At 51.9% G+C, this 115343-nt stretch carries 95 protein-coding genes, 1 other RNA gene and 1 pseudogene (1 of these 97 running past the window's edge); 41 read left to right on the top strand and 56 right to left on the bottom strand.

What is annotated here, in order from left to right:
• The 8 genes from FUA23_RS02790 to FUA23_RS02755 form a co-directional block, all read left to right on the top strand.
• Nucleotides 1–92, top strand: the final stretch of a protein-coding gene (locus FUA23_RS02790; RefSeq protein WP_147929189.1) for a SusC/RagA family TonB-linked outer membrane protein. It extends 3025 nt beyond the left edge of the window; the window shows 92 of its 3117 coding nt (coding positions 3026–3117); its start codon lies off the left edge, out of view; the stop codon is at nt 90–92.
• Nucleotides 93–111: 19 nt separating this feature from the next.
• Nucleotides 112–1563 (top strand): RagB/SusD family nutrient uptake outer membrane protein, encoded by a 1452-nt coding sequence (locus tag FUA23_RS02785; RefSeq protein WP_147929188.1) that lies wholly within the window; start codon nt 112–114, stop codon nt 1561–1563.
• A 30-nt stretch (nt 1564–1593) separates the two neighbouring features.
• The gene (locus FUA23_RS02780) at nt 1594–3513 is read left to right on the top strand and encodes a PKD domain-containing protein (protein WP_147929187.1); all 1920 of its coding nucleotides are present in this window, start codon (nt 1594–1596) and stop codon (nt 3511–3513) included.
• Nucleotides 3514–3605: 92 nt separating this feature from the next.
• Entirely contained in the window at nt 3606–4466 is an 861-nt protein-coding gene (locus tag FUA23_RS02775; RefSeq protein WP_147929319.1) for a polysaccharide lyase family 7 protein, read from the top strand.
• Nucleotides 4467–4589: 123 nt separating this feature from the next.
• Nucleotides 4590–6893, top strand: a complete 2304-nt coding sequence (locus FUA23_RS02770) for a polysaccharide lyase 6 family protein (RefSeq protein WP_147929186.1) — start codon at nt 4590–4592, stop codon at nt 6891–6893.
• Nucleotides 6890–9112 carry a heparinase II/III domain-containing protein gene (locus FUA23_RS02765; RefSeq protein ID WP_147929185.1) on the top strand — a complete coding sequence of 741 codons (2223 nt, stop codon included), beginning with the start codon at nt 6890–6892 and terminating at the stop codon, nt 9110–9112. Before FUA23_RS02770 ends, FUA23_RS02765 begins: the two co-directional genes overlap by 4 nt.
• The gene (locus FUA23_RS02760; protein ID WP_147929184.1) at nt 9099–9452 is read left to right on the top strand and encodes a cupin domain-containing protein; all 354 of its coding nucleotides are present in this window, start codon (nt 9099–9101) and stop codon (nt 9450–9452) included. The genes FUA23_RS02765 and FUA23_RS02760 overlap by 14 nt, the downstream gene beginning before the upstream one ends.
• Nucleotides 9449–10765, top strand: coding sequence for an MFS transporter (locus FUA23_RS02755; RefSeq protein WP_147929183.1), 1317 nt, complete (start codon nt 9449–9451; stop codon nt 10763–10765). Before FUA23_RS02760 ends, FUA23_RS02755 begins: the two co-directional genes overlap by 4 nt.
• 163 nt (nt 10766–10928) lie before the next feature.
• Here FUA23_RS02755 and FUA23_RS02750 read toward each other — a convergent pair whose 3' ends face one another.
• Complete coding sequence (locus FUA23_RS02750; RefSeq protein ID WP_147929182.1) at nt 10929–11489, bottom strand: aspartyl/asparaginyl beta-hydroxylase domain-containing protein; 561 nt, start codon at nt 11487–11489, stop codon at nt 10929–10931.
• An 80-nt stretch (nt 11490–11569) separates the two neighbouring features.
• Here FUA23_RS02750 and FUA23_RS02745 point away from each other — a divergent pair, with 80 nt between their 5' ends.
• From FUA23_RS02745 to FUA23_RS23040, 5 genes are all read left to right on the top strand, one after another.
• Entirely contained in the window at nt 11570–12556 is a 987-nt protein-coding gene (locus tag FUA23_RS02745) for an aldo/keto reductase (RefSeq protein ID WP_147929181.1), read from the top strand.
• A gap of 78 nt (nt 12557–12634) precedes the next feature.
• On the top strand, nt 12635–13399 hold the full coding sequence (locus tag FUA23_RS02740) for a creatininase family protein (RefSeq protein ID WP_147929180.1): 765 nt from the start codon (nt 12635–12637) through the stop codon (nt 13397–13399).
• Nucleotides 13400–13609: 210 nt separating this feature from the next.
• Nucleotides 13610–14110 carry a TM2 domain-containing protein gene (locus FUA23_RS22540; RefSeq protein ID WP_222706980.1) on the top strand — a complete coding sequence of 167 codons (501 nt, stop codon included), beginning with the start codon at nt 13610–13612 and terminating at the stop codon, nt 14108–14110.
• Between the two features lie 4 nt (nt 14111–14114).
• Nucleotides 14115–14420 carry a DUF2752 domain-containing protein gene (locus FUA23_RS02730; RefSeq protein ID WP_187270861.1) on the top strand — a complete coding sequence of 102 codons (306 nt, stop codon included), beginning with the start codon at nt 14115–14117 and terminating at the stop codon, nt 14418–14420.
• Nucleotides 14421–14951: 531 nt separating this feature from the next.
• Nucleotides 14952–15116 carry a YqaE/Pmp3 family membrane protein gene (locus FUA23_RS23040; RefSeq protein WP_406603404.1) on the top strand — a complete coding sequence of 55 codons (165 nt, stop codon included), beginning with the start codon at nt 14952–14954 and terminating at the stop codon, nt 15114–15116.
• On the opposite strand, the gene FUA23_RS02720 is transcribed toward FUA23_RS23040, so the two are convergent.
• The 6 genes from FUA23_RS02720 to FUA23_RS02695 form a co-directional block, all read right to left on the bottom strand.
• On the bottom strand, nt 15103–16293 hold the full coding sequence (locus FUA23_RS02720; RefSeq protein ID WP_147929178.1) for a lipid-A-disaccharide synthase: 1191 nt from the start codon (nt 16291–16293) through the stop codon (nt 15103–15105). The genes FUA23_RS23040 and FUA23_RS02720 overlap by 14 nt on opposite strands.
• An 84-nt stretch (nt 16294–16377) precedes the next feature.
• Nucleotides 16378–17304 (bottom strand): DMT family transporter, encoded by a 927-nt coding sequence (locus tag FUA23_RS02715; protein WP_147929177.1) that lies wholly within the window; start codon nt 17302–17304, stop codon nt 16378–16380.
• Nucleotides 17305–17472: 168 nt separating this feature from the next.
• Nucleotides 17473–18111: a ligase-associated DNA damage response endonuclease PdeM gene (pdeM, locus tag FUA23_RS02710; protein WP_147929176.1), complete on the bottom strand. Its 639-nt coding sequence runs from the start codon at nt 18109–18111 to the stop codon at nt 17473–17475.
• Entirely contained in the window at nt 18108–20579 is a 2472-nt protein-coding gene (locus FUA23_RS02705) for a ligase-associated DNA damage response DEXH box helicase (RefSeq protein WP_246144003.1), read from the bottom strand. Before FUA23_RS02705 ends, pdeM begins: the two co-directional genes overlap by 4 nt.
• Nucleotides 20572–22164, bottom strand: a complete 1593-nt coding sequence (locus FUA23_RS02700) for an ATP-dependent DNA ligase (protein WP_147929175.1) — start codon at nt 22162–22164, stop codon at nt 20572–20574. The genes FUA23_RS02705 and FUA23_RS02700 overlap by 8 nt, the downstream gene beginning before the upstream one ends.
• Nucleotides 22161–23210, bottom strand: coding sequence for a ligase-associated DNA damage response exonuclease (locus tag FUA23_RS02695; protein ID WP_147929174.1), 1050 nt, complete (start codon nt 23208–23210; stop codon nt 22161–22163). The genes FUA23_RS02700 and FUA23_RS02695 overlap by 4 nt, the downstream gene beginning before the upstream one ends.
• 497 nt (nt 23211–23707) lie before the next feature.
• On the opposite strand from FUA23_RS02695, the gene secDF reads away from it, so the two are divergent.
• The 3 genes from secDF (at nt 23708) to FUA23_RS02680 (ending at nt 28086) form a co-directional block, all read left to right on the top strand.
• Nucleotides 23708–26770, top strand: a complete 3063-nt coding sequence (secDF, locus tag FUA23_RS02690; RefSeq protein WP_147929173.1) for a protein translocase subunit SecDF — start codon at nt 23708–23710, stop codon at nt 26768–26770.
• A gap of 474 nt (nt 26771–27244) precedes the next feature.
• Nucleotides 27245–27655, top strand: coding sequence for a response regulator (locus FUA23_RS02685; protein ID WP_147929172.1), 411 nt, complete (start codon nt 27245–27247; stop codon nt 27653–27655).
• 38 nt (nt 27656–27693) lie between these two features.
• Nucleotides 27694–28086, top strand: a complete 393-nt coding sequence (locus tag FUA23_RS02680) for a 2TM domain-containing protein (protein ID WP_147929171.1) — start codon at nt 27694–27696, stop codon at nt 28084–28086.
• Between the two features lie 133 nt (nt 28087–28219).
• Here FUA23_RS02680 and FUA23_RS02675 read toward each other — a convergent pair whose 3' ends face one another.
• From FUA23_RS02675 to yidC, 4 genes are all read right to left on the bottom strand, one after another.
• Entirely contained in the window at nt 28220–33184 is a 4965-nt protein-coding gene (locus FUA23_RS02675) for a hypothetical protein (RefSeq protein ID WP_147929170.1), read from the bottom strand.
• Between the two features lie 460 nt (nt 33185–33644).
• Entirely contained in the window at nt 33645–35327 is a 1683-nt protein-coding gene (gene ettA, locus FUA23_RS02670; protein ID WP_147929169.1) for an energy-dependent translational throttle protein EttA, read from the bottom strand.
• A gap of 197 nt (nt 35328–35524) precedes the next feature.
• Nucleotides 35525–36295 (bottom strand): DUF6438 domain-containing protein, encoded by a 771-nt coding sequence (locus tag FUA23_RS02665; protein WP_147929168.1) that lies wholly within the window; start codon nt 36293–36295, stop codon nt 35525–35527.
• Nucleotides 36296–36489: 194 nt separating this feature from the next.
• Complete coding sequence (gene yidC, locus FUA23_RS02660) at nt 36490–38373, bottom strand: membrane protein insertase YidC (RefSeq protein WP_246143999.1); 1884 nt, start codon at nt 38371–38373, stop codon at nt 36490–36492.
• Nucleotides 38374–38478: 105 nt separating this feature from the next.
• Here yidC and FUA23_RS02655 point away from each other — a divergent pair, with 105 nt between their 5' ends.
• On the top strand, nt 38479–38913 hold the full coding sequence (locus FUA23_RS02655; protein ID WP_147929166.1) for a DUF3293 domain-containing protein: 435 nt from the start codon (nt 38479–38481) through the stop codon (nt 38911–38913).
• 119 nt (nt 38914–39032) lie between these two features.
• Here the strand turns inward: FUA23_RS02655 and ssrA are convergent.
• Nucleotides 39033–39410: a transfer-messenger RNA gene (ssrA, locus tag FUA23_RS02650) on the bottom strand.
• A 179-nt stretch (nt 39411–39589) separates the two neighbouring features.
• Here ssrA and FUA23_RS02645 point away from each other — a divergent pair.
• The 6 genes from FUA23_RS02645 (at nt 39590) to FUA23_RS02620 (ending at nt 45544) form a co-directional block, all read left to right on the top strand.
• Nucleotides 39590–40273 (top strand): phosphatase PAP2 family protein, encoded by a 684-nt coding sequence (locus FUA23_RS02645; RefSeq protein ID WP_147929165.1) that lies wholly within the window; start codon nt 39590–39592, stop codon nt 40271–40273.
• A 134-nt stretch (nt 40274–40407) separates the two neighbouring features.
• The gene (locus tag FUA23_RS02640; RefSeq protein ID WP_147929164.1) at nt 40408–41061 is read left to right on the top strand and encodes a Crp/Fnr family transcriptional regulator; all 654 of its coding nucleotides are present in this window, start codon (nt 40408–40410) and stop codon (nt 41059–41061) included.
• Nucleotides 41062–41122: 61 nt separating this feature from the next.
• Nucleotides 41123–42841, top strand: coding sequence for a SulP family inorganic anion transporter (locus tag FUA23_RS02635; RefSeq protein WP_147929163.1), 1719 nt, complete (start codon nt 41123–41125; stop codon nt 42839–42841).
• Between the two features lie 156 nt (nt 42842–42997).
• Nucleotides 42998–44449: an MBL fold metallo-hydrolase gene (locus FUA23_RS02630; RefSeq protein WP_147929162.1), complete on the top strand. Its 1452-nt coding sequence runs from the start codon at nt 42998–43000 to the stop codon at nt 44447–44449.
• A gap of 96 nt (nt 44450–44545) precedes the next feature.
• Nucleotides 44546–45127 (top strand): YeeE/YedE family protein, encoded by a 582-nt coding sequence (locus FUA23_RS02625; protein ID WP_147929161.1) that lies wholly within the window; start codon nt 44546–44548, stop codon nt 45125–45127.
• Nucleotides 45128–45130: 3 nt separating this feature from the next.
• Nucleotides 45131–45544: a DUF6691 family protein gene (locus tag FUA23_RS02620; RefSeq protein WP_147929160.1), complete on the top strand. Its 414-nt coding sequence runs from the start codon at nt 45131–45133 to the stop codon at nt 45542–45544.
• A 95-nt stretch (nt 45545–45639) separates the two neighbouring features.
• Here the strand turns inward: FUA23_RS02620 and FUA23_RS02615 are convergent, their stop codons facing one another.
• Entirely contained in the window at nt 45640–46290 is a 651-nt protein-coding gene (locus FUA23_RS02615; RefSeq protein WP_187270860.1) for a Crp/Fnr family transcriptional regulator, read from the bottom strand.
• Between the two features lie 466 nt (nt 46291–46756).
• A complete protein-coding gene (locus FUA23_RS02610; protein WP_147929158.1) occupies nt 46757–48004 on the bottom strand; it encodes an NAD(P)/FAD-dependent oxidoreductase in 1248 nt (415 codons plus the stop codon).
• 239 nt (nt 48005–48243) lie between these two features.
• Here FUA23_RS02610 and FUA23_RS02605 point away from each other — a divergent pair, with 239 nt between their 5' ends.
• The 3 genes from FUA23_RS02605 to cydB all read left to right on the top strand — a co-directional run bounded on the left by FUA23_RS02605 (nt 48244) and on the right by cydB (nt 51520).
• Nucleotides 48244–48636 (top strand): DUF983 domain-containing protein, encoded by a 393-nt coding sequence (locus tag FUA23_RS02605; RefSeq protein WP_147929157.1) that lies wholly within the window; start codon nt 48244–48246, stop codon nt 48634–48636.
• Nucleotides 48637–48955: 319 nt separating this feature from the next.
• Nucleotides 48956–50338: a cytochrome ubiquinol oxidase subunit I gene (locus tag FUA23_RS02600; protein WP_147929156.1), complete on the top strand. Its 1383-nt coding sequence runs from the start codon at nt 48956–48958 to the stop codon at nt 50336–50338.
• 81 nt (nt 50339–50419) lie between these two features.
• On the top strand, nt 50420–51520 hold the full coding sequence (gene cydB / locus FUA23_RS02595; RefSeq protein WP_147929155.1) for a cytochrome d ubiquinol oxidase subunit II: 1101 nt from the start codon (nt 50420–50422) through the stop codon (nt 51518–51520).
• A gap of 188 nt (nt 51521–51708) precedes the next feature.
• Here the strand turns inward: cydB and FUA23_RS02590 are convergent, their stop codons facing one another.
• The 4 genes from FUA23_RS02590 to FUA23_RS02575 form a co-directional block, all read right to left on the bottom strand.
• A complete protein-coding gene (locus tag FUA23_RS02590; protein WP_147929154.1) occupies nt 51709–53541 on the bottom strand; it encodes a hypothetical protein in 1833 nt (610 codons plus the stop codon).
• A 905-nt stretch (nt 53542–54446) separates the two neighbouring features.
• Nucleotides 54447–54890: a hypothetical protein gene (locus tag FUA23_RS02585; RefSeq protein ID WP_147929153.1), complete on the bottom strand. Its 444-nt coding sequence runs from the start codon at nt 54888–54890 to the stop codon at nt 54447–54449.
• Nucleotides 54891–55724: 834 nt separating this feature from the next.
• A complete protein-coding gene (locus FUA23_RS02580; RefSeq protein WP_147929152.1) occupies nt 55725–56531 on the bottom strand; it encodes a hypothetical protein in 807 nt (268 codons plus the stop codon).
• Nucleotides 56532–57261: 730 nt separating this feature from the next.
• Nucleotides 57262–58035: a hypothetical protein gene (locus FUA23_RS02575; protein WP_147929151.1), complete on the bottom strand. Its 774-nt coding sequence runs from the start codon at nt 58033–58035 to the stop codon at nt 57262–57264.
• Between the two features lie 542 nt (nt 58036–58577).
• Here FUA23_RS02575 and FUA23_RS02570 point away from each other — a divergent pair.
• Both FUA23_RS02570 and FUA23_RS02565 read left to right on the top strand, forming a co-directional pair.
• Entirely contained in the window at nt 58578–59240 is a 663-nt protein-coding gene (locus FUA23_RS02570) for a cyclase family protein (RefSeq protein WP_187270859.1), read from the top strand.
• Between the two features lie 217 nt (nt 59241–59457).
• Nucleotides 59458–59841, top strand: a complete 384-nt coding sequence (locus tag FUA23_RS02565) for a four helix bundle protein (RefSeq protein ID WP_147929149.1) — start codon at nt 59458–59460, stop codon at nt 59839–59841.
• 65 nt (nt 59842–59906) lie between these two features.
• On the opposite strand, the gene FUA23_RS02560 is transcribed toward FUA23_RS02565, so the two are convergent.
• Entirely contained in the window at nt 59907–60566 is a 660-nt protein-coding gene (locus FUA23_RS02560; protein ID WP_147929148.1) for a heme exporter protein CcmB, read from the bottom strand.
• Nucleotides 60567–60640: 74 nt separating this feature from the next.
• Here FUA23_RS02560 and FUA23_RS02555 point away from each other — a divergent pair, with 74 nt between their 5' ends.
• From FUA23_RS02555 to FUA23_RS02535, 5 genes are all read left to right on the top strand, one after another.
• A complete protein-coding gene (locus FUA23_RS02555; protein ID WP_147929147.1) occupies nt 60641–61876 on the top strand; it encodes an N-acetylmuramoyl-L-alanine amidase in 1236 nt (411 codons plus the stop codon).
• Nucleotides 61877–62177: 301 nt separating this feature from the next.
• Nucleotides 62178–63113, top strand: a complete 936-nt coding sequence (gene queG, locus FUA23_RS02550; RefSeq protein ID WP_147929146.1) for a tRNA epoxyqueuosine(34) reductase QueG — start codon at nt 62178–62180, stop codon at nt 63111–63113.
• Complete coding sequence (locus tag FUA23_RS02545; RefSeq protein WP_147929145.1) at nt 63110–63481, top strand: hypothetical protein; 372 nt, start codon at nt 63110–63112, stop codon at nt 63479–63481. Before queG ends, FUA23_RS02545 begins: the two co-directional genes overlap by 4 nt.
• 48 nt (nt 63482–63529) lie before the next feature.
• A complete protein-coding gene (locus FUA23_RS02540; RefSeq protein ID WP_147929144.1) occupies nt 63530–64225 on the top strand; it encodes a hypothetical protein in 696 nt (231 codons plus the stop codon).
• Nucleotides 64226–64432: 207 nt separating this feature from the next.
• Complete coding sequence (locus FUA23_RS02535) at nt 64433–65221, top strand: hypothetical protein (protein ID WP_147929143.1); 789 nt, start codon at nt 64433–64435, stop codon at nt 65219–65221.
• Between the two features lie 75 nt (nt 65222–65296).
• On the opposite strand, the gene FUA23_RS02530 is transcribed toward FUA23_RS02535, so the two are convergent.
• From FUA23_RS02530 to FUA23_RS02370, 33 genes are all read right to left on the bottom strand, one after another.
• Entirely contained in the window at nt 65297–66685 is a 1389-nt protein-coding gene (locus FUA23_RS02530; RefSeq protein ID WP_147929142.1) for an MATE family efflux transporter, read from the bottom strand.
• A gap of 111 nt (nt 66686–66796) precedes the next feature.
• Nucleotides 66797–68164 carry a preprotein translocase subunit SecY gene (gene secY / locus FUA23_RS02525; RefSeq protein WP_147929141.1) on the bottom strand — a complete coding sequence of 456 codons (1368 nt, stop codon included), beginning with the start codon at nt 68162–68164 and terminating at the stop codon, nt 66797–66799.
• Nucleotides 68165–68175: 11 nt separating this feature from the next.
• A complete protein-coding gene (gene rplO, locus FUA23_RS02520) occupies nt 68176–68622 on the bottom strand; it encodes a 50S ribosomal protein L15 (protein WP_147929140.1) in 447 nt (148 codons plus the stop codon).
• A 151-nt stretch (nt 68623–68773) separates the two neighbouring features.
• On the bottom strand, nt 68774–68953 hold the full coding sequence (rpmD, locus tag FUA23_RS02515; protein WP_147929139.1) for a 50S ribosomal protein L30: 180 nt from the start codon (nt 68951–68953) through the stop codon (nt 68774–68776).
• Between the two features lie 77 nt (nt 68954–69030).
• Entirely contained in the window at nt 69031–69600 is a 570-nt protein-coding gene (gene rpsE / locus FUA23_RS02510; RefSeq protein ID WP_262713688.1) for a 30S ribosomal protein S5, read from the bottom strand.
• A gap of 11 nt (nt 69601–69611) precedes the next feature.
• The gene (gene rplR / locus FUA23_RS02505) at nt 69612–69965 is read right to left on the bottom strand and encodes a 50S ribosomal protein L18 (protein WP_147929138.1); all 354 of its coding nucleotides are present in this window, start codon (nt 69963–69965) and stop codon (nt 69612–69614) included.
• A gap of 61 nt (nt 69966–70026) precedes the next feature.
• Nucleotides 70027–70584 (bottom strand): 50S ribosomal protein L6, encoded by a 558-nt coding sequence (gene rplF, locus FUA23_RS02500; protein WP_147929137.1) that lies wholly within the window; start codon nt 70582–70584, stop codon nt 70027–70029.
• 88 nt (nt 70585–70672) lie between these two features.
• Nucleotides 70673–71083, bottom strand: coding sequence for a 30S ribosomal protein S8 (rpsH, locus tag FUA23_RS02495; protein ID WP_147929136.1), 411 nt, complete (start codon nt 71081–71083; stop codon nt 70673–70675).
• 133 nt (nt 71084–71216) lie between these two features.
• Nucleotides 71217–71486: a 30S ribosomal protein S14 gene (gene rpsN, locus FUA23_RS02490; protein ID WP_147929135.1), complete on the bottom strand. Its 270-nt coding sequence runs from the start codon at nt 71484–71486 to the stop codon at nt 71217–71219.
• Between the two features lies 1 nt (nt 71487).
• Entirely contained in the window at nt 71488–72051 is a 564-nt protein-coding gene (gene rplE, locus FUA23_RS02485) for a 50S ribosomal protein L5 (protein ID WP_147929134.1), read from the bottom strand.
• Entirely contained in the window at nt 72051–72410 is a 360-nt protein-coding gene (gene rplX / locus FUA23_RS02480; RefSeq protein ID WP_147929133.1) for a 50S ribosomal protein L24, read from the bottom strand. The genes rplE and rplX overlap by 1 nt, the downstream gene beginning before the upstream one ends.
• A gap of 21 nt (nt 72411–72431) precedes the next feature.
• A complete protein-coding gene (rplN, locus tag FUA23_RS02475) occupies nt 72432–72800 on the bottom strand; it encodes a 50S ribosomal protein L14 (RefSeq protein ID WP_147929132.1) in 369 nt (122 codons plus the stop codon).
• A gap of 35 nt (nt 72801–72835) precedes the next feature.
• On the bottom strand, nt 72836–73264 hold the full coding sequence (gene rpsQ / locus FUA23_RS23035; protein WP_187270858.1) for a 30S ribosomal protein S17: 429 nt from the start codon (nt 73262–73264) through the stop codon (nt 72836–72838).
• Nucleotides 73265–73270: 6 nt separating this feature from the next.
• Nucleotides 73271–73531, bottom strand: coding sequence for a 50S ribosomal protein L29 (gene rpmC / locus FUA23_RS02465; RefSeq protein WP_147929131.1), 261 nt, complete (start codon nt 73529–73531; stop codon nt 73271–73273).
• A gap of 67 nt (nt 73532–73598) precedes the next feature.
• On the bottom strand, nt 73599–74018 hold the full coding sequence (gene rplP, locus FUA23_RS02460) for a 50S ribosomal protein L16 (RefSeq protein WP_147929130.1): 420 nt from the start codon (nt 74016–74018) through the stop codon (nt 73599–73601).
• 385 nt (nt 74019–74403) lie between these two features.
• The gene (rpsC, locus tag FUA23_RS02455) at nt 74404–75144 is read right to left on the bottom strand and encodes a 30S ribosomal protein S3 (protein ID WP_147929129.1); all 741 of its coding nucleotides are present in this window, start codon (nt 75142–75144) and stop codon (nt 74404–74406) included.
• A gap of 1 nt (nt 75145) precedes the next feature.
• The gene (gene rplV / locus FUA23_RS02450) at nt 75146–75547 is read right to left on the bottom strand and encodes a 50S ribosomal protein L22 (protein ID WP_147929128.1); all 402 of its coding nucleotides are present in this window, start codon (nt 75545–75547) and stop codon (nt 75146–75148) included.
• A gap of 325 nt (nt 75548–75872) precedes the next feature.
• Nucleotides 75873–76142: a 30S ribosomal protein S19 gene (gene rpsS / locus FUA23_RS02445; RefSeq protein WP_147929127.1), complete on the bottom strand. Its 270-nt coding sequence runs from the start codon at nt 76140–76142 to the stop codon at nt 75873–75875.
• A 3-nt stretch (nt 76143–76145) separates the two neighbouring features.
• Entirely contained in the window at nt 76146–76982 is an 837-nt protein-coding gene (gene rplB, locus FUA23_RS02440) for a 50S ribosomal protein L2 (RefSeq protein WP_147929126.1), read from the bottom strand.
• 213 nt (nt 76983–77195) lie between these two features.
• Nucleotides 77196–77492, bottom strand: a complete 297-nt coding sequence (gene rplW, locus FUA23_RS02435) for a 50S ribosomal protein L23 (protein ID WP_147929125.1) — start codon at nt 77490–77492, stop codon at nt 77196–77198.
• A 62-nt stretch (nt 77493–77554) separates the two neighbouring features.
• Nucleotides 77555–78181 carry a 50S ribosomal protein L4 gene (rplD, locus tag FUA23_RS02430; RefSeq protein WP_147929124.1) on the bottom strand — a complete coding sequence of 209 codons (627 nt, stop codon included), beginning with the start codon at nt 78179–78181 and terminating at the stop codon, nt 77555–77557.
• Between the two features lie 78 nt (nt 78182–78259).
• Nucleotides 78260–78880, bottom strand: coding sequence for a 50S ribosomal protein L3 (gene rplC, locus FUA23_RS02425; protein WP_147929123.1), 621 nt, complete (start codon nt 78878–78880; stop codon nt 78260–78262).
• A gap of 164 nt (nt 78881–79044) precedes the next feature.
• Nucleotides 79045–79353 carry a 30S ribosomal protein S10 gene (rpsJ, locus tag FUA23_RS02420; RefSeq protein WP_068216020.1) on the bottom strand — a complete coding sequence of 103 codons (309 nt, stop codon included), beginning with the start codon at nt 79351–79353 and terminating at the stop codon, nt 79045–79047.
• A gap of 229 nt (nt 79354–79582) precedes the next feature.
• Nucleotides 79583–81715: an elongation factor G gene (fusA, locus tag FUA23_RS02415; protein ID WP_147929122.1), complete on the bottom strand. Its 2133-nt coding sequence runs from the start codon at nt 81713–81715 to the stop codon at nt 79583–79585.
• Nucleotides 81716–81852: 137 nt separating this feature from the next.
• Nucleotides 81853–82329 carry a 30S ribosomal protein S7 gene (gene rpsG / locus FUA23_RS02410; protein ID WP_147929121.1) on the bottom strand — a complete coding sequence of 159 codons (477 nt, stop codon included), beginning with the start codon at nt 82327–82329 and terminating at the stop codon, nt 81853–81855.
• A gap of 110 nt (nt 82330–82439) precedes the next feature.
• Nucleotides 82440–82814, bottom strand: a complete 375-nt coding sequence (gene rpsL, locus FUA23_RS02405) for a 30S ribosomal protein S12 (RefSeq protein ID WP_147929120.1) — start codon at nt 82812–82814, stop codon at nt 82440–82442.
• Nucleotides 82815–83352: 538 nt separating this feature from the next.
• Entirely contained in the window at nt 83353–84666 is a 1314-nt protein-coding gene (locus FUA23_RS02400; RefSeq protein ID WP_147929119.1) for an amidohydrolase family protein, read from the bottom strand.
• 110 nt (nt 84667–84776) lie between these two features.
• Nucleotides 84777–86129, bottom strand: coding sequence for an amidohydrolase family protein (locus tag FUA23_RS02395; RefSeq protein WP_147929118.1), 1353 nt, complete (start codon nt 86127–86129; stop codon nt 84777–84779).
• Nucleotides 86130–86195: 66 nt separating this feature from the next.
• Nucleotides 86196–87926, bottom strand: a complete 1731-nt coding sequence (locus FUA23_RS02390) for an amidohydrolase family protein (protein ID WP_147929117.1) — start codon at nt 87924–87926, stop codon at nt 86196–86198.
• A 244-nt stretch (nt 87927–88170) separates the two neighbouring features.
• Nucleotides 88171–91104: a CHAT domain-containing protein gene (locus FUA23_RS02385; protein ID WP_147929116.1), complete on the bottom strand. Its 2934-nt coding sequence runs from the start codon at nt 91102–91104 to the stop codon at nt 88171–88173.
• Between the two features lie 317 nt (nt 91105–91421).
• Complete coding sequence (locus FUA23_RS02380) at nt 91422–95642, bottom strand: T9SS type A sorting domain-containing protein (protein WP_187270857.1); 4221 nt, start codon at nt 95640–95642, stop codon at nt 91422–91424.
• Nucleotides 95643–96050: 408 nt separating this feature from the next.
• A complete protein-coding gene (ftsY, locus tag FUA23_RS02375) occupies nt 96051–97028 on the bottom strand; it encodes a signal recognition particle-docking protein FtsY (RefSeq protein WP_147929114.1) in 978 nt (325 codons plus the stop codon).
• A gap of 142 nt (nt 97029–97170) precedes the next feature.
• Nucleotides 97171–97779, bottom strand: coding sequence for a hypothetical protein (locus FUA23_RS02370; protein ID WP_147929113.1), 609 nt, complete (start codon nt 97777–97779; stop codon nt 97171–97173).
• A gap of 371 nt (nt 97780–98150) precedes the next feature.
• Here FUA23_RS02370 and FUA23_RS02365 point away from each other — a divergent pair, with 371 nt between their 5' ends.
• The gene (locus tag FUA23_RS02365; protein ID WP_147929112.1) at nt 98151–98948 is read left to right on the top strand and encodes an alpha/beta fold hydrolase; all 798 of its coding nucleotides are present in this window, start codon (nt 98151–98153) and stop codon (nt 98946–98948) included.
• A 37-nt stretch (nt 98949–98985) separates the two neighbouring features.
• Here the strand turns inward: FUA23_RS02365 and FUA23_RS02360 are convergent, their stop codons facing one another.
• Nucleotides 98986–99882 carry a glycoside hydrolase family 73 protein gene (locus tag FUA23_RS02360; protein ID WP_147929111.1) on the bottom strand — a complete coding sequence of 299 codons (897 nt, stop codon included), beginning with the start codon at nt 99880–99882 and terminating at the stop codon, nt 98986–98988.
• A 307-nt stretch (nt 99883–100189) separates the two neighbouring features.
• Here FUA23_RS02360 and FUA23_RS02355 point away from each other — a divergent pair, with 307 nt between their 5' ends.
• The 3 genes and pseudogenes from FUA23_RS02355 to FUA23_RS02345 form a co-directional block, all read left to right on the top strand.
• Nucleotides 100190–101044, top strand: a complete 855-nt coding sequence (locus FUA23_RS02355) for a hypothetical protein (protein ID WP_147929110.1) — start codon at nt 100190–100192, stop codon at nt 101042–101044.
• 156 nt (nt 101045–101200) lie between these two features.
• A complete protein-coding gene (gene pfkA / locus FUA23_RS02350; protein ID WP_187270856.1) occupies nt 101201–102187 on the top strand; it encodes a 6-phosphofructokinase in 987 nt (328 codons plus the stop codon).
• 212 nt (nt 102188–102399) lie between these two features.
• Nucleotides 102400–103314: pseudogene (locus FUA23_RS02345) on the top strand (hypothetical protein); the annotation flags it as partial.
• Nucleotides 103315–103960: 646 nt separating this feature from the next.
• Here FUA23_RS02345 and FUA23_RS02340 read toward each other — a convergent pair.
• Nucleotides 103961–105688, bottom strand: a complete 1728-nt coding sequence (locus tag FUA23_RS02340; RefSeq protein WP_147929109.1) for a sodium:solute symporter — start codon at nt 105686–105688, stop codon at nt 103961–103963.
• Between the two features lie 354 nt (nt 105689–106042).
• On the opposite strand from FUA23_RS02340, the gene FUA23_RS02335 reads away from it, so the two are divergent.
• The 3 genes from FUA23_RS02335 to FUA23_RS02325 all read left to right on the top strand — a co-directional run bounded on the left by FUA23_RS02335 (nt 106043) and on the right by FUA23_RS02325 (nt 110407).
• Complete coding sequence (locus tag FUA23_RS02335) at nt 106043–107917, top strand: OmpA family protein (RefSeq protein WP_147929108.1); 1875 nt, start codon at nt 106043–106045, stop codon at nt 107915–107917.
• A gap of 162 nt (nt 107918–108079) precedes the next feature.
• On the top strand, nt 108080–109873 hold the full coding sequence (locus FUA23_RS02330) for an OmpA family protein (protein ID WP_187270855.1): 1794 nt from the start codon (nt 108080–108082) through the stop codon (nt 109871–109873).
• Nucleotides 109874–109885: 12 nt separating this feature from the next.
• Nucleotides 109886–110407 (top strand): peptide-methionine (S)-S-oxide reductase, encoded by a 522-nt coding sequence (locus FUA23_RS02325; protein ID WP_147929106.1) that lies wholly within the window; start codon nt 109886–109888, stop codon nt 110405–110407.
• A 45-nt stretch (nt 110408–110452) separates the two neighbouring features.
• On the opposite strand, the gene FUA23_RS02320 is transcribed toward FUA23_RS02325, so the two are convergent.
• Nucleotides 110453–113389 carry a DEAD/DEAH box helicase gene (locus FUA23_RS02320; RefSeq protein WP_147929105.1) on the bottom strand — a complete coding sequence of 979 codons (2937 nt, stop codon included), beginning with the start codon at nt 113387–113389 and terminating at the stop codon, nt 110453–110455.
• Between the two features lie 398 nt (nt 113390–113787).
• Between FUA23_RS02320 and FUA23_RS02315 the strand changes: the two genes are divergently transcribed.
• Nucleotides 113788–114384, top strand: coding sequence for a CopD family protein (locus FUA23_RS02315; RefSeq protein WP_147929104.1), 597 nt, complete (start codon nt 113788–113790; stop codon nt 114382–114384).
• Between the two features lie 12 nt (nt 114385–114396).
• Here the strand turns inward: FUA23_RS02315 and FUA23_RS02310 are convergent, their stop codons facing one another.
• A complete protein-coding gene (locus tag FUA23_RS02310) occupies nt 114397–115056 on the bottom strand; it encodes an RluA family pseudouridine synthase (RefSeq protein ID WP_147929103.1) in 660 nt (219 codons plus the stop codon).
• Nucleotides 115057–115343 lie beyond the last annotated feature (287 nt).

The raw sequence follows: 115343 nt of genomic DNA, 5'->3' as shown, positions 1-115343 counted from the left end.
TCGAAGATGATAACCCAAGAGCCTACGGTTCGCAGCGCGGCGGTTCCCCATTGTTCAGAACAATGTCCGCCGGACTAAACATCAATTTCTAAATAATAAACAAACCAAATTATGAAAAATATAAAATTCATACTCCTTGCGAGCCTTGGTTTTGCGATCTGCTCTTGTGAGGATTTTCTGAATCCACTACCTGAATCTGCGGTAGTAACGGACACCTTTTATGAGTCAGACGCCGATGTTCTTGCCGGTGTCATAGGTGTCTATGATGCAATACAGGGCGTCAATGAAAACACAGAAACGAACGAATCACGGTCCAACAGGGGCGTACAGTTCGAGTATCTCCTTACTGAGCACCGTACGGATAACACCAGAGGTGCTACAACTGAGGGATCAAAGGCCGATTTCCATCGCTACCTTGTGAACGCTAACAACGTAGAATCGGAAGATTACTACCAGTCAATGTACGAGGTCATTTTCCGGTCTAACAACATCATGGACTTCGTACCGGAAGCTGCTGATGAGGACAACCAAAGCCGGTACATCGCTGAGCTGAAGTTCCTGAGAGCCTATGCATACTTCAATCTGGTAAGACTCTACGGAGATGTTCCACTGGTAACAACGGTGGTTGGACCTTCAGATAACGAAGCCCTTTTCACCCGGGTTCCTACCGTACAGATTTACGACCAGATTGTCGCAGACCTGCAAGAGGCAATCAGCGTTTTAGACAACACCTATAAGGCAAGAGCTTCACGGGCAGCGGCCCAGGGCCTCTTAGCCAAGGTGTACCTGACGAAAGACGACCGTGACTACGCTACGGCGGCTCAACTCTGCCAGGACATTATCAATAGTGGTGACTACTCCCTTGAGGAAGACTTTACGGATGTTTTTTACAACGAGCTGAACGATGAAATCATCTTCGCCATTCAGTATCAGGTAGCCAACACTCTGGAAAGCCAGAGTTTCTCTTCGGAATTCACTTCCGCTGTTCGTCAGGGCAGAGAAGACGGACTTAATATCCTGAATGAAAACCTGATTGCCGACTTTACTGCATTTGGCGGAGACAGAGGAGACAAATCTTATGTCACCATCGGGACTTCAAACGAAGTTGCAAAGTTCCTTCCCGAAGGAACAGACCTTTCTACCAACCCTCCATCCTACGGCATTAACGCCCGAAACGCAGGAAACGACTGGATCATTCTTCGTTATGCCGACGTGCTGCTTATGCACGCTGAGGCAATTATCGGATCTGGCAACTCCACTTCGGATGGAGCAGCAATTGACTCCTACATGGCCGTGAGAGCCCGGGCAGGGTTTGACCCTGTTGCTGACCGGCCGGCTTCAATTTCTAAAAACGACCTGCTTACCGAAAGACGAGTAGAACTCGCTTTCGAGAATCAGCGCTTCTTCGATCTTGTCCGGTTCGGCGTTGCCGACGAGGTACTAAGTGCCCATGCATCGGAAATGGGTTACGGTGCTTATGACGCAAGAAAGCTACTACTTCCAATTCCTGCGAGAGAGATCAACCTAAGTGAAGGTCTCCTCACCCAGAATCCTGGGTACTAAATCGAAGTTCACAATTGTAAAAATAATATAATGAAAAATACAACGATTTTTCTACGCCAAACCAGCAAGCTTATACTATGCCTGGCCATCGCGCTATTTGCTAATAGTTGTGAGGAGGCCTTCGAGTTTGAGCTGCCAGAGGCAAATTCTATAGCAGACCTTATCCCCCCTGCGGCCAGCTTTTCCTATGCTTCCACTCAGGAGGATTTCAAAACCGTTAAATTCACGAACCTTTCTACCGAAGCGACCAACTTCCAATGGGATTTTGGCGGTGGAGACACCTCTACTGAAAAAGACCCGACCTATACTTTTGAGAACGGTGAGGGAACTTATCAGGTATCATTGACCGCCACCGACGCCAGAGGAGCCTCAAACGTTGTAACGCTTGACGTTATAGTTGTAGAAGGCCCTTTCCAGCCAATTATACTGGAGCCAGGTTTTGAGGATAACACCTTGCCGGACGGAACAGGAGACGGAAGAGACTCATGGCGGACCAGCAGCCCCAGCTGGACAACTATTTTCGGTATTTCCGGCAGCCCTGTAACCTACGGTAGCCAGGCCGCAAAGCTTGAAGTCAGTAGTGCCCGGGCTGGTTACCAGGAAATCACGGTGGAGCCAAACTCTAACTACGACCTCCGCTTTTGGTACACCATGAAAAACGATGCTGCTGATCCATGGGCTATTGTGTCTATTATTGGCGTTACTGAAAACGGACCTATTACAAGTCAGCAGGAAGCATTTGATGCTACCATTGCTTCTATTTTGGTCAACGACACTGAAGATCCTTCTACTTACGTTCAGCAGAAACTTTCCTTCAACTCCGGCAACAACACAACCGTTGCGATTTACTTCTACAACGATGCTAACGTTGAAGCCAGGTTTGATGATTTCACCATCGACATCGGACTTCCCGGCGCAGTTCCTCCTTCACCGGCATTTACACCGGCCCAGAGTACGGAGAACTTCCTGGAGTACACTTTCGACAACTCCTCGACCAATGCTGAAAGCTACATCTGGGATTTTGGCGACGGTAATACTTCCGTCGAAGAATCTCCGACGCACGTTTATGCAACCCCCGACGTGTACACCGTCACCCTGGAAGCAACAAGCCCCGACGGTGAAACAGCGACCGTGAGCAGAGATATCGACATCCAGGCTCCGGTTACCGCAGATTTCACTTTTGAAGTTGATCCTCAGGATTACCAAACGTACTCCTTCACGGATGCTTCCGTTGATGCTGAAATGCTCCTCTGGGAATTTGGTGACGGTTACCAGTTCACCGGTATGAACCCTTCTCATACTTACGAAGAAGATGGTATCTACCTCGTTACCCTGACTGCTTACAGCGTTACCGGTCTCATGGATGTAGCAACGGCAGAATTGACCGTTTCGCAAGGCTTCATCGCCGCGATCAATGATCCGGGAATAGAAAACGGTACCGACGCACACCGAAACAGGACCCTGGAAGAAAATGCTGATACATTTTTTGGATTTGATGGTACATGGGTTGTCCAGACCTCCAGTACGTTCAGAAGCGGATCACGCTCAGCGAAACTTCCTACTTTCGAAAGCCAGGGCAACACCAACGAATCGAACAGAAGATGGTACTACCAGGCGATTACAGTCGAAGCCAATACGGACTATGAAATTTCCTTCTACAAACGGGACAAGGATTCAGGTGCAGGAACAACCGTAACCACTCAGATTTATGATGCTCCCTTCGACGACCCAGCGGTTATCGATGACCCATCCAGAATCCTGGCTACTCAAATCCTGGATGCCGCCTCTGGTCACGATACAAATGATTGGGTAGAAGCCAAGATTCAATTTAACTCTGGCTCGAGCACCGAAGTAGTTCTGTTCATTTACAACGACTATACCCTCAATGTCACCGGGGGAGATGATGAATCGGAATCGTACATGGATGACTTTTCAATCATTAAGCTTTAGAAATGATTAATTGCATGATTAGATTTGGAAACCACCCAGGCATTACAAATGTCCTGGGTGGTTTTTCTGCGCTCTTTTTGATTGCCACGCTCATGCTTGGGCCCGTGGCTGCTAATGCTCAGACCGATTCGCCCCCCGATCAAACTGAGAAGAAGAAAAAGAGAAAGAAAAAAAAGAAGCTCAAGTTGCCCGATATTGACCTGAGTCACTGGAAGGTTACGCTGCCCGTGGCGAACGAAAAAGGAAAGCCGTACGAGATTGAGCCACCTGAAATTTTCGACTTTGCGACGAATGAGGTCGCAAAACCTTATATGTACATCGATTCCACCGATGGTTCGATCGTGTTCCATGCCTACCCTACTAATTCGACGACGACCAATACGAAGTATTCCAGGTCTGAGCTCAGAGAACAAATGGTTCCGGGAGACAACAACACCAACTGGACCTTCAAGCAAGGTGGCAGAATGAAAGCCAAGATAGCCGTGGACGCTATTTCACGAAGTGCTTCGGGGAAATACCACAAAACGATTATCCTTCAAATTCACGGCCGCTTAACCAATGAGCAACGTGACCTGATCGGTGCATCGGACAACAATGCGCCCCCTATTTTGAAAATATACTGGCAAGACGGGAAGATCCGGGTGAAGTCCAAAAAACTAAGAACCGAAGGCCTTGCCGATGAACACCTTTTGCACGAAGAAGCATGGGATGATGACGCAGGCTTCAATTTTGAACAAGAGGTGGGTTTCAGAAAATTCACCCTTGAAGTAAAAGTCTCAGAAGGTGAAATGGTAATTGTTCTGAATAACCAGGAGTACAAAGTCTTCAAAGACATCCACATGGAGAAATGGGGAATTTTTGAAAACTACTTCAAAGCAGGCAATTACTTTCAGTCAAGAGATAAAGGGTCTTTTGCCACAGTAAAATTCTACGAGTTAGAAGTTTCTCATTAACCCCCATACGAGCAACTTCAAATCTCAACAGTACAGATAAAGTTCATTTCAAAACCACTTTTCAGGACCCGGACGTGGAAGGTACTTTTACCACCAACGTCCGGGTCATTTAGCTACCGTACCATGTATAAATTAATTTCCAAAATCCCACTGCTCAGCTGTCTGGCTCTCTTGAGTCTCGTTTACAGCTGTGGCGCTCCTGAAGGACTCGTTTCTTCGGCAGAAGAACTGAACGCCGCCATAGAAAACGCAAAACCAGGTGATGTGATCACACTGGCTAATGGTACATATAGCGACTTCGAAATAAAACTTACCGGAACAGGAACCTCTGAACAGCCCATAAAACTCGTAGCGCAGGAAAAAGGTAAAGTATTCCTCGAAGGACAGTCAAACCTCAGAATCTCCGGAGAGTACATTCACGTTGAGGGCCTCGTGTTCAGAAACGGATTTACCCCAACGAGTGAAGTAATCTCTTTCCGGACCAGCAAAGAAGACCTTTGCAACAACTGCCGCATAACTGAGTGTGTAATCGACAACTATAACCCATCGGAACGCTTCGAAAGCGACTACTGGGTAGCGTTGTACGGTAAGCACAACCGGTTCGACCACAATTACCTCACCGGCAAACGCAACCAGGGTGTTGTACTTGCCGTACGCCTCGCCACCGAAGGCAGCAGGGAGAACTTTCACCGAATCGACCATAATTTCTTCGGACACCGCGCTGTCCTTGGCTCCAATGGTGGCGAAACCCTTCGTATCGGAACCAGCCATTACTGCGAGAGCAACTCCAACACGGTGGTAGAGTCGAACTACTTCTACAAATGTAACGGAGAGGTTGAAATCATTTCCAATAAGAGCGGACAGAATGTTTTCAAGGGCAATACCTTCTTTGAAAGTACCGGTACACTGACCATCCGCCACGGTAACGAAGTAACCATCGAGAATAATTTCTTTTTTGGCAACGGCGTGGCCAATACCGGAGGCATTCGAATCATCAATGCGAAGCAAACAGTAGTAAACAACTACCTCGAACAACTACGCGGGTACCGTTTTCGCAGTGCGCTCACTGTGATGAACGGTGTCCCCAACTCCCCGCTGAACCGCTACGTACAGGTTACCGACTCCAAAGCCGAAAACAACGTATTGATCGACTGCGACCACGTACAACTTGGCGTTGGCAACGACGAAGAAAGAAGCGCCAAGCCCGAGCGTTCCTCAATTTCCAACAACGTATTCTACCGCAAAAGCGGAGGCAAACTCTTCTCTGCCTTTGACGACATGAGCGGCATCACCTTCGCGGGTAACATCGTCAACCCTGGCCTGGAGCCCTTCCAGCAGGATGGCTTTGTCAGCAAAGAAATAGAATTTGAGGCACTCGACAGCGGCGTCAAAATACCCCTAAACACTCCCGCCGGCGACAGCATCCGGGCTGGCATCGAATTGATGGCAACCCCCGAAAATACCGGTGTAACCTGGTATCCACGTGTACAGGACGAGCAGTTCTTCGGTGGAGGCAAGGTCATCGAGGTTAAAGCCGGCGAAAACACCCTCTGGGAGGCCGCAAGAAATTCTGCCCCCGGAGACATTATCCGTCTGACCGAAGCAGGAGAATACCTCCAGACCAAAAGTGTAGTACTGACCCACCCCCTGACCTTCGAGGCAGCACAGGGCCTTACCGAGAAACCGGTACTGACCTTCCAGAAAACCAGCCTGTTCAACATCGAGAACGGAGGCGGACTGACCCTGAAAGGTGTTCGCGTCGACGGCAAAGAATGTCGGGACAAGCCCCTGAACGCGGTAATTCAAACCAGCCGGTACTCCATGATCAACAACTACAAACTACTGATCGAAGACTGCGACTTCGCTGACCTCGACATCAACCACAGTTTCAACGTTCTCCGTGTGGCCAAAAACACCATGGCCGACTCCATCGTACTGCGCAACTCCCGTTTCGAAAACATTTCAGGCAGCGTCCTTGCCCTCGACCGGGAGACCGATGACATCGGCATCTATAACGCACAGAATGTAGTGGTCGATAATTGCCTGTTCGATGATATTGGCCAGGAAGCTATCCTCGTTCATCGCGGTGGCCGGGACGAAAGTACCCTGGGCCCCATGGTATCCATTACAAATTCCACTTTCGACGAAATCGGCGGTGATAAGCGCAACGGTACCGGCAGTTCCGTACGCCTGCACGGCACCCAGGTCGTCACTATCAACGACTGTATTTTCGACGACTCCAAGCCTCTCCAGCTCCATCTGGTGGTCGGCGAACCTGTGGTCAACATCATGAATTCAGTGTTCTCCGGCGGCACTACTATTGAAGACAACGGAGAGCCTTACAACACTTCCGGACTCCAACTCAACCTTACCGAACCCATCACAACGGCCGGTGGTCGTACAGTGGGCACAAACCTCAGCGAATGATTATCAGGAACCATATTTTCATCTGTATTATAGCGTTGCTTTTTGCGGCCTGTACTTCCCCCGCGGAGGAAAAGAATACAGACACGCTGTTCGAGCAGGAGCTGGCGCGCACGCAGGTGCGGGTGGACGCTATCATGGAGCAAGGCGTAAACGTGCCCGTCCCTAAAGACATGGCCGGAGGTTACACCCACGAAGAACACAAACGCAATTGGAGCACGCTTTGCGATGCCGGCGCACTCTTCACCCATACGGGAGACAAGCGCTACGCCACGTTCATTCGCGATGTTCTCTTCGAATACGCCGAGCTCTACCCTACCCTGCCCCGTCATCCTACCAACCGCTCTTATGCTACCGGTAAGCTCTTCTGGCAATGCCTGAACGATGCCAACTGGCTGGTCTACGTCAGCCATGCCTATGACGACATCTACGACTGGCTCCCCGAAGAAGAACGCAAACAACTGAACGAGCAACTGTTCCGCCCGATGGCAGACTTCCTCTCCGTCGAAACCCCTCAGTTTTTCAACCGCATCCACAATCACTCTACCTGGGCTTGTGCCGCGGTTGGTATGATCGGGCTGGTAATGGATGACGATGAATTGGTAGATCGCGCACTGAACGGCCTCCCCCCTGAAAGCCTGCCGGATGACCTTCGGGACAACGACAGCGGTCTGATCAAAGACAAGTACGGCCGTGCGGGTTTCTTGCCACAACTCGACCTGAGCTTTTCGCCTGACGGGTACTTCGCCGAAGGCCCCTACTACCTTCGTTATGCCCTTTCCCCCTTCCTCTTCTTCGGAGAGGCGCTCGACGAAAAAAGACCAGGCCTCAACATCCTCGAATACCGCGACGGTATTCTCGGAAAAGCCATCAATGCCCTGGTTCTGCAGGCCGACCCAACCGGTGATTTTTTCCCGATCAACGATTCGCACAAAGGAATGTCTCTGTACTCCGACGAAGTGGTTAAATCTGTAGACTACGGTTACTACCTCTACGGCAACGATCCCAGTCTGCTTACCCTGGCAGAAAAACAGGGAACAGTATCCCTGAACGCTGCCGGCAAAGCCGTGAGCGACGCCGTTGCAGCAGGAAAAGCCGAGCCTTTTCGCCCTACCTCTGTCCTCTTCACCGATGGAGCCGATGGTAAGGAAGGAGGCGTTGCGGTCATCAGGGCTTACGGTGCGGAAGAAGACCATGCCTCAGTATTCCTGTTCAAGTACGCAGCCCAGGGCATGGGCCACGGTCACTTTGATCGCCTCGGCTATTCATTCTACAACGAACGGGGCGAAGTAATTCAGGATTACGGATCAGCCCGCTGGGTCAACATCGATCAGAAAGGCGGAGGACGGTACCTCAAAGAAAACAATACCTGGGCAAAGCAGACCGTCGCCCACAACGCGCTTGTGGTTAACCAGACCTCGCACTTCGATGGAGAAATCAGTAAGGCGGAAAACTTCCACCCCAACCTTTACGCAGCCGACATCAGCAACCCCGATTTTCAACTCGTAAGCGCAACAGAAAACAACGCTTACCCCGGCCGGGAGATGCACCGCAGCATGTGGTTGCTCAAAGACGATGCGTTTCAGGAGCCCTTGCTCATCAGCGTACTTCGCACCAGCGGCAGCGCCTCCGCATCCTTCGATTTGCCGCTATGGTACAAAGGCCAGATGTTGGAAAACAATTGCGACTGTGAGATCAACAACGTAATGAAACCGCTCGGCACCAACCACGGCTACCAGCACCTATGGGCCGAAGCCAACTGCAAACCGAAAGAAGGGCAGTTACAGTTTAACTGGTTTCATAATGGCCGTTTCTTTACCCAAACATCGGTAACCGACGCGGAAGACGAGGTACTTCTGGTTCGCCTGGGGGCAAATGACCCGGAAATGAACCTTCGTCGCGCACCCGGGCTCATCCACCGTAGAAATGGCCGGGCAAATGCTACCTTTATTTCTGTGTTGGAAACACACGGCAGCTATACTCCCCGCAACGAAATACCACACGATCCTTATGGCCACATAACGGACCTAAACCTGGTAGTGGATTCTCCGGAATACACAGGCCTGAGTTTTAACCATCAGGATGGCACACAGTGGATGATCCTTATTTCAAATCAAAATGCTGACCCCTCGGTCAGTCATAACCTCAATATCAACGGACGCGCTTATAATTGGCAAGGCGTTCATCATCTCATTAAAACCAATAACAATGAAAGCAAGTAAAGAATTTCTCTACGGAAACGATATCGAGTGGGAAGAAGTCGGTCCCGGCCTCAAGCGCCAGATCCACGGCTTCGACGACAAAATCATGCTCGTTAAGGTTCACTTCGAACCAGGAGCCGTAGGCCAACTGCACGAACACCACCACAGCCAGGTTACCTACGTCGAGAGTGGAGAGTTTGAGATGACCATCGGTGACCAGGTGAAAACCATCAAAGGTGGCGACTCTTACTACATCCCACCGCACGTAATGCACGGATGCGTATGTACCAAAGCAGGTGTACTCATCGATGTTTTCAGCCCTCACCGCGAGGACTTCATGCCATCAGTTAAGCACTCATGAAAGTATCAGGACTAAGATGGTGGGTAGTTGCGCTGATCGCGCTGGCTACCGTCATTAACTACATCGACCGGCAATCACTTAGCGTGCTTTGGCCAACCATCTCGTTAGAGATGTACCCTGATTACACCCCTGATGAACGCAAGGAAGTATATGCCTTCATTTCGGTGGTGTTCATATTCTCCTACGCTTTTGGCCAGGCGATCTTCGGTAAGATTTTCGACTGGATCGGCACCCGGTTGGGTTTTGTCCTTTCTATCGGCTTTTGGTCTCTCGCCACTGCGGCGCACGCCATTGCTACCGGTCTGGCCACCTTTGCTATCTTCCGGTCTATTCTCGGTATAGCTGAAGCAGGAAACTGGCCCGGTGCAACGAAGGGCAATGCAGAGTGGTTCCCGACCAAGGAACGCGCGCTGGCCCAGGGGATTTTTAACTCTGGCGCAGCCATTGGTGGAATTGTATCTATTCCGATTATTTCCTACTTAGCCGCCGTTTACAGCTGGCAGATGATCTTCATCCTCGTGGGTATGGCCGGCTTACTCTGGCTCGTTCCGTGGTTGATCTTGGTAAAATCACCACCAAAATCCCACCCCTGGATAACGGACGAAGAGCGGGAATACATCCTTACCGGACAAAAAAACCAGGACCTCGACGAGGATGGTGATTTTGACGAAGGGTATAACCCAAGTACTGGCAAACTGCTTTCCCACAAAGAAAGCTGGGGCGTCATTATTGCTTCGGCCGTAATCGATCCGATCTGGTGGCTGTTCGTCATCTGGATTCCCATTTACCTTTTCGAAGCCTACGGAATCGACACCGAGGCAATCAAGGCTTACGGCTGGATTCCCTACGTAGGTGCGATGTTCGGAGCCTGGTTTGGTGGGTTATTGGCTCAAAACCGGATCAAGGCCGGAAAGAGTGTCAACTACACGCGCAAGCTGGTCATCACCCTTGGGTGTGTGATTATGCTTCCCAGCCTGCTGGCACTTTCCAATCCCGGCGGACCACTCGCTGCGTCCCTGATCATGTTTGTTGTCCTCTTCGGATTTCAGACGGCTATCGGTAACGTACAAACACTGCCAAGCGACTTGTTCGGAGGCAAAACGGTCGGCACCCTTTCCGGCTTCTCCGGAACAGCAGCTAAGCTGACAGGTGCCGGGCTGACTGCACTCGTTCCATGGCTAACCGCCGGGGGTAACTACAGCCCGGTTTTCATTCTGGGTGCAGCAATGGCCTTTACTGCCATCGCCAGCATCTGGTTATTGATTCCGAATGTTGAGCCCCTGAAGCCTAATGATTCCTATAACACACTATAGGTTTTCCTGAAAAACCAACATCGTAAGTGGTGGGCCCATGACATCTGTTGTACTCCCATCAATTTACCGATGTTTCTTTCAGGCGCTGACGCAGGTGCAATAAAGCGGATGGAGCAGCAATGTTCCATCCGCTTTTCGTTTGCAGTATACCGAAGAAAAGGCTTCAACTCTTCATGTGCCGCGCCACCCAATCGTTCACTTCCATGTCTATAACCAGATGAACCCGGTCCGGGCCGTCATTAGTGACAGCATGGGGATCGGAAAGCCGCAGGTACCAGCAACTCCCCTCTTCCATTACCACCCTGCTTCCGTTCAGGAGAAAGCGGACACCGGGGTTTGTTGTTACCGGTATGTGGATGCGCGCCGTGCCGGAGTCGGCATCCAGGCCGTAATCCCGGTGTTCCTTGATTTCCGAGCCACGGCCAAGCCGCATAAGCCGTGAGGAGAACAAACGGGTTTTAAAATGAGCGTGTACCTGCTCCAGGTAAGGGCTCTGCGCAAGAAACGGAGTATCTACGTAATCATCCGACGTCGGGTCAGAGTAAATCATCTTCACGGGGTGCTCAGCACCCCGGTTTGCCCGCAGCGGAATGACCGACCACTTGCCCTCATAATTGGAGGTTACAAAATGATTTATCCAGTCTGCCGAGGTCGCCTCCAGTTCTGCTACTTCCCGTTGCATTTGTTTGGCGTCGAATTGGAAATCGAATTTGTAGCGGTCCATAAAATTATGCTTGGGTTTTTCAACCGGGGTTCTCCATCAAATGTAATGTACTGGCACTACTCCTACCAAATATTCAATTCATGCAAAAGCGTACGTTAGGTAAAACGAATTTTGAGGTATCCGAAATCTCCCTTGGCACCTGGCAGGTGGGTGGAAAATGGGGAGATCCATTCAGTAATAAGATTGCCGAAGGTATTCTACACGCTGCCATCGATGCGGGCGTCAACTTCATCGATACGGCCGATGTGTATTCGGCCGGCCTGAGTGAGGAAGCCGTAGGTCGTGTCGTTAAAAGCAGGCCTGAGCGAATTTACGTGGCTACCAAATGTGGTCGCCAAATCACTCCGCACCTGAGCGAAGGCTATACAGAAAAAGCCCTGCGCGGTTACGTGGAAGACAGTCTCCGTCGTACTGGCCTTGAAAGACTCGACCTCATCCAGTTGCACTGCCCCCCTACTGAAGTTTACTACCGGCCTGAAATATTCGGCCTGTTCGAGCGGCTGCGGGAGGAAGGCAAAATCCAGCACCTCGGTATCAGCGTCGAAAAGGTCGAAGAAGCCCTGAAGGGGATGCAGTACGACAACGTGACGACCGTACAGGTCATTTTCAATGTCTTCCGCCAGCGACCATCGGAGCTGTTGTTCCAGGAGGCGAAGCAGCGCAATGTCGGTATTATTGTGCGTGTCCCGCTGGCCTCCGGCCTGCTTACCGGCAAGTTCACCACCGACTCTACCTTCAGCAAGGATGACCACCGCCACTTCAACCGCGACGGCGCGGGCTTCGACAAAGGAGAGACTTTCAGCGGCGTTGACTACGACCTGGGGCTAAAGGCGATGGCACGGATGAAGAGGGTTTTCCCCGGAGAGACAAATCTCGCGCCACGGGCGCTGCAGTGGATCCTTCGTTTCCCTGAAGTGAGTTGTGTGATCCCCGGGGCATCCAAAATCCAGCACCTCAACTCCAATTTATCTGTTCCCGAACTGCCGCCCCTCACCCAGGCCCAGGTAGACGGCATGAACGAAATCTACGAGGAGATGATTAAGGCCGGAGTGCACCAGTTGTGGTAAGAATGTAGGATATTTGATGGAGATTCTGCGTATACTCTCAATCGCACACCGCCCATCGCTAATCAAATATCGAATATCATGCCCCGCCCCTACCTCCTCGCCGAAACCAACTGGAAAGCAGTAAAAGCCACCAACTACGAAGTAGCTGTTCTCCCCTGGGCGGCTACCGAAGCCCACAATTATCACCTGCCTTACGGTACCGACATCATCGAAGGCGAAGCCATTGCCGCTGAAGCCGGACGAATTGCATGGGAAGCCGGAGCAAAAGTCATCATCCTGCCCTGCATTCCGTTCGGCGTCAATACGGGCCAAACAGACATCACGCTCGACATGAACCTGATGCCGAGTACCCAACTGGCCATTCTGCGCGACCTGATCACGGTGCTGGACCGGCAGGGCATAAAAAAACTGGTGGTCTTCAATAGTCATGGCGGCAATAGTTTCCGGACGATGCTGCGCGAACTAGGCGTCGAGTTTCCCGACATGCTCCTCGTTGAGACCAACTGGTTCAAGACCTTTGATCGGTACGACTACGTGGAAGAAGGCGGAGACCATGCCTGTGAGTTGGAAACCAGCCTCGTGCTTCACCTTCGGCCTGAGTTGGTCCTCCCCTTATCCGAAGCTGACGACGGAGCAGAAAAAGAACCGAGGATCAAGGCGTTTACCGAGCCGTGGGTATGGCGGGAGCGGCCGTGGTCTCAGGTAACGGCAAGTACCGGAACCGGAAACCCAGCTAAGTCGACGGCCGAAAAAGGCGCCCGCTTTTTCAAGGACGTAACCGCCAAATTCGGACAGCTCTTTATTGACCTTGCCGAGGTTGACAAGGATGATTTCTATAAATAGCGTTAACAAAGTTTACCGGGCTGATAAATTTCCGTTAAGAATAACGTGAATGTTCTGTTTTAGGATAAGTGGAAATACCTTTCGGCCACGGTTGGGAGATTTTCCCACCATACCCCTAAGGGAGTTCCCCGAAAATCCTTATCAACAGAGTAGGGAGGCCACGCTGAAAACCTTATAGAGTAAGCACCTGATTATTAACCCAGATTTATCATGACACTTAAGAAATTACCCCTGGCCCTGTTGTTCCTGTGCCTCACCGTCACCTCTCTTTCCGCCGCCGTTGTTGCCCCCGCTCCAACGGTTGACCCCGCTGTTTCTCAGGCTTTCCTCGGAGCGGACCAGGAAATCACCACCGAAGACTTCCTGTCCCTTACTCCCCGTAAAATCCGGGAGGCTACCGGCAAAAAGTTGACCCTCAAAGAATCCATCGGCCTTAAGGTTGCGCAGAGAAAAGTAAAGAAAGAGATGAAGCGTGCTGCCAAAGGCAAAGCCCCGGCCGACGGTAGCAAGAGCCAGGTGGTTGCTCTCATTCTGGTCCTTGTGGTCGGGAGCCTCGGCATCCACCGCTTTTACCTCGGGTACACGACCATTGGTATCCTGCAACTACTTACCCTCGGCGGATGCGGCATCTGGGCGCTCATTGACCTGATCCGGATAGCGACCGGTGACCTGGGCCCTGCCGATGGCAGTGCGTACGACCCTACCCTCTAGCCCGATGAAAACCCTGTTCATCTACCTTAAGCTCGCCGCACTCGTGGTTATCCCAGTACTCCTGCTGGTGCTGCCTGCAACCTATTTCGACTCGGGCCAGCCCAAATGCGTTTCGGTATTGCTGCTGGGCCAGGAGTGCTACGGCTGCGGTATGACGAGAGGCCTCATGCATTTGATTCACTTCGATCTCGCCGAGGCCATCTACTATCACCCGTTGAGCGTGGTCGTTTTTCCTCTGCTTGCGTTTCTGTGGGCCCGCTGGTTTTGGCGTGGTATGCAGCAACTGAAGCAAACCGGTACTGCCGGTTAAAACGGTGAAAACATCAAACAGCTTCGGCGAAACTGAGCGGCACCTGAACAGACCCAGGTGCCGCTCTTTTACTTTCTCCGTAGAGCAGCCGGCAGGCAAAAAACCGCTATCCGGCAAAGATGATCATGAGTCTCCTGATGAAAACATCACCCGCCAATCTTATTTATTGGTGAGAGTGAACAAGAGCACCCCTGTTTGGAGTTCAATTCTCAGCAGTATTGCTCTCACACAAAAACCAACATCCGTATGCGTTTTTCTACCCTTTCTCTCATCCTCGCTTTGGTGCTTTCCTTCGCTGCCCCCCTGCAGGCTGCGATCGTTGTTCCTCCCCCCGCTACAACCGAAGCCGACACCCCCACAAAAGCAGAAGTTGCTGCAGCAACCGCTGAGTACAAGGCTAAACTGGCAGCAATGACTGCCAAAGAGCGCCGCGCGTTCAAAAAGGAGCAAAAAAGAGACTTGAAACAAGCCCTGAAGCAGTACAAACAGGACGTAAAGAATGGCGTTCGTGACGCCGACACCAATACGCTTCTGCTCGTGATTCTCGCCATCCTGCTTCCTCCCGTGGCCGTTCTGGTTCACCAGGGAGAACTGAATACCAAGTTTTGGATTGCCCTCATTCTGACGCTTCTCTTTTACCTTCCGGGGTTGATCTACGCACTGCTCGTGATTTTCGGCAACGCTAAGAAGAAGTAACAATCGCCCGGGCTGCACGTTTCGCAGCTCCTCCTGACCCCAGTTTTTCGCGCAAGCGCTGGAGGTCATTCAATTGCTGGTCCCGCACGGGGCCGGCAATTGTTTTTTCCAGGTGGGCGGCCAGGTTTTTCGGGTTGAAATCTGCCTGAATAAGTTCCGGTACTACGGGTGCATCCATGACAAGGTTGACAAGACTGATGTACTTAATCCGGCTCCCTACCATCCAGCGGGCAATTCGGTACGCAAGCCAGTTTCCTTTATAGACAACCACCTGCGGGACACCAAAAAGAGCCGTTTCCAGCGTCGCAGTTCCGCTGGTCACCACCGCGGCGTGGGCGGTTTGGAGAATACCGTAAGTATCGTTCATCACCACCTGCAGGTTTACGGGGGCGCGGCCGCAGGATGCAATGAGCTGTTCGTAAAAAGCAAGGTTTTGGGCCGGTGCTCCGGCAATTACGTAGTCGTGCTCCGGATGCAGGGCTGCAGCTGCGAGCATCAGCGGAAGGCCAACGGATATCTCCTGTTTGCGCGAACCGGGAAGAAGAGCGATTTGGAGTCGGGAAGGTTTGAGTCGGGAGTCTGGAGTCTGGAGTCGGGCGTCTCCAGACTCCCGACTCCAGACTCCCGACTCATTAACCTTCTTTGCACCCTGCGGCCGCGCCTTCTCTTCTGCTTCTTTAACAACATCCAGTAACGGATGACCAACGAAGGTTGCACTGACGCCCCGTTCGGCGTACCACGCTTCTTCAAACGGCAAAATGACGAGCATGCGGTCTACATTAGCCTTGATTTGCTTCACCCTGCCCGACCGCGAAGCCCATACCTGAGGGCTGATGTAATAGCTGATATCGTAGCCCTCCGGGCGCGCCCACTTCGCGATGCGGAGGTTAAAACCGGAATAGTCGATGAGGACCAATCTGTCGGGATTGTAATTCGCAATATCGTCTTTACAAAAGCGCTCGTTCCGAAGGATCGTCGGGAGGTTCTTAACGATCTGGACGACCCCCATGAAGGCGAGGTCGCGGTAGTGCTTCACAATCGTTGCTCCGGCGTTTTCCATCAAATCGCCGCCCCAGGCCCGAAACTCCGCCTCCGGATCCTCCGCACGGATGGCACGGATGAGGTGCGCGCCGTGGAGGTCGCCGCTGGGCTCGCCGGAGATGAGGTAGTAGCGCATGATATTTTGGTTCGTTGGAGTGGTGGTATGCTGGTGCGTTGGTTCGTGGAGGCCAAAATACTAACGATCCAACAGACCAACGAACTATTTACTCCGCCCGATGATAACCACCCCGAGAATAACCAATCCTGCCCCCAGCGCCTGCACCAGGTTGAGGTGTTCCCCGAGGATGAAGAACTCGAGTACGATGGTGGCCACCGGCCCTACCGCTCCGAGGATGGCTGCGTCATTGGCTCCGATTCTGCGGATACCTTCGGTGACCATATATCCGGGAATTACGGTACAAAAAATCGCGAGGATAATCGCATAGCCGTATAAGCCCGAAGGCAGGCCCAACAGCGTATTTCCGCTGGCCAGAACGTGCAGTAACACCACGGCGCAGGCAGCCAGCATTGCCATACTCGTGAAACGGATACTTCCGATGCGGGGGGTGATTTTACCGCTGCCAATCACGTAAAAACTGTAAAGCAGCGCACTGAGGAAGACCAATCCTGCGCCGAGCGAAAAGTTATCGCCAAACGAAAAATCAGAACCACTGAACGCAAGACCTATGCCTGCGTAACACAGAAGAGTAGCCAGCCACTGAACAGGCTTGATCGGCGTTTTGAAGGCTACCCGCTGCAGCAGTAAAACCATCGTCGGATAGCTGAAAAGAATAAGTCTTTCCATCCCCGCACTTAAGTACTGCAACCCGATAAAATCGGTATAACTGGCCAGATAGTAACCAAAAACACCCAATACGACAACGACTCCTAAAATTCCGGGCGTGATGCTTTGCTGATCGCCGGTTCTTTTGCCTTTCAGGTAACCTATCAGCAGGAAAAAAGGGAGCGCAAAAGCCATCCTGAGCCCCAATAACACGATACTGCTTACTTCGTAATCGAGGTAAGACAGTTTGATTACGATCGCCTTACAGCTAAACAGCACAGCTCCTCCCAGGGTGAGCAGGAGGCCGGTGAAGCGATTGCCGTCAGCAACTATTGCTGCTCTGGTTTCGGAGATGGAGCTCATATATTTTTATTGTCCTGACAAAGGTAGATGTAGTGCCTGGTTAGGACAGTTCATACCCGTAATGGTTGAATTAGTATAAATGCTGAGTTACGATTTACAGCTAAGTCAAATTGGTTTGGAGATATTCTCCACTACTGTTGGTAGTGCTGTCTCCGGCTCTCATAAGAATCATACTTCCATCACCTCGCCTTCTACAATCACGAACACCTGATCTCCGGCGCCGGGTGAAATCATCGACAAGCCCGTAAAAGCTCCGAAAGCAGGCAGTACAGCACGTGTTGGTTCAAAAAAATAACAGGGTAACTTCACGGATTGCCGCCCCCGCCCTCCCAGGGTTACTCCCGGGTGGATGTGGCCGTAAAAGTTGTAATAACCAGGCACTTCTTCCTCCAACGGATAATGTGAAAAGACAAACGGCGGCTCGAGCAACGTATCCGGATATATCTGCAGAGCAGAATTTTCGTAGGCCTCAGCCGGCAGTATATCGTGGTTCCCCTTAACCAGAACGAAATCGACTTCGGCATGATCTTCCAGAAATGACGTAAAAACCTCCCATACCTTATTGAGCCTGCTGTGAAACAAGTCGCCCAGGAAAAGTACCCGCTCGGGGCTGTACAGTTCTATCAACTCCCGCAACCGCGTGAGGTTATCCTCCAGTATCTGGGGGGGAACAGCGAGGCCCTTTTTACGGAAGTGGGCAGCTTTTCCCAAATGCAGATCGGCCATAATGAGGCTATGTTGCTCTTCCCAAAAAATGGCTTTATCCGGGCTCAGGTGCAAATTCTGGCCTTTCAGATTGAGCATCATGGTCTGATCAGTTTTAATTTCATCTTTTGTATACGGTCCTTCAGGGTTTCGCTGGACACCCTGGCCCTCAGCCTGCTGACGATTAAAGGAAAAGCAAAAGGAGTAGGACGCTTTGGCTCACGGATTATCAGTTCCTGTCCCTGTATCCGGCGGAGAGCAGCTTGTAAACGTGTTTCCTCCAACTGAAACCGAAGCACTTCTTCGTTAGCCTGCTGCAGCAAGAGATTGTCAGGGTCATGGTCTTTGAAAACCTGATAAATCATTTGGGCGCTGGCCTGTAAATGCCGGTCGCTTTTTCGTGAGCCGGGGAATCCCTGGAATACCAGTCCGGAAATTGAGGCGATGTCCCGGAACTTACGCTTAGCCATTTCTGTCGCGTTGGCACTATGGCGGATGTCCTCCCAAAGACTCTCCGTAGAGAAGATCGCCGGATCAAGCAATGCTGAGGGATCCAGAGGCTGATCGGTCAACAGTTCAAAACCATAATCATTGACCGCGATGGAAAAACTTATGGGCTGTTGCTGGCTAATGCGCCAGGCGATTAAGCTACTCAGACCTTCATGAATGAAACGACCATCGAAGGGGTAGAAAACCAGATGGTACCCCTCTCTGTCCTGAAAGTATTCAACCAGAAGTTCCTGCTCCGTAGGAACATGAGAGCGGTCAGCCTGAATATCAGTCAACGTTTTGACGGCTTCGAGTTCCCTGGTAAGAAACTTTCCTTCCTGCACCAACGTCAACTGAGCACGAATCCCGGAAGACAACTGGTTGGAGAGGGGCATCCTTCCGCCAGACCAGGAGGGAGTGATGAAGTTCTTCTTCTTACTTTTCTTCACCCGCACTTCCATATTGCGGATCATGACAACCTCTAACTTTTTACCACCAAAGACAAAGACATCCCCTTTCTTCAAGCTTGAGATAAAACGTTCTTCGATATTACCGATTTTGGCACCGTTGCGGTACTTAAGCTGCATCATACTGTCACTCACAATCGTACCTATCCCCATTCGGTGGCGGGCAGCTACTGCCTGGTTAACGATGTAGTATTTGCCCTTATACAAACCCACCCGCTGGTATTCATCGTAGGCCCGCAACGAACTGCCCCCGGTACAAATAAAGTCAAGGCACCACTCCCACTCAGCGGGGGTAATATCCGCAAAAGCGAAAGTCTGTCTGACCTCCTCGTAAATCACATCCGCATCGAAGCCCCCTGACACCGAGAGGGTGACGAGGTACTGGACGAGCACATCGAAGGAACGCCGGTAGGGAATACGACTTTCCAGTTTCTCATCGATGATAGCCTGACGTAAGGCAGCAGCTTCGATCAGTTCGAAGGCGTGGGTGGGCACCAGGTGTATCCGGCTCGTGGCGTTGGGTTGGTGACCACTCCGGCCGGCACGTTGCAGAAAACGAGCAACCCCCTTCGGGCTTCCGATCTGAATTACGGTATCCACCGGACGGAAGTCGACGCCCAGATCCAGACCTGAGGTACAGACCACCACCTTGAGCTTTTCGTCATGGATGGCCTGCTCTACCCACAACCGCTGTTTTTGATCGATGGCGCTGTGGTGCATGGCCGTCAGGCCAATCAGCTCCGGATCATGATCGATGATCGTTTGATACCAGCGCTCGCACTGGCGCCGGGTATTCGTAAACAGTAAAGTGGTACGGCTGGCGTTGATAATCTCCAGGACCTGCTCTACCAGTACTGTACCAAGGTTCCCTGCCCAGGGGAACTTTTTTATATCCTTGGGGATGATCGTCTGAACGTCAATTTTCTTTCGGATATCAGCACGGATGAGTTCCCAGTTTCCGGCATCGTACTCCGCGCCGAAGAGTACTGCGGCGGCCTCCTCCATATTGCCGATGGTCGCCGAGATCCCCCAGGTACGTAAGCCCGGAATCAGGTGGCGTAAGTGGGACAATGCCAGCTCCACCTGTACGCCCCGCTTAGAACCGATCAGTTCGTGCCATTCATCCGCCACGAGTACCTTCAATCCGCTGAAGACTTCCTTATAGTTAGGACTCCCCAGCAGCAAGTGCAGACTTTCGGGGGTGGTGATGAGGATTTCGGGTGGGCTTTTTTTCTGTTTCGTGCGTTCACCCGCGGGAGTATCTCCGGTACGGACAGCCACCCGCCAGCCCAGGTTAAGGTCCTTCACGAGGCGCTGAGCAGCTGCCTGTATTTCGACCGTGAGAGCTTTGATCGGTGATATCCAGATCGCCTGCAAACCGTTGTCTGCAGGGTATTCGTCTTTGTGGCGGTGACGGGCCACAAACTCCAGCATAATGGGCATAAGTAAAGCGTAGGTCTTTCCGCTTCCGGTAGCGGCGTTTACCATACCATTTTTGCCCTGCAGGTAAGCCTTCCAGGTTTTCACCTGAAACGGGAAAGGCTTCCATCCTTGTTTTTCAAACCAGGCTGTTCCTAATGCCAGTTGTTCTTTCCGGCCCATCTGCTTACCCATATTGAATCAGCATTTGTTGAAGGTCGGCCAGCGTATTGGCTTCCCCTGCTGGTTTGTCTTTTCGCCAACGTAACATTCGTGGGAAACGCAGGGCAATGCCTGACTTATGCCGGCTCGAGGCATTTATTCCTTCAAAGGCGATTTCGAATACCTGTTCCGGTTTTACGCTGCGCACCGGGCCGAAGCGTTCGCGCGTATTGCGTTTCACCCACGAGGTAATCTCTTTGAACTCCTTGTCCGTTAAGCCGGAGTAGGCTTTGGTGAAGGGCACGAGTTCCTCTCCTTTCCAGACCGCAAAGGTGTAATCGGTAAAAAGGTTAGCCCGGCGCCCGTGCCCTTGCTGAGCGTAGATCATGACGGCATCGACCGTTAGCGGGTCGATTTTCCATTTCCACCAGTCTCCTTTTTTACGTCCCGAACGGTAGGCAGAGTCCATTCTTTTGACCATCAAACCTTCGCTCAGGTTTTCGCGGGATTGTGCCCGTGCGTCTACGGCCTCGCTCCAATCATTGATTTCAAGCACTTCGGATAAATAGAGTATGCCCGGCTCCGTAACACCCGCCACCAGTTGCTCCAGTAAAGCCCTGCGCTCGCCCAGCGGGCGAGCCCTGATGTCTTCCCCGTTGTACTCCAGCAGGTCATAACACATCAGAATAACCGGAGCAGACTCCCTGATCTTCTTGGTTACATTTTTACGGCCGATGCGGGTTTGAAGGACGTTGAAGGACAGCGGTTTTTCGTCTTTGAACGGCAAAATTTCACCGTCGATTACAGTACCATCGGGCAGCAGGGAAGCCAGTGGATGAAACTCAGGGAATTTAGCCGTTACCAACTCCTCGCCCCGTGACCAGACGTATACTTCGCCTTCGCGTACAATGACCTGCCCGCGAATACCGTCCCATTTACGTTCAATCTGCCATAGATCGGGGCTACCCAGTGTAGCAGGTTCTGCTTCCAGTGCATAAGCCAGGTAGAAGGGGTACGGGCGCGAGTCATCATCGGCGGGGTTAGACGATCTGATCAGATTCTCGTAATCTGTAGTATCCGGCGTCCAGTTGCCCATCAGGCGGTGGGCGATAGCATTTTCTTCCTGTTCTTCGAACCGGGCGATGGCTTTGATGATGAGTTTTTGCGATACGCCGACACGGAAGCTTCCCGTGATCAGCTTGTTGAACACAAATCGTTCGGCGGTCGTCATTGATTCCCAGGCGCTCAGGATTACTTCCTGCTTTTCCTCGTCCGTCAGGAGAGCAAGGCCTTTCACCGTGTTGATCCATTCCGTGAGTGAGCGGTTCTGGGTGCGTACGGGAGGACGCAGAACGAGAGCGATGGTTTCCGCCAGGTCACCCACAACGTGGTAACTGTCATCCATGAGCCAATCAGGAATGCCGGCAAGGCTGGCCGCCCACTGGCGTAACAAACTAGATTTCACCGAGCGTTTCGGGCGGCGGCCAGAAAGGATGGCGATCGCCCAAAGGCGATCCTGATCGTTGGCCTGCCCGAAGTAGTCGACCAGTAGTTCTACCTTACGGGTCGTTTTCGTAGTTTGGTCAAGGCGGGTAAATAGCTGCACAAATTCTCTCATGATTCCGTTTTTCCGGATTCAGCACTTTCCTCTTTAACGTCATCCCCCTCGTTGGAGAATTCCGTTTGGGCTGCCTGCGCCAGGATGCCTTTTTCGTTCAGGTACTTGGTGTATATGTTGGTGTAACCGTGGGTTACAATTACACGTTCGGCTCCGGTGGCATCCACCGCGGCATTGAGGTCTTTCCAGTCTACGTGATCAGAGAGAACAAAACCCCGTTCTACGGACCGGCGGCGGCGCGCGCCCCGCAAACTCATCCAGCCCGAAGCTACTGCCCGGGATAAAGGTTTGAATTTTTTAATCCAGCTACTGTTCAGAGCGGAGGGCGGAGCGATCACCAGGTGGCCCGGGTAGTCTTTGGGTGCAATCTCTTGCGTTACCCGGGTTGTAGGAGCCAACGGAACGCCCTGCGCCCTCATCACTTCGTTCATGTTTTCTACGGCTCCGTGAGTGTATATTTTTCCGATGCTGGTGTCGAGGCTCTGAATTATGCGCTGGGCTTTCCCCAGGGAGTAAGCAGTGATAAGGCTCACCTTGCCTTCGGCGGCGTTGGCCCGCCACCAGTCGTTGATGGCGGCGAAGACTTCTTCCTGGGGCTTCCAGTCGTAAATAGGTAAACCAAAGGTTGATTCGGTAATAAAAGTATGGCAGGGAACAGACTCGAACGGTTCGGCCAGGCCGTCGTTCTCTAATTTATAATCGCCGGAAGCAACCCACACTTCTCCTTTGTAGGCTACTCTGATTTGAGCCGAGCCAAGAATGTGCCCTGCCGGATGGAAAGAAAACTCTACACCATTGATAACGGTGCGTTTGCCAAAGTCTACCGTTTGCAGGTTTATATCGCCCAAACGATACTTAATGGCCGGGGCCGCCTGAGTGGTACACAAATAGGAATCGTGTCCGTAGCGGGAGTGATCGGAATGTCCGTGGGTAATCATGGCCCGCTTTACCGGCCGCCAGGGGTCGATGTAGATATCGGCGGGCGGGCACCATATTCCGCGTTCAGTAAATTGTAAAAGGTCATCTTTCTTGAAGCCATCTTGCATAATCTATATAACCAACGTGAGGTTTGCCTTGTTCGTGACCTCAGGTCTAGTGCCTTGTCAAGCAATCACGAATAACCAACAATAGAGCCTTATAAGATACGTCGGGTAAGTCGGCAGTAGTGCCGGGCAGCGGAACATAAAAGATAAGAGCCGACCGTAAAACATCCATTGCACCTGCGTCCGCGCCCATATCATTAAAATGGCAAAAGCCTTCGCATGCGCTTTTCCCGCTACTGCGTGCTGGCCTTCTTACCATAAGTTTTACAATTCCTGGGCTACTACGGGTATAAACGAACTATTCGTATATTTGCAGCCGTTTCGCGAAATCCGGGTCTGGGAGGCTCCGGCTTCGTGAACGCTGGTTTTACATCACTACTGGCCCTCACAAGGGGCTTTTGTTTTGTAAGCCGGCACTTTCAATCACCCTTTTTTAATTGTGGTGGTCCTTAACTCACTTCATAGTAGGTTGGGCCCCGCTAAACCTAAATTTTTTCATTATGCAAGGCAAGGGAATTATCAAATTCTTCCTTGTGGTCATGCTTATTGTTACTGCAGTACAGTACCTCTACATCATTCCTACCTCTAGTAAGGAAGCTGAAGCAGAGGACTTTGCGCAGGAGCAGTCAGGCGAGACCGAAGGTGAGATGTACCGCGCCCAGCGTGCGTACTTTCTCGACAGCATCTCCGATCAGGAGATCCTAAAAGTACCCGGATTCAAATCATTCACGTACCAGGACCTGAAAGCCAAACAGCTTAACCTGGGACTTGACCTCAAGGGCGGCATGTCTGTCGTCCTCCAGGTAGACCTCAAAGAGTTCCTCTTTGCGCTCTCCCGGAAAAACAAGGACGACATCACTCTTAATAAAGCAATTGACCAAGCCTCCCAAGCTCAAGCAAACGCCCAGGACGATTTCATCGCACTTTTCGCCACCGAATGGCAGAAAGTTCGCGGCGACAAGAAACTGGCCAGTCTTTTCAGCAGCAACGACGCACTTCGCGAAGACATCAACATCAACTCTTCCGACGCTGAGGTTGTACGCGTACTCCGCGAAAAAGCCAACGAAACGGTACAGCTGACTTACGATCTGCTTAAGAAGCGTATTGACCAACTCGGTGTTGTTCAGCCTAACGTAAGCCTCGACGCTGACCGTGACCTGATCCTCGTTGAGCTGCCGGGCATCGAAAACCCCGCCCGTGCACGTACCTTCCTGCAGGCTGCCGCCAACCTGGAATTTTTCCACGTTAAGCGTGTCGACAATGCTGCCATCAATGCTCTCGTAACCCTCGATCAGCAACTCGACCGCAAGGCGAAGATCGAAGCGGGCCGCGACAGCAACTACGTTGAAGAGAAGACCGTTCGCTACGATACGATTTACGCTCTGGATGACCTTGGTAACCTTACCAACGAGATCGCCAGCATCGACACGACCGAGGAAGTTCAGCAAACCGCCGGACCGCTCTTCAGCATCTTCAGCCCCAACACCGGCAACCTCGGTGAGTCCGTTCTTGGTATCGCTGCCGAGAAAGACCTGGAGGCTGTATCTGAGCTGCTTGAGTCTCCTGAAGTAGCCCGCCAGTTCCGCGATGTTGTTTTCCGTTGGGAAGAATCGCCACTGCCAGGTGCTGAAGGCGAAGCCGCTACTGACCTCTACGCGCTTTACCAGCTCCAGATGCCCCGCTCCGGTGAGGCACTGCTTACCGGCGAAGCCATTACCAACACCTCTTCCGGCCCTCAGCCCGACGGTCAGATAGCGGTAAACCTCAGTATGAACTCTGAAGGTGCCCGTACCTGGGCCCGTATGACCACGGAGGCTGCCAACGACAACAACCGTCAGGTAGCGATCCTGCTCGACGGCCGCGTTGTTTCTGCCCCACGCGTAAACGGCCCGATCCCCGGTGGTAATACTGCCATCACTGGTAACTTCAACGTACAGGACGCTACCGACCTCGCCAACATCCTGAAGGTTGGTCGTCTGCCCGCACGTACACAGATCATCCAGGAGAGCATCGTTGGCCCCAGCCTCGGTGCTGCCAACATCAACAGTTCCATCATGGCACTGCTGATCGGTTTTGGCCTCGTACTGGTATTCATGTTGTTCTACTACGGTGGTGCTGGTATCGTTTCGATCCTCGCCCTGTTGCTCAACCTGATCTTCATCTTTGGTGCACTGTCCAGCTTCGGTACCGTACTGACCCTTCCTGGTATTGCCGGTATCCTGCTTACCATCGGTATGGCCGTTGATGCCAACGTAATCATTTACGAGCGTATCCGTGAGGAACTGCGCGCCGGCAAGACCGAGCGCAACGCCGTAACCGACGGTTTCAGCAACTCTTACTCTGCGATCATCGATGCTAACGTTACCACGCTGCTCATCGCTGCGGTTCTCGCTTACTTCGGTCTTGGCCCCATCAAGGGTTTTGCCGTAGTTCTTATGGTAGGTGTTGTTTCGTCTGTTTTCACGGCCGTTCTCGTTGGTCGCCTGATCATCGAATGGTGGTTGGACAAAGGCAAGAGCATCAGCTTCTGGACCGCTCCTTCTCAGAACCTCTTCAGCAATGTCAACATCGACTGGATGGGCAAACGCAAGCTTACCTACGCCATCTCCGGTGTTCTCATCATCGCTTCCCTCGCTTCTATCTTCACCAAAGGTTTCGACCTCGGTGTAGACTTCAAGGGTGGTTACAGCTACGTTGTTGAGTTCGACCAGGATGTTAATTCTCAGGACCTGCGCGATGCACTCGCCACACCATTTGGCAGTGAGCCAACCATCAAGGCTGTCGACAGCGACAACACCTTCAACATCGTGACGGACTACCTCGTAGACCAGACCGGCCAGATCGACGGTAAAGAAGCTCAGGACGTTGTTCTCGAGGCACTCTACACCGGTGTGAACTCTGTTGTTGGCGGTAACCTGACGCTGGACGCCTTCGGCGACCTTGGCGCAGATTCCGGTACCCACGTAACCAGCGTGAGCAAAGTAGGCCCGACGATTGCCGACGATATCAAGCGCTCCGCCTTCTGGGCCGGTGGCATTGGTCTCCTTCTGATCTTCCTTTACCTCCTGCTCCGCTTTAACAAATGGCAGTACTCGCTCGGTGCCGTTGCGGCCCTCTTCCACGATAGTATCATCGTACTCGGTATGTTCTCTTTCGGGTGGGGCCTCTTTGGCTTCAACATGGAAATGGACCAGGCGTTCATCGCGGCTGTACTTACCGTAATCGGTTACTCGATCAACGATACGGTAGTAGTTTACGACCGCATCCGTGAGTACCTGAACACTTACGTTAGCCGTGGCAAGACTGAAGTTATCAATGCTGCTGTAAGCAGCACGGTTTCCCGTACCATCATTACATCCCTTACCACCATGATCGTGGTCCTTGTTCTCTTCCTCTTCGGTGGTAGCAGCATCAAAGGCTTCGCGTTCGCTCTGTTGGTTGGTATCCTCGTAGGTACGTACTCTTCGATCTTCATCGCCACTCCGATTGTCCATGACCTCACGGATGACCTGGAAGCGAAGTCTACTACTGACGTTGAGAAAGCAAGTCCTGTTAAGGCCTAACCCGTTCCTCCCAGACGTTTTAGGTTCTGAACACAAACAGAAGCCCCTCCTGCCAACCGGCCGGAGGGGCTTCTTTGTTTTACCGGTCTTCCCTACCCTTTCCGGATCAGGCGCGGCCGCAGGTGCAAAGAGAGTTAACCGGCTCCACCCGGCCACCTTCATCTCCGGTGAATAGCGGGGATGATCGACCGCTGGCCCCGCATCACCTACGCGGAAAAACGCGACCTGAGGTCGCTTCTCAAGGCTATCCGCCGGAGGCGGATGCGGCCGGAAGGAAGCGATCGGGCGGCATTCCGGTAACAAACGATGAGCATCACTTTTCTAAAAAAACAAAAGACTAACAGACTAACCGACTATTTCCTTACCTTGCCAATGTAATAATCCCTACACGAGTAAAATAAGCCGAAGACCGCTCCCGCAAGCCAGCGATCCGGTCTCCTGCATCTGCCTACCTATTTTTTACAGAAAGCTACAATGACATCCCACCGTGTTTTACTAATCGAGGATGATCCTCTCGAAGCGACGCTTGCGAAGCGTACGCTACTCCAGATCGACAAGAAGATCGATGTGGTCAGGCTCCGTGATGGAGCCCACTTCCTTGAATTCTACAAAAAAAACCATCCCGTTAAAGGTATCAGCCTTGCGATTATGGACCTCCACATGCCCCGCATCGATGCCTTTGGTGTCCTCAAAGCACTTCAGGACAGCGGTGTCCGCCCTCCCTTTCCTATCGTAATGTTCTCCTCTTCCGAAGACCAGGAGGAGATCGACCGGGCGTACCAGCTGGGAGCATCGGCCTTTGTAAATAAGCCCACCGCACCCAAGGCCTACCGGGGCGCTATGGAGCATATTGTTAACTTTTGGCTGACGATCAACCGGAGGTAGTACGATAAGCCCACTAACCATTTTCGTATTTTGACCCTATGGAACCAGAATTACGTGAAGAGGCAGAGAAAAGAGTCAAAGCCAAAGTGGCCTTTTACCAAACTGCGCTTATTTTCTCAGGTGTAATTGTAGTACTCCTGATGTTGAGCTTCTATCTGCCCGGTGCGGCCATCTGGCTTAGGCTTCCGATTCCTATCTTGCTAGTAGTTCTGGGCGTCGTTTTCCTTTCGGCCTTCGGCCTACCCGTTAACGGGAAGTTCACTGATAACTGGAGAGAAGATGAAGTAGCAAAGGAAATAGACAAACTCCGACGACGACGGAAAGTCCAACTCCCTCCAATGGAAGACCTCTCTGAAACCGAAATTTTAGAGCTCAAAGAATTGGAACGCCTGCAGAACAAATGGGATGACGGAGAAGGAGGCTACGTATAGCCCAGCGGGCCGTTGGTCCCTTGCTCCCTTATCCATGCATTGCACCTGCGGCCCCGCCCCAGTAAAATCCGGGGTGGAAAATCATCGTCTAATGAAAGCGTTAGGCTAGCACTCCATCACCCCCCCACTGCTTCTAATCATCCGAACCATCCCAGAAGAATGATCCACAATCGACGTTGAGCACCGTGAGGATGAGGTCGTCGGTAACTGGCATACACATCCCCGGCTGATCGGAGGTGAGGGTCAGGGTAACCTCTCCGTTTCGGCCATCATTGGGGCCGGGGTCGTACCCCGCTACATCAGAGAACGCAGTAGCAGGCATACCCATACTGTCCAGAAATTGTCCGTCGCCGCTGGTTGTCCAGTTGCCGTCGGTCACTCCACCGGTGATGGAACCTCCCCGAACGGCGAGGTCAAACACCCTGGTGCCGCAAACGGTGCCATCGGTTCCTGCTTCCACAATTACTTCCGGAAGGATGTCGAAAGTAGTCTCGACCGTTTCACAGATACAGTTGTCGCCAATCGCAGTAATTCTTGCGATCAACTCCTGGCCGGCACAACTGGCGGGTATTGTAGTAGAAATCGCGGTGGGCGTAGCCTGAGCGATCGGGCCTTCAACGACAAAGCTACCAACCGGGGACGCTGGATCATCCGGGCAGAAGAACTCGAAGGTGACAGACTCTCCGGTGTTGATGGGCAACGTATCTACGGTAATCATCCCGTCTACGCGGTACGCACCGTTTTCGGTACAGGCCATGAATTCCGTAAGGCTGACCACCGGCTTTTGGAACCGAATGGTATCAGTAGCCTGCCCGGTAATGATCGTGAAGTTGTCACAAACCATATTTGGATCAGTTGGGCAGGCAATTCCGTCGTTTGAGCTTGTAGCCGTCAGGTTTACAATACCTTCGTCGTTGCAAATACCTCCGGCTACTACCATAGCATCAACATCGATCATGTACGTAACCGGGGCATCGGTATTCGGTGCTATGCTGAAAATTATGGTCTGCGCACCATCTGCTGCGACGTCAACCCTAACAAACGTGGGGCATGTAGCTTGGTCAGCAGGGCTGGAAGAAGTACAGTTGTAGGAGTTGGGTTCATAAATCAATCCCTGAGGGAATTCGATTTGAAGCGAATCGCGGTCAGAAGTCTGTCCCAACGTAATGGAAGTTTCAAGAGATATCATCACGTCTTTGCACCCCTGAATGGTTGCTGGTGTGATCTCGGTGGTAAAGGCCGTTACCGAAGACGGAAGTGCGCCGTTGATGTTGATGCCGTCTGAGGTAGTTCTGGAGCCGTTGCCGATTGCGGGGTCTCCGCAGGGCCGGTCAGCGAAGATAACCGGAGTATAGGTGCTTCCGCCACGGAAGTCGCAGTCGGTAATCCATGAAAGTTGCACACTGATTTCGCGCTCGTCCTGGGTAATTGCATCGTCGGTACCCGGCACGCCCATCTCTCCAATCCCAGTGTGCTCCGTAAGATCTACGTAAAGGGTGTCGTTGCTGACCACAATTGGGAGTACTTCCGCCGGGCCGGTCAGTCTTGGGTAAAAGACTTCTACCAGCGCGTCGCTTTCAGTAAGTCCTCTCGGCAACGGGATAGACAGAATAGCATTGTCGATGAATGCCCTTTCAGCGCTGGTGATTATAACCGTGTCCCGAATGACCGTACAAAGATCATAGGGTCCCTGCGCCTGATTGAGTCTGATCTGAACCCGGGACAAAAGGGGAACGACATCGAGAAATACTTCGTCGAAATCGCAAGGGTAATCGTTCGGACTATCGGGCGGGCCGTCACAGGCGAAGCCCGTAATGGCTCGGACTCCATCGGGTTCACATCCGGTAAGAATGGCTATTACCTCGTAATCGAGGGCCATCTCTGCGGGAAAAGCCGGATTCACTACGGCCCAGTCTCCATCTGCATAAGGAACCAGAGGGATTATGGTATCAGCGGCAATGTCCCTTAATCCAATAATATCGATGTTAGGTGTAGCTTCATCTTCGAAACCTAAAAAGACGAAGCCACCGTTGACGTCTACGATATTCTGAATCTGAACATTCCAACGTACCGTATCATTACTTGCTTCAACCGTTCCCGTCAGGTTCTGAAGAGTCGTTGAGGGCAGGTTGTGGTCTACGAGTACTGTGCCAATGTTGTTTATTGGTTCGTAACAATCCGGGTCGTGAGAATAACCATACTGCTGAGCGTAGAAGCCCATTGAAAGGGTTCCGTCGATACTTTCACAACTGGGAAAGTAATTCGCTAAAAGGCTGTATCCGCCCTGGCTGTTAAAGCGGCCGTTCATGTCTCCGAGGGGCCAGGAGCCATCGTTTATCCAGATATACCGGCGTTCGGCCGTTCCTTCAGCAATGCGGTCAGGGATTCCCAACGGGTAAGAGATGAACGTCGCGGCTCCGTACCCGTCGTCCTCGTTTCCTTCGGCCCGCAGGATTACAGAATTGAAGTCCAGGACATCGCGCGAGGTGAATGCGATTACGATTGAGTCCAGTTTTCGGTTGGGTCTGATTTCGCCCGGATACCAGTCCTGGGAGCCAGAGAAAGGAAAGGTTTTGAAGCCTGTGTAAAAGTTGCAACCTTCTACCTGCCGGTTGGTCAGTCCTCCACCACCACCGTTGACGGCTTCGTGCAGGTACAATTCCAGTGCGTATTCATCACAGGTAACGGTATCCAGTACCATATCGGGTGGAGAGGTAGTATCTACCAGGTTGTAGTGAAAAATCCTGATGTCTTCGAGTTGTGTGGGTACATCGTTATCGAGCACTCCTGTTTTCTCTACAACGACCTTGAGGTTAACGTTGACACTATCTCCCGGACGGAGAAGACTGCCGGGAAGTACTGAGAGACAATCGGTCAGGTTGAAGTCGAGAATGTGCTGGTCATTTCCCGATCCTGCATTGTTGATATTGACTTCCTGAGGAACGGGTATAGGGCATTCAAACACAGTACCGCTGGCCAGTTCAAATATTTCAACTGTGCCCCCGGCATAGGAGAGCGTATTCGAGCCGTTGGAGGCCAACGGGTCATACTCTAAATGAAAGTAGGCGTTGTCCCAGGTAGGGCCGGAAGTCCCGTTGAGTTGGATAGCATTTGCCTGGATGCAAACGGTATCGCAGGGCATTGCACGCTTGAGCTGAAGTGCCGTCAGGCTTGCCGGATCGGCGTATTCTTCACAAGTAAGTGGATTCGCAAAGCCGGTAGTACTACGTACCGCCAGTGTGTTCTGTGTTGTCAGGCCGCCGATGCTACAAACACCACAGTGGATGTTGGGAACGTAAACAGGGCAACTGAAACGTTCGCGGGTACCATCACACGGAGCGCTGGCATCGCATTCGAATTCGAAGAAGAAATCGAAGTCGAGGTCCCGATCCGGGGCTGCCAGGTGCACACTACAATCAAAAGTCAGATTGAGCTTGTAGCAAAATTCCTGAGCGGAGACAAAGTCGGAGGTCACAAAAACACTGTCGTTCCTAAACACAACGTCCGGAGAAACAACGTCGTTGACCGTAGCGAAATTCAAAAAGAAGCCAGGAGGAAGGTTGCCAACCAGACTCAGTTCACTCGTTGGGCAATCGACAAAACTACCACCGAACCGCTGCGTTCCGCAAACCTCGATTTCGATGGTCTCCATGTCATTTATATCCGCAGGGCCGACCAGAGATCCTGCACTGTCTTCGGTAAAGTCCGTCAGTGAGCCTTCGGCGTTCTGCACAAACCGAGCGATATCTTCATCGCACTGATCGGTATAGTCAAGAGCGACTTTATAAGACCCCGTTGATCGGTTAGCGGGGCAGTCGGTATTGGGGATAACCGTATGCGTAACGGTTATGGTAAACGACGCTCCGGCGGGCAGATCATCAAACTGGTTGTCAAGATCAATATCATCTAACCCTCCTGCGTCCGGGTCGGAAGTCAGAGCGCTCAGGTCTGCTTCCAGCCCCCCGTTTGCACCGTTCACGATAAAGGGTACTGAAACACCGTTAACCGATACATCGGTAACGGGCATCCCTCTGGTCCCCGTTGTGGACCCGGCCAGCGAAAGACCGGAAGCGCCAAAACCCGCCAGATACACAATGTCAAAGGCTGCGCCCGTCCCGCGGTTCGTAAAGGTGTGCTCGACGATTACATCACGGCAAAGATCAGTCGGTTGAGACACTACTCCGGATGTGTACCTGACATTAGGTATCGTAAAGGCAATATTGAACTGCTGATTAGCAAAAGACGATGACTGGCAGACCTCGCCAAAACAACCGTACCTGACGGTGTAGCCATCACCCGAAAGATCACAGGAAATTATCGTGACCTGCCTTGTAAAAGACAGCGTTTCGCCACCATCAAAACACCCATCACCTCCGATTACTGCAGAGGTAATCGTGTACACACTCAGGTTCCCTACTGTTGAAGTTGGCATAATGGAAGTTCCCCCTATATCAATTGATGTAGTCATTACACCGGGCGCATCCATAACGGTGAACTCAAACTCAGTAACACAGCCGTTTCCACCATTGGTAATGGTTCCCGTTACGGTCTCCGTACTTCCCACTGAAGTAGTTACCGGGGCAGAAGAAACAACCGAAAGGTTCGCAGCCAGTACATCGTAGTTATTAGAACTCACAGTCCCACCAATTCCTGGTGTTACGGTCACTGCGTCCTGTTGGCCTCCACCGGGTATTGCTTCGCAATTTGCAATACGGGCGAGGCTGATTACAACATAATCTCCAGCGCCAAAGGTCCCGGACACCTCAAATTGAGGCTGGCTTGCGCTCCCGGTGTTCAGTCCGATCACCGGCGCTGTCGCAAGGCTACTGCTTACAACAGTTACGGAGCCATCAACGTAATTCACTCCTGCGGGTAAAGAAACAGAAAAGGATGGGTTTGTACCTCCAGGCGAACCGGTGAGGCGGAAGGATACCCGGAGATCGTTATCTGTACAGGAGACCACATCATCAGCCCTCGGTACCGTACCAGGAGTACCTCCCGGATTAGTTATCACAAATTGTGAGAAAGTCGTGCCAGGTAAAACCAGACCTACCAGAACCATGGTGATGGCCATGGTACTTTTGAAAAACGATTTCATAGTGTTGTTGTGTTGTGAAGCGTTGTCAAATCAAGCCTGAAAAACAAAAAAACGTCTGAGGTCAGAAACTGCAAACAACAGACAGACCAGCAGCCCGTTCAAATTCATTTGCTCCCCGAAAACATTTGAACCTGAATCTATGTACCAAACGCCAACTCTGATTTGAGACAGCACCTGGCTAATGAGAGGATTTACAGAGATAAATCTCTCTTCATCCAAGATGCAAAAGACGAAGGTACTGAATATCACCTGCCCACAGCTAAGAGCTGACGGTCAAAATGTCCTGACGTGAACCGCACAGCGGTTACCTGGCCTCGAGCCTGAGTCTGAAATTCGTGCTCAATCCACTTTATCCGAGAGTAAATCAGTCTTTTCGGGACACAGGAAGTCCCTGCAATCCGTTACAATCTTGCAAAAAAATCCAAAACCGTACTTATTCCTTCTCTGAAAGCGGTCGTTACTACCGGTTAATCACATTCTTGAAGCGCGGCCGCTTAGGCGTAACAGTACCCAACCGCTCCTTCTTAGCCGCCTCGTACTGAGAGTAGTTACCCTCGAAAAACTGGATTTCACCTTCGTCCTCAAAGCTAAGAATGTGCGTTGCCAGGCGGTCAATGAACCAGCGATCGTGAGAAATCACCAGCACACAGCCGGCGAAACTCTCCAGCGCGTCTTCCAGCGCGCGGAGGGTGTTGATGTCGATATCGTTGGTTGGCTCATCGAGGAGGAGGACGTTACCTCCCTCGCGGAGCGTCATGGCTAGCTGAAGGCGGTTGCGCTCTCCTCCGGAGAGCATCCCAATCTTTTTCTGCTGATCACCACCGGCGAAGTTGAAGCGGCTCAGGTAAGCACGGGCGTTGACACTGCTCCCCCCTACGTCGATCATGTCGTGGCCCTGGCTAACGACATCGTAAATCGTTTGTTCTTTATTGGAGAGTTGTTCATGGCTCTGGTCTACGTAGCTGATCTTGACCGTTTCTCCGATCTTGATGTTACCGCCATCGGGCTGGTGCTCATCGGTCAACAGGCGGAAGAAAGTAGATTTTCCAACACCGTTCGGGCCGAGGATACCCACAATGGCGTTCTTCGGGATGTTGAACGTTGCTTTGTCGAACAGGACGCGGTCACCAAAGCCTTTGGTAAGGTTCTCAACCTCAATCACCACATCACCGAGACGAGGCCCCTGCGGAATGAAAATTTCCATGTTAGCTTCCCGCTCTTTGCCTTCCTCGCGAGACATTTTGTCGTAGGCTGCGAGACGGGCTTTACCCTTGCTTTGGCGGGCCTTAGGTGCCATGCGTATCCACTCCAGCTCGCGCTTGAGGGTCTTACGACGCTTGGATTCAGTTTTTTCTTCCTGCTCCAGGCGGTTGGCTTTCTGCTCGAGCCAGCTGGAGTAGTTGCCTTCCCACGGAATGCCTTCGCCCCGGTCAAGTTCGAGAATCCAGCCAGCGACGTTGTCGAGGAAGTAACGATCGTGCGTTACGGCGATGACCGTTCCCTTGAAGCTTTGCAGGTACTGCTCCAGCCAGTGCACAGATTCTGCGTCGAGGTGGTTGGTAGGCTCATCCAGCAGCAGGATATCGGGGTTGGAAAGCAAGAGGCGGGCCAGGGCGACCCGGCGGCGTTCACCCCCGGAGAGAACGCTCACTTTGGCATCATCGGGCGGGCAACGGAGTGCATCCATTGCGGTATTGAGCTTGTTGTCGAGCTCGTAGCCGTTGGCATTTTCGATCGCTTCCATCAACTCGGCCTGACGCTCGATGAGTTTCGTCATCTCATCGTCGCTCATCGGCTCGGCAAACTTCATGTTCACCTCGTCGTACTCCTTCATCAGGTCTACCGTTTCCTGTACGGCTTCCTGCACGACTTCCTTCACCGTTTTGTTTTCATCCAGTTCCGGCTCCTGAGCCAGGTAGCCGATTTTGTAATCGGCGTTGAAAACCACATTACCCTGGAAGTTTTTATCGATGCCGGCAATGATCTTCAGCAAGGTGGACTTACCGGACCCGTTAAGTCCTAACACACCAATTTTGGCGCCGTAGTAGAAACTCAGCCAGATGTTGTTCAGTACTTTTTTGGAGGCTCCGGGGAAGGTTTTGGAGACGCGCTCCATGGAGAAGATAATCTTATGATCGGCCATTATTAATTGATAGTTGGTAGAAATTAGTGGGTAGTTCTGCCCTAAAGAGGCGTATTGGGTGTTTGTTCTATTGCGCGAAAGTACGGAATGATCGGGTTATGGGTTGAACGGCTCCGGCGCGATTGCATGATCGTACCTGAGGTGTTTAACCCACCGTTCTTATTCAACGCCTGTTACTAATAGTTTACTCACTCTTTTTACTCCGCCATTTTGATCCAACCGTCCTTATCGACCCAGCTTTCCAGGTCAGCAAGCAGCTTAGCGAGTTGCTTGGGCGCATCGGCGTAGACTTCAATTTTGCGTTCGGTGCCGTGCACGTCGGCGTAGCGGAGTATGGTTGCCTGAGCGTCGGCGGGGATCATGGTTTTATCCGTTGGGTACACCATTTCCAGTCGTTCGGGCTCGGAGGCTTCCATTGCGCTCAGGAGCTTATTGTATTCGGTAGCGGAGAGCATCCGGCTGTACTTCCCCTTGAGGTCCATGTTTCTCTTTGCGTCGAGGATGAGACGGCGGTCGTTGGTAAGTTCGAGGCCGAACTGGCGGCATTTATCGCCGCCGTAGCACGCTGTTTTGCTGATGGCAAAAATCGCACGGTCGTAATCGAGCGCGGGTTTGCTGCCGGGAGCGGGCATGGAAGCCGGGGTTGTACCAGTGCTTCCTGCCGTAACGGGCTGGTCAGACTTTGTTGCCGGCGAAGGGCTGATTCGCCCCGGGCCCATTCGCTTGGCACGGGCAGCATCTTCGGGGGTTAGCTTAACTATATCTTCACTTCCGTCATCAGCGGCTTCCTGTTCTTTCAGGCCTTCACGGGAGAGGTTCTTGCTATCAACTGAGTTACGCTTCGGCAAATCAGGCGCGGTCGCAGGTGCAAGGAAAGGATCATTACCGGTACTTGCTGCATCTTTGTTGCAGCCAAAGCTGAAAACGAGCAAAAAACTAAGGCTGAGCAATGTAGATAGAATTCGCATTGGTTGATTTCTTTGGTTATAGCTTCTTGATGACTGAACAGCGAAATTTACACAGGAGTTGACACAAATAATCCAGGTCAGGACATTAATTTTCCTACCCTGTCTTTTGGAAAAGACTCACTTTGCATCCTGCGGCCGCGCCCCCTATAATTTAGTATGGTAGCCTTGTGAAACAAGACTACCATACTATCAGACTATTTCTTCTTGTTAGCCTGTTGCTTGGCCTGTTGTGCCTGTTGTTCCTTCAGGGCTTCCTGGAGGCGCTGGCTGAAGCCACCCTTCTTCTTTGGTTTCTTCTTGTTCTCGTCCATCTTCGCCTTCAGCTTATCGTGATCGATCAGGAAGTTCTTCGTGATGATCGTCTGCGCGATATTGAAGGTATTGGAGAAGAGCAGGTAAGCTGTGAGGCCCGATGCGAAGCTGTTGAAGAAGCCGAGGAAAAGGATCGGCATAACGTACTGGAAGTACTTCATCATCGGCTGCGAGCTGTAGTCCATGTGCATACTGTTGTAGTAAGCATAGATAACGGTAGTGAGGGCCCAGAGGATAGCGAAAAGGCTGAGGTGACCGTCGAGGAAAGGAATCCATTCGGGGATTTTCGTGAGCACATCGTAAGTACTCAGGTCATTGGCCCAAAGGAAATTCTCCTGCCGGAAAGCAATAGAAGCCGGGAAGAAGCGGTAAAGCGCAAACCAGATTGGCATTTGCAGCACCATTGGTAAACACCCGCCCAGCGGACTGGCCCCGTATTCCTGGTACATCTTCATTTGCTGCACCTGTTGTGCCTGCTGGTCATCTTTGTACTTCGCCTTCATCTTCTCGAGTTCCGGCTTGAGGAGCTGCATCTTGACGTTGGACACGAGCATCTTGTACGTGAGGGGGTAAACCATCAGTTTCACGATCAGCGTGAGCACAAGAATAGCGATACCCATATTACCGATGAAGCTCGAAAGGAAATCGAACAACGGGCGGATGATCCAGCGGTTGATGGTACCGAAGAAAGACCAACCGAAGCTGATCACATCAGACATCTCGTACCCGATATCCCGGAGTCGGTCAAATTCGTTGGGGCCAACGTAAAGTTGCATTCCTACTATTTCGGAGTTCGATCCTCCGACGGGGATGCTAAGAGATGCAGAGACCTTCTTGAGGTCTTCGCTACTGTCTACATCGTACGCTTCGGTCGTCAGGGTTGCTCCGGGGGCGAAGCCATTATCTGCCAACAGGGCAGAAGTGAAGAACTGCTGCGAGCCCGCTACCCATTTCAGGCGAACGTCTTCGTCAATTTCTTCGGTGTCGGAGCTGGTGCACGAGCAGTAGTCGGTGCCCTCGTCCATTTCGTGGAAGTACATCGTTGAGAGGTTGGCTTCGTAGCTGGAGTTCTTCTCGATTTTATCGAGGTAGTTGTCCCACTGCAGTGAGATCGGGCTTCCGTTGTTCGCCAGGACAGAGTTGAGCCCTTCGAAACGAAGGTCGTAGTCCATCAGGTAGGTTCCGTCGGTGAGGGTGTACCGCTGTTCGAAGAAACCTCCGTTGCCCGTAGGTGCGCGCATCACGAGGGTTTTCCCTTCTACCGTCGGTGTAAAGTAGAGGTCGGAAGTTCTGATCCCTGAGCCACTGACACCGTTGACGGGCAGGGTGTACTCAAAGCGGTTCTTTTCGTCTTCGAGCAGGTAAAGGGGCAGCTTATTTTCACTTCCGTCTTCGTTTTCGGTGATCTTGAAGTAGGTCTTCAGTTCTACCTGCTTGATGAAGCCGCCTTTGGTATCGAAGGTTACCTTCATGAGGTCGTTTTCGAGCAGTACATCTTTACGTTCTCCGGCGGCGGCAGTTGCGAACTCGCCAAAGCTGCTGCTGAAACGCGCCTGCCGTGCGGAATCCGTTAAGCCTGACAGATCAACCGGTGCAGCGGTGGGCGCATCGGCAATTTCGTCTATTCTCAACTGCTCGACCCGGTTCAGCGAGTCAGTAATTTGCTCCTGCCGAGCAATCTCTTCGGGGCTGGGGGCGATCATCACCTGCCAAACCGTGAAAATTACCATGATCAGCACGAGGCCAATGATGGTGTTTCTGTCCATCTCCATAGGATAGTTCTTTCTGCTTTATCTTGCAACGCGCCGTTCGACGTTAAGTATCGCCCGATCACGCTCCGTTCGGGGCGCAAAGGTACATAAGCAAACACTATGCCACACGATTCATCCGACAGGGAAAAGCCATATTTCGACGAAGAGCTGCAGACAGCCTACCTCGCAACCGAATATTTGTGCAAAGATTTCGTCTTAAAAATCGGTGAGTCGCATCCGGATTTCGATGCCTTCATGCTTTCGGGGGGGCATCATGCTTACGCTTTTCTGACCGCCTGGAACCCCAGATCAGACGCATTACCGGCGGCAGAAAATATTGCCCGGGGGCAACAACTCCTCCTGCAACTCGAAGAACGAAACCTGACCTTCATGCCCGCCGTTACTCGTGACCCATCCGGCGAGTGGGGCGTAGAAGAAGGCGTGTTCATCTTCAACGCTCCTCCGGAATCGGTCCTTGAACTGGCCGCTGCCTGGCAGCAGAACGCGGTGGTACTTGGTGCCCGGGGTGCGGTGCCCCGGCTGGTTTGGGCCTAAGGGCCCAGCATGAATGCTGAGGAACAAAAAAGCCCCACTCTCCGAAGAGAGCAGGGCTAGTAACCTGCGGATTAAGGCGGGGTCACCGCAGGTTGATTCTTTACGCCAAAGCGTAAAATATGTGGAGGCGGCGAGAGTCGAACTCGCGTCCAGCGAAAGCGTAAAGCAGCTTTCTACACGCTTATCGGCCAGTCAAAATTTTCGAGTCCGGGGAGAGATTGGTCGCCCTCTCATGTCCGGACCTTATTTCCTGAATTTCGCCTATCGACTCGGATCAGGGTCGGAGACTAGTCCCAAAGGGGGTGAAGGCGGCATGATGTGTATGGAACCTCAACCATGCGGCCTATAGTACTATGGTTCTAATCAGAGATTAGGCTGCCATAGCGTAGCTGGGAGTGCCAACTAGAATTGTAATCGTTATTTTTTACGGAGTAACCAATCATGCTCCGGCGTGCTTACTACAAAACTTACTTCCCTGTCGATTCCGGTACGCCCCCGTTAGGGCTCCGCGGTGGGTAAATGCGGACCTTCATTGTAGTAAACCGCCGACGGGAGGGGTTGGTTGCATCAGCTGACTTATTTTTTATTTCCAGAAGGTGACTTTGCCCCCAAAGAAAGCACAATCATCTGTTGCTCTAGGCTGAACATACCCGCCGTCGGTCCGTAATATATTCTGATGGTAAAACTATTCTCCCGCTTTCTTACTTACCTGCGCCGCGACGAGCGCCTACTGCTGAACGTAGTTATTGCGCTTATCGTCGGCTATGCAGCGATCTCCGCCTTTGTTTTTCTGCTGCCTACTGAGACGGTCGACATCTGGTTCACCCAGGGTGTGCAGCGCTATCAGGCGCCCTGGCTCGATGCGTTCATGAATGGCGTAAGCTGGTTTGCCACCATTCCTGGAGGGCTCATTACCATTGGTACGGTCTCCATCGTATTCATGTGGCAGCGACGCTGGCTGGAAGCCTGCTTTGTGGCCTTATCCCTGTTGGCGGTTCCCATCGTGGCCATCGTAAAACGTCTTTTTGGCCGTGCCCGCCCAACAGAAGACCTGGTCCGGGTAATTAAAGAGTTCCACAACCAGAGCTTCCCGAGTGGACATGTCGTTTTTTACACCGTTCTCTTTGGTTTCATCGCCTTCCTGATGTACCGGAGTACTCACTACAAACTCTGGGTAAGACGACTGGTTGGGTGGTTCTGCATAGCGTTGATTTTGCTGGTGCCTGTTTCAAGAATGTACCTCGGAGCCCACTGGTTTACCGACGTCTCCGCCGGCTTCATCCTGGGCTTACTCCTCCTGATAGGACTGGTGGAGTGGTACAGCCATGCGAAACGCAGGCGTAGTAAGGCTACTGCCTGAACAGTCTCTCCCCAGCAGCTGCTTCGATGAGATTTACCGCATTAGCGGGTCCCCCCTTTGGGGTCAACGTTTAGCCTCATTTTCACCTTTGATCCGCAACCGCAACGGTTAGTCCTACGTTACCCATTTTACTTATGGCCGATCAACTTACCATTTCTCAGGTACATCAATATTTCCCCGATTTTGTAGAGCCCCAGCTACAGGAAGAAATTGCTAAGGCAGGCAGACTACACAGCTTTTTGGAGGGAGAGATCATCATGGACTATGGTGGTTACGTCCGCATGCTTCCGCTCATCATTTCCGGCAGCCTCAAGATCACCCGTCGTGGTCCCGATGGCTCGGAACTCTTCCTCTACTACCTCTCCCGAGGAGAGAGTTGCACGATGACCTTCACCTGCTGCATGTCCGAAAAAACCAGTGAAATCCGTGCCGTAGCCGAGGCGCCCACCATCGTGCTCGGCCTGCCCCGCGAGAAACTGGACGAATGGATGATGAAGTATAAAAGCTGGAAAAATTTCGTACTCCGAGCCTACGACCAGCGACTGATTGAGATGATGAACACCATCGATCAGATTTCTTTCAGCCGCCTCGATCAGCGCCTGATGCAGTACCTCCACAACAGTTCGGTGATCAACGACGAAGCGGTGGTGTACGCGACTCACCAGCACATTGCCGACGATCTCAACGTCAGCCGCGAAGCCATTTCCCGTCTCCTTAAGTCTATGGAGAAACAAGGGTTCGTAAAACTGGGGCGCAACCGCATTAACATCATTAAAACCTTAGTGTGATCATGATCACCAAGTACCGGGCCTGGCTGCATTGACCTTTGCGTCACAGTAACCCGATACAATGCAAGCTTTTCTTTCCAATCTTCTTCCTGTCTGGCTCAGAAACTACCGCCCGGAGTGGTTACGCGGCGACATCGCCGCAGGCATCACCGTTGGCATCATGCTCATCCCTCAGGGCATGGCCTACGCCATGCTGGCCGGCCTGCCTCCAATTCACGGGCTTTACGCCGCAACGTTGCCGCTCATCGCCTACGCGATCCTGGGCACCTCACGGCAGCTGGCGGTTGGGCCGGTAGCGATGGATTCGCTGCTTACCGCAGCCAGCCTCGGGGCCATTACGGTGGTCGGTGCCGACAATTACATTGCCCTGGCGGCCCTGCTTGCGCTCATGGTGGGTGTTGTCCAGCTTGCAGCAGGAGTCATGCGACTGGGCTTTTTGGTGGATCTCCTCTCCCGCCCCATCATCAGTGGTTTCACCTCAGCGGCAGCCATCATCATCGGAGCGAGTCAGTTGAAGCACCTGCTGGGCATCGAGACGGCCAGAAGTAGTTATGTACACGACATCGTCTGGTCGGTAGCGCAGAACTTCAGCAGGATCAACCTCCCTACCCTGTTAATCGGGCTGGGCGGGATGGCCGTCATCATCGGGGTAAAGAAATTAAGCAAAGTTATTCCCGGTCCGCTCGTTGCGGTGGTGGCCGGCATTCTGGTGGTAATGGGCCTGGGCCTTACGGACCAGGGCGTTAAGATTGTAGGAACCATTCCCGGCGGGTTTCCGCCCCTGTCGGTCCCTTCTTTTGGGTGGTCGGATGTATCGCAGCTGTGGTCTGCGGCGCTGACCATCGCGTTGGTCGGTTTCATGGAAAGTATTGCGGTGGCCAAGGCGGTGCGCAACCGGCACCGCGATTACGATCTGGACGCGAACCGCGAATTGCTGGCTCTGGGCGCGGCCAACCTGGCGGCGGGCACCGCCGCCGGCTACCCCGTCACCGGAGGTTTTTCGCGCACTGCAGTAAACGATCAGGCGGGAGCTAAAACGCCACTCGCCGGCATCATCAGCGCCCTTTTGATTGGGCTGACGCTTCTGTTCCTGACGCCGCTGTTCTACTATCTTCCCCAGGCCATCCTGGCGTCGTTGATCATGGTTGCCGTCTTTAAGCTTATTGATTTCGGAGAGGCGAAGAAACTGTGGCACCTCGACCGGGCAGACTTTTGGTTGCTCACCATCACCTTTTTGGGCACGCTGTTTTTGGGTATTCAACTCGGCATAGGGCTGGGCGTCGCCTTATCTCTGGGCGTCCATGTCTACCGCAGCATGCGCCCCCACCTCGCTGTCCTGGGCCGGATTCCCGGTACAGACAATTTCCGTAACATCGACCGGTTCGGCGAAGAAGTCCGGGAAATCCCCGGAGTTTTGATTGTCCGGTTCGACGGAGCGCTCTACTTCGGTAACCTTACCTACTTCCAACAACAGATCAAAGCGATAATTAAAAGCAGGCGGGACGATGTCTCGGTACTCATTCTGAAAGCAGAAGGTATTCACCGCATCGACAGTACCGCATTGTACGACCTGGGGATATTCCTTCAGGATTTAGCGCGCGACGGAATTCAGGTTCGCTTTGCCGGTTTCATCGGCCCGGCCAGGGATGCACTGCACCGCAGCGGCCTGCGGGAGAAGATCGGAGACCAGAACTTCTATCTCGACGTGGCAGCGGCGCTCGCAGCTGATCAGCAGGCTCCGCAGGCGCTGCAAACGAATGCCTCCTTCGTTGCTCATTAATTCAACCCGATTGTGCACCTGCGTGCGCGCCAAAAAGAACATATGGCGCGTACGCAGGTGCAAAAAAAAGTTGAAAAATCAGGGCTTAAGTGACCTCGATCACCGTAGGCCGCCCTGTACCTCTCCCATCTTTGCATCAAACAAAAACATACAATTATGAAAGTCGAACAAATTTATACCGGTTGCCTCGCTCAGGGTGCTTACTACATCGAAAGCGCTGGCGAAGCCATCATCATCGATCCGCTGCGGGAAACCAAGCCTTACCTCGATAAGCTGGAAGAAACAGGCGCTAAGCTGAAGTATATCTTCGAAAGCCACTTCCACGCCGACTTTGTATCCGGCCACCTCGACCTGGCAAAAGCCACCGGAGCCACCATCGTTTACGGCCCAATGGCCGAGCCAGCCTACGATATCTACTCCGCAAAAGACGGCGAAGTACTCAAGCTTGGCGATGTAACCATGACCGTACTTCATACCCCCGGCCACACTATGGAAAGCAGCACTTTTCTGCTTAAAGACGCCAGCGGTAAAGACTACGCAATTTTTACCGGAGACACTTTGTTCCTCGGCGATGTAGGCCGGCCCGATCTTGCCATCAAACAGGGCGAAGTGACCAAAGAAGACCTTGCCGGCCACCTTTTTGACAGTCTGCGCGAAAAGATCATGCCGCTGGCCGACGATGTAATCGTGTATCCCGCTCATGGCGCAGGCTCCGCCTGCGGTAAGAACCTTAGCAAGGAAACCTTCGGGCTGCTGGGAGATCAAAAAAAGCTCAACTACGCCCTGCGCGCAGATATGACCCGCGAGGAGTTCATCAGGGAAGTAACCGCCGGCCTGACCCCGGCGCCACAGTATTTCGCGAAGAACGCCATGATGAACAAAGGCGGCTACGAAAGCTTCAGCGAAGTGCTCAGCCACGGTGATCGTCCGCTCACTCCCGAAGCCTTCGAGGCCATCGCAGAAAGCGAAGAAGCGCTGGTGCTGGATACACGCGACCGCTACGAGTTTGCCAAGATGCACATCCCCAACAGCATCTTTATCGGCATCGACGGCCAGTTCGCCCCCTGGGTCGGAGCACTGATCATCGACATCAAGCAGCCCATTCTCATCGTCGCGCCCGAAGGGCGCGAAGAGGAAGTAGTCACCCGTCTTGCCCGGGTCGGTTACGACAATACCCTCGGATTTCTGGATGGTGGCCTGAAAGCGTGGGCTGATTCCGGCCGTGAAACAGACCGTATCGAGGACATCACCGCCGAAGAATTCGCCGGCCGCGTTAAGAACGAAGAGGTGAACCATATCCTCGACACCCGCACTCCTTCGGAGTTCCTGTCCGAGCACCTCCTTGCCGCTGAAAACTTCCCCCTGGACTACATCAACAACAATTTCGCAAAACTCGACCGCGACGAGACCTACTACCTTCAGTGTGGTAGTGGTTACCGATCGTTGATTGCCGCTTCGATCCTGCGGGCACGGGGTTTCAGCCACCTTGTCAATGTACAGGGAGGATGGGGAGCAGTGAAAGAAACTGATCTCCCCAAATCCGATTTCCTTTGTCCGACCAAGATGTCTCAGGAGATTATTGATGCAGCCGTAGAGGCAGTCGTATAAACTTTTGGTCGGGGTTCCTTGTCCTTTCATACCAGGTACAAGGGACCCTGCACCAATACCCTTACGTAAGGCTCAAAATACTATAAACAACATTACATGTATGATTTAATTTCCGGACCATGGCATTGGTCCGTGAGTGGTTTATTGATCGCTCTGACGATGTTCGCCCTGCTCTACACCGGCAAGACGTTCGGGTTTTCCTCCAACCTGCGCACGATGTGCAGTATTGCAGGAGCAGGAAAGCGGGTGAAATTCTTTGACTTCGACTGGAAGGCCCAACGCTGGAACCTGATGTTTGCCGTTGGTGCTGTTCTGGGTGGTTTCATCGCATATCACATTATTCCGAACCCGGCCCCGGTAGAGCTCTCGGCTGCAACCCTTAGCTATTTAGACGAAGTTGGCGTCAGCCGGCCCGGTTCTACGCCCGGGTTTTCCTCTTTTGCTCCAGCGGAGTTATTTGGAGTTGACAATTTACTATCCCTTAAAAGCCTGATCGTGGTGCTGGTTGGCGGCTTCCTCATTGGCTTCGGCACCCGCTGGGCCGGTGGTTGTACGAGTGGCCACGCAATCACGGGGCTTTCCAACCTCCAGCTTCCATCCCTTATTGCCGTAGTAGGCTTTTTCATCGGTGGGCTCACTATGAGCTGGCTGATTCTTCCCTTTATCCTTCAACTCTAAGCCATGCGTTATTTTGTCTACCTGATTCTCGGTACTTTCTTCGGTATCGTGATGACCAAATCCGAGGCGATCTCCTGGTACCGCATCCAGGAAATGTTCCGCTTCGAAAGCTTTCACATGTACGGCATCATCGGTACGGCAGTAGTTGTAGGGGTGATTGGCGTTGCGCTTTCTAAACGCTTCAACTGGCGGACCAGCGAGGGTAAGGAGTGGAACCTGAAGCCAAAAGACTTCAGCATTCCGCGCTATCTTTTTGGCGGAACTATTTTCGGTCTGGGCTGGGCCCTTACCGGAGCCTGCCCCGGCCCTATGTTTACCCTGCTTGGCCAGGGAATAGTGTCCATCGGGTTACTGATCCTTAGTGCCACCTTCGGTACGTACGTGTACGGGGCCCTTCGGGACCGCCTGCCGCATTGATCTGACTTCTGTGGCTTAGCTTTCATATTCCGTTCTCAATACGAGTCGTATTGAGAACGGTTTTGTTTACCGGGCAGTGCGAGAGAACTCCGACATCAGGAGTACTGGAGATCGAGCAGCGTTATCTCGCCACGGGCGAGATTCAGGACATTATTGCTTTCCAGCCGTTTCAGGATTCGGGAAATGCCGACGCGCGATGCGCCCAGATCGATTGCCAACTCATCGTGCGTGATCGACAGGCAGTCATTTTCACAGATTGAGCTTATCCCTTTCAGGTAAGCCATGACCCGGTCTTCCATCGGCTCGAAGGCCATGCCTTCGTAGGCGGATAGCACCGCATTAAACCTCATCCGAAAAGCCTCGAGCGTAAATTCGTTCCACCCCGAGAACCGGCGTGTATAAAAGTACACCCGTTCGGGAGGTAAAGAGATGATTTCGGTAGGGGCAACGGTTTTCACCTGAACCTTACTCCTCTCACGCTTAGTGCTTGCAACAAGCGAAACGGGACACATTTCCCCCTTGTTGAGGAAGTAAAGAAAAAGGCTCTTGTTGTCTTCCGTGTGCCGTACAACTTTGACTCCCCCCTTGATGATAAGCGGTACAGAGTCAATGTATTGCTGATTCGTGAGGATTGTCACGTCTTTTTCAAAGGAGAAAAATTTACCATGCCTGGCGATATCCTCCAGTAAAGGGTCCTCCTGAATGGTAGGAAAATTTCGCCTCAGGTGCTCAACAGTAATTTTCATTCTATAAATGTAACCCTGGTTACACATATTAACCTAAAATGGTAAGACATTTGTGAAAACATGCATCGTAGCACTCGCGGTGCCACCAAGATATTACAACACTTTATAGTTTTTCGTTCTTTTTTCGACTTATATACTTCTTTACGACAGTTACATTATGAACAACAGCGCTCTCTGATCCTAATGATCAGAGAGCGCTTTATTTTTTTTATTCATATTCAGAGCCAGGGTTTTCCTTCTGATAGAGTGCTGGCCTAACGCTTTCTGCACGGTTCTGCTCACTCCGTTCTTAACCTCACCCCGGCCCCTTTTGCTGCGCAGTACTTCGTGCTCGCTGCGCGGCTTCCTTCGGAGGTCCGTAGGAGAGGGAGCAAAACAACGATCGTAGAAGGCCAAAAACGGTGGTGTACTATCCTCCTCAGGAAGAACAGCCTACATTTTAGAGCGTATCTAAAATCCGGGGTAGTTACACATCCAGTCCCTTCATCATCTTATTCCAGTAGAGATAAGGCAGAATATATTTTTTCAGCATCCACAATCTCCAGTGCTCCTTAGATGAATCACTGATCAGCATCTGCCTGAGTTTCGGGTCTGGTGTGAAATTATTCTCGTAGTCGAATTCAGCGAGCACCATCTTACCATAGTCAGTTACCAAAGGACACGAGGAATAACCGTTGTAGGACTTCGCCCCCATCCGATCATGGTTAATGAGTAAATCGATATTATCCACTACTATCGGTACCTGCTTACGAATCGCCGCTCCCGTTTTTGCCGTCGGCAGCCCGGCAACATCTCCCAGGCCAAAGATATTTTTATAATTGCTGTGCTGCAGGGTGTTTTTATTCACATCCAGCCAGCCTGCCTGATTCACTAAGGTGGAAGTCTGAACAAACTCAGGGGCCACCGATGGTGGCGCCGTGTGGAGCATATCGAAGTGAATCCCCGTCAGATCACCGTCTTTTTCGATTTCCACGTCTTTGTGGTTATGCTCTTTCATATGGTCCGCAAAAGCGTACCAGGCAATCCGGTTCGGTCCGTCTACCTTTTTAAGCTGGTAGCCGAAGCGCAGGTTAATGTCTTTGCGGTTCACTACTTCCATCAGCGTTTCAGCGATGGGTTTAACTCCGAAAATTATAGTGCCTGCGGTAGCGAACACTATATCCGTCTTGGCACTGACCGCACTCTTAGCCCAGTGGCTTTCGGCGAGGTACATGATCTTTTGCGGCGCTCCGCCACACTTGATCGGAGTGGTTGGCTGGGTGAACAGGGCAGTACCGCCTTTAAAATTTTTAATCACTTCCCAGGTATGTCTGGGGTCGGTGTAGTTGCTGCACACAACGCCCTGACCTAAAGCTTCGCCAAGGCCGGGCACCAGATCCAGATCGTAGGCAAGGCCAGGTGCCACCACGAGGTAATCGTAAGTGACCTCACCGCTTTGCGCGGTGAAGACGGTATTGTTGTCCGGGTCGAAACCGGTAGCGCTGTCCTGAATCCAGATCGCTTTTTCCGGCATCACTTCCGCCATCGGGCGGGAAGTTTTGTCGTAATTGTAAGTTCCTGCCCCAACGAGCGTCCAGGCGGGTTGGTAGTAGTGGGTGTCGGCCGGTTCGATGATGGCGACATTGGTTTGCTTTTTCTGTTCGATTAGTTGAGAGGCTACCATTATACCGGCAGATCCGCCGCCGATGATAAGTACCTGATAATGATTGTGCATGATCGGTAAGTTATTGTGAGAATGCCTCAAAGCTATCTCTTCTCTCCCCTGGGTGTCGGTGATCAAGATCACAATAGAGGATTTCTCCTTTCTGTTTGATCCCTTCTATTTTAGTGGTGTAAAACAAAATAAAGGTGCCGAAAGTGATCAACATCACAAACGATGTGCCTGAAAGCGTTGGATATTTGCTCCATCAAAAAACGTTAAGGAAGCCCCAGGCTTCCGTAAAATACCTACCTATGCCACAATGGACCAAAGACGCCGAAGCAATGTTCAGCCACAAATGTGCCGAGTGCCACGAGGGAGATATGTTTCCCACCGGAGCATTCAGTTTCAATAAGCCCTTCGAGATGAACGAGCGTTGCCCGAAGTGTGATGCTAATTTTTATCCGGAACCGGGTTTTTACTACGGTGCAATGTTTATGTCCTACATTTTCTCCGCCTTCATCATCATGGGCTTCGTGATGATCCTGCACTGGGTATTAGACCTCAGCCTTGCGGCTTCCTTCGGGTGGTTGATGTTACTCGTCGGTGTATTTTTCGTTTGGTGGTTTCGCTTTGCGCGTGCGTTCTGGCTCAACCTCATTGTGGGGTTCCGGCCGGAAAAGGCAGCGATGGCTCAGGGGAAATAGTTTTATTGTCCCAACGATCTCTCCAACAATGGTCGCAAACCAGATTGTCGCGATTGCTCCTCCCCAGCGCAGCGGTGTGGGGAGGCTGGGAGGGGGTTGAGCGACAATCTGGTTTGCGCCCCCAACAGTTACTGCACCTGCGTCCGCGCCGGATAATAATTATTCTGCGCGGGCGCAGGAGACACACCAGGTTATCCGGCTATGTTTTAATATCCGGATTGGTTGGATTTAACCAATAGTTTATATTTATCCCGGACAAGTCCTGTCACTTTACCGTGAGTCGTTTTATTGCGTTTTGGAATAATAAAAAGCATAAGAAATGGACGTCGAAATTCTAGCAAGAATCCAATTCGCCTTCACCATAGCTTTCCATTACATATACCCGCCCCTGAGTATCGGGTTGGGCTTACTGATGGTAATTATGGAGGGCCTTTACCTCCGCACAGGTAATAAAGTCTACGAGAATATGACCAGGTTCTGGACGCGTATTTTCGCCCTCACTTTCGGTATCGGCGTCGCTACCGGCATTGTGATGGAGTTCGAGTTCGGTACCAACTGGGCCACTTATTCACGCTACGTCGGTGATATTTTCGGTAGCGCACTGGCTGCCGAGGGCATCTTCGCTTTCGCTCTGGAGAGTGGCTTTCTGGGCATCCTTCTTTTCGGCTGGAACCGGGTCAGCTCTCGGGTTCACTTCATTTCAACGATCGGTGTTTTCCTGGGCTCAATGTTTTCAGCCGTCTGGATCACGGTCGCCAACAGCTGGCAACAAACCCCTACCGGTTATAAGATTGTTGGAGAGGGCATTCAGGCCAAAGCCGAAATCGTGGACTTCTGGGCGATGGTTTTCAACCCCAGCAGTGTAGACCGGCTTACCCACGTCTGGATCGGTGCTTTCCTCGCCGGAGCCTTTCTGGTGCTCAGTGTTCACGCCTATTACTTACTGCGCGGACGCTACGTCGACCTGTCTCGCAAAGCCTTTAAAATAGCCCTGGCCGTTGCGACTGTTTTCTCCCTCAGCCAACTCTTTACCGGTCACCGCAGTGCCGAGTACGTAGCTGAGCACCAACCCGCCAAACTGGCCGCAATGGAAGGCCACTTCGACGCCGAAGGCCCCGCCGATATGTACATCATGGGCTGGGTCGATAAAGAATCGCAAACCACCACGGGCATCAAGGTACCCGGAGGGCTCGGCTTCCTGCTCGAGCAAGACTTCGACGCCCCCGTCACTGGCCTGAACGCCTTCCCCGAAGAAGACCGCCCGGGCCAGGTCAACGCTGTTTTCCAGTTCTACCATCTCATGGTCGCCATCGGGATGACGCTGATCGGTCTTACCCTGCTCGCCTGTTTCTACTGGTGGCGGGGCACCCTCTTTGAGCAACGCTGGTTGCTGTGGGCCTTCGTCTTCGCCGTTGTCCTTCCGCAAATGGCCAACCAGTTCGGCTGGTATGCCGCCGAGATGGGCCGCCAACCCTGGGTGGTGTACGGTTTGCTCCGCACCTCCGATGCCCTCTCCAACGTGGTAACCGCAAACCAGGTCTTGTTCTCGCTGATCGGCTTCACCATCATCTACGTTATTCTGCTGGCCCTGTTCCTGTACCTGCTCAACAAAAAAATAAAGCACGGCCCGTACGATGAGAGCGACATCGACGACCGACCGCTTCAGGAAAACATCGCCCGCGTTGCCGGCGACCAGATTTAGAACACGCTTACCCGTTTTTCATCACATCCCCAATGCTGTCCTTCTCTCAGGAAAGCGATCGTCGGGGAGGAAAAATTGAACATGAAGTACCTGATTTTACTATCATTCCTTCTGCTTACCGCCTGCGGCACAGACCCTGTCTCCGGCCATTCCACCGTTGCCGGTATCGACTACCCTACCCTCTGGTTCATGGTGGTAGGCGCGGTGTTTACGGGCTACGGTATTCTGGACGGGTTCGATCTCGGTGCAGGTGCCTGGCACCTGTTTTTCAGAAAGGAGAAAAGTCGCCGAATTGCCCTCAACGCCGTCGGACCCGTTTGGGACGGCAACGAAGTGTGGCTGGTAATTGGGGGAGGAACCCTCTTTGCCGGTTTCCCGGTCGTGTATGGCAGCCTCTTTTCAGCGATGTACATCCCGCTGATGCTGTTCCTCTTCATGCTCATCTTCCGGGCCATCAGTATCGAGTTCAGAAGTAAAGAACCCATGAAATGGTGGCGGCAAATGTGGGATGTCAGCTACAGCTTCTCCAGCACTATGCTCGCATTTCTTCTGGGTGTTGTCCTCGGCAACGTTCTGCTGGGCATGCCGCTCGACGATAATTACGAGTTTACCGGCAGCTGGTTGAGTTTCCTCAACCCCTTCGCAATTCTGGTCGGCTTCACTACGCTGGCACTGTTTATGATGCACGGCGCGATCTACTTGTCCATGAAAACAGAAGACAAACTGTTCACTAAGGTCAATCACTTGCTCCAAAGGTCAATCATTGCCTTCATCATTCTCTTCATCATCACTACGCTGTATACTCTTTTGTACATCCCGCACATGTCTGACGGAGTGAAGGACAACGTAGCTCTCTTCGGAGTTCCCGTTTTAGCGATCCTGGCCATCGCTAACATTCCCCGGCAAATCAGTAAGCGCAACTACCTAAAAGCGTTCGTCTTCAGCTCAATCACCGTTGGGCTGTTACTGATCACAGTAGCAATAGAGCTCTACCCTACCATCATTCTGGACACCAGCGGAGCGGGTAACAGCATTACGGTGTATAACGGAGTAGCTTCCGATAAGTCCATCAGCATCATGCTCATCTTTGTGGCAATTGGTGGCCCGCTGGCGGTGGGCTACACGGCTTTTGTGTACAAGACCTTTTGGGGTAAGGTCCAGCTGGATGAGCACAGCTATTAATGGTAGCCCGCTTAATTGCTCCTGCCGGTAACGGATTCGGGCGGCTTTGTTCGCTACGCTCGTAACCTCACCCCCAGCCCCTCTCCGAAGGAGAGGGGGGCAACCCTAATGTTGTAAATGTAGAGTGAAGAAGAACCATAAGGCCAACCGGAACACCCTGCTATTAACGGTAGTGTAGCTCTTCTACCCTATTCATTTCCTGCACTGCCGTTAGCGTCTCCGGTTTTGAGCAGGTAGAAATTCACTTCTACCTCCTGCACGGCGCGGTTGTTCAAAGAAATCCCGATGGGTGTTTCAGGATTAACCGGGGTAGGATCAATCGGAAACCCAAAGGGCATTACCAGCCAGTTGGGCCGGCCACGCCAATCATCCACCTCCAGAATCACACGGGTAATGTGGGTAATGTCGGATACTCTGGTGGTTCCCGAATTGTTTGAGTCTGAGGCAAGGCGTTCGGCCGGGCTTAGGGTATCGAGGCCGAGGATATCCCGCCGGATGCTGATCAGGTCGCCTACGTCTACACCGTTGGTGAGGGAACCATCTTCGGCATAAACTCCGCTTATGGCAAAAGTGGCCTCTTCCGCAGGCCGTTCACCGTAGTAACGCCCGTCTGCGTCGGTAGTGTAGGTTACGCTTCCTGTTGCCCACTGGTAGGTTATGTCTACGCCCGCAGCCGGCGCTCCAGCAAGGGAGACGGTGCCTTTGACAAAACGCTTCGTCAGCAGGTTCTCTCCGTCCAGCGTCATGGGGTTTGTCCCCAGAGGGTCCAGCCAGGACTGAAGGCGGGTACTGTCTGCCGTTCCGGTATCCCAGCTCAGGTGGAAACGACCGACGAACGCCTCGCTGTTACCCGGGCAGTTGGAGTTGCCGCCGTTGAGGGTTCCCCGTATCCGGTGATCCTCATCGAAGTAGCAACTTCCGGAGGAGCCTACCTCGAAGGTTCCCGTGGCGTAATCCATCGTAAAGTGGTGGCGGGGAGGCGTCACTACCCCACTGTTCCAGGTGATCTGGTTGTTCAGAATAGGCATACCCTGCGCGTCCGAAACTCCGATTTTCTGGATGTCGCCAAAGGGATGATGAAAATGGGTAATCAGACCGGAGACACCACCGGCAGAGCGGTCCCAGCCCGCGAAGTAATGATCTGCGGCGGTGAAGTCCTCATCCATAATCTCCAGCAGCATGAAATCGGTGGCCTGCAGGCCAGCCCGGAATTCCACCCCGATGTATTTGGTAGGCACGGGCTCTTCGGTCGGGTTGTTGCAGTCCTGGCTGGTGTAGCCGAAGTCTACTGACCAGAGGTCGTAAAGCGGGGTGAACCCGTCCATGCAGTGAAAGCCCGTCAGCAGGTAAGGGCGGCCATCCTGCGCCGTATTATTGATCAGGTTGCCGGAGCAGAAACCTACACCTTCAGCCACAACGAGGTTGATGCGGCCGGTGCCGGATTTTTCATCGTCCCAACCGTCACCCTCCGCACAGTTTGCGTTGACGTGGCAGGAATTAGCATCACCGAAATCTTTGTCGAAAGGATTCTTCCAGCGGTCCGGGCGGTAAACGTGGTCCATTCGCCAGAGGTGGAAAGGAGTAGTCTCTGGCAGCGGGCCGCGGTAGGTCAGGGTAACCTTATCGCCGGGCAGAAAATCGGTAAACAACCGGGCTTTTCTACTGGCATCCGCCTGGGTAAAAGGCCCCTGGCTGCCGTGTTCATTTTCCAGGGTCAGGTGGCCGCCTTCGGGCAGGTTCAGGTGGTCGGCAAACAGGGCGAGTCCGGTAGCGTTGGGTACACTGAAGGTTTGCGACCAGGTCCATTCCCCGTTCTCGAAGGAGTAGGTATCAGGCTCGGCAGCAGGTGCAATGTCGAGGGATAAAGGAGCAGAGAAGCGCGTAGTCCCGCTGCGGTCATCCTCCTTTACGAGGCTGACGATGTCGGGTTCGGCCAACTGCAGGAGCGATTGTTGCGCGTGGAGTGCGCCACTCATCAGCCCGAGGACGATGAGGATGGTTGTTATGTTCTTGGGATACATGCAGACAAAACGGTGTGATAGTCAAAAATAGAAAGCTCTGGGGCAAAGATACGGGTTTGGTGTTGGGTTGAGCGCCTCCGGCGCGATGGAGTGTGTATCACGAGATGCACGGATCCCCCTCTCCCCCGGCCCCTCTCCTCGGGAGAGGGGAGACGTGACAAGCGGCAAGTTCGTGATAGTAGTGCACCTCGTGATACACACCGCGATGGAGGTCGTGCTTGAGGTGTAGTTGGTCGGATGGTTACGTCTCGTCCGTATTTTGCTGCCGCCCAATACCCGCGCTCCACCAGCCAACTTTGTTTATGTGGCCGTCAAATAGTTCGCTGCCTTGCTGCGGCACGGAATACTTATGCACATCAACCGCATTTTGGCTAAAATCAACGGATTCTAGCCTGGATTTTTGACTTACCGGCCTCCTGTTCTTCCCTGTGAACCATGGCTTTGCGCCTCCTTTCTCACGATCCGGACAGGCGGCTTTGGTTCAATGCCCATAGGGTCGGATCGTGGGATGGCGGGTTAGTCCAACAAAAGCGCAACGGCAGGCCCGACTGCGTCAGGGCTGCCTTTGAGCTTTAAGTGTTAGGTGCATTTATTTCAATTATTTCTAAATTTTAAAGAACTAAACATTTTTATTTATGAATCTTGTGAGTTTAATGTTTCTTAAATTTCTTTTTTCAAAATCAAAATCCTTTGATGATTGACCTGTATTAACAAGCTTGTATAAAATTCTACTTTCAATAGTCATTTTGTCTTCTTTTACAACTGGCTATCTGTATTAAAATTACAATGAAAATCTGAAAAAATCGATAAATTGAGTTTCTTCTTCAATGCTGGAATTAAGAATTATTATATTTGAATTTCGATTGTTTTTTGATAATTCAAAACTACTTAGTGAATTCAGTTTGTCAGTTATCATTTAAGAAATTGGAAATGATATTTTTCCAGTAAAATAATATTTTTTTTAAATCTAGTAGATCAATTTTATGGGTTAACTGCAATTTGGAGTCTAATAAGTATTCTAAGTAAAACTCTTTTGTCTCTTTATTTACTACAATATTTGGATGATAATTCCTTAATGTAACCCACCCATAATTCGGGTTCTCTATTAAATTTCCGCCAAATTCAAATTCAATATAATCCCAACGTTTCTCAAAATTATCAAGGTCTAAAATTTCTTCTATTCTGCTTAAATAACTTTCTTCTTTATTTACCAATTCAATAGTATTTACGCCATTGAGGTATCCAACTAGTACATCATTTTTTTTGTATTTTGAATTAATTTGAAAATGAGCTGTTTCTGGATTCATAATTATTTCTCCTAATTCACTAATTGAATTTTTGTTGATCATTCTGAATTTAGTTTAAAGTAATTGCGTTATGTTTAGAATTTTATTAGCATATTTTTCTACTTATATTTTGTTTTTGCTTGGTCTCGAATTTGATTGCACCTAACGAACAAGTACTCACGACGGATTGAAGCGCAGCGAAAATCTGTCCGTGAGTACGATGTTCCGCGACGTTTGCGTTTCGAAGCCAAAAGATTTCTATTTTTTGAAGCGTCAGCTTCTTGTCTTTTGGCGGTTTCCTCCAGATAAGGAAGTATGGACGTGACTACCGGTAGTCCCGCCGTTCTTCCGGAGGAATCGTTACGCTGCGCCGAGGAGAAATGATTCCCTGATCATTTTCCGATGTCCGGCAGACGGACGGTTGAATACTTCTATTCTACCGGCTGCCGGAAACAAATATACCGAATGCAAAGGAGTACTTTCTAATTTAACTGACCGGTGGCCCTAAACTTTTTCCCGACTCGCATCGTTCGCAAGCTCAAGTCTTACAGACCTGTAACGACTGGTAGCCAAGTGCTACAAAAGCTTCTTTTGCCGCTTTGTCTGCCCTGCCGCTAATGATTTGCCTTGAAAATCAGAGCTTGCGAACGATGCGATATTCGGTCCTCCAGGCCACCAGCCCTTTGTAGTGATCCTTTGATCAAACATTCGGACAGGGCGATAGCCCCACAAATATTTGTTGCGCATATGTTGCGGAACGGTTGGGTACACGACGTGCCGGCTACATAAATGTTCAAGATAAAATAATGCTCCTCGTTATATAATGAGTTCAATAGAACTCACATGGCCTCAGCCGGCATGGCCGATGTACCTTTTGTTATGTACAGTCTTTTTTATTTAATCCAATACTAAGAAGTCATCTAACATCTTCATATCTCTATCCCATATTACTGACATCCATCCAATTAATCCTTTCGTATTGTGTGATATTAAAGCTTTTGCTTCAATTGATCCAGATACTTTATTGTCAACATCTAAATAGTAATTGACATTTTTATTCTCAATTGATAAGTTATCTCTTGTTGTATCACTAGGGAATTCATCAATAAGATCCTTGTTCTCTTCATTTTTTTGAAATATCTCGTTTAACCAACTTGTTAAATGTGTGTTTAATTTATTGAATAATTCATCAACATCATATTCTTTAATATTTGATTTCGATTGTTTAACAATCGGTTGGTTTGGCCAAATTATAGTTTCTTCATCTTGAAATTTTGGCCCCCATTGAATTTCAGAAAGTTGGCCGTAATCAAACCATAAATTTAAACTGAGTTCATCGATTGATAATAGTTTATGATCTGGACTTTCTAGGTTGGATAAATCTTCATATTCAAGGTTGTTAATTTCTAACCCTTTCAATATTCGTTCTATTTCATTTATTGATTGTCCTATCTTTATCGAATTAAATAAATGATAATCCTCAGAGCTTATTGATATTACATCTAACATCCAATTATCCTCACCACTAAAACTAATTGAAAATCCATATTTCTCATAATGCCAGCTTTCTGATCTGTCATCTTTGTTCTTTGAATAACAATAAACTTCTATTTCGTTGGGCGCACCAATAAGTTCAAGAATCTCACTTGGATGCATGCCAAATTTAATTACCCCAAGTCCAATTCCTGGATCTATAATTTTCATGTTTTCTCTCATTGTTGAATTTGTAATTGATGGCTTTTTTTGATTGTACATAACGGGCGCAGCCACGCAGGCCGCGACCCGATAGCACCAATCTACGTCAAATATCCGATTAGGCGATTGGGCCGGGAGCGAACATTCAGAAAAAACCTGGAAGGAGGCACGACTGGAAGGAATTTTACTGAATTGAGAGCGACCGGACCAAGCGCCGGATCAGCTGGTTTGCTTTGGCTCAGGTGCTTAAGCTGAAAGCAAGTACCTGAACCAAAGTAAACCAGCGGAATAAATTGCGATCTACTCAAATTAAAAACAGCGGCTTGTCGTGGCTGCTGTGTTCTGTGCATTTATATTATCAAATAGGTAAATAAAAGTAAAAGTTCAGTTGTTTCGAGAGCTAAAGAGGGTCGAAACTTTGAACAGGGTATAATTCAGATTGTAGCTTTGAGAATATTGAGTATATACAAGTCTTTCAGTAGAGATTAAGCATTTACTGAGCTTGTAATTCAAATTAAATATTTGCAAATACGACAATCTGAATTACACCCCTTTGAACATTAATGCAGTTAATTAGTATTCAATAAAAGTCTTAAATAGTAGAGGATAAATCTAAATAATTTTATTGAATTAATAAAATAATTATCCCGGGTTAAAAGTCTAATGAATACTTGACCCAACAATCTGTGAATAAGCATGTACAATTTCCACAGAGATATTATACAGGTAGTAAAACTACTTACAACGTATATCTTAAGCTTAGGCGTATTGAAAGTCGTTGTCGTGAGTGAGCATCTCCTCCAAATCCTCTAGAAGACTGAATTGGGTTAGATGAAAACCTTTGATTAGTTGCAATGACATCGTCAAATATCCAATTCGTATAGCCAGCGACATCAATTCCTGCTATAATATTTTCCTTAATTCTATACCCCATCTCAAAACCAATATAATCCTCTGTCCTTTTATTATTTTCAGATAATCTAAAACTATTATCAGCAGTACTGATTATCTCTCCATAGCTTAAGTTTTCATAAGGTGAGTTCGTATTGATAATCTCGTTACCCAGATGTTCTATCTCGATTTTAGTATAGTTTCCTTTCAATAAATATGACCTACCATAATATATTTTAACATTAATTTTCTTAATTTCAGTTCCTAAACCTACAAACCCACCCCCTCCAATAAAACCAGCTCTTGTGAGATGCGATATTACAGGAAACTCTACACCATTCTGTCGTAAATATCCGCCTCCCTGCATAAAATTAGTATGCTGAAACGATTCTACTGATAATCCAGCTATACCATGAATTTTAGAAATCATGTCTCTTGTTCGATACTCAAATCCGATTACTAAAGAGTGCCCTGCCTTTTCAAAGCGTTCTTGTTTAGGATTTGAAGAAGCGATACCTACTTTAGTAAAAATCTGGATTTCATCCTTTGACTGAGATAGTAAATCAACTGAGAAAAAAATAAAGGATAAAAGTAAGAATAGAGTGTAAATTGTACGTGTCATTTCTAGAAGGGTTTTTTAGAATAGTAATTACTACAGTAGCGTAAATTTAAATAATCAAGTCCGATTAAAAAAATCAGACGATAATAAAAAACTTATGATTGTTGATACAGCCTGATTTTTTTGTTGCACAGAACACAGTTACACACGCATTGCGCATACACCTCATATCTCTGCTGTACACCAGTTGCGCTTTAGCCCTGCCAATATACCGTAAACACGCAACTTTTCACTCCTGACGGATGAAAACCGTAACTGCGTGTTTACTGCCAATATCCCGCAACTCGATACCGATCCAGCGGATGGATGCCGCGCTGACGCTTAGTCGTGGAGATGTGAGGGTAAATTGGGGCAGTGGTGCTGTTGACATGGCCCGACAGCCCCTGAGGGACGCAAATCAGGTCACAAGTCAGCAAAAGCTGCTGCACAGCGAACAATCTCGCCCGCTCGTCCTTTCTTATCCGGCGGAGCGACAGAGGGACTCACCTTGCTGGTCAATGGAGCGTTCAATGCACCCGCGTTCTCGCCTCAAAATCAAACACCCCATGAGCAACTGGTACGAAAACTGGATCGACGTCACCTACCCCATCTTCCCCGGCATGACCGGCTGGCCAGGCCAGCCTGAAACGAAGTTCGACACCCTGAGCTGCATCCACTGCGGAGACCAGGCCAAGGTAACCATGCTGCACTTCAGCGCCCATTCCGGCACCCACATGGATGCACCGAACCACTTTATGGCCGAGGGGATCGACATCAGCCGCTTTCCCGTTCATGTTGGTCTTGGCCCGGTCCGGATTGCCGCCATCGACTGCGAAGGCCCCGTACTCCCCGAGCATCTGGACGCCTACGAAGCGCGCACCCGCCCCCTGGAGCCCGGTGAGCGCCTGCTGCTCCGCACCCCCAACTCAGACAAGGCTTTCTGGCTGCAGGACCCGTTCGATACCGAATACCGCGGCATTGGCCCCGAAGCCGCCAAGTGGATCGGCCAGCGTAAGCTCGCCCTCATTGGTGTCGACTACCTCTCCGTCGGTCCCTTCCACCAGGGCAACCCGCAAACCCACCGCGCACTCATGAGCGCCAACGTCTGGATCATCGAAGGCGTAGACCTGCGTAAAATCGCCGAAGGCGATTACGAGATGATCTGTCTGCCGCTGAAGCTGGCGGGGAGTGATGGGTCGCCGATTCGGATTTTGATTCGGGAGGTGTAGGAGTCGGGAGTCGGGAGTCGGGAGTCGGGAGTCGGGAGTCGGGAGTCGGGAGTCGGGAGTCGGGAGTCGGGAGTCGGGAGTAAGAAAAATTGTATGTGACTGACAACCAAATAAATATGAATCAATCATCCGTATTTAAACGTTTATATACGCAAGTATTCGTATAAAAGACGACTATCTCCGCGTGGTTTCCCGAGGTTTGAGGAAAATCAAGACCATGAACGCATCCTTCCGAAAATGGGCTGCTTATCGCAAAGGAATGATTCTATCTAACAGGATCGACGACCTGACTGCTTCTTTCCCGCCGAACGAAAGATTCAGGCTGACCGATCAGATTTGCCGCTCAGCCAGTAGTGTATGTGCAAACCTCGCCGAGAGTTTTGCAAAACGCCGCTATCCCAAGCATTTCATAGCAAAGATCACCGATAGCTATGGAGAGAACTGTGAGACGCAAATGTGGCTCGATAAAGCCCTCGCTCGTGGCTACATCACCAACAAACAATACAAAGAACACAACGATTTGGCCGACGAAGTTGGGCGGCTATTACACTTCATGGAGCACAACCCCGATCATTACGCAAAGAAATCCAACACGAAGTAGGGACTCTGGGCTTAAAAGCCACGGCGGTAGCGACTCCTGACTCACGACTCAAAACCCTCCCCCTCCTAATCCCTCCAAACAAAAGGAAACAGCACCAACCCTACCGCCAGGCCAAGCAGATCGATGGCTCCGGCCAGCATGAGGTAAGAGGTTTCCTGTCCGGAGGTAAGCCCTACGGCGTAGCCGCCGGCATTGACTAAGAGGTAAAGCAGTGGAATCACGAGCGGAAAACTGAGTACGGCCATCAGCGTTCCGCTGCCACCGGCGCGCGCAGCCAGCGCCGCAACGAAGGTGAGCACCGAACTGAGGCCGAGGCCGCCGAGGAGGAGAGCAGCCAGGAAGTATCCGGGTTCGAGGACATAACTCTGGCCCGAGAAAAATCCCAACAGCCCCCAGGTAAGCAGGCTTATTAACCAGATGATCAGGGTATTGTACAGGAATTTGCTAACCAGCAGTGCCTCCGCCGAAGCGAGCGTATAAAAGTAGTAGTGCCGCCGACCGCCTTCCCGCAGAAAGCTGCGGCCACCAGCTACCGTTGCTCCAAAAAACAATACGACCCAGTAGAGGGCGTTAAATGTCATGGCGCTAAAATTTTGCACCGCAAAATAGATAACGACCGTTGTCGCAACCACATACAATAAGACCGATCCGAGGGCGTAGCGGTTCCGCCATTCGGTTTTAAGCTCCCAACTCAGGAGGTGTAGTATTTGTTGAAGTGTCGACATTTGCCGGGCAAAGATACTGCCCGCCGGGACCTTTACTTATCTTGCAGCCGCTAAAGTCTTTCCTTCCCCTCAATATGACCCTCAACAAACTCTTTCTATTCCTTTTTCTGATTGCTCTCAGTCCGGATTTGTCGTCTGAGCAACTTCTGGTTACAGCTCAGAAAGGAGATGGGATATACGCTATTCTACGCCGTTACCAGCTACTCGACTACACCTGTAACCTCAACGAGTTCTACCGGCTAAACAAGCTGAAGAACAACGCCGCTCTAATGATCGGCTCTACGTACAAGCTGCCCATAGAGGTCCTCAACTTCGACGGCAAGAGTATCAGGTCTTCTACGGGAAACGACAACTACGCCCGTGCCCTGGCTATTCAGCACTACAACGAAGCCCTGTTGGCCGCCGAAGTGCGGCCCGAGGATTTCCGGGAAAACAAAGTCCTTTACCTGCCCTTCCATATCGATAACTGCTTCGAAGAAAAACTGGAAGCAGCGCCCGCTGAAATCATGGATGAGGGCGAAATAGCCAAGACCGGAGGTAAACCCGGTGCCAAACCGCAGGAACTGGAACAGGTAACCACCTCCGCGTTCCGGACTTTCGATATCTTCGGAGAGAAGTACGCTTACGTACCCAAAATCGACAACAAACTCGCCGGACGAATCTTCTACATCGTTTCCGGCCACGGAGGCCCCGACCCCGGAACCATCGGTAAACGCGCCGGACACCACCTGCACGAAGACGAATACGCCTACGACGTCGCCCTACGGATGACCCGCAACATCCTCGCTCACGGAGGAACACCCTATATGATCGTCCGTGACACCGATGGCATCCGCGACGAGAGGTACCTGAAGGGAGACAAGGACGAAACCGTTTGGGGCGGCCAGGCGATCCCCTATCAGCAAAAAGCCCGCCTCCAGCAACGCACCAATATCATCAATACGCTCTACGAAGAGCACCTCGCCAAGGGTATTACCGATCAGACGATGATCTCCATCCACGTAGACAGCCGGGCAAAGAACAAAAAAATCGACCTCTTCTTCTACCATCATGATACTGACCTCGTAGGTGCCCGCCAGGCGGAGAAGATGCAGGCCGTAGTCCGCAAAAAATACGACCAGGTACGGAAGGGCCGCGGTTACGCCGGCACCGTCGGGACCCGCGACCTGCACGTTTTGCGGGAAGCTATGTGCAGCGGCGTTTTCATCGAACTCGGTAACATCACCAATTCCTCAGACCAGGTTCGGATAGTAGAACCCAGCAACCGGCAGCTGATTGCCGATTGGCTGGTGGAAGGGCTCTTTAACTAGTCGGGAGATTTGGAGTCGGGAGTTCGGAGTCTAGAGTCGGGAGTCGGGAGTCCGGAGTCGCTACCGCAAGTACCGTTCGCGGCGCTTCGCTTCTTGAGTCGGGAGATTTGGAGTCGGGAGTCCGGAGTCGCTACCGCAAGTACCGTTCGCGGCGCTTCGCTTGCTTACCTTCTGGAGTTGAGAGTTGCTGCAGTAAGCAGCTTTGGCTTTGCTTCGTCCGTTTGCTTTGGGGATAAATGCGTATTGTTACGGCCTCCAGCCACGGCAATGAATTTAGACTAAAAAGAATAGATTACTTCCAATGTTGAACGCAAAAGTGACCCTCTCCGAAGAAGTAAAAGCCCGCGCCCTCAGGGCCGGCTTCTCCTTCGTTGGTATCGCCAAAGCGGAACGGATGGACGAAGAAGCCCGCAAGCTGGAAGAATGGCTCAACCAGGGTAACCACGGCACTATGCGCTGGATGGAGAACCACTTCGAAAAACGGGTAGACCCCACCAAGCTCGTTCCCGGAGCAAAGAGCGTAGTTTCATTACTCTACAATTACTTCCCCGAAGACGATACGCCCAGCCAGGAAGCACCTAAGATCAGCCGCTACGCCTACGGGCAAGACTACCACAAGGTGATCCGCCATAAGCTTAAGGACCTCGTTGCCGAACTTGAGTTACTCGTAGGGGCCCCGATCGACGGGCGGGTGTTTGTAGATTCAGCTCCGGTGATGGAGCGCGACTGGGCCAAACGCGCAGGAGTAGGCTGGACGGGCAAAAACACCCTGCTCATCAACCCGAAAGCCGGGTCCTACTTCTTCCTCGCAGAAATCATTTCAGACCTTGACCTTACGCCGGATACCCAGATTAAGGATTATTGTGGCTCTTGTACAGCCTGCATCGATGCCTGCCCGACCGAGGCCATCTCTCCACAGGGCTACCTTGTCGATGGCTCGAAGTGTATCAGCTACCTCACCATCGAGCTGCGCGAGGCCATCCCAGAAGAGTTTGCCGGGCGGATGGAAGGCTGGGCTTTCGGTTGCGACATCTGCCAGGAAGTCTGCCCCTGGAACCGCTTCAGCAAACCTCACCACGAACCCGCCTTCAACGCACACCCCGATCTGCCCGCCATGAACCAGCGCGAAATGACGGAGATGACCGAGGAAGTATTCCGGAGGGTCTTTCAAAAGTCAGCCGTGAAACGCACCAAGTACGTTGGCCTGCGGCGCAACATCGATTTCCTTGACCTATGAAAAGACTACGCCTTTTATCGTTGCTCCTCCTACCCTTCCTGGCACCTGCGTGCGCGCCAAATGAGCCCGCGCCACAAAGGAAAATCCCCCGCAATCTGGTTATCCTGACCGACTCTTCCGACTGGAAACCAGGCAAACTGCTCCGCTATACCGACAGTATATCCTCCGCTGGTTATCGCGTTCTGGTTAGCGGCTACCCCGAAGAAAACGCGGCCGCTCTCAGCGCCCGTCTCCCCTGGTTGTTACAGCCGGGCGTAGACCTGTTCATCTACGACGATGCGCTTGCCGGACCCGCTGGCTTAGACAGCCTGAAAAACTATCTGGAAAGAACAGGCCATGGCGCCAAAATTGAGAGAATCGCCCGCTGAGCAATAATTTTGTTTGGCTCATTCTATTTTACCCATCTTTGCCCCATTATGCAGGTACCCAAAATAAAAGCCTATCTCGCTGCCTTTCCGGAGTGGCTGAAGACCGAAGAAGCCCAGGCATTTTTGCCCCTCTGGGAAACCCAACAGAACTGGCAAGATCACTTCAACGTAGAAGCTAAAGATCTCGCCGAAGCCTATGATAATGCGCTCGACTCGAAAACCAATCGCCGGCACTACCGGCGCGGCGGCTACGACCCGAAACGCGCAATGCTGGCAATCATGCGCTGGGAGCCCGACTTTGTCCGGGACGCCTTTCGCGACCTCTTCAGCGAAGACCGTCAGCTCGAAGGCCGAATCCAGCGCTTCGTCTTTTACGTCAACGAACTCTTCAACCGCTTTCGCGACCAGCACCCCAAAGACCGGACGCCCAGCCATAACCACGACGATGACTATAATATGGTCTCGCTCTACCTGATGGGCCAGTACCCTGAAGTCTACGCCCCCTACTCTACTTCTGATTTCATGTTGGTTTGTGCCCGCCTCGGAGCCAAAGAAGTGCCGCCGGCAGCCGACTTCCCCCGGTACACCAAATTGTTGAAAACACTCCGTCACTTCCTCACCTCCGACGAAGCCGTGATGGCCGCCTATAACGAAGCACTCCGCGAACAGGATTATAAAGGAGAAAGCGCCCTCTTGGTCTGGTGGTGGTTCAAAATGATCGCAGCCGGGGAAGAAGGCAAGTAAGGCGGCGCAAACGCAGGTGCAAAAAATGTTGAATTGAGCAAAGAACAAACACTCCCAAGCTCCATCTGCAATCAAATTGCGAATAAAAACACACAACTTGCTGTAAAAAATAAAATAATCACATAAAAGTGAAAAATAATTTGTTTGAAATTTGCAACAAACCACACAACACCCTAGTTTTGTAGTAACAACAGCAAGTTTCAAACAATGGATCTTAACATCCACATCTCAAAGAAAGGTACCCGCGTCGTAAAAGCTTCCGAGCTTCACCGTGCTCTGGGGCTGAACGACAATCATTACCAAACCAACGTTCGCCATTGGTTGAAAGACATCTACCAGTTCTCCGACGGAATACGGCGCCCCGAAGGCATGAAAGACTTTGCCCGCGACCCACGCAGCAAGGGAAACGTCGTCCCTGAATACTATCTCTGTCTGGAATTTGGTAAGCTCATCGCTTTGTCTTCAAAATCGAAGGTGAAGCAATCTGTAGCCACCCGCCTCAGTAAAGAAGAAGACGTTTACCCTGAGCACGTTCAACTATCCGTTACCGAAACCCTGGAACTGTTGGAACAAGTTAAAGCCCTCGCCCGAATCACCTGTCAGAAGGCAGCCGAGAGCCGTCACCTTGCCTACTACACGCGCAAGCGCGGATCAGCTGAATACTGGAACCATTACCGCCGCGAACAAATCGTAGGCTGTACCATGGCTGACCTCCGGGAGCAACTTCGCCTCCGGAACGAAAAGGTAGCCGCTAAAGCTGACCTGCGCGAACTCATCTCCCGCGTCGATGCTCATGACCTCATCAGGATCGGAATCATCGATCATTACGCCGCTATGGGTAATTCCCTGCCTTACTCCCAACAGCTCGGCAACCTCGCGAAAGAGCTCGCCAAGCAGCTTCGCCTCGAGATTGTAGATGACCGCGAAGGGGAACTCCTCTTCGCCCCTCCGGCAGACGTCGATGTCCTCCGGAAGATGCAACGGGCAGCGGCTTAGTCGTTACCAGGCAATCCAGCACTGCTTCGCTCTTTCGTTGCTACTGTAATGCCGAGTAATTTCCGGCACGAAACATCAGACTTCAGCCTGTTTCCATTTTCCGCGCCTGAACATCCACAGGGCCAGGCCGGACAGGATAAACTCTGCCGTCACAACTGCCCAGACGACACCTTCGACTTCGTAGCCCATTTCCAATCCCAGCCAATAGCCCAGCGGAATTTCCAGCAGCCAGAAACAGATGAAGTTTATCAGCATCGGGGTACGGGTGTCCCCCGCCCCATTCAGCGCTTGTACAGGAATCATTCCCAAACCAAAGAAAACGTATCCAATCGCAAAAATGCGTAGAGTCCGGATGCCGTATTCGATGGCATCGGCATCTTCGATAAAACCACGTACCAGTGGCCCTGCTAAAAAGAAGTAGATCAGCGACAGTCCACCGAAGTAAACAACGGTCATCTTTAGCGCAAGCCACACGCCCTTTTCCGCCCGGTCCGGTTTCCGGGCGCCAAGGTTTTGCCCGACGAAGGACGCAGCAGCATTGGCCAGCCCCCAGGCTGGCAGCATCGTGAACAGGATCAGCCGGATAGCAACCGTATAACCCGCTACGGCTGCTTCTCCGAAACCAGCCACAATCCTCATCAGGAATACCCAGCTCGCAGAAGCGATGAGGTACTGAAATGCCCCATTGGCTGCAATATTGATAATCCGCAACTGCATCGCCCAATCAATACGCCAGGCCCTGGCTTTTATTTTAACCACCGATCGATCCCCCGACAGTAGATAAAGCTGATAAGCTACTCCAATACCACGACCGATTGAAGTAGCCACAGCTGCTCCTTCAACTCCCATTGCGGGGATAGGACCCAGCCCAAAAATAAAGATGGGATCAAGGACGATATTGATACCGTTGGCCAGCCACAGTACACGCATTGCTTTAGCGGCTTCTCCCGCCCCCCGGAATATCCCGTTAATCACGAAGAGCATCATGATCACGACATTGGTTCCAAACATGATCCGGGTATAGCCTACTCCTTCAGCAACGACCTCATCCGTAGCCCCCATGAGCTGCAGCAGTTCTTCAGCATAAATGAATCCCGGCAGGGCAATCAGTATACTCACAATAACACCCAGCAGGATGGCCTGACTTGCTACCAACCCTGCTTTTTCGGGCTTTTTTTCGCCAACGAAGCGGGCAACCATCGCCATTGGAGCGGTGCTGACACCGATGGCAACACTGTATACCAGGGTCATCATCACCTCCGTAAGGCCTATCGTGGTCAGCGCCCCATTTCCGATCTGGCCAACGAAGTAAGTATCGACCAGCGCAAAGACAGACTCCATGGCCATCTCCAGCATCATCGGGATCGCAAGCAGGATAATCCCCCGGCGGATAGCTCCTTCGGTGTAATCATAGCCCTTGTCATCAAGCGAAAGGCGTACAACATCAAGAATTCTGTTCAACATCTGCTATGATCTTCTTAGAGTACACAATACTGATGGGCGTATACCTCCCAAACAACAGCGCCCCCTCCGGAAATCCGAAGGGGGCGCCACAGTCAAATCTGTATAACAGATTTAGAAGTCAGCTCCGAGGCTCTGCATACGGCTGTTACCACCGCGGCCTTCAAGGCGACCTTCTTTCACCAGTCCGTCGTACTTGCGCATCAACAGGTAGCTTTCGATCTGCTGGAGAGTGTCGAGAACAACACCTACCATAATGATCAGGGAAGTACCACCGAAGAAGATAGCAAACTGCTGGTTGACACCAAGAGCAGCAACGATGGCTGGCAGAATGGCGATCAGACCGAGGATGATAGATCCTGGAAGAGTAATCCGGCTGGTGATTGCATCGATGTACTCTTCAGTTTCTGCTCCACCGCGAACACCAGGAATGAATGCGTTCTGACGACGCAGGTACTCCGTGTACTGTCCGGGGTTTACCACCAATGCCGTGTAGACATAAGTGAAGATAACCACCATACAGAAGTAAATCACATTGTAGAGAGGAGAAGTAAAGTCGTTGAATTGCTGAACCAGCCAGCTGGTCTGAGCCTCGTTGCTACCAAAGCCAGCAAGGCTTACGGGCAGGATCATCAGTGCCTGAGCGAAGATGATCGGCATTACACCAGAAGCGTTAACCTTCAGTGGAATGTAATCGCGCTCCGTACTTGTTGGGGCAGCAGCGTCACCGCGGCCTACCATACGCTTAGCAAACTGCAGTGGAATCTTCCGGACTCCCGTAACAATCATTACGGTAAGCATAGTAACGAAGAAGAAACCGAACATTTCGAGAGCGAAAAGTAGAAGGCTGTCAGACTTGTCAACGAGTTCGAAGCCGAAAGCAGTTGGCAAACCAACGATGATACCAACTGTAATCAGAAGGGATACACCGTTACCGATTCCCCGGTCCGTGATCCGCTCACCCAGCCACATCGCGAAGATGGTACCGGTGGAGAGGATGATGATACCGGAAAGCCAGAAGATAGATTCGTCTACCTGAGACGACATACCTCCGTTGCTCTTGATATAAGTCAGGTAACCAGCACCCTGAACCAGGGTAATAGCTACGGTAAGAGCGCGGGTGATCTGGCTGAGCTTTTTACGACCGGCCTCACCTTCTTTGCTTTGCAGGCGTTGAAAGTAAGGGACGGCAAAACCGAGCAGCTGGACAATGATACTCGCCGTGATGTACGGCATGATACCAAGGGCCATGATGGAGGCATTGTTAAATGCACCACCAGTGAACAGGTTGATAAGCCCGAGGAGGTCATTTCCACCACCCTGGGCGTCGAGCGACGCCGTGAGTGCATCCACATCCGCACCGGGAAGTACGATGTAGGACCCCAGACGGTAGATGGCGATCAATAACAGCGTAAACAGAATGCGCTTACGCAGCTCATCAATCGACCAGATGTTTTTTAGTGTTTCAAAGAACCTCATCATGGGAATGGTATTTAGGAGATGGTGAGAGAACCGCCCGCCTTCTCGACGGCTTCCTTGGCTTTTGCGGAAGCGGCGTGAGCCGTAACCGTAAGACCAGAGGTGAGCTCACCGTCAGCGAGTACTTTTACCATATCATTCTTCTTGATGATACCGGCAGCGTACAGAGCAGCAGGGGTAATTTCAGTAATTCCGTGCTTCTCGCTGATGGCCTGGAGACGATCAAGATTGAAAGCAACGTATTCCACACGATTCGGGCTGTTGAAGCCACGCTTCGGGAGACGCATCTGAAGTGGCATCTGGCCACCTTCAAAGTTACGCTTACGCTTGTAACCACTACGCGACTTGGCACCTTTATGACCACGGGTGGAAGTTCCACCACGGCCCGAGCCTTGGCCACGTGCAATTCGCTTACCGGACTTAGTAGCGCCGGCGGCTGGTTTGAGATTATTCAGTTCCATTACGGACTTTATTTTTTAGGAGGCTTTTCAGGGCGCTGAACGCAGGTGCAAAGAAAGCAACTATCGTACCAACTATGGTCGTTCTGTCAGAAAAATGTCAGATGGTCAGGCAGATGCTTAACTATTTAACTTTCCGGGCATTCGACTTCCCTTAGGCCTCTTCTACTTTAACAAGGTGGCTGACTGCCTTCACCATTCCCAGAATAACAGGAGAATCCTCCCGCTCAACTGATTGATGCATACGCTTGAGGCCAAGAGCCTGGATCGTTGCCTTCTGCTTCTTCGGGCGGTCGATCACACTTTTAACCTGGGTAATTTTAATCTTAGCCATGTTGACTTAATTTTACTGTTGTTAGGAGTTTGTTCTTCTCCCCTCTCCCTTGGAGAGGGGATTGGGGAGCGTGAACCCTACCCTTCGAACAGTTTTTCCATGGAAATACCCCGTTGCTTGGCAACTTCCATCGGGCTGCGGAGCTTCTTCAGCGCATCGATGGTGGCTTTGATCACGTTGTGTGGGTTGGAAGAACCCTGTGATTTTGCCAGTACGTTGTGGACACCAGCGATGTCGAGAACAGCACGCATCGCACCACCGGCAATTACACCGGTACCTTCAGATGCAGGCTTAAGCAGGACCTTACCGGCACCATACTTACCCAACTGCTCGTGAGGGATAGTCCCTTTGTGCAGTGGCACCTTGATCATGCTCTTACGGGCATTATCGGTTGCCTTCTGGATAGCTTCGGAGATATCACGGGCCTTACCGGAACCGGAACCTACCTTACCTTTTCCGTCACCAACTACCATGATGGCAGCGAAGGTGAACGTACGACCACCTTTGGTCACTTTGGATACCCGGTTGAGGGCAACCATTTTCTCGCGCAGTTCCGGCTCGTTGGAGGCGTTGTTGTCTCCCTTCCGACCCCGGCGGTCATTGTCACGACGGTTACGGCCACCGCCTGAATTTCTGTTATCAGCCATTGTAGTGCTATTTAGAACTTAAGGCCACCCTCACGGGCACCTTCAGCTAGGGCTTTCACCCGTCCGTGAAAAAGATATCCTCCCCGGTCGAAGAGAACTTTAGAGATTCCGGCGGCCTGAGCACGCTCGGCGATGAGCTTACCTACAGCAGTAGACTGCGAGGATTTGTCACCTTCCTGGGCAATTGAAGCTTCGAAACTGGAAGCCTGCGCCAGGGTTACGCCGTTGACGTCATCGATCAACTGAGCGTAGATGTATTTATTAGAACGGAAAACGTTCAGGCGGGGCTGTTCCGGCGTGCCGGAAATGCTCTTACGAACACGGCTGTGAATCCGCTTTCTCCGCTTAAGTTTTGTGAGTTGCATTGCTAATTTTTTTTGAATCCCCAGCATGATCCTCCCTAAAGAGGGCCAGGGGTTAGGGACCTTACTTCTTAGCGGCGGTTTTACCAGCCTTACGACGAAGTTCTTCACCGACAAACTTGATACCTTTTCCTTTGTAAGGCTCAGGTTTACGGAATGCACGGATCTTAGCTGCGATCTGACCTACAAGTTGCTTGTCGGTAGAAGTGAGCTTTACGATCGGAGCCTTACCCTTTGCGCTGATGGTCTCAACGCCAACTTCTGGTGGAACCATGAAGTAGATAGGGTGAGAGTAACCCAGCGTGAGGATCAACAGGTTGCCTTTGTTTTCGGCACGGTAACCTACACCTACTACCTCAAGACTGAGTTCGTAGCCGTTGGTGACACCTTCGATCATATTGGCGATCAGCGAACGGTAAAGACCGTGAAAGCTGCGGTGACGCTTGCTGTTGGAAGGGCGGGTGACGGTAAGAGTACCATCTTCCATTTCGATTCCCAGGTCAGGGTTTACCTGCTGAGTAAGTTCCCCTTTAGGGCCCTTAACGGTCACCAGATTACCTTTGCTTACGTCAATCTTGACGCCGGAAGGTACGCTGATGGGATTTTTGCCAATTCTGGACATATCCTGTTGATTTAATTGTCTTACGAGACTACTCTTCGCTTATCATTCAAAGCCGGAGTACCCCCTGCAGACGTGAAACTGAATTTATTTAGTAGATGTAAGCGAGTACTTCGCCGCCAACGTTGTCTTTCTTTGCCTGCTTGTTGGTCATCAGACCATGTGAGGTAGAAACGATGGCAATACCAAGGCCGTTGATAACCCGTGGGAGAGCATCAGCCTTTACGTACTGACGCAGACCCGGCTTGGATACACGGATAAGTTTACGAATAACCGGACGTTTGCTGTCCTTTTCGTATTTGAGGGCAATAGAGATTTCTCCTTGCTTACCCTTGCCCGCTTCGTCGTCGAACTTGTACTTCAGAATGTAGCCCTGATCGTACAGAATTTCTGTCATGCGCTTCTTCGTTTTTGAAGAAGGAATAACTACGACACGGTGACCTGCGATCTGCGCGTTGCGAATACGGGTCAAATAATCAGCGATTGGGTCCGTTACGGCCATTTTGCTATAGATTGCGCTCCGTGGTTTTCCCGAAACAGGAACTTCCGGAGCTGTTAAAAATTAGACTAATTAGTTGTCGGTGGTTAACTACGTCAGTTGAGGAGGGGATTCTCCGGAAGACCAACGAATTAAACTACCAACTAGCTTTACGAACTCCTGGGATCTTGCCATCGAGTGCCATTTCCCGGAATTTAACCCGGCAAATACCAAACTTGCGCATGTAGCCTTTCGGACGGCCAGTCAGACCACAACGGTTGTGCAGACGGATTGGGTTGGAGTTACGGGGGAGCTTATCCAGTTCATCCCAGTTGCCTTCAGCTTTGAGGGCTGCACGCTTCTCAGCGTACTTAGCAACCATACGTGCGCGCTTATTTTCGCGTGCGATAAGTGATTTACGAGCCATCTTACTGTTCGTTGTTTTGGTTCTTAAATGGAAGGCCAAGTGCCTTCAGCAGTGCCAGGGCTTCCTGGTCTGTCTCTGCGCTGGTAACGAAGGTTACGTCGTAACCAGTGATGTTAGCAACATCATCGAGGCTGATCTCAGGGAAGATGATCTGCTCAGTGATACCCATAGTGTAGTTACCACGGCCATCGAAGCTCTTGTCGTTGATTCCACGGAAGTCACGTACACGAGGCAATGCAGTAGAAACCAGACGGTCGAGGAAGTCATACATCCGCTCACGGCGAAGGGTTACCTTAGCACCGATGCCCATGTTGTCACGGAGGCGGAAGTTAGAGACAGACTTCTTAGACATGGTGATTACAGCCTGCTGGCCTGCCACGAGAGTCATTTCCTTTGAAGCATTCTCAACCAGCTTGCGGTCCTGAGTTGCTTTACCTACACCCTGATTGATGCAGATTTTGAGCAGACGAGGCGTTTGCATAGGGCTCTTGTAGTTAAACTGCTCCTGCAGTTTAGCCTTAATTTCCTCGTCGTACTTTTTCTTGAGTCGGGGAGTGTAGCTCATTACTTAATGATATTACCGTTACGCTTACTGAAACGCGCCAGTTTGCCATTTTCGTCAGCCTTGCGTCCTACGCGGGTTGGCTGATTGTCGGCATCGACGAGCATCAGATTGCTAATGTGAATGGAGGCCGCTTTTTCAACGATGCCACCCTGATCGGTTTCAGTTGGTTTCTGGTGCTTCTTACGAATGTTCACACCGTCAACGACGGCGCGGTTTTCGTTAGGTAGCACCTGGAGTACTTCGCGGGGCTTAGCGCGGTCCTTATCGGCACCAGCGATAACCACGACCATGTCTCCCTTTTTGATTTTAAGCTTCGGCGTGTGACGCTTCTGCTTATCCTTGTAGGTCTTGTTAGCCATTGGATGGTTTAATTTGGTGCCCTAGAGTACTTCCGGGGCAAGTGATACAATCTTCATGTAGTCGCGGTCACGAAGTTCGCGGGCAACGGGGCCGAAGATACGAGTGCCACGTGGCTCCTCACTTGCGTTGAGGAGAACGACAGCATTGTCGTCGAAGCGGATGTAAGAGCCATCCTTACGGCGGATCTCTTTGCGGGTCCGCACTACTACAGCACGGCTAACCGTACCCTTCTTTACATTACCGCCCGGAGAAGATTCCTTAACCGATACGACGATCTGGTCGCCAATGCTGGCGTAACGACGCTTTGAGCCGCCCAGTACGCGAATACAGAGTACCTCTTTGGCACCGCTGTTGTCGGCTACGCGCAGCCGTGATTCCTGTTGGATCATTTTTTAGCTATTTCTTGGTTGCCGTAAACGGTTAATTACTTAGCTTTCTCAAGTACAGATACCAGGCGCCAGCGCTTACGACGGCTCAGCGGACGGGTCTCCATAATTTTCACGAGGTCACCAATCTGGCACTCGTTGTTCTCATCGTGGGCGATGAGTTTGTTACTCTTCTTTACGTACTTGCCGTAAATAGGGTGCTGAAGGCGACGCTCGATCACAACAGAAATGGTCTTGTCCATTTTGTTGCTGGCGACCAAACCGATACGGGTTTTACGCTCGTTACGACCTGTCTCTTCTGCTTCCTCTTCGGGAGCGAAGTAGTTGGTTACCGTTTCAGTAACTGCCTCAACGGCGTTTTCAACGGTTCCGGCAGCTGTGCCTACGGCTTCAGCCACTGATTCCAGCACGGTGGGGGTGGTCTCTTCGACGGTGCCCTCCTGCTCTTTAGTTTCCTCGTTGCTCATGCTAGATTACTTTTTACGGCGACGGATAAGGATGCGGTCACGTTTGGCTATCTCTTCAGGAGACATAGCCGCTAATTCGCGACGACGGATTTCTGTTTTGATCCGCGCAATGTCGCGACGGATTACCCGCAGTTGCAGGGGGTTCTCGATACCGTTCACGGTATGGTCGAACTTCATTTTTTCGAGGCTCCCGGAGGTCTCCGTCAGCTGATCCTGAAGATCGGCGTCAGAGGCGTTCCGCAACTCGACTGATTTATTACTCGCCATCAGTTTCTTAAGGTTGCACCGCATCCCGAAAATTGAAGGGAGCGGATAATTTTAAAATTGGGTGATCTTACCCCTGGTAGTCAACACGGGTTACTACGCGGGTCAATACCGGAAGCTTCTGTGCAGCAAGGCGCAGGGCCTCAACAGCTACTTCGCGGCTAACTCCGTCAAGCTCGAACATGATGCGTCCGGGCTGTACGTTGGCGACCCAGTGGTCAAGGGCACCCTTACCCTTACCCATACGTACCTCCAGTGGCTTACTGGTGATCGGTTTGTCAGGGAAGATGCGGATCCACACTTTACCTTCACGCTTCATATGCCGCGTCATGGTAATACGTGCGGCTTCGATCTGGCGGTTAGTGATCCGTCCGGAGCCCAGGCTCTTAAGGCCGAAGGTTCCGAAGTCCACCTTGTTACCACGCTGCGCCAAGCCCTTATTACGGAGCTTCTGCTGCTTGCGGTATTTAGTTCTTTTCGGCTGTAACATTGCTATAAATTTTTAGGCTAAACGGCTGAAAACACATCGTTTACACCCTTAATTTACCCCAGGTCTCCCTTAGAGCGGGGCAAAGGTAAGATTTTCTCCGGACTTTAGGTAGTTTACATAGGCAAACTTTCCTTTTTTTTCCGAAATAACGAAAGCAAGGCAGCAGTAACGATGATTCGCTACCAGCTGCCCTGCTCTCAGGGGGGTGGAAGACAGCGCAAAACACAGTTTTGATGCTTCCAGGTCAGTTGTTCTCTCGCCTGCGGCGGTTGAGTCTTGATGAGCAGCCTTATCAGCTGCAGTAAACCTGCCCGTAAGCCGGTTTAGTAGTATTACTCCAACCCGAGGGCTGTGAAGTACAGCAGCCTCAGGGGCTGCTAAGCGTTTAGCGACGACCGCCTCGGCGGTCGTTATCGCGTCCGCCACGGCGTCCACCACGGCCACCACGATCGCGGTCACCACCTTTGGTAGACAGGCCAGCGTTCGGGTTCAGGTCCCGCTTACCGAGAACCTCGCCCTTACAGAGCCATACTTTGATGCCGATACGACCGTAAACGGTGTGGGCCTCTTTGTGCGCGTAGTCGATGTCGGCACGGAAGGTGTGAAGCGGTGTACGCCCCTCCTTGAACTCTTCCGTACGGCTCATATCAGAACCGTTGAGACGACCAGAGATGCGAACCTTGATACCTTCAGCACTGGCACGCATAGTGGCAGCAATGGCCATCTTGATGGCACGGCGGTAGTTGATACGCGCTTCGATCTGCTTGGCAACTGATTCTGCAACGATGTTGGCGTCGAGCTCAGGCTTACGGATCTCAATGATATTGATCTGGATGTCTTTCTTCGTCAGGCGACGAAGCTCTTCGCGGAGCTGATTGATTTCGTTACCACCTTTACCGATGATAATACCAGGACGGCTGGTGTGAATCGTCAGCGTTACCCGCTTGAGGGTACGCTCGATGATGACACGTGCAATACCACCCTTCTCGATACGCTTATCGAGGTAAGCGCGGAGCTTCGCGTCTTCAATTACGTTTGCGGCGTATTCTTTGTCAGCATACCAGTTGCTGTCCCAGCCGCGGATGTAACCAAGGCGGTTACCGATTGGATTAGTCTTCTGTCCCATGTTATTCTGCGGTTTCGGTTTCTGCTTCAACAGCACCTTCTACTTCGCTGGGAAGCTGAACGCGGTTAGAAACTTTGATGGTGATGTGGCAACTGTGCTTACGGATACGGTGAGCACGGCCGTGAGGAGCTGGGCGGAAACGCTTGATTTGCGCACCGGCATCAGCAAAAGCTTCAGATACGTACAGGTCGTACTCGTCTGCTGCTTCTGTGCCACCGGTTTTGTATTCCCAGTTGGCGATGGCGCTGAGGAGATCTTTCTTGATCCAGATCGCAGCTTCCTGCTTGCTGAACTCAAGGATTCCGAGAGCCACACCCACTTCCTTACCGCGGATGAGGTCGATGATCAGGCGCATCTTACGCACCGACATCGGAATGCTATTTAAACTTGCTACTGCTTCCATTATTGGAGGTTTTCGAGGGAACGGGTTAGTAAAGAGGACTAAAAAATGCTTAATTCCTTTTTCGGATGTCTTGTACCGGTTTAACGGCAGTCAAACACCCGATTCAGGGACTGAGGATTTCAAGCGAGTCTCTACTCTACCTTCACTCAATTAAAGGGGGCGCGAACGCGGGTGCAAAAGTACGGTTAAAAAGCAATGTGGACAAGTCCAACTCTGCTTTTAAACTTTTCATTGCACCTGCGACCGCGCCAAATGATTATGCTAGTAGTAATTCAGGTCACGATTTCAAGACCAGAAACTGGAATTGAAGCTCGGGAATCAGAAATTACTTACCCTTCTTGCCACCGTGACCACGGAAAGAACGTGTAGGAGCAAACTCACCGAGTTTGTGACCTACCATGTTTTCCGTAACGTAAACGGGAACGTGGGTTTTGCCGTTGTGAACAGCGATGGTGAGGCCTACCATGTCAGGGATGATCATGGAAGAACGAGACCAGGTTTTGATCATGCCCTTGCGACCACCTTCCTGGGCCTTAACTACCTTTTCGTAGAGGCGGTGGAAAACGTAGGGACCTTTCTTTAGAGAACGTGCCATGGATTACTTCTTGTTCTTCGTCTTACGACGGGTGATGATCAATTTGTTGCTTGCCTTGTTGACGTTGCGCGTCTTCTGGCCTTTGGCCATGATACCCGTGCGTGAGCGTGGGTGACCACCTGAAGCGCGACCTTCGCCACCACCCATTGGGTGATCGACAGGGTTCATGGCTACACCACGAACGCGAGGACGGTTGCCTTTCCAGCGGTTACGACCAGCCTTACCTGCAACCGTGAGGCTGTGGTCAGGGTTAGACGTGGTACCGATGGTAGCACGGCAGGTCTTAAGGATACGGCGAACTTCGCCAGATGGGAGCTTGACAGAAACGAACTTGCCTTCTTTACCCATCAGGGTAGCATTCGTTCCGGCAGAGCGGGCCAGTGCGGCACCTTTACCGGGCTGAAGCTCGATGGCGTGAATCTGGTTACCCAGTGGCACGTCGGCCAGGAAAAGACAGTTTCCTACAGTCGGGGCAGCGTTTGCGCCAGAGTGCAGTACATCTCCCACCTTCAGTCCCTGAGGAGCGATGATGTAAGACTTCTTTCCTTCGGGAGTCTCCAGAAGAGCGATGAAAGCGGTTCGGTTCGGATCGTACTCAATGGTTTTAACCGTGCACGGGACACCGTCGTTGTTACGACGGAAGTCTACGATACGGTAACGGCGCTTATGGCCACCACCTTTCTGGCGTACGGTCATTTTACCGGTCCGGTTACGGCCGCCGCTCTTCTTAATGGGAGCGAGCAGGCTCTTTTCCGGTTTGTCACCAGTAAGCTCCTCGAACTTGTTCCCTACGTGGAAGCGGGAACCGGGAGATACCGGCTTAAACTTTTTGATTGGCATTATTGCACAATTTTCTCGCTGAATATCGGAGCAAAAGCATTGGTTCACTGATCGACCACGACCACCAACGGCTCCCCACTCAACGGATGATTAATTAGACTTCATCGGGGCTACTCCTGGGCGGATCAGCTAAGCTGCTCATGTTTAAACAGACCGTAGTCCTGAAAACACCAGCTACCCGGCTTGATTTTAAACCGCCCTAGAGTTGACCGATTATACTTCGTCGTACAGTTCGATGCTGTCTCCTTCGGCGAGCGTTACGATTGCCTTCTTGAAAGAAGACACGCGGCCACGGAGAAGACCGGACTTGGTCGATCTGTTTTTAGTTTTTCCCGGCATGACCATGGTATTCACCCGGTCTACGGTTACTCCGTAGCGCGCTTCGATAGCGTTACGGATTTCGATTTTGTTAGCGGTTTTGTCTACTACGAAAGTGTAGTGACCTTGCGCCTCTGAAAGCAACTCAGCCTTCTCGGACACTACCGGCTTGATTAAGATTGTCTTAGCCATAATGGATTAATTGAGAGTCGCTGCGTGAAAAGGATTTAGCCCGTTTCTGCAGCAACGGCTGGTTATGCGAATTGCTTTTTGAGTACGTCGATGGCACCTTCAGCAACGAGGACCGTGCTGGCCTTCATGATGTCGTAAGTGCTAACCTGGCTGGCACTGAGGACAGCGCTGTTCTGGATGTTACGACCGGAGCGGTAGACATGAGAGTCGTGCTCGGCGGTGATAAGGAGAACTTTGCCCTGATCGACACCGAGGTCGCTGAGCATCTTGATGTAATCCTTGGTTTTCGGAGCATCGAACTTAAGGTCTTCGACCAGTTTGATGGCACCAGAAGAAGCTTTCACCGAGAAAGCAGAGGCGCGGGCGGCCTGAGCAACTTTCTTGTTGAGTTTTACACCATAGGTGCGGGGGCGAGGGCCGAAGATGCGACCACCGGAGCGGAAGATCGGGCTCTTGATGTCACCTTTACGGGATCCACCAGTACCTTTCTGCTTGTGCAGCTTCTTGGTAGAACCGGCGACTTCGCCACGTTCCTTTGCTTTGTGCGTACCTTGACGCTGGGCGGCCAGGTAAGACTTTACCGCGAGGTAAACGGCGTGCTCGTTTGGCTCTACACCGAAAATGTTTTCGGGCAGTTCCACTTCACGACCCGTACCGGAACCTGTTGCGCTGTGAACTTGAAGTTTCATTTTGTATAGTTTACGGTCCGTGCCTTTCAATTACTGTTCCCGGAGGGGTAAAAGAGGCAGCGGGCCCGGCTGGCTTAATTATTTGTGGAGGATTACGACACCGCCTTTGGGTCCGGGAACGGCACCCTTAACGAGGATCAGGTTACGCTCGGGGAACATCTTCAGAACCTTGAGTCCTTTGATGCTTACCCGGCCACCGCCGTCACGGCCACCCATGCGCATGCCCTTGAAGACCTTCGCTGGGTAGGAGGCTGCACCGATGGAACCCGGTGCACGCTGGCGGTTGTGCTGACCGTGAGTAGCATCGTTCACACCTTTGAAGTTGTGACGCTTAACTACACCCTGGAAGCCCTTACCCTTCGAAGTTCCTACGGCAACAATAGAGTCACCTTCGGCAAATACTTCGTCAATGGTTACTGTATCTCCAAGAGCCTTGTTGATTTCCATATCGCGGAACTCAACAACCTCGCGCTTAGGCGTGGTACCGGCAGCCTTGAAGTGACCTACCATTTGTTGGCTGGAGTGCTTCTCCTTACGTTCGCCGTAAGCCAGCTGTACTGCATTATATGTGTCCGTATCGGTGGTCTTCACTTGCGTTACTACGCAGGGACCGGCTTCGATTACGGTACAAGCCATGTTGCGGCCTGTTTCGTCGAAGATGGAAGTCATTCCTACCTTCTTACCAATAATTCCGTTCATTGGTCTTGATTTGGATATTGCCGTCTCACGGTATGTGGAGCGGGCAACGAATATCCCTGAACCGCACTTAGCGGAAAAGGAACAGTTAAAAAATAGTCTCTACCCCACCCCGCCGTTAAACGGGATAAAACAAAGATTTAAGTTTGCGGAAAACGTACCTTTTATTAGGTAAGCTTAACCTGAATGTCTACACCAGAGGGGAGTTCGAGCTTCGAAAGCGCGTCCACCGTTTTTTGGTTGGGGGTGTAGATTTCAATCAGGCGCTTGTGCGTGCGCAATTGAAACTGCTCCCGGGATTTCTTATTCACGTGCGGCGAGCGCAGTACCGTGTAGATATCCTTTTCGGTGGGCAGCGGAATCGGGCCAGTTACGATGGCCCCACTGTTCTTGACGGTTTTTACGATCTTCTCAGTAGACTTGTCTACCAGGTTGTGATCGTAAGACCGCAGTTTGATGCGAATTTTCTGATTCATGCCTTAATGATTTATCTACAGTAAAGTGGCAGTTGAGAGTCGTTGTTAAAGAGAAGCACGCTCTTTGCAGTCGCTCAGCTTCATTTTTCAGCGACCCGCCAATTTTGTGTAGATGGTTAGATTTTCAAATTGTATTAGACAGTTCCGGCTTTCCGGCAGTCGTTTAGAGTTAGAAACTCCCGCTCCCCGACACGCGGCCGGAAAGAGCGGGAGTAATTTTATTCAGTTATTATGCTTCACCGCGTGCTTCAGCGATTACTTCTTTAGCAACACCCTGTGGTGCTTCTGCGAAGCGATCGAAAGTCATGCTGGAGTTAGCACGGCCTGAAGTGATGGTACGGAGGTCAGTTACGTAGCCGAACATGTTCGCCAGAGGTACATCAGCAGTAATGCGGATTGCTCCACCATTCATGGTTTCCTGTCCTTTTGGAAGGCCACGACGACGGTTAAGATCTCCGATTACGTTACCAGTGTACTCCTCAGGAGTTACGATAACCACTTCCATGATTGGCTCGAGCAGTTTCGGGTTACACTGCTTAGCAGCAGCTTTGAAACCTTCTTTGGCACAGAGTTCGAAAGCGAGAGGCTTCGAGTCAACGGAGTGCATACCACCGTCGAATACTTTGACCTTCATACTATCGATGTTGTATCCAGCGAGGATACCATTCTTCATCATAGAGAGGAAACCGTCCTTGATTGGCTTCTGGTAGTTCTTATCGATAGCACCACCAACAATTGCCCATTCGAACTGCATTTTCTCTTTACCGCTCTTGAATTCTTCGCTGTCGAGGAACTCCTGATCTGCAGGGCCGAGGGTGAAGCTCATGTCTGCGAAGAGACCAGAACCACCAGACTGCTTTTTGAGGCGCTCACGGTGCTCAACGGTGGTGAACAGTGCTTCTTTGTATGAAACCTGTGGTGCACCAACGTTCGCTTCTACTTTGAACTCGCGCTTGAGGCGGTCAACAATGATTTCAAGGTGAAGCTCTCCCATACCTGCGATGACGGTCTGGTTGGTCTCCTCGTCGTACCGAACAGTAAAGGTAGGATCCTCTTCTGCGAGTTTAGCAAGTGCCATTCCCAGCTTGTCGAGGTCTTTTTGCGTCTTAGGCTCAACAGCAACGGCGATTACCGGATCAGGGAATACCATTGACTCGAGTACGATAGGATTCTTTTCGTCACAAAGAGTATCACCAGTACGGATATCTTTGAATCCAACTGCAGCAGCAATATCACCAGCTTCTACTTTATCGATAGCCTGCTGTTCGTTAGCGTGCATTTGGTAGAGACGAGAGATACGCTCCTTGTTGCCTGAACGTGTGTTCTTCACGTAAGAACCGGCTTCAAGTACACCCGAGTAAACGCGCATGAATGCCAGACGGCCAACGAAGGGGTCAGTAGCAATTTTAAACGCGAGGGCTGCGAAGGGCTCGTCAACAGAAGGAGCGCGCTCGAGTACTTTCTCCTCATCGTCAGGATCAGTTCCTTTAACGGGGGGAATGTCCAGCGGGCTCGGCAGGTAAGCACAAACTGCATCGAGAACAGCCTGTACACCTTTGTTTTTGAAGGCAGAACCACACATCATCGGAACGAAGGCAGCATCGGTTACTGCATCACGTACAGCTTTGCGTACTTCTTCAACGGTGATGCTGTCTGGGTCTTCGAAGAACTTCTCGAGGAGGCTCTCGTCGTACTCAGCTACAGCTTCGAGTAGTTTCTCGCGCCATTCGTCTACGGTGTCTTTTAGGTCCGCAGGCATATCGATGACCTCGAAGGTCATACCCTGGTCGTGCTCGTTCCACACGATAGCTTGCATGGTAATGAGATCAACAACACCACGGAAGGTTTCTTCGGCACCGATTGGAATCTGCAGTGGAATAGACTTGGAACCAAGCTTTTCCTCAACGTCTTTTACAACGGCGAGGAAGTCAGCACCGGAACGGTCCATTTTGTTTACGAAACCGATACGTGGCACCTTGTAGTTGTCAGCGAGACGCCAGTTGGTCTCAGACTGAGGCTCTACGCCGGATACAGCACAGAAAAGGAAAACGAGACCATCGAGTACACGCAGGGAACGGTTTACCTCTACGGTAAAGTCAACGTGACCGGGAGTATCGATGATGTTGAAAATGTAATCCTGGTTTTTCCACTTCCAGTTAGTGTGGGTTGCAGCAGAAGTGATGGTGATACCACGCTCCTGCTCCTGCTCCATCCAGTCCATGGTAGCGGCACCGTCGTGTACCTCGCCAATCTTGTGGCTGATACCAGTGTAGTAAAGAATGCGCTCAGTAGTAGTGGTCTTACCCGCATCAATGTGCGCGGCAATACCGATATTTCTGGTGAACTTAAGATCCGTTGCCATGGCAGGAGGGATTTGAAAATTAGAAATTTGAATCTAGAAATTTGAGGGCTAGAAACTAGAGGGCTAGCATCTAGAGAACCAGGAGTCAGGCATTACAGGAACCAGGAACTAAAACATAGTTCCTGGTTCCTGAATTACTAACGTCCGTAGTGAGCGAAGGCACGGTTAGACTCGGCCATCTTATGCGTGTCTTCTTTACGCTTCACGGCGAGGCCTTCGTTGCGGCTTGCTGCGAGGAGTTCAGAAGAGAGCTTTTCAGCCATTCCTTTGCCGGAACGCTGGCGGGCAAATTTGATGAGCCACTTCATTCCGATAGACATCTTGCGCTTTGCGCGGATCTCAGTAGGAATCTGGAAGGTAGCACCACCGATACGCTTAGAGCGTACCTCCACCTGGGGCATTGCGTTGTTCAGGGCGCGTTTCCACACTTCGAACTCGTCGATTTCCTCAGAAGCAACTTTCTCCTTGATGATATCCATAGCATCATAGAAGATGCGGAAGGATGTGGATTTTTTGCCTGAGAACATAAGCATGTTCACGAACTGAGTCACCATCGCGTCTCCGTAACGGGGATCGGGAGCAATGACTCGAACTTTTGGTTTTCTTTTACGCATAACTTTTTTCTTCAGATGGCTGCGGATGCACCGCTCACCAAATGGCCTCCTATGCTTAGAAGGCTCATCTTACTTAAGGTTAAAAATCCCTGCACCGGTTAGGGTGTAGGTTACTTCTTAGGACGCTTAGCACCGTACTTGGAACGAGCCTGACGACGATCGGATACACCGGCCGTATCAAGTGCGCCACGAACGATCGTGTAACGTACACCTGGAAGATCCTTTACACGACCTCCGCGAATAAGCACGATAGAGTGCTCCTGCAGGTTGTGTCCCTCTCCCGGGATGTAAGCGATTACCTCGATACCGTTGGTGAGACGAACCTTCGCTACCTTACGGAGAGCTGAGTTCGGCTTCTTAGGCGTCGTAGTGTAAACACGGGTACAAACACCGCGCTTCTGGGGGCAGGAATCAAGTGCACGAGACTTACTCGCTTCTACGATCTGCTTGCGTCCTTTGCGGACTAACTGATTAATTGTAGGCATACGTTTATTTGCTTTAACTGCGCTTTTTTTTATTTACCAGAGGCCTACCTCCTTGAAAAGCGAGCGCAAAGGTAAGCATTCTTCTTTATAGTTCCTAACGAATTCACGACTTGGAGCATTTTTATTCCTCATCCGCTGAATTTGAGATCATTTTAGACCAAAAACCGGTGTTTCCGCATTGTTAACCAGGTGTTTAGGCAAATACTCCTGATTTTAGCCAGGGCCCATGCATCTGCTGTTAGGACGGTCGTTCAGAAGGCGCGGACGCAGGTGCAATGAACAGCTGACCGAAACATGGTACAACCTGAATGCTTATGCTCGTTTCGCAGAAAACCCTTCAAGTTGCCGGAGCAGGAAGGCACAAATGACACCGAAAGGCTCCGAAACCAGAGCCGGACATCGTGTATTCAAACAGCACGGCCCCTGATGTAGGTTACATCAGAGGCCGTACATTCATGATCAGAGAGCGAACAGTTCAACTTTCGTTGCACCTGCGGCCCCGCCCTGACTTAAATTCTGTTGAAACAGATCAATTGATCTAGTTCTTCACGCCCGGGCTGCGCTCGAGAAACTCATCGTAGAGCAGAGAATGGCGACTGTTCATCGGGATTTCCCATCCCTGAATAAATACCTGATCGATTTGTGTTTTGGTTTCGAACGGATCACCATCACAGATGAAGAGGTTAGCCACTTTACCCACTTCAAGCGAGCCCAGTTCATCCCCTAGTCCCATCATACGGGCCGGAACGATGGTGATGGCTTCCAGTGCTGCTTCCCGGCCCATCCCGTAAGTTGCAGCAAAAGCAGCGTGGAACGGCAGATCGCGAACGTTCTCCGTCTGGTCGGTTCTGATGGCAACGGTAACTCCGGCCTTTTTCATTGCGCCAGCGTTTGCGTAGGCGCGGTCATAGCGATCAGATCCTCTGGTAGGAATACTGATAACCGGCCCTGTAACCACGGGTACGCCGGAAGCTGCGATCTCATCGGCAACGCGCCAGCCTTCGGCACAGCCGGTGAGGATAGCTTTGATCTCGTTGTCTTTGATCCACTTCAGAGCGGCAATGATATCGTCTTCGCGGTTCACTTCCACCAATACCGGTTGTTCTCCCTTAATGGTAGGGATCATTGCCTCCAGCACAGGGTCGTACTCCTGGCGAATGCTCGCATCCTTACTCTTAGCCTCTCTGACTTTGGCAAAAAACTCAGCCTCTTCCCACAAGTCATTGATTTGCTTGAGCTTTTTGGCTTCTTCTTTCTTCCGGTCTTCGGGGCTTCGGCGATCACGGCGGCCACGTGCTCCGGAGGAGGGGAAGTTCAGGCGGATGGCCCGGAAGCCGGCGTACATCTCGTCGGGAGAGTAACCGACAAGGTTGATCAGCGAAGCGGTGCCGGGGATGAGCCCACCTCCTGGCTGGGCAATCACTGTAGTTACGCCGCTTACCCGGGTAACGGGGATGGCAACGGAACTCGGGTTGACCGCCGTTAGGGCTTCCATATGAGGCTTGATGTCGCCGAGTTCGTTATCGTCCCGCGTAAGAGAGACGGAGCTAACTTCAACGAGCCCCAGGCTGGTTCCCATATCGATAAAGCCGGGGTAGATGAACTTACCGGTACAGTCGATCACACTTGCTGAAGCCGGAGCTGCAACAGAACTGCCCACCCCGGTGATTTTACCGTCTTCGATGAGCAGGTCGCCCTTAACGGTGCCTTTAGTAATGGTTTCGATGGTAGCGTTTTTCAGCAGAAACGCTCCTTTGGTTGCCTTGCCCACCACCTGAGCGGAGAGCTGTCCGGCCACGAACAGGCAAGCCAGGCAAGCCAGGCAACAAAGAATTATTTTATTGAATCTCATTGATTCTTGATTTTTTTATGGTTAACTCGTCGGTTGAGCGGAGTTTGAAAAGGTTGCGGGGAGAGAACCAAGCGCTGGTTTCCTGCTGCTCGGTTCTTCACCCCCTGACATTAGTGGTGAAACAGCTCTTCGGCTGCTCCTTCCATACACCGGTGATCGTGGTCGTAGTCGAGCATCATAGCGTCTACATCTTCCGGGTCTACGGACATACGCATATCGTTGTTGTCCTCTTTGATGTCGAAGCGAACGATGCCGTCAACGATGGTCATTTGCGGGACTGCATAGACAGACAGCGGATGAGCGTTAAAGATGGCGATATCGCCGTCTTTCCCTTTTTCAAGAGAGCCGACCCTGTCTTCGATCCCCAGTTGAATGGCCGGGTTGAGGGTGATGAGGCGCAGGGCTTCGTTATCGGTCAGTTTACCGTAGCGCTGGGTTTTACCGGCCTGGTGATAGAGGTGACGGATGTAGTCTCCGGAGTCAGAGTTGATTGACGTCACGACACCGTTGCGGGTCAGGATTGCGGCATTGTAAGCGGTGGAGTAGTAAACTTCGAACTTATAAGCCCACCAATCGGCAAAGACCGAAGCCATTGCGCCGAACTCAGCGAGTTCGGGTGCAACTTTAAAGCCTTCGTTTACGTGTTGGTAAACGATCTTCTCGATGCCAAAATCTTTACAGACGTTCATCAGCATGAGGATTTCATCGGCCCGGTAGGAGTGACAGTGAATGATGATATCTCCCCGGAGGATGTCGGCCAGCGCTTCCATACGACGGTCGTACATCGGAGGAACAGCCTGAGGGTCTGAGGTCATCTTTTTGTTGTAATCCTCCTGAGCGGTCATGTAATCCCGGGCTTCGGAGAAAGCTCTGCGAAACACCTGCTCTATCCCCATACGGGTGCGGGCGTGCAGGCGGTTGCCTTCGCCGTGAACGCGGATCGGGTTTTCGCCAAGTGCGAACTTGATGGTGCGGGGGGCTCCCTCCATCTTAAGTTCTTCGGGATCGTAAGTACCGTAGCGAAGTTTGATGGTTTCGCACTGCCCACCAATTGCGTTGGCTGATCCGTGCATGGCGTGGGTGGCGGTTACGCCACCGGCCAGAGCGCGGTAAATCCCTACGTCGAGGGGGTCGAGTACGTCACCTGTTTCCACCTCGGCGGTAACGATATTGGTGGCTTCGTTTACCGCGTCGAGTGCGATGTGAGAGTGGGCATCAATGATGCCGGGCATTACAAACTGTCCGGTGGCATCAACTACTTTGGCTCCCTTAGGCGCCTTGAGTGACTTACCGATTCCGGTGATTTTGCCGTCAGTAATAACAACGTCCGCATTCTCCAAAATCCCGTTGGTGATGGTGATTACGGTTCCGTTCTTGATATGGATGCTGCCTTTCTCTGTCTGGGCCGTCATTGATGTGGCCACTGCGAAAAGCAGAAGGAAAATTATATTATATTTTTTCATGCTGGTATTTCCAAAGCGTGAATGAATGGTGTTTGAGGTACTGGCTCAGGCCAGTGCTAGCGGATTTTATTCCGGGGTCCGTGAACCCTCTACGTCAAAAGAACCAAAGTTGCCCGCTTTAACGGAGCCTTCGATGTTGTTGCCATCGATGATGAGATCGAAGGACAGGTTGATCCGCTGGCCGCCTGCTTCGAACTGGCTGCCGAAGGTGAGGTTGGAACCATCCAACGTAACATCGGAGAGACTCCGCGATTCGCCTTCGGCTGACATTGTTCCGCTCAGGCTTCCTCCGTCATCGGTGATGGTGAGGGTGCTCTCGGTCGATTGTCCGGGAACGTCGATCGTGATTGTCCATTCGCCAGCGGCTTTTACCGTAGCGTTGGGGTCGGACAGTCCGCTCTTTTTCTTCTTTTTGGCTTCGTATTCGTGGGGGGTACCATCTACAATGACGTAGCGGACGTTGGAGCCTTCAGCGAAGTAAGGCTTATCGGTCACGACCAGGTTAGCGATTTTTCCCTTTTCTACGGTACCGGCCACGTCAGCGATACCAAGCATTTTAGCGGGCGTGGTGGTGAGTGCAGCCAGGGCCTGGTCTTCGGTAAGGCCAGCTTTGATCATGCGCCCAAGGTGTGCACGGATTTCACCTGCTTTCACATTCAGGGTTGAGAAGCCAAAATCGACTCCTCCTTTGGCCAACATTGCCGCTTGCTCTTCGAGTTCTTTGCGGGAAGCATCCCGCCGGGCTTCGGCCTGGTCAAGTATCATCTTTTTCTCAGGAGACATTTCTTTGTCTCCTTTCTTCTTGTCCTTTTTTTCATCGGCGTCTTTCTTATCTCCTTTTCCTTTCCCACCTTTTTTCTTGTCCTCTTTCTTCTCTTTTGGAAGGTCCAGGCTAAGGAACACGGGGGTTGAGGTGGCTTTGAGTTTGTCCATCACCAGTTGTCCGCGGGTCATTTCTGCCAGTACCAGGTCGAAGCCAAGTTCTTTTGACAGGCCAATTGCCCGGTGAACTTCTTTTACGTCGTCAACTTCGAAAAAGACGGGCATCTTTTTATCGATAACCGGGAAGAAAGCCTCGAGTACTTCGTCGTACTCCGGCCGGTTCATTCCGCGGGCGTTCGTTGCGTACTTATCTGACTGGCCTTTTACCTGTTCAGCCTGCATGTACAGTTCACGGTACTTAGACATAATGGCCATAGTGGTAGACGGGTAAACCCGGCGCCCACCTTCGAAGGCGGAGTACAGCGAAGTGTTCGTGCGCAGAACCATTTCGCGTTCATCGTCTCCGCCGAGCAGAACGATGGCTCCCTGCCCGGGCAGCATACCACCGTAAGGAACCACATGAGCGGCGGTGAAGCCAAGAGCCCGCATATCGGACACCGACTTATCGTCCGCCTTCATCATATCCGTTACCGAGCGCTCCGGCTGAATACCGGCGACTGAGTTAGGAGGGTTACCCGGATCTTTCACTTCCGGACGGCTGCCGCGTTCCGGCTGCTTTGGTTTCGGCACTCCTGTGTGGGAGAGACCTTCGATAAAGCCCGCGTAAACGTACAGAGAATCACCTTCTAATGTTTTAGCGTCCAGGGGAGCTTTCAGACCTTTACCCACAGCCTCGATGAGGCCGTTGCGGATAACCACCGAACCAAGGTCAATGACCTTGCCGGGTTCTTGCATGATGAAGGCATTGTCAATAAAAAAAGCCCTCGTGACGGGAGGGCGTTCGTCTTGCGCCCAGGATAACACCGGGAGCAGGAGCAGAAATGGTAGAAACCATTTTACGGTTTGCTTTCGCATATTCAGTTGATTGGTTAGTTGATTAAGTTAAAACCTGACCTTACATAAAGTAGAGAGTGGCCAGTCCGCCAACCGACGAAAAATCGGCTTTTAGAGGCGATGAAGGTACATTTAATTTGCATAACAGGATGCATTGGTTCTGACATTTGGGAACTTGCCGGTTTTGGGGCGATAAACGCAGGTGCCGGCTGGGTTGAAGAAAGCGTTGCTTCCACCAAAACGATGGAACAATAAACCAACAACCCTACCCTTCCACCAAAAAGAAGCTCCCCCAGTAAACAACTCCCCGCCGCTCCGGAGGAGCGAGCCGCAAATACTCAAGCGTCGCCAGCCGTAATGCCTCCGCAGGGCTGTGCCCCTGCAGGTGCTGGTGAAAGGCAACCATGAGTTCCTTCCCGGTCTGGTCCTCTACCGGCCAGAGTGCTCCGAGAACACTGCTGGCACCGGCAGAGAAAAAGGCCGACTGCAAACCGTACATATCATCAGCAGCCAGCTCATCAAAGCCCCTCACGGCCTGCGGCCGTGCTCCCGCAAAGCATGCACTCAGCACCACCACCTCAGCGGAGAGGCGCAGCAACGACACGTCGAATCCGTCGATAAAGCCATCCCGGAGGAAAAGGCGGGCATCCATCGGGCTTTCCGCCAAAGGGTCTTCTCCGTGAACCGCCAGGTGAACCACGCGACACGTTTCCAGCTCCTGTACGGCGTCCCGACTAAGAATGTGCTCGCGCCGCGCCGCCTCTCCGTTGAAGTTCAGCACCGGCACACCGATGTCGTTGTAGTACGCTGCGAGTTCATTCACCTCGGCCAGTGCGCCCGGCAAAGAAGTCAGTCCCTGGCCGTTGAAGTCAGCAAAGCAATCGGTACCAATCAGCGCGACACTCCCACCCTCATTTCCGGAGGACGGCGCTAAAGGCAGACAACTCAGGTTGGGAAGGTAGCTAACGGCAAACTGCTCAATCAGGTACCCACCTTCATACGGCAAGGCATGAAACGGCACTGCGTGCAACTCATGATGAGGACAAATCCGTAAATGCCGGCAACCAATGAGCGCCTCCCGGAACTCGTCCGGCAGTAGCCATTCGGCCAGCTCCTTGTGTTTTAACTCCGGGCGGGCGAACGTCCTATCCCTGTATTTCGGTACATATCCGGCCATTGCCCGGCCGCGGTATCCGGCTGGCAACCCGCCGCCGAAGGCGGCAATGTGCTCATGGAGCCACTCTTCATCAACCTGGTATTCCTGCGCCAGCAACCGGTCGCCCGTAATAAGCTGGAAGAACCAGACACCTCCAATCAGCTCGCAGTAGTTGAGGACTGCTTCTCCCTCGCCCAGTCCTTCAGTTACTTTGAAAAAGGAGGCGGCCCGGTAGTCAAAAGGCTCCCGTTGGCTCCGCGCCCGGAGCAAGCGGGTGTCGTACAGGATTTGTCGCCTCCGGGTAACGGAGGCCAATGTTTCAGGATCGGCCTCCATACTTTGCCGGTGCAACGCACCGAGTTCCTCTTTCAGGTCTTCTGCTTCTTCACCCTGGCGCAGCAATGCTTCCTTGTACCCACGGGCTTTCACCAACTCCATCAACCCCAGCATCAGGTCCGTATCATTGTTCTTCCAGCTGATCTTCAAGGAAAGCGCGTAAAATTCGTACTTATCCTGAATAAAAGCACTGCGCTGGTACGGCGTGGTGATGTCTGCCCTTGCAGCCTCGATGAGGTCAATAGCACTCAGGCATGTATCCAGGCGCTGCCCAATATGATCCGGCCCCAGGTAGTTACCGACCATCAGCTTCAGGATGTGCAACTGCTCTTCCAGCCGGTTAGCAGTTGTTGCCAGTTCGTAGGCGGTATTCAGAGCCTTCTCCGAATCTTCCACCTCACCGCGGCAGGTGTGAAACTCTCCGATGAGTTGCCACACCAACATCTCGTTTACGAGATCACTTTTCACCGTATCGTCCTCAAGTTTAGTGTACAGCGCGGTGTGTAATTCATCGGACTGATCGCCTTCCTCGAAGCGGTCATATATCGCAGTCAGCCACTGATTGAAGTTACTTGCCGCATGATCCAGTCTTTGCTCGTTCCAGGCAGTAAAAGCGGGGATCGGCTGACCGGCGATCACGTGCTGATCCACCAGCTCCTGGTAGGCCTGAAGTTCGCGGCACTTTTCGATCATATCGAGACAACGTTCCCGCCTTTCCTGCCAGAACTTCCTGTCTTCGGGCGCAGGAACGGTTATTTCCCGAAGCGTAGCATACTGCCCATGGAGTGTAGCCGCAGCCATAAACCGCTCCAGGGTGTAGTTTGCCCGAGGCTCCCAGGACGGGAGAGTATTCAGCCAGGAGTTAAATACTGCTGCCGTATCGTCTTCATCGAGCCCAAGCCCAATTGCCCGCAGGTCCGCAACTATTTTTTCGAGGAAGTAATTCGTTTCAGTCAGGTCTCCGGTTTGTGCATATCCCTTCGCAAGGGTGTACGCAAGGACCGCCCGATCGAGCGAAGGAGGGCGGTCCTGAACCACCTCCCAGATCGGTAAAACAAGGTTGAGGGCTTCGTCGATATTGCGGGACCCGACAAAGAGAAGTTTTGCGGACCGACACCGGTTTTTCATCGCCCGGCCTCTCCGGCCAAAATCCTCTGCTTTGATTACCGCCATATTTGCGTGAGCCACCGCTTGCAAAAGATCGTTGCGCTGCTCATAATAACTGCTGAGTACTTCGATACAATTCAGCAGCAATGTTGCCAGGTCACCTTTTGTGTCCACATCACCGTAATCCTTTATTGCCTGATGCACCTCCGAGATCAGGTTACTCATCGTTTCCACCGGATCGGGTGTATCGCCGGCGTCGATGAATCGTGGATAAAAAGAGCCAATGAGCTCGTGAAACTCAAGTGTTTTGATGGGGTTGTCATCAGACTCGTCATTCTGGCGACGAACAAACGCCAGCCATTGCTGAATCATTTCAGTTTCTTCGTCGTCCGCCGGCGGGTAATCGAGTAACCTTCCGTGGAGAAACAAACGGTGGTGATCTGCAGATTTATCCCATGTTTCCCGAAACAGAGCCGGCCAGCGATCAGCGGCCGACTTCAGGCTGCTTGCTTCGTCGACCAGCCGGACCGCTCTAGCTTCGGCTCCCTCGAAGCGGGCCAGGAGGCGATTACGGAGGTCGGGAGGCAGGCTCAATGGCATTTGATATGTTTACGGGTAAGAAGCGTAAAATAAGGGATGCTACGGCTTTCGCGCTACCCTGTTTATTTAAAAACCGGCTTTGCACCTGCGGCCGCGCCCGTAAATCAGGCACTGTTGTTATACGGTTAGCGTATCCACTAAGCCACCCTGACAACAACTGAATTGCACATCAGGTATTCCTGATCGCCAGTTGCATAACGATTTCCTTTGACCGTTCAGTTACGAAGATAAAAGAGCATAACCCCACCAATTCCCGAGGGAAAAGGCAGGGTCGCGCTACTCTCTAAAACTTTTGGTTCACACTCAGGGAACCAGCATTACCGGGCGGCAACCACGGTCATGCGTTTCGTAAGGCGGGTCTGTCCCACGGTAATCGTGTAGGTCAGAACGCCGGTATAATTATTCAGGTCGTCGAAGGTCGAAAGGGTGATTGTATTGCGTCCGGCCTGGCCTTCGAGTGACCGCTTCGTAACGATGCGGCCCTGGAGGTCATGCACTTCCAGTTTTACGTCACTGGCGCGGGGCAATTCAAACACGATGTTGGTCTGAGCGGCCACGGGGTTGGGGAAGTTCTGGTGCAGTATAACATCTGCTCCACCCGCGGTGGTCTCGCTGAATTCAAGGCTTAAGGTCGCCGTATTGCCTCCCGTCAGAATCGCCTCGGGGTAGGTCATTCGATCCGTGACGCTAAGATAGTCACTTATCCGGACATCAGGGGCGGCGGCGCGCAGGTGCAAAGTAAGTACAGGGGCATTGTCTTCGAGCTCATCGCCGTTGTAACTTACGGCAAGCAGGCCGTGGCTGAGGTAGCGATCGTTGACGTTTCCGGCGCTGAGCACTTCGGAGCTCCAGCCTTCGATTTCCAGACCCGATGCTGCATCGAAAGTTCCCTGGAAGCCGGCCAGGTCCCGGGCAGTGATGTCAAGATCGATACGTTCTCCGACGGCCAACGTTGCGTCGGATGCGGTGAGTGGTTGACTTTCGCGACCAGTGGACTGAACGAATACGTCGCCAATTTCGATGGCTACAAAATCAGCCTCACGGTTATGTCCCAGTAGTTCTTCCACCCGGTAGGTTGTAGGGAACACATCCGGATCCCACCCTTCGGTCAGTCCCTCCAGGTCGAAGTCGCGGCGGATGAAGCGCCAGGTCGGTCCTTCCGTGAACGTTGCGTCGATGCCGAGGATAACCCGACGAATAGCGATCATATCTCCGATGTCGATGAATCCATCGCCGTTCGCGTCTGCCGCGATCATACGGTAGGGATCTTCGATCAGGATAGCTCCCAGGGCGTGGGCACCGATGATGGTGATGTCACTGGTCTTGATTCTTTCGAGGTTCACCTCGTCGGGCATACTAGGCCGAATCATGTACTCATGGCCTTCCGAAAGTGCGGGGAAGAGGAAACTTCCGTTGGCGTCGGTGTACAGCATATCATCCATGGTGTCCATATCGCTGATGTGTACTTCGATTCCGTCGAGCAACTCATTTCTCGGAGAGGTAATGAACCCCGACAAAGAAGCTACATTCGCTGCGGTACAGCTGACCGTAGAGCTGGGCTCGATTACAGCAGTTGCATTACACAGGCCCGCCTGACCGTTCGGCGTGAATGCGTATACCTGAACGAGGATGTCACCTACGTCGTCACAACTGACCGGGAAGTCGGTTCTGTTGGTGCCGGGAACAAAGTTGGGGTCGTTGTATTCAAAGTCGCGGTAGATAGAATAGTCAACGTCTACGTTATTACAGTTTCCGTTGAGGCTCACGACGAAGTCGTCCGCTTCGACAAGTGCGGAACCGCCACCGGCACCGTCGTTCATCAGAACGAAGGTCAGGCGCCCGATACAAATCGGGGTTACGGTGCTGTTGTCCTGAATATCGAACTGAATGATCCGACCATTGACGTTGCCGCAGCCATCGGTTGCTGCCACCCGGATAGCGTGCTCTCCTACGGGTAATCCTGAGAGGATTACGTTGTAGTTGCCGTTACCGTCGCCGATTACTTCGTCAGACGTTAGTTCACGGGTAGCCGAGAAGCCTCCGCCGGCAACGAAGTTGAGGTCGAGTTCAACGTTCGTACTGAGGTTTGCGCCAACGCAGTCGTCGGTAATGGTGTAATCGATCTGAATACCTCCTCCGTTACAGTCTTCGCTGTTTGCGACATCAGAAGAAATATTCGTGATGGTTGGGGCGATGTTGTCGTACACCTTGATGAACTGAACGTAACGGAAGGCTCCACGGCTTTCGGAATCTGCGTAGCCGGTATCTCCGTCATTATCGCTGTCCGTGCCGAAGGCACCGAAGTTGTCGTCGACATCGAGGAAACCGATGTTGTTGAGGTTATCCCGGTCACTATCCTGGTCCAGTACTGCGACGTCGTCTCCTGCGTCCGTATTACCGTTAGGGATGACGTGCAGGAAGGTGGATTCTTCATAGTTACCGTCATTATCGGCATCGCGGCGGATGGTGTAAAAATCTCCGTTGCCATCGTACTCGCACCAGTTGATAATTTCGATCGTACGCCGGATCTTGAAACATGCATCAGATGCCGCGAAGAAGGTATCGACTTCCACATAGGAGACAACCATATCGCAGCCGAGTGGCGTGTAGACGAAGTCATTCACGTCAGGCATCAACCCACAGGTAGCGGATGCATCTCCCGGGAATTCTACCGTATAATTCCGTACGCCGCGGATGCTGATGATTTGTTCACATCCCGGAGCAGATACGAAGCCCTGCCCGTCGGTTACGGTGAAAGAGCGGTTAATGGTACCCGTTCCGCAGTCGTTGATGTTGGCGACGATGTTCTGAGCCGAGTATTCATTGCCACAGTTATCCAGGGTAGTGACTTCACCGAAGAGTTGGTCGAACATTTGTACTGTTCCTTCCGGATCAGTATTGTAAACAGCGTTTACATCTTCCGGCAGCATGGCGTCGGCTTCGCTACAGGTGAGGTTGAGGTTACCAGGTGCGATACAGATAGGAGCGGTGTTGTCTACAACATTAAGTACAGACATCCGGGTGTTGGTGTTGCCGTTCTCATCCGTTCCGCGGATGATGACGGGGATTCCCGTCACTACCTGATCGAGATCAACACAACTGAGGGTAATGCTTGGTCCGTAGGCACCGATTGGCATCAGGGAGTTGATGTTTGCGAAAGCGATCTCAAGCGTGATATCAGTACAGTCATCGTAAGAGCCTTCGTCAAGGTCGGTAGCGTTCACGGTGGCGAAGCCACTGCTGCTGAGGGCAACATTGAGAGCGTCTTCAACGATCATTACCGGACCGGAGCGATCTTCCACTACAATGTCGAGATCAGAAGTAGTCTGGTTGCCGCACTCATCCTCTGCTACGTAACGAATGATGTGAGGGCCTGCGGGCAGGAAGGGGGTCAGGCGGTCGGTTGCGCTTGAAGCGTAGACGTTGATGGCGCCGCTGATGTTGTCTTCATCGCCATTGATGAGAACGAACGCAGTAACGGTCATTAGAGCGGAACAGCCATCGGTGATGCTTAGTCCGGCCATATTGGTTGTCAGGTAGGCACCACATCCGGGAGCGTTGGTACTGAACACAAGCGGTCCGTCGTCTGGCAGCAGGTCGAAGTCAAGGTCCTGGGTAGGAGCTACGATGGTAGGTGCTCCGGTATCGCCCACCTTTACTAACTGAGTGAAAGTCTGGACATTATCCGTATCGCACCAGTCAATGACGGTATAAGTACGAACATACTTGATGGTGTTATTACAGATTTGGACGGCACCGCTATTGGTGAAAGATGCACCAACGTTACCATAAATCTCATTGAGGTAGACTGGTCCGTTGGGACCATTGAGGAAAGGGTAATCTTCGGGATCGGGATCGGGGAAGTTACCGCCGGCCAGTGCAGGATCGTTACACTCGTAAGTTACGAGATCGATGGGAGCGATGACGTTGGCTGAATTCGGCCGTTCGAGCACTATATCGTAGGTCACCGTAGTTGTTCCGTTATTTCCTGCGGGGTTGGGAGAGATGCAGTCGGCACTGGCGTCGGTAGCCATAAAGCTGCGACGGATGATGATGTCTTCGCAGGCGCCGGTGTTGATGATTTCGTCAGATACGACAACCGTTACATCGGAACATGCATCCGTGAAACGCGGGATGATGCCACCCGCGAGGAGGCGGTTCATCAGTTCTCCGGAGAGGGAGTTCATGAGGGGGAAGCCGGATGCTCCGTCAACCATAAAAGTACGCGAGATACTCGCGGGCAGTGTGTTGATCGTGAGTTCCTGCAATTGAGGAGTAAAGAAAGGCCCGATATTAGGGGTAGCGGTTCCAAATTGCTGAGGAGGCGTTGCGTCACGGGCGGTAATTGTACCGGAGCCGAAGGTGAAGCCAACAACAGAACTATCAGGGTTGGGGCGGATGGTGTAGTTGAACATTCCGCAGCCATCAACTATGGGGCCGTTATCCGGAGAGTTATCGTCTATTTCAATAATGAATGCTTCCTGAGGAGGGACGATACCGTCGCCATCTACATCTGAGTTGCCGGTAAGGAGATTCATATAAATGACATCCCGCGTGCAATCTTCATTTAATTCGAGATTAACAAAGGCAATACTTGCAAAATTAACTTCGTAAGTGGTACCTTGTGCTAAGAGTGAGGCGTTTGCCAATGTCAACATCAGCATTGTTGACAAAAGTAAGCAGTTTACTTTGTACATAAGAGTGTGGATTGTATGTCACAGCTTCCTCCTTCCGTTCACTGAATTAAGGATGCTGAATTAGAGAGTAAAAAAATCTGACTTCAACGAGAATAACCATTGCCGTGGTCCTCGCCGAAGCTTACGAATCACACTAAGAAAACAGGAGCCGATTTCATCTTGCCGGATGTCATCGGCTTCTTTCGTTTGCGCGATTCGGAAGGGTAAACTGCCTCTTTTAAAATATGTGCACGGAATAGCAAAAAAAAATCAAGAAATTTTCATTTCGCTGCCAAACAGGCTATCCACAAAGGCCCGTTTGTTGAATATCTGGAGGTGATCTATGCCCTCTCCCACGCCGATATAACGAATCGGAACGCGGAAAGAATCGGTAATTCCAATCGCCACACCACCCTTTGCTGTACCGTCCAGCTTAGTAAGTGCCAACGCTGTTACGTCAGTCGCTTCAGTAAAAGCCTTAGCTTGCTCAATGGCGTTTTGGCCCGTAGTGGCGTCTAATACCAGCAAGACCTGGTGCGGGGCCGAAGGAAGAGCCTTAGTGATAGACCTTTTAATTTTAGAGAGTTCCTTCATCAGGTTGAACTTCGTGTGCAAGCGTCCTGCCGTATCGATTATCGCTACGTCGCAGTTGTTGTCTACTGCATATTTGGTGGTCTCATACGCTACTGCTGCCGGATCGGTGTACATTCCCTTTGAGTAGAATTCACAACCTACGCGTTCCGACCAGATTTTCAGCTGATCTACCGCAGCGGCCCGGAAGGTGTCGGCTGCGCCGAGCACTACCTTCTTTCCCTGGAGCTGATACTGGTTGGCTATCTTGCCGATAGTAGTAGTTTTACCCACTCCGTTAACGCCCACAACAAGGATGATGGCAGGGCCGTCCCCCTCGGTAGGAGGCAAAACGTAATCTTCGTAATCGACGTCGTTTTGCTCAGCGAGCAGGTTTACGATTTCGCTGCGCAGAATCTCATGGAGTTCTCCGGTGTTTACGTATTTGTCTTCAGCGACGCGTGCCTCGATCCGCTCGATGATTTTAATTGTGGTGTCCAGCCCCACGTCACTTGAGATCAGGATAGACTCCAGTTCATCCAGAACCTCCTCGTCTACAGTGTCCTTACCCGCAACTGCTCTGCTGATCTTGTTGAAGAAGCCGGCCTTGGTTTTTTCCAGGCCTTTATCGAGGTCTTCTTTCTTCTCTTTATTGAAAAACTTCTTGAAAAAGCTCATGTAGTATGGTGTTAGCAGTTTACTGGAGAGCAAAGGTAACACTCTAAGTGCAGGATTTGATGCAAATCGGGTTCGACTAACCGCCTGCGTCCTTATCCATTGCGGACAAAGAGCTGAACAGCCCCCCTCGTAAGAAACCTGCTTACCACATAAAATCAGTTAGGGTCCGCGGGAAGAAGAGTAATGGGAGGCGTGCGTCAGTGTTTACCATCGTGCGGATCGAGGTATTGACCATCGGCAAATTTTCCAGAAGAAAATTAGGGAGTTGGACAGATCCATCAAGTAAAGCATGGTGCGGAGTATCCGCTAACTCGGCGTAGCTACACCGGCCGTTGGTTACGCCAAGATTGAAATGGACTCTACTGAAATGAGCACACTGAAGAAGGCGGGGCGTATCAAGAACCGAAAACGCCAGTTGCCCGTCCGTGAGATTTGCTGCTTCCAGAATATCACGAACCGGATTGAGTTTCTTTTCCTGACTGGTAACAACCAACTGGATCAGCTCCTCCTCCCCTACGCCCCAATTAAGGCGTTCGAGAAGTACGTTAGTATCGGTATAATCGGCATCGCTGATGAGAGCGATGCGAATGTTTCGTTTTCGAAGCCAACGAAAAACGGCTTCTATATCTGATGCTTTTTCAAGAGCGGCGGTACGGAGAAAACCTTCCATCCCGTCCTGGACCCGGACGCAGACATCTTCCAGGCGAAAAATACCTAGCTGAATATATTGATTTAATCGAGAGTAAGACATTTGGTATAGGCTCGAAACTGTAAATAAAAACACCCTTCCGGGTGGATTCGCTGACGCGCTGAGTGGACTCTGTAAATATCATTCCCAGACCAGAAACTAACAAGCAGGCCCCTTCAATATAATAGACTGTATATCAATATTTAATGCGGGGTTAATACATGCGTTATTCTAAGATTATTTAAGGCACATTGGCTTAACAATGGTTTTGAAGTACCTTTCCGGACCAGATTGCCTTCTCCAGGCTGATCCGCCAACCGGCTTCAGGCTTTTGCCATTACTCATGTCGATGGCTCTCATACAGGCCAGGATTTACCCATCACTACCAGACAACTGTAATCCTCGTGTTACATTTGCAACTTAAGCATGCTCATTTGCAAGACCTTCTCCACTATACCACCCATTTAACGGGCAAAGACGATTCTGAATGGATGATTTTCATCCACGGTGCCGGCGGCAGCTCACTCACCTGGAAATTTCAGATCGAGGGTTTCAAGCCTTTTTACAATCTGCTGCTCATCGACATGCGGGACCACGGTTACAGCAAGGACCTTCAGCCAAGCTACCGGGTTTATGATTTTGACATCATCGCCGACGATCTGATCCGCACTATCGATCATACCGGTGTTACGCGTGCTCACTTCATAGCACTTTCTCTGGGCAGTATCATCCTTCAGAAACTCAACGCTCTCCGCCCGGAGATGATGAAGACAATGATTATGTGCGGGGGCGTATTCAAAGCCGACTGGCGGATCAGCACTTTTGCGCACTTCGGAAAGTTCATGAGTTACTTTGTCCCTTTCAGGTGGATATACGACGGTTTCATCCTGATCGTAATGCCAAGGAAGAACCACAAATTCAGCCGGGTCCAGTACCGTAAGCAATCGCTCAAGCTGGCGCCAGGCGAATTCCTCAAATGGCTGGGACTTTATAAGGACTTCTTCAGCGTCGTTGGAAAGTTCTATGACCGAAAGCTAAAAACGCCAAGCCTCCTCGTCAACGGCGATCAGGACCACGTCTTTCTCGATGCCGCCAGGCGTTACAACAAGAAGCATCAGCCTCTGGCCGAATTGGTTGTAATGGAGGGCCGTGGGCACCTTTGCAACCTCGAAGACTGGAGAGGCTTCAACAAAATCGTGCTCAGCTGGCTAAGCCAACTAAGCAAAGCCTGATGAAAATACTACCGTAGAGTATGGCCGGCCGAGTGGCTCATGCTTCTACTCTATCGTAAGCATCCAGGCCGAGGTTCTCGATGATTTTCACCAGTTTATGCCCGTAGTTTTTGTCAGTAGCGTAGCCGCAGGCCTTCAGGCCGTGGGCCCATTTTACGTAATCGGTCCCGTAGGTCTTCAGTTTAGCGTACCGTTTGGTGTTGAGCAGCTTCGAGTGCTCCCGGAAAGACTCTGCTACCGAATTGAAAACGCGGAACATATCATAACGGGTATCGTCTCCGTAATTACGACAGGTACAGCCGAGGCACTTGCTCCTGCATTTGATCCCGAAATGATTGTTGGAATTGACGGCAAGCTTGCTGTCTCCCGCATTCGACTCCAACAAACCCTGAGCAAGCGTGATGCTGGCAGGAATACCAAATTCAGCCATTTCGTTTTGGGCGGCTCCTGCGTAGCGGCGCAAATAGTTCTGAACCCGCTCCTTCTTCGCTTTGATGATCGTTGCGGGCAGGCCTTTCCGCTCTCCGTAATCAGGGCTGAGTACTAAAGTCAGATTACTGATGTGCGGAGCAGGATCATCGGTTCGTGCAACTTCGTTGAAACCATCGTGGGCCGAGGCAATAGCGACCGTCTTTTCGGAAGTTGACGAAGCAGGCTCGGCAGCAGGTGCAATGAAAGAGGCCAGAAGAGCAGAGGCAGAGGCCTCCACTCCGGACAGCCAGCCTTTACCTACCGACGCCTCCGACAGCACCGCAGTTTCGCCGCCCGGCATAGGGTCGTATATATCCACACTGAAACTCAGCCCTCTGCTGATGCAGAAATACAGGATTAGTGCAATCAGGAAAATTTCCACAGCGTAGTAAGCGCCATAACTGAGAGCTTTTGCAGAAAAGCGCTCCACCCTCGTGGATTGGGGAGTAGAAGAAACTGACATATTCTTTTGTTTTTGCAACCAGAAAATAAGAAGGGTCTGTAAATAAATGTTTGAAAAAAAGCGACACCATCACAAATATAAACCTTTTTGTTTTAAAAATAAAACAATTCAAAACTTTTTGTTTTCAAACATCCTTCTGTGGTTCATGACCTTCCGGGGGAGCCTGATAGCCAACCTGACCGAACCTAAAAAGATGCCCGGAAAGAAAAATCAGGTGCGAACATGCTTTAAAACTTTCTCTGCACCTGCGTGCCCGCCCTACTTAGTGTAAAATATACACTACCTTCGCCGGGCTAAAATATCCATCATGTTATTAATTGCGGATTCTGGGTCTACCAAGGCCGATTGGGCCTGGGTTGCCAAAGACGGCGAGACCTCTTACGTACATACCGCGGGGTACAACCCAGTGGTTCATCCCAAAGAATTATTCCATGGGGAAATGGACCGCCTTACCACAGAACTTCTTCCCGGCCTGTCGCCAAAAGAAGTACACTACTATGGTGCCGGTTGTTGGGATTATAAGCGAAAGCAGGTAATTCAGGACCGGATTCAACAAAGCTGGCCGGAGGCAAAAGTTCTGGTTATGCACGATTTGCTGGGTGCTGCCCGCGCGGCCTGCGGCCGTAACCCCGGTATTGCCTGTATCCTGGGAACGGGCTCCAACACTTGTTCTTACGACGGAGACGACGTGACGGACAACGTTACCAACCTCGGCTTCATGCTGGGTGATGAAGGCAGTGGCTCCCACCTCGGAAAAGCCCTCCTGCGCACCTACTTTTACCGGGAGCTGGACGATGAACTGACCGATGCCTTTGAGAAATTTGCGAAAGTCGACAAATCGGACATCCTCGATAAGGTTTACGAGTCTGACATCCCCAACACCTACCTGGCCAGCTTTACCCGGTTTATGGGTGAGCACCAGGACCATCCGTTGATTCAAAAAATAGTATTCACCAGTTTTGCCGAATTCCTGGACCGCCACGTTCGTAAGTACCGGGGTCACCTGGACCTGCCGGTCAGTTTCATCGGTTCAATAGCCTTCCACTTCAAACCCATCTTACTGGCCGCCATGCACGAGCGCGACCTGAAAGTTGGTCGGTTTGTACACAAACCGATTGAAGCCCTTGCCGATTTCCACCGCTCGGTGGCAACCTTCAAGTAAGGCACTATCCGCCGGGTGAGCCCGTTGATCTTGATGGGCCCGGACGGTATCGATCCGGAATGCCCGGGCACAGAATGAGGAGATCTCGCAACTCACTTATTCAACTGGTTATTTGTAATTTTGCGCTGTCGTAATTGCCGCCCCAAGAAAACATACATGAAAAGAGAAAATATCCGAAGAATAGCTGTGTTCACCTCTGGAGGAGACGCTCCGGGCATGAACGCCGCCGTACGCGCCGTGGTCAGAACTGCAGCATGGAACAAACTCCACGTCTACGGAATCGAACGTGGTTACGAGGGCATGATTGACGGGCACTTTAAAAGAATGGAGCGCCGCGACGTAGCCAACATCATCCAACGCGGAGGAACCGTTTTACGGACCGCCCGCTCGATGCGATTCATGACGCCCGAAGGGCGAGCAATGGCCGCTGATCATCTGAAGGCGTACGACATTGACGCCTGTATCGCCATCGGCGGAAACGGCACCTTTACCGGCGCCAAGGTTTTCAGTGAAGAATACGACATTCCCTTCATCGGCGTTCCCGGAACGATCGACAACGACCTCTACGGAACAGACTACACCATTGGTTTCGACACTGCCGTGAATACAGCCATTGAAGCAGTTGATAAGATTCGGGATACAGCCGACAGCCATAACCGCCTTTTCTTCGTTGAGGTGATGGGCCGCCACTCCGGTTACATCGCTTTGCATACGGCAATTGGCTCCGGAGCTAGCTCAGTTCTGATTCCCGAAGCAGAGACCAATATTGAAGACCTCAAGACAGTTCTTCGTAAAAACAAGGCGCGGGGCAAACTCTTCAGTGTCATCGTCGTCGCAGAAGGGCACCACCTGGGTGGTGCTGCGGGAGTATCGGCCCTGATCAAAGACGAACTGGCCAGTATGGAGCCTAAGGTTACGGTGATCGGTCACCTGCAGCGGGGCGGAGCCCCGACGGCCCTGGACCGGGTACTTGCCAGTCGCCTTGGACACCATGCCGTAAACCGTCTTCTGGAGGGCGAGGAAAACGTTGCTATCGGCATCGTAAACGATAACATCTTCACCTGCCCCTTCGAAGAATCCATCACGAAGCAGAAACAACCACGCGAGGCTCTGATCCGGATGGCATCCATTCTGGCGATCTAGCAGGCTGGCTTTTCTCAGTTCGCCAATTGAATGGTTCATAATCAGCGAAGTAAGGGAGATGCAGTATAATCTACCAAGATACAACATGAGTGCAAATCGGGCCCTTTATACCAGCGACTCTTTTCAGACTTAACCCTGAGTTAACCTGGCTTCCGAACAAACGCATCTATCTTGCCGCTAAGTAAGCGAACTACTCAAAAATCGGATTAACAATGGACCCCACTCTTATTATCATGTGGATCGGCTTTATCCTTGCCGGCTATGCCGTTGTAGGCAATGATTCGATTCAGACCCTGGGTACTTTTTTGGCTTCCAACGAAGACAAGCCCTGGTACGTATTGTGGGGCTTTTCCGGCTCTATCCTCGCATTGACACTCGTATACGGCTGGTTCAGTTACACCGGTGACGTCAGCTACGGTCGACTCGAGAAGTACGCTTTCGTAGAAAACATGTCCTGGCCTTATTTACTACCACCGCTGGTGCTCATGTTGCTTACCCGTACGGGAATTCCGGTAAGCACGAGTTTTCTTGTACTGACCTTCTTTAAGCCCAAAGGACTATGGGACATGACCGAAAAGTCAGTTCTCGGTTATGCCCTCGCCTTCTGTGTGGCCATCATTGTATGGCAACTCGTTACCAAACTGCTGGACAAGCGGTTTATCGACAACAAAATTACCGGAAGCCAAAAGCGCAATTGGTCAATTCTTCAGTGGTGTTCCACGGGCTTCCTCTGGGGGCAGTGGCTGATTCAGGACTTTGCCAATATCTACGTCTATCTCCCCCGGGCACTGACCGGGTTTGAGCTCGTCCTTTCCCTCGGCATTCTGCTGGCGATGCTGGCTTTCATCTTCTACAGCAAAGGTGGTAAGATCCAGAAAATCGTTAAAGAAAAGACGAACACAACTGATATTCGTTCGGCTACAATCGTCGACTTCGTATACGGTGTACTTTTACTGTTCTTCAAAGAATTCAGTAATGTTCCAATGTCTACAACCTGGGTATTCCTCGGGCTGCTGGCTGGTCGGGAAATTGCGATCCGTTACACCATTGAGCTGATCAAAGAGCCCAGCGACATCAAGAAAGCACCGATGTGGCACTACGCAGGCATCGCGCTCAATGTGGTTATCCTGCTCCTGATCGGGTACGTGGTCTACCTCAGAGATCAGGCAACCGACATCAACTGGATCATCCCTGCCATGGCTTCCGCTATGATCGGCCGTGCTTTCATAGCGTACATGGAAACCATCCCCGGTCGACTCAACCTCAACGCAGCTTTTAAAGATGTAGGCAAAGACCTCGCTAAGGTTTCCTTCGGCCTTCTGATCAGTGTAGCCCTGGTTTACCTGATGCGCTACCTCGTTCCCGGCCTCGAAGTAGTTGGTTGATAACCTCAAAAGCATAAGCCCTTAAAAACTGGTGCTCTGTCAAGCTCAGATTTTCGGGTTAGCTGCGGTGTCTTTTGGCGGCTGGCTACGTTACTCGAATTCTCACTCAGCTACGGCTAAGCTCCGGTTTAAGCGCCTTGCCAGCCACCAAAACCTACCAGCACCCAACCCGAAAATTGAACATTGACAGAGCACCAGATTGCAGTATTCAGATCGCCAACGATCCGAATACTGCAATTTTCTTTTAGAGCAGTGCCTGCTCCTGGTCCGGGAGTCCTTTCGCCAGGGTAAGAGTACCCTTACAGCCTTCGCCGGCAAACGAAAGTTTCAATGCGAGGCGAATACTACTGCATACGAGCAAACACTATGCGAATCATTCGGAGGAGCTTCAGGAAGCACCAGATCCCATTGCCCGCTTCACCGCTTTACTGCCTGAAGAGAAAAACCAGGCCAGTACAACCGTGAGTACGCATCCGATCAGGTTGAGCCACAGGTAAGCGAGCTCAAACATCTCGAGGTAAGTGGCAATGAAGGTCAACACCACAAAAGTTTCGGCGATCAGAGCGCCACTGAGGACTGACTTACTACCGATCTTCTTGAAAAAGAAAGCGACCACGAACACGCCCAGAATAACACCGTAAAAGAGCGACCCAATGATGTTGACCGCCTGAATCAGGTTATCGAACAGGTTGGCTACCGCAGCGAAGCTGAGCGCGACACAGCCCCACATAATCGTCAGCATTTTGCTGGCCTTCAGGTAATGCTCGTCAGATTTCTCCTTCACCAGGCTGCGCCGGTAGATGTCCACAAGGGTTGTGGTAGCCAGAGCATTAAGCTCCGAGCTGGTGCTCGACATCGCCGCCGAGAAGATGACCGCCAGGAGCAACCCTACCAGCCCGATGGGCAGATAATTGATGATGAAGGTGATGAAGACATAATCACGGTCTTCTGTGATCGCCTCAACGTCGACGCTTTTAATCAGCGCGTCCACCTCTCCCGCAATCTGATTGCGGTTAAAGACAGCATCAGCGAGGGCTAGTTTCGCCTCATCGGACTGTACCTCATCATTCGACCTCAGTGCTTCCACCAGCGCGGTAGAAGCCTCGGAAGTGGCCGAACTTAACTGGTTGTATTCTTCTTCCAGCGCAGTGAGCTCCGTGGCATACTCCGAATTGCGGACCTTCTCGAGGTTGGCGGTATTGAAGTGAACCGGCGGCGTAGCGAAAAGGAAGAAGACAAAAACCATGATACCCACGAAGAGTACCAGAAACTGCATCGGCACCTTAAATATGCCGTTGAACAGCAGCCCGAGCCTGCTCTCGGTAAGGCTTTTGCCCGAGAGATAGCGCTGCACCTGGCTCTGATCGGTGCCGAAATAACTCAGAAAAAGGAAGGTTCCACCCAGCATTGCCGACCAGATATTGTACCGGTCGTTGAGGTCGAATTTGAAGTCGATCACTTCGAGTTTCCCCAGTGACCCGGCCACGTTGAGGGCATCGCTCAGCCCTACCCCTTCGGGCAAACGGTTCACCACGACAAAACCGGCAGCAACCATCCCCAGCAGGATTACGATCATCTGCTGTTTCTGCGTAACCGAAACAGCCTTAGTCCCTCCCATTACCGTGTAAAAGATCACGACAATACCAATCAGAAAGATGGTCAGCCCCAAAGACCACCCCAAAATACTGGACAGAATAATGGCCGGTGCATAAATAGTGATTCCTGCGGCCAGCCCGCGTTGCATGAGGAAAAGCAGCGCAGTCATGGTTCGGACCCGCACGTCGAAGCGGCTTTCCAAATATTCGTAAGCGGTATAGACCTGTAAACGATAATAGATCGGCAGCACAAACACACACAAAATGACCATTGCCACCGGCAGGCCAAAGTAAAACTGTGCAAAACCGAGTCCGCTTTCGTACGCCTGCCCGGGCGTACTCAGAAAAGTGATCGCGCTCGCCTGAGTAGCCATCACCGAGAGGCCGATGGTCCACCACTTCAGGTCGCGGTCGCCCATCAGGTAACTTTTGACGTTGTTTACCGAACGTGTTTTCATTACGCCATAAATGACGATTGCAGCGAGGGTGCCGGTCATTACCAGCCAGTCAATTGTGCTCATGCGTAAGCGTTACTAAAAAGATAAAATAAAATGATGAGCACAACGTGGAGCACGAGCACCACGGCATAGATTCGACGCCAACTACCAAGCACCGGAGGTGTTTCGTCGTTAGGATTAAATTCGTTCGGGTCTGACATGGGCGCAAGTTAGCTTTTCGGGATGAAACTTCATACTACAAACGTAGTTAAACTTTCCAGCAGGCACTTTTTAGGTAGGCGCGGCCGCGGGTGCAGGGAACGTTTCTGGAAAAGGCAACGCCCGGAGCCGTTAAAGTCTGGTGCCCGGGCAAGATATTAACAGCCAGAACGCTGAGTGAAATACACCGTTTTCCGAAATCCCATTATTCCGCCTGATATGAAAGCATTCTACTATTCGATCCTACTTTTGTCTTTCTCCTTCGCTGCAAAAGCCCATACCGACACGCTGTACTTAACCCAGTCCATCTATTTCGCCTCAGCCCTCGACGTGCCCGGCCCTGCCGAAATGGACAAACTGAAAACATTCGCGAACGAACTGAAAGGTTACGCCTCCTATAGCCTTAGCGTTGAGGCCTTCACCGATGAACAAGGAACGGATGCCTACAACGAAGAGCTCGCTCAACGAAGAGCCTTACATTGCACCCGCGCCCTCGCCCAAGTCAATGTGGTGCCAGCTACAACAGCCATTTCCTCCTACGGCGAACAACGCGCTCGCCAAAACACGGCGACCGATACCGAGCGCAAAAAAGACCGCCGTGTCGACTTAGTCGCAACCGTCGTTCGCTGGCGCAACATCGGGGAAGCTATCGCCAGTACTAACCCCAAACAAGTCGTAGCAAACCTGAACCCTACCCTGCCCCAGTCCATCGAAGGCAAAAAGGGAGGTCTTTTTGAGATAGCTCCCAACACTCTGGTCCGGGAAGACGGTAGCCCCGCCGTAGGTCCGGTCAGTATTGAGCTCGCCGAAGCCTACGAGCTCACCGATATTCTCCTGGCTGGCCTCACCACCACCTCCGGTGGGCAACGCCTCGAAACGGGCGGCATGATCAACCTAACCGCGACCGACGCGGAGGGGCATCCTCTGCAACTGAAACCTGGTGCAGAAATCTCTGCGTCTATCCCCACCGATTATTTCAATCCGGATATGAAGATTTTCACCGGCACCGACCTCAACCCAGACGGGGTCCCGACCAATTGGGAACTGACCGCCGGGTCAGTTTCCCTCCCGAAGAAACCCAGTTCGGAGATTCTGACCTTCGAAGAATATCTCGAAAAAATGGGAATATTACTGGATAGATTCATTGACTTTTCTTTGGCCAGAAGGGGAGGCTGTGACTTGGTACCAGATATGCGCCCTAAACCCTGTCTGGATTTTTACGACTGGCTCTACACCTATCCGGGACCAGATACTCCAGCCTACATCAACTTCGCTACCTACCACGTACCGCCCAGGCCCGACCCGGTAGACACCAACGCTATCGTTTACCAACCGGTGGGCTCGGAAAAATTGTTCATGTCGAAAAAGCAAAGGCAAAATATAACGACCCAGCGTCGTCAGCGGGCACTAAAAGTTTATACCCGCAAACTTGAACGGCACGAACGTTCATCAGCCCACAAAGCACAGATTCCGGTCAGAAACGATCGTCTGCGGAAGCAGTACGAAGAGGATATGCTGGTTTGGCGTGAAGAAGCAACCCAAAGAAAGCAAATGGCACTGGCTGGCCTTACCCGTCATGATTATCTGTTATCTGAAGCCGACAGACTGGTCCGCATCGGGAAACTAAAAGCAGCCGAAGAGATAAAGCAGAGAGCGATCGAAGGTATGGAGGCAGAAATATCCGCAGCAGAGGATTTGTCCGGTAAGTCATGGGCGGTTGAGCGATACGTTTTCACGGTTAACCAGCTCGGCTGGGCCAATTGTGACATGTTCACCGGCGAGACCAATTTAGCACCGGTTGCAGTTCGGATCAACTACAGCAGCCCTTCCGCGAAAGTGATGCTACTTCCCGTAGGTCGCCGGTCGGTCATCGCTTACAACCGGAAGAAAAACGGCATCTGGCGCAACCAGGGCATCCCCGAAGCACTCAACTACCACATCATTGCTTTTGAGGTACTCGAGGGGAAGATGGTTCTGGCCCATAAGTTCGTCTCAGAAGCAAACAACGAATTACAAGAGGTAGACTACAAACCGGTCTCAGTCACCGAATTGAAGCGCAAAATGGCGGAATTGATCGAAAGCGAAGCGAAGTAACCGGAACCGCACAATCAATAAGCCAATCCCCCCTCTCAACCAAAAGTTGTTAAAATCTGCATCCGGAGCAATAGGAGACAACACCACCCGATTAACTGTACTGAGGTTGCAACTATGTACAACTTCCTTACCTTTAAGACTATACCCACAACCCACACCTTCATGAGATACCTGTATACTCTTTGCCTTCTCACCCTTCTTTGCACCTGCGCAAGCGCCCAGGGCGAAAATCTCCGCCTGACGGAATCCGTATACTTCTCTTCTGCTGCTCACGAACCCAATGCTGAGCAAACCGAAAAGCTCGTTGCCTTTGCCAATACCCTGAGCAGCTATGCCGACTACAGTCTGAAGATCGAGGCCTTCACCGACGAAAAAGGGACCGAGGCCTTCAATAAGGCCCTTGCCGAACGCCGCGCCAACGCCATCGCCGAGGCCCTGGCCAGCCGAAACGTAGTCTCTTCTGCCGTAGAAGTACTCAGCTACGGCGAACAACGCGCCCGCCAAAACACCACCGACGACACCGAGCGCAGCAATGACCGCCGCGTAGACCTGGTTGCTACCGTTACCCGCTGGGAAAGCGCCGACGCTGCCATTAAAACAGCCCGCGCCGAGCAACTGCAAACGATCACTATCGCCAACCCAACGGTTCGGCAGGCGATCTCCGGCAATAAAGGCGGCGCTTTTCTGATCGAGGCCAACTCTCTCATTTACCCCGACGGGACGCCGGCCACCGGCCCCGTCTCCGTAGAGCTCATCGAAGCTTACGACCTCTCCGATATGCTCATCGCCGGACTCACTACAACCGCCGCAGGTAAGCGTCTCGTTACAGGAGGCATGATCAGCCTCACCGCAAAGGATGCCGAAGGAACTCCGCTCTCCCTCCGGACCGGTGCCTCCATCACCGCCGCCACCCCAACGGACGACTTCAACGAGCAAATGCGCATCTTCTCCGGCGCCAACCACGACGAAAACGGCACGCCCACCGACTGGGCCATCACCACCGGAGGTGTCGCCAATTCCGCCGAAGCGCTGTTCCGCTCCCTGCCGCCTCTTCCCGAACTGATCACCTACCGCCTCGTAGCCGAAGAAAATATTGGGAGTAGAATGTACGCCTGGCGGCAAGCCAACCCGGAACCCCAAAAGCCCACACTCGGCAAGGTTGACCATAATTTTCTCTCCCGTAAGCCAGTCCCTCCGGTACTGGAGGAAATTGTCTATGAGCCCAAAGGACTGGGCGGCGTATTCGAATCCAAAGCTAAGCGGGACGAAAAGACCGCCGAACTGCGCCGTAAAGCCACTGCAGCTTATGAGCGCCATCAGGAACGTTACGACCGCGCGGTAGCTTATCACGAAGGGCTTCCCGCCCGCAACGAGGCACTTAAGGCAGAATATGCTGCAGCAGCAAAAGACTGGCAAGATCGCTTCGACGCCAAGAAAGAAAGCCTCATGTCCGTCGAGATGCGCCGCCTGCGGGCCGAAGAAGCCGCCCGCCGCGAGAAGTACATGGCCGCCCGTGCCGCACGCACAGCCGCTCTGGGAGAACAGCTGGCGGGCCTCAACGACCTGACCGGCCAGCAAAGCAACATATCCCGTTACTTCTTCAGCGTCAATCAACTGGGCTGGACGAACGTAGACATTTACCCCAACGAACAAGGGAACATTCAGCTGTTCGCCCGGGTGGAAAACAGCACCCGCGATGCCACGGTCGTACTGATCCCTACCGATCGGCGTTCCGTAATCGCCTACCAGCCCGGCCTCGAGGAGGGGGTTTGGCAGCGCCGTGGCATCCCGGCGGGCGTAGGCTACCACGTAATCGCCTATCAGGTAATGGAAGGCAAACTGGTTATGGCGCATCGCTTTGTCGACAAAGCCACCAACGTGCCCGCTCAGCTCAGCTACGAGCCAGTCGCGATTACCGACCTAAAAGATCGAATTGCCGGAATCCTGGGGAGCTAACCTACCGAGACATTGTCCGATAATTTGCAAAAAATAGCCCTGGGTGGCGGATGCCACTGGTGTACCGAAGGCGTCTTTGTGTCTTTGCGTGGCGTGGTACGGGTGGAGCAGGGCTGGGTGTCCGCTCCCCCGCCCCACGATGCTTTTTCGGAAGCAGTGATCGTGCATTACGACCCAAAACGAGTTTCTGCCGAGGACCTGATCGGTGTCCATCTGGAAACGCATTCCGCAACCAAAGATCACGGGCTGCGCCACCGTTACCGTTCGGCTGTTTATGCTTTCTCCCCTGAAGATGAACTACGGTTTAAAGCGGTTCTGACCCAGTTGTCAGTAAATTTTACGGAGCCACTGATCACCGGGGTCTACCCTTTCGTTGACTTCAGACCTTCCCTGCCGGAGCATCAGGATTATTACCGGACGGACCCAGAACGGCCGTTTTGTGTACGGTTCATTGCGCCAAAACTGGAAGCTCTGCGTGCTTCGCGGCCCGACTTGCTGCCGTCATCCACGGGTACCACAACCCCACAGAAATAACTAACTACCAACCAGTCTCTCAGGCGCGCACATGCTCCGGCCGGGCTAATCAAGCAGGTATTCCAGCTCCGCCTTATCGAAGTCGAGCCCGCCGCCGGCACCGATGATGTCCTCGGCCAACTGTTTTTTGCGTTGCTGCAGTTTGTTGATTTTCTCCTCGATCGTATCCTTACTCAGGAATTTACGGGCAAAGACGTTCCCGGTGCGCCCGATCCGGTGGGCGCGGGCGATGGCCTGGTCTTCGATGGTCGGGTTCCACCACGGATCGAGGATGAAGACGTAGTCGGCCGCAGTGAGGTTCAGGCCGGTACCGCCCGCTTTGATGGAGATGAAGAAGGTTTGCACCGAGGGGTCTTCCTGGAAGCGCTTAACTTCATGGGCCCGGGTTTTGGCGTTGACCGATCCGGTAATCCAGGCGTGCGGCTCGTTGGCCGCAAGGAGTTTTTCGCGGAAGAGCTCGAGGTGCTTCACCATGCTGGAGAAGATGAGCACTTTGTGGCCCGCCCGGCGAACGGTATCCCACTGTTCGTAGACTTCGCTGAATTTTCCGGAGTCTTTGTCGTAGTGCTCATCCATCATAACCGGATGGTTGGCCAGCTGCCGGAGGCGGGTAAGAGTTTGTACCACCCGGAGCTTGTACTGACCGTCATTCGGAGAAAAGCTGCCAAGCAGGGCGTTGCGGGCGGCAGATTTTTCGAGTTCGTAGGCTTTGCGCTGCGCCTTCGTCATATCGCAGTAGAAGACCTGGACGTCAAGATCCGGCAGGTCGGGTGCAACCTGTTCTTTGGTTCTTCGCAGCAGGTGCGGGGTAACCAGCTTACGGAGCTGCTCTTTCTTCTTCTCGTCATCGTGAACCTCGATGGGCGTAATGAAAGCTTTCTTGAAAAAGGCGAAGTTGCGCAGCAGGCCGGGGTTGATGAACTGCATCTGACTCCAGAGATCAGACAGAGAGTTTTCGATCGGCGTACCGGACAGGCTGACACGGTGCTTTGCGTTGAGTTCGTTGAGGGCCTTGAAGACCTTACTCTGGCGGTTTTTGATTTGTTGGCTTTCGTCGAGGACGATGTATTCCCACTCGATCTGTTCGAGGATGGATTGATCGCGCAGTGCAGTTTGGTAGGTCGTCAGCAGTACATCGAAGCGACGCAGGATGCGGGGGTCTTTGGTCCGGCTTTGCCCGGTGTGTGTTTCTACCGTCAAGCTGGGAGCGAAGCGATCAAGTTCGTTGCGCCAGTTGAAGACGAGTGAGCTTGGAAGCACCACCAGTGCTTTGAGCGGCTGCAGGAATTCTTCGTCGGCGGCAGGCGCGGCGAACAGGTCGAGTTGCGGTGCGGGTTCATTGCTCTTCAATCCTCCCTCTGCACCTGCGGCCGCGCCCAGGCGCTCCTTTGCGTACAGGAGAACGGAGATCGTCTGCAGGGTCTTACCCAGGCCCATATCGTCGGCGAGGCAAGCTCCCAAAAGTTCGTGGTAATGGCGAACCAGCCAGCGCGCTCCTTCGAGCTGGTAAGGGCGCAGGGTTGCCTTGAGTTTAGGGCTTGGCTGAAAAGCTTTTGCCATGGCATCGGCGTGGCCAGCGTCCCCGACTTCGAGTCCCATAGGAGCCAGCAGCGGGGCCTGAGAGCGGGCCATCTTTACCTTTTTGCCTTCCACCTTTGCGAACTGAAGCCCCGGCCGGTACTTCGCGAACCACTCCTCCGGAATCAGGAAAATATCGCCATCCGGCAGCGGGAACTTGCGCTCTTCGCGCTGGATGAAACGCACCAGTTTAGAGAAGGGAATCTCGTGGGGCCCGACGACGACGGTCCCTTTCAGGTCGAGCCAGTCGTTGTCCTCCGCAATTTCCAGGCTCACCGTTCCTTCATGAACGCTGAAGCGGTTACCGGCCTCCTCCGGCGGAACTATCTCGATGCCCGCTGCGCTCAGTTCTCCTTCGCGCTGCAACAACCAGCGGAGGGCCTCGAAGTGGCCATCGGCGGGTGTTTTCAGGGCGTTGTTGCCAGGAATCCGGACCAAGCCCAGTTCAAGCAATGGCCGCAACAATTCGGCCTCTGCTTCCTGGTCGCGTACAATGCGCGTAAGCCGGAAAGGTGGCTTGATGTTGTGGTCTACGGTCGTGAGTCGCGGATCGCCGAGCGGGAAAGATTTGCGTCCGTACACGAATTCGGGGTAGAGATAATACTTTTCTTCGAACGGGTGAGGCCGGGCGGCCAGGCGCAGTTTGTCGGGAGCATGAATCTCGTCGTACTGAAAGCCTTCGGCGACGATGCTGTTGCGTTCAGCCAGGCGGACAACAAATTCCCGCCAGTATTTTTCCATCTTCTCCGGCGGGACCTGCACCCCATCCCGGGTAAGAAAAGGCTTGATCTGGTCGCCGTTGAGTTCACCGATCTGAACCAGTTCTTTGTCCAGACTCAGCCAGCCCGGCGTCGGGTGGTTGGTGATCACGCGGATGTCGTGGAATCGCAACGGGGAGGTCTTTCCGTTCTGATCGATGATGCGGAACTGGTAATTGATGCCGTCTTCGTCGACAATGAATTTGAGCATCGGTTCCGGGCAGTGCGTAGCGAACGGCACCAGGTAGTCGTGCGGTTCTTTGCGGGGCGGCAGGCCAATGGCAACGGCGTAGCCGTTGGCCCGGCAGAGTTCCAGAATCTCTGCAGAGCGGTGGTGAACGTAACGTATGACCGCCGCCCGGTCTTTATTCTTATCGGAGAGCAAGCCCGGCAGGGTGGGCACTTTTTTGGCTCCCTTCCGGTGCGCCTCGGCGATGTTCTTTTCCCGCAGGCTTTCCGCAAGGGTGAGTGCGCGCTCGAGCGCGGGCGTTTTCTCGATGTTGTAAATCCCCAGGCCTGAGGCCTGAGCTGCCTGCTGAACCTTTACTAACCGGCCGGCGGTATTCCGGCCCGCAATGAGGGCTTTGGGCAGAAAAATACCGTTTCGGAATTCGAAATTAAATAGGACTTCGGCTGTTTGAGGCACCGCTTGTTTTTTCTGTGAAAATCAGTTTAAGGAGGCGAAGGTAGCCCATTGGGGCCTTAATCTGTTAGTATTTCGGCGCCTTCGTTCCGACAAATTCGAGGTCGAAAGGTCAGTTTGGGCGCGCTCACGGCTTCTCCTGTCGTTCGTCGGGTACCTTCTGGCGGGCACGCAGGTGCAAGGTGCGTTTTTCGAAGTCCGCTCCTCCGGAAGAGGGTTGAGGGCGTACGGGCAGTTACATCACTCAGGATCAGCCAACATAGCATGATGCGACCAAAGGTCGCTTTTCCCCGCTCTCCGCCGGAGGCGGAGGCGGCCGGGTGACGCGGGGCCGGGGCAACCCTTTGGGTCTTTTACGCTGAGGTAACACTAGCTATCTTTCATCGCACTACCTTCGCCTCATGATTACCAACATCATCCTCATCGCCAAGGCCCTGCACGTAGTGGGCTTCGTGTCCTGGTTTGCCGGGTTATTTTACCTCGGGCGCGTACTCGTCAACCACGCTGACACTGAGAACATCGAGCCCGTTGCCGCAGATGGTGCCGCAGCCACCCGTAACCGTCTGAAAAAAGAAATCCTGCACGAAGAGTACTCCGCTACGGCGGCCCGGGTGTACAACATTATTGTCAACCCGGCGATGATGATAACCTGGCTGGCGGGGTTAACGATGATTGGGTTCAACCCTGCCTATTTGCAGAGCGGCTCTCCGGGCTGGTTGCACGTAAAACTGCTCTTCGTGGTGCTGTTGGTTGTGTATCAGTTGTACACAAAAAAGGTCCTCATGCTGCCGATGGCCGCCGGAGCGCGGCCGTGGTCGGATTGGCAACTTCGCCTGTGGAACGAGGTTCCGACTTTCTTCCTGGTCAGCGTTCCGTTTCTCGCCGTCTTCGGGAAGATGGGATCACTGAACTACCTGTACCTCGCCATCGGGGTTGCGCTGTTTTCCTTCATGGTTTGGCGGGGTGCGGTTGGGTACCGGAAGCGGCGGAAAGAATAACCTCCCGACCTTTTATTTCGGGGTTGTAGCCCAGTCTATTGCAGGAGCACTCACTTCTGTTCGCTCTCCCGTATGCGGGTCCGCAAACCCGAGCCGCACCGCCCGCAGGCAAATGCACTCCGGCAAATAAATCCGTTCCGAGCCGTAGGTGACATCACCGATGATCGGCGCACCTGCGGTGGCGAGCTGTACCCGGATCTGGTGAAAGCGGCCGGTGATGGGCGTGATCTCGTAGAGGTAATCCTCTTCTACTCTTCCCACGAGTTTGTAATGGAGCAAAGATTCTTTTGCCCCCGCAACCGGCCGCTTCGAGGCAACGGCTTTACGCCCTTTGTGGTCGCGGGCGAGGTAATGTTTCAGGCTTCCCTTTTCGGCAGGTAAAGGCGTAGCAGTACGGGCGAGGTAGGTTTTGTCCACCTTCTTTTCCTCGAATGCTTTGTTGAGCAACCGGAGGGTAGAAATGTTCTTCGCCACGATAAGGCAGCCGGAAACCGGCCGGTCGAGCCGGTGAACGATGCCCACGTAGGGAGGTTTCGTGCTCCCTGGTCTTCGCCACTGCACCAGCGCCCGCGCCTCTACGGTATCGTTGTTGAAGTTTCTTTCCACCGCTATTCCGGCGGGTTTATCGATTACCACGTAGCCTTTGCCGGCATGAAGGATAGTAAGTTCCATGGGCGAAAGGTAGGAACCAGGAAACTGAAAACCGGAAGGGCGCAAACCAGAGTCTGTATCACGAGATGCACTACTATCACGAACTTGCCGCTTGTCACGTCTCCCCTCTCCCGAGGAGAGGGGCCGGGGGCAGGGCTAACGCATACTATAAAATTAATCTAGCCGGGATTGTTTTCCGTTATTGAGTCATGCAAAATAAGGAAACGACCAATCTCCCCCTTGATCCATTACCTGGAGTCGATCAGATTCCTGACCCAAGAAACGCTTGTTTGGTTCACCATCCACTT

Origin of the sequence: Neolewinella aurantiaca (assembly GCF_008014675.1) — a bacterium.
In the GTDB taxonomy this organism is placed as follows: Bacteria; Bacteroidota; Bacteroidia; order Chitinophagales; family Saprospiraceae; genus Neolewinella; species Neolewinella aurantiaca.
This window is presented reverse-complemented; position numbering and strand designations above follow the sequence as displayed.

Excerpts from the sequence above, each read along its gene's own strand:
- FUA23_RS02785 (WP_147929188.1), top strand. The coding sequence starts at position 112 with ATGAAAAATATAAAATTCATACTCCTTGCGAGCCTTGGTTTTGCGATC.
- FUA23_RS02780 (WP_147929187.1), top strand. The coding sequence starts at position 1,594 with ATGAAAAATACAACGATTTTTCTACGCCAAACCAGCAAGCTTATACTA.
- FUA23_RS02775 (WP_147929319.1), top strand. The coding sequence starts at position 3,606 with ATGCTTGGGCCCGTGGCTGCTAATGCTCAGACCGATTCGCCCCCCGAT.
- FUA23_RS02770 (WP_147929186.1), top strand. The coding sequence starts at position 4,590 with ATGTATAAATTAATTTCCAAAATCCCACTGCTCAGCTGTCTGGCTCTC.
- FUA23_RS02765 (WP_147929185.1), top strand. The coding sequence starts at position 6,890 with ATGATTATCAGGAACCATATTTTCATCTGTATTATAGCGTTGCTTTTT.
- FUA23_RS02760 (WP_147929184.1), top strand. The coding sequence starts at position 9,099 with ATGAAAGCAAGTAAAGAATTTCTCTACGGAAACGATATCGAGTGGGAA.
- FUA23_RS02755 (WP_147929183.1), top strand. The coding sequence starts at position 9,449 with ATGAAAGTATCAGGACTAAGATGGTGGGTAGTTGCGCTGATCGCGCTG.
- FUA23_RS02750 (WP_147929182.1), bottom strand. The coding sequence starts at position 11,489 with ATGGACCGCTACAAATTCGATTTCCAATTCGACGCCAAACAAATGCAA.
- FUA23_RS02745 (WP_147929181.1), top strand. The coding sequence starts at position 11,570 with ATGCAAAAGCGTACGTTAGGTAAAACGAATTTTGAGGTATCCGAAATC.
- FUA23_RS02740 (WP_147929180.1), top strand. The coding sequence starts at position 12,635 with ATGCCCCGCCCCTACCTCCTCGCCGAAACCAACTGGAAAGCAGTAAAA.
- FUA23_RS22540 (WP_222706980.1), top strand. The coding sequence starts at position 13,610 with ATGACACTTAAGAAATTACCCCTGGCCCTGTTGTTCCTGTGCCTCACC.
- FUA23_RS02730 (WP_187270861.1), top strand. The coding sequence starts at position 14,115 with ATGAAAACCCTGTTCATCTACCTTAAGCTCGCCGCACTCGTGGTTATC.
- FUA23_RS02720 (WP_147929178.1), bottom strand. The coding sequence starts at position 16,293 with ATGCGCTACTACCTCATCTCCGGCGAGCCCAGCGGCGACCTCCACGGC.
- FUA23_RS02715 (WP_147929177.1), bottom strand. The coding sequence starts at position 17,304 with ATGAGCTCCATCTCCGAAACCAGAGCAGCAATAGTTGCTGACGGCAAT.
- pdeM (WP_147929176.1), bottom strand. The coding sequence starts at position 18,111 with ATGATGCTCAATCTGAAAGGCCAGAATTTGCACCTGAGCCCGGATAAA.
- FUA23_RS02705 (WP_246144003.1), bottom strand. The coding sequence starts at position 20,579 with ATGGGTAAGCAGATGGGCCGGAAAGAACAACTGGCATTAGGAACAGCC.
- FUA23_RS02700 (WP_147929175.1), bottom strand. The coding sequence starts at position 22,164 with ATGAGAGAATTTGTGCAGCTATTTACCCGCCTTGACCAAACTACGAAA.
- FUA23_RS02695 (WP_147929174.1), bottom strand. The coding sequence starts at position 23,210 with ATGCAAGATGGCTTCAAGAAAGATGACCTTTTACAATTTACTGAACGC.
- secDF (WP_147929173.1), top strand. The coding sequence starts at position 23,708 with ATGCAAGGCAAGGGAATTATCAAATTCTTCCTTGTGGTCATGCTTATT.
- FUA23_RS02685 (WP_147929172.1), top strand. The coding sequence starts at position 27,245 with ATGACATCCCACCGTGTTTTACTAATCGAGGATGATCCTCTCGAAGCG.
- FUA23_RS02680 (WP_147929171.1), top strand. The coding sequence starts at position 27,694 with ATGGAACCAGAATTACGTGAAGAGGCAGAGAAAAGAGTCAAAGCCAAA.
- FUA23_RS02675 (WP_147929170.1), bottom strand. The coding sequence starts at position 33,184 with ATGAAATCGTTTTTCAAAAGTACCATGGCCATCACCATGGTTCTGGTA.
- ettA (WP_147929169.1), bottom strand. The coding sequence starts at position 35,327 with ATGGCCGATCATAAGATTATCTTCTCCATGGAGCGCGTCTCCAAAACC.
- FUA23_RS02665 (WP_147929168.1), bottom strand. The coding sequence starts at position 36,295 with ATGCGAATTCTATCTACATTGCTCAGCCTTAGTTTTTTGCTCGTTTTC.
- yidC (WP_246143999.1), bottom strand. The coding sequence starts at position 38,373 with ATGGACAGAAACACCATCATTGGCCTCGTGCTGATCATGGTAATTTTC.
- FUA23_RS02655 (WP_147929166.1), top strand. The coding sequence starts at position 38,479 with ATGCCACACGATTCATCCGACAGGGAAAAGCCATATTTCGACGAAGAG.
- FUA23_RS02645 (WP_147929165.1), top strand. The coding sequence starts at position 39,590 with ATGGTAAAACTATTCTCCCGCTTTCTTACTTACCTGCGCCGCGACGAG.
- FUA23_RS02640 (WP_147929164.1), top strand. The coding sequence starts at position 40,408 with ATGGCCGATCAACTTACCATTTCTCAGGTACATCAATATTTCCCCGAT.
- FUA23_RS02635 (WP_147929163.1), top strand. The coding sequence starts at position 41,123 with ATGCAAGCTTTTCTTTCCAATCTTCTTCCTGTCTGGCTCAGAAACTAC.
- FUA23_RS02630 (WP_147929162.1), top strand. The coding sequence starts at position 42,998 with ATGAAAGTCGAACAAATTTATACCGGTTGCCTCGCTCAGGGTGCTTAC.
- FUA23_RS02625 (WP_147929161.1), top strand. The coding sequence starts at position 44,546 with ATGTATGATTTAATTTCCGGACCATGGCATTGGTCCGTGAGTGGTTTA.
- FUA23_RS02620 (WP_147929160.1), top strand. The coding sequence starts at position 45,131 with ATGCGTTATTTTGTCTACCTGATTCTCGGTACTTTCTTCGGTATCGTG.
- FUA23_RS02615 (WP_187270860.1), bottom strand. The coding sequence starts at position 46,290 with ATGAAAATTACTGTTGAGCACCTGAGGCGAAATTTTCCTACCATTCAG.
- FUA23_RS02610 (WP_147929158.1), bottom strand. The coding sequence starts at position 48,004 with ATGCACAATCATTATCAGGTACTTATCATCGGCGGCGGATCTGCCGGT.
- FUA23_RS02605 (WP_147929157.1), top strand. The coding sequence starts at position 48,244 with ATGCCACAATGGACCAAAGACGCCGAAGCAATGTTCAGCCACAAATGT.
- FUA23_RS02600 (WP_147929156.1), top strand. The coding sequence starts at position 48,956 with ATGGACGTCGAAATTCTAGCAAGAATCCAATTCGCCTTCACCATAGCT.
- cydB (WP_147929155.1), top strand. The coding sequence starts at position 50,420 with ATGAAGTACCTGATTTTACTATCATTCCTTCTGCTTACCGCCTGCGGC.
- FUA23_RS02590 (WP_147929154.1), bottom strand. The coding sequence starts at position 53,541 with ATGTATCCCAAGAACATAACAACCATCCTCATCGTCCTCGGGCTGATG.
- FUA23_RS02585 (WP_147929153.1), bottom strand. The coding sequence starts at position 54,890 with ATGATCAACAAAAATTCAATTAGTGAATTAGGAGAAATAATTATGAAT.
- FUA23_RS02580 (WP_147929152.1), bottom strand. The coding sequence starts at position 56,531 with ATGAAAATTATAGATCCAGGAATTGGACTTGGGGTAATTAAATTTGGC.
- FUA23_RS02575 (WP_147929151.1), bottom strand. The coding sequence starts at position 58,035 with ATGACACGTACAATTTACACTCTATTCTTACTTTTATCCTTTATTTTT.
- FUA23_RS02570 (WP_187270859.1), top strand. The coding sequence starts at position 58,578 with ATGAGCAACTGGTACGAAAACTGGATCGACGTCACCTACCCCATCTTC.
- FUA23_RS02565 (WP_147929149.1), top strand. The coding sequence starts at position 59,458 with ATGAACGCATCCTTCCGAAAATGGGCTGCTTATCGCAAAGGAATGATT.
- FUA23_RS02560 (WP_147929148.1), bottom strand. The coding sequence starts at position 60,566 with ATGTCGACACTTCAACAAATACTACACCTCCTGAGTTGGGAGCTTAAA.
- FUA23_RS02555 (WP_147929147.1), top strand. The coding sequence starts at position 60,641 with ATGACCCTCAACAAACTCTTTCTATTCCTTTTTCTGATTGCTCTCAGT.
- queG (WP_147929146.1), top strand. The coding sequence starts at position 62,178 with ATGTTGAACGCAAAAGTGACCCTCTCCGAAGAAGTAAAAGCCCGCGCC.
- FUA23_RS02545 (WP_147929145.1), top strand. The coding sequence starts at position 63,110 with ATGAAAAGACTACGCCTTTTATCGTTGCTCCTCCTACCCTTCCTGGCA.
- FUA23_RS02540 (WP_147929144.1), top strand. The coding sequence starts at position 63,530 with ATGCAGGTACCCAAAATAAAAGCCTATCTCGCTGCCTTTCCGGAGTGG.
- FUA23_RS02535 (WP_147929143.1), top strand. The coding sequence starts at position 64,433 with ATGGATCTTAACATCCACATCTCAAAGAAAGGTACCCGCGTCGTAAAA.
- FUA23_RS02530 (WP_147929142.1), bottom strand. The coding sequence starts at position 66,685 with ATGTTGAACAGAATTCTTGATGTTGTACGCCTTTCGCTTGATGACAAG.
- secY (WP_147929141.1), bottom strand. The coding sequence starts at position 68,164 with ATGATGAGGTTCTTTGAAACACTAAAAAACATCTGGTCGATTGATGAG.
- rplO (WP_147929140.1), bottom strand. The coding sequence starts at position 68,622 with ATGGAACTGAATAATCTCAAACCAGCCGCCGGCGCTACTAAGTCCGGT.
- rpmD (WP_147929139.1), bottom strand. The coding sequence starts at position 68,953 with ATGGCTAAGATTAAAATTACCCAGGTTAAAAGTGTGATCGACCGCCCG.
- rpsE (WP_262713688.1), bottom strand. The coding sequence starts at position 69,600 with ATGGCTGATAACAGAAATTCAGGCGGTGGCCGTAACCGTCGTGACAAT.
- rplR (WP_147929138.1), bottom strand. The coding sequence starts at position 69,965 with ATGCAACTCACAAAACTTAAGCGGAGAAAGCGGATTCACAGCCGTGTT.
- rplF (WP_147929137.1), bottom strand. The coding sequence starts at position 70,584 with ATGTCCAGAATTGGCAAAAATCCCATCAGCGTACCTTCCGGCGTCAAG.
- rpsH (WP_147929136.1), bottom strand. The coding sequence starts at position 71,083 with ATGGCCGTAACGGACCCAATCGCTGATTATTTGACCCGTATTCGCAAC.
- rpsN (WP_147929135.1), bottom strand. The coding sequence starts at position 71,486 with ATGGCTCGTAAATCACTTATCGCACGCGAAAATAAGCGCGCACGTATG.
- rplE (WP_147929134.1), bottom strand. The coding sequence starts at position 72,051 with ATGAGCTACACTCCCCGACTCAAGAAAAAGTACGACGAGGAAATTAAG.
- rplX (WP_147929133.1), bottom strand. The coding sequence starts at position 72,410 with ATGGCTAACAAGACCTACAAGGATAAGCAGAAGCGTCACACGCCGAAG.
- rplN (WP_147929132.1), bottom strand. The coding sequence starts at position 72,800 with ATGATCCAACAGGAATCACGGCTGCGCGTAGCCGACAACAGCGGTGCC.
- rpsQ (WP_187270858.1), bottom strand. The coding sequence starts at position 73,264 with ATGAGCAACGAGGAAACTAAAGAGCAGGAGGGCACCGTCGAAGAGACC.
- rpmC (WP_147929131.1), bottom strand. The coding sequence starts at position 73,531 with ATGGCGAGTAATAAATCAGTCGAGTTGCGGAACGCCTCTGACGCCGAT.
- rplP (WP_147929130.1), bottom strand. The coding sequence starts at position 74,018 with ATGTTACAGCCGAAAAGAACTAAATACCGCAAGCAGCAGAAGCTCCGT.
- rpsC (WP_147929129.1), bottom strand. The coding sequence starts at position 75,144 with ATGGGACAGAAGACTAATCCAATCGGTAACCGCCTTGGTTACATCCGC.
- rplV (WP_147929128.1), bottom strand. The coding sequence starts at position 75,547 with ATGGAAGCAGTAGCAAGTTTAAATAGCATTCCGATGTCGGTGCGTAAG.
- rpsS (WP_147929127.1), bottom strand. The coding sequence starts at position 76,142 with ATGGCACGTTCTCTAAAGAAAGGTCCCTACGTTTTCCACCGCCTCTAC.
- rplB (WP_147929126.1), bottom strand. The coding sequence starts at position 76,982 with ATGCCAATCAAAAAGTTTAAGCCGGTATCTCCCGGTTCCCGCTTCCAC.
- rplW (WP_147929125.1), bottom strand. The coding sequence starts at position 77,492 with ATGGCTAAGACAATCTTAATCAAGCCGGTAGTGTCCGAGAAGGCTGAG.
- rplD (WP_147929124.1), bottom strand. The coding sequence starts at position 78,181 with ATGAAACTTCAAGTTCACAGCGCAACAGGTTCCGGTACGGGTCGTGAA.
- rplC (WP_147929123.1), bottom strand. The coding sequence starts at position 78,880 with ATGAACGGAATTATTGGTAAGAAGGTAGGAATGACTTCCATCTTCGAC.
- rpsJ (WP_068216020.1), bottom strand. The coding sequence starts at position 79,353 with ATGAATCAGAAAATTCGCATCAAACTGCGGTCTTACGATCACAACCTG.
- fusA (WP_147929122.1), bottom strand. The coding sequence starts at position 81,715 with ATGGCAACGGATCTTAAGTTCACCAGAAATATCGGTATTGCCGCGCAC.
- rpsG (WP_147929121.1), bottom strand. The coding sequence starts at position 82,329 with ATGCGTAAAAGAAAACCAAAAGTTCGAGTCATTGCTCCCGATCCCCGT.
- rpsL (WP_147929120.1), bottom strand. The coding sequence starts at position 82,814 with ATGCCTACAATTAATCAGTTAGTCCGCAAAGGACGCAAGCAGATCGTA.
- FUA23_RS02400 (WP_147929119.1), bottom strand. The coding sequence starts at position 84,666 with ATGAGATTCAATAAAATAATTCTTTGTTGCCTGGCTTGCCTGGCTTGC.
- FUA23_RS02395 (WP_147929118.1), bottom strand. The coding sequence starts at position 86,129 with ATGAAAAAATATAATATAATTTTCCTTCTGCTTTTCGCAGTGGCCACA.
- FUA23_RS02390 (WP_147929117.1), bottom strand. The coding sequence starts at position 87,926 with ATGCGAAAGCAAACCGTAAAATGGTTTCTACCATTTCTGCTCCTGCTC.
- FUA23_RS02385 (WP_147929116.1), bottom strand. The coding sequence starts at position 91,104 with ATGCCATTGAGCCTGCCTCCCGACCTCCGTAATCGCCTCCTGGCCCGC.
- FUA23_RS02380 (WP_187270857.1), bottom strand. The coding sequence starts at position 95,642 with ATGAATCTCCTTACCGGCAACTCAGATGTAGATGGCGACGGTATCGTC.
- ftsY (WP_147929114.1), bottom strand. The coding sequence starts at position 97,028 with ATGAGCTTTTTCAAGAAGTTTTTCAATAAAGAGAAGAAAGAAGACCTC.
- FUA23_RS02370 (WP_147929113.1), bottom strand. The coding sequence starts at position 97,779 with ATGTCTTACTCTCGATTAAATCAATATATTCAGCTAGGTATTTTTCGC.
- FUA23_RS02360 (WP_147929111.1), bottom strand. The coding sequence starts at position 99,882 with ATGTCAGTTTCTTCTACTCCCCAATCCACGAGGGTGGAGCGCTTTTCT.
- FUA23_RS02355 (WP_147929110.1), top strand. The coding sequence starts at position 100,190 with ATGTTATTAATTGCGGATTCTGGGTCTACCAAGGCCGATTGGGCCTGG.
- pfkA (WP_187270856.1), top strand. The coding sequence starts at position 101,201 with ATGAAAAGAGAAAATATCCGAAGAATAGCTGTGTTCACCTCTGGAGGA.
- FUA23_RS02340 (WP_147929109.1), bottom strand. The coding sequence starts at position 105,688 with ATGAGCACAATTGACTGGCTGGTAATGACCGGCACCCTCGCTGCAATC.
- FUA23_RS02335 (WP_147929108.1), top strand. The coding sequence starts at position 106,043 with ATGAAAGCATTCTACTATTCGATCCTACTTTTGTCTTTCTCCTTCGCT.
- FUA23_RS02330 (WP_187270855.1), top strand. The coding sequence starts at position 108,080 with ATGAGATACCTGTATACTCTTTGCCTTCTCACCCTTCTTTGCACCTGC.
- FUA23_RS02315 (WP_147929104.1), top strand. The coding sequence starts at position 113,788 with ATGATTACCAACATCATCCTCATCGCCAAGGCCCTGCACGTAGTGGGC.
- FUA23_RS02310 (WP_147929103.1), bottom strand. The coding sequence starts at position 115,056 with ATGGAACTTACTATCCTTCATGCCGGCAAAGGCTACGTGGTAATCGAT.